Raw genomic sequence first — 112611 nt, 5'->3', positions numbered from 1 at the left:
CCGCCTCGCGCAGCAGGTCGGCGCCGCCCTGTACCTCCCACAGCCGCAGCGTGGCCTGCGCGTACTCCGCCCACAGTTCCGGGTCGGAGCCGGCGGGCCGTTCGTGCTCGGTCGCGCCGCGCAGCAGCTGTACGGCGTCGATGAGGTCCTGCACCATGCCCTCGTCGTCGAACCGCGCGACCAGCGAACGGGCCCGGGTGACCGCCCGGTGCGTCGAGCGGGACCCGGCCGGGCCGGGCGTCGTACGGCCGCCGTAGGCCGCGAACTGCTCGGGCAGCGGCATGAACCTCTCCAGCACGCGCACGGCGACCTCCGCGAAGGGCTGCGGCACGAGCGTCGCGTCGCCGTTGTCGCCGGGGTAGGAGCCGCCGGGCGCGTACGGCCGTCCCGCGCCGCCGTTGCCGAGCTGGGCGAGGGCGAGGGCGGGGAAGTTCGCGCCGCCCTTGCCGTAGCGCTGCTCGATGTACTCGGAGCAGTGCTTGAGGACCAGCACCGCCTCGTCCCTGCCGAGCGTCGACAGCAGGGCCTCCTGCACGTCGGGCTCCATCTCGTACCACTGGGCACCGTCGTCGCCGTGGCTCTCGCCCGCGCGCGTGAGGAGGCCGCTGAGCAGCACCTCGGCCAGCTCGGACGGGCCGGAGTCGGGCAGCATGGTCCGCTGCACCAGCTGCATCACCGGCAGGCAGAGCGGGGCGGCCGCCAGACAGACGGCGAGGCGTCCGGCGGCCGGGGAGGCGGTGGAGCGGAAGCGGCCGAGGCGCTGCACCCAGGAGCGCTGCCCGGCGGGGCCCGCGGCCGGGGCGGGCGGCTGGTCGGGGCGTACCCAGCCCACGGCACCGGCGACCGGAGCGGCGCCGGCCCCGGACAGCAGCCGGGCCCACGCGCCGAGGGCCACCGGCTCGGGGGGCAGCACGGGCACGGGCAGGCCGCCGCGCGGCTCCACGAATGCGCCGGCCGGGGTGCGTACCCGCAGCGCGGCGGCGCCGCCCAGGATCGCGCCGCGGGTGAGTTCGCCGTACGTCACCGGCAGCCGGGTGCGGCTCCACAGGCGCTGCGGAAGCGGCTGGAGCACCGCGGCCGGGGCCTGCCGGGCCAGCTGGTGCAGCAGCCGGTGGGCGCGGCCGCTGCGCCACAGGGGGCCCGCGCAGTCGCTGACCAGGAGCGTGATCCGCCGGCCCGTGGGGTCGCTGAGCCGGTCCGCCGCGTGCAGCGGGGCCGTGTGCGCGTCCGGGCTGCGGCTGACCACCGGATCACCGTCCGGCCCCTCGTGCAGATGGCTGACCTGGACGTCCCCGAAGGCGCCCAACTGGGCGAAGACCTCCCCCAGTTCGGCGAACATGCGGTCCCACACGCGCATCGACGGCGAGGCGTCCAGCACCAGTTGCAGCCGGGTGTCGCCGCGGGTCACGGCCCGGTGCACGGGCATCACCAGGCCCCCTGCCCGGGCGCTGAGTTCGGCCGTCGCGGTCTCGTCCAGTTCCTTGCGCAGCGGCGGGGCGGCGCTGCGGTAGCCCTGCAACGGCCTTAAGGCGCGCTGGAGTTCGAGTGGAGCGGGCAGGGCGGAGGCGACGGGCACCCCGACGGGCAGTGCCGACGCGCGGCCCGGCGCACGCGCGCGTCGGGCCCCGCCGCGCGTCGGCGGGTACAGGGGCACGCTTCCGTCGGCCCGGACGCCGTACGCCTGCGGTGCGGGCGGCTCGGGCCGCGGGGTGCCCTGGTCCGCGGGCACCTCAGGGCGGGTGGGCGAAGGCTCCCCGGGACGGCCGGAGCGGCCTTCCGTGCCGCCCTGCGGCTCCCCGTCCGGGTCCGGCACCCCCGACGGGCGCGCCCAGCGGGCCAGCCACAGGGCGTCACTCAGCGCCTCGGCATCCGGATCGAGCCCGACCTGCCGCAACCGTGCGACGAGTTCGGCCATCGGATCACCGGTGCGGCGCGCCTCGGGCATCAGCGCCTCACCTCGGACGGTCGAGTCGCTGGATGAGCAGGTCGGCGAGTCGGTCGCGGCTGGGCGGGGCGGCCGCGTCGGTGAGGTAGATCGCGTTCAGCAGCTGGTCGGCGGCGAGGAGTTCGCTGCGGGAACGCTCCAGGAAGCGGGAGATCAGGTCGTCGCCCGCGCGGGCCGCCTCGTCGCCGAGGTGGGCGCGTACGAAGGTGGCGAGCCGGTTGTGGTCGGGGCGGCCCAGTTCCAGGTGGATGCAGCGGCGCATCAGCGGGGCGGGGAAGTCCCGCTCCCCGTTGCTGGTGAGGACGACGAACGGGAAGGCCCCGCAGCGCACCCGGCCGTCGCGGACGCGGACCTTGGTGCCGTCGGCGGTGAGCACCTCGGCCTCGCCGTCCGGCAGCCGGTCGGCTATGCGCTGGAGCTCGGGTATCTCGAACTCGCCCTCCTCCAGGACGTTCAGCAGGTCGTTGGGCAGGTCGATGTCGCTCTTGTCGAGTTCGTCGATGAGCAGCACGCGCGGTGTGGCGGAGGGCAGCAGGGCGGTGCCGAGCGGGCCGAGGCGGATGTAGCTGCCGATGGCCTCGACGGCTCCGGGGCTGCCCGCCGCCGTGCCGTAGCCGCCTTGCGCGGCGATCTGGACGTCCTGGAGCCGGGCGATGGCGTCGTAGTGGTACAGGCCGTCCTGGAGTGTGGAGCGGCTGACGATGGACCAGCGCAGTACGTCGCCCAGGCCCAGCTCGTACGCCACCGAGTGGGCCAGGGTGCTCTTGCCCGCGCCGGGGCTGCCGGTGACGAGCAGGGGACGGCGCAGGTAGAGCGCCGCGTTGATCATCTCCAGTTCCTCGGCGCCGGGCCGGTGCAGTTCCGCCAGGTGCCGGTGCGCGCCCAGCCTGCGGTCCCGGGAGCCGTCGCCGTCGCCCGCAGTGTCCCGGCCGGCGAAGTCCCGCCAGGGCGGCGGCGGGGGCAGCCGGCTCATTCCGTCGTGGGGTTCTCCGGCGCCTCGGTAGATGAGCCACTCACTGGATTCGGTCATGGTCCGGTCCTCGTCGTCACTCGTCCGCCACGGCAGCCGTCGAACGTGCATCACGGTATCGATCCGCAGGAAAGCTGGTAAGAGGCCGAGGGGTGCTCGGGGCACGTCGCATCAGGGGGCCTCCAGGAGGTCTCCGGCGCCGGGCAAGGGCCGCTGCGGATCGTCGTACAAGAGTGCTATTCCGTCGGCCCAGTAGGCCTCCGTGAGGCCCGCGTGCCGCTTCACGCGCAGTCCGTGCACCAGGTCCGGGAGGAACATGGCGCCCGCCCCGTCGTCGACGACCTGCTTGGCCCCCCGGTGGAACTCCCCGCACACGGCGTCCGGCTGGCTCCGCCAGCGGCGCCACAGCACCACCCCGAAGCCGGCGTACAGAATCCTGCCGAGGGCGGCGGCGTCGTCCTCGTAGCGCTGGTCGCCGTAGCGGCACAGCACCGGGACCGTACGGGGCGGCCGACGGCGCAGTTCCGCGGCGGTCGGCACCGGCTCGCGCACCCCGTCGTCGCAGTCCAGCACCTCGGTCTGGGCGTCGCGGGCGTGCAGCCGGCGCCAGCGGTCCTGGGGGTCCAGGTCCTCGTCCCCGGCCGCGCCCCACTCGGCGCCGGACGTCCCGTACTCGCCGTCGCCCGGCAGCTGATCGCGGTCGGAGCAGCGCACGACGACCGGCCGTTCGGCACCCAGCGGGGGGCCGTCCGGGCGCAGCCGCCAGTCGTCCACGGCCAGGCCGAGCAGCAGGTGCGGCAGGGCCGCGTGCAGGGCCGCCGGCCGGCCGGGCTCGTCGCACTGGCGGAAGGCCTCGGCGAGCGGAGCGGTCACCCGGGCCGGCAGCTCCTGAAGCGAGGTGCGCTCGGCCTCGTGCAGACGGATCACGTCGCCTTCCGGGGCGGCCACGGAGACCGCCCAGTCGCAGCGCTCGGGCTCCCAGCCCCTCGGCAGCACTTCGAGCAGCACGGACAGCCGGGGCCCGGAGTCACCGGGCCGCTCCCGGGCCGGCTCGCCCAGCGGCGGCGACGGGGTGCCGATGGCGGAGGGCAGCGGACCGACCGGGACGGCGTGGGGACGGCGGCGCAGCCCCAGCCACTGGGCGCGCCGCCGGGCCAGGCCGCTGCGGTAGCCGCTGTCGAGGCCCGTGGACGCCTGCTTCACCCACTCCCACAGCGCCTGTTCGGCGTCCAGCAGGCTGGGCGTGGCCGGACGCTCGGCCGCCATCACCTGCATCGCGTAGTCGAGTACGAGCTTCAGCGCCCCGTCCTGCCGCGCGTTCTCGTACAGCGCGCCCAGGCCGTCCCGCCAGCCGCGGGGAGCCGGTACCAGGGTGGGGAGCTGGAAGTTCGGCAGGGAGTCGAGGACGTCGAGCAGGCCCCGGGTGGTGGCCGGCGGCGGCAGTTCGGCGAGCCGGCCGAGCAGCTCGCCGCGTTCGTCGGGGCCGAGGGTCCGGCCCGGTCGCGCGCCGAGCTCCGCCTGGAGGTCGGCCCAGGTGGGGCGCCGGGAGTCCGAGGGCTGCTGCCGGTCGCGGTGGTAGCGGTCGTGGGCGTGGAAGACCGCCTGGTAGACGTCGTCGTGTTCGCTGCGGACGGCGTCCGGCGGCACCTGTAACGTCCGCAGGCGCTCGATCCCGGTGGAGGTGCCCCCCGTCCCGTGGTCGGCGCGCGATTTCAGCACGCCGATGACCTCGCCGCGCACCGGGTCGATCACGGGGCCGCCCGAGACGCCCGGCGGCAGGTCGTTGTGCCCGAGTCGCATCTGCGCCCCCGTCGACCAGCCGCCGATCGTCCCCTGCACGGAGAGGAACCCGTCCAGGATCTGCAACTGGCCTCCGGTCACCGTCCAGCCCGCGTAGAACACCCTGCCCTCGCCGTAGTGCGCGGCGGGCCGCTCGGAGACGTACACGCAGTCGTGGTCGACGGGTTCGCGGAGCCGGACGAGGGCCAGGTCGGGGGCCGGCCAGCTGCCGGGCACCGAGCGTTCGACGTGCTCCGGGAGGGTGGCCGCCACCTGACCGGGGACGGCGGAGGGGCCCTGGCCCGGGCCGGTCTGGTAGACCACCGCCACTTCGCCCCCCTCCCCGCCGTTCACCACGTGTGCGCAGGTCAGAACCCAGTTCGGGGCGATGAAGAATCCGCTGCCGAGAAAGCTGCCGGGTTCGTCCAGGGCATACCCGACACCTGTGCGATGAATGCGCACGGTCGCCGCCATGACGAGTTCACGCAGCGCATGGTGGGCGGCATGGGAACCGCCCGGTGCGCCCCCGTCGTATGCGTTCGTCATGCCCCGCCACCACCGCGGGCGCCCGGGGCGCCCCCGTGCACCGGGGCGCCGGTGGACACATCCGCGCGCGTGGCACCGCCGCTGCCGGGCGACGATCCGTCGTGGGGCGCACGGGGGGCGGCCGGGGGCGCGGTGGCGGCCGGGTCGTCCCGGTCCGCCGCGCGGGAGGCCTGGTCCGGGTCCGGTCCGGGAGCCGCCGGGTCCGGCGGGCCCGAGCCGTGCCAGGTCAGGGTCACCGTGATGCCGGCCTTGGCCTCCCCGTCCGCGAGCAGCCCGACGACCTTTCCGGCCTTCGCGGTCAGCTCGATCCCGAACTCGACGCTCACCTCGTCCGGACGCACCGCGCGCAGCGGGCCGGCCAGCGAGCGCGCGACGCCGGTGACGAGCGAGTGGAGGCTCTCCACGCTCGCCTCCACCCGGTCGGCGAACCCGGTGTCCGTGTACGACAGCTCCCCCGACGGCACGGCCAGCTCCTCGGCCCCCGATATCCGGGCCCACACCGGTGTGCCGTCCGGCAGCTCGATCCGGGCCACCCGCGTCACTTCGTGCCCCATGCCACTCCCCCGTTCCCCCGTTTCCCCATGGCCGGGCCGCCCGCCGGGCAGCCGGCCCCGCACTCGCTCCGCCTATCCTTTTCCTGTCCTGTCGTGGCTTCCCGGGCGGGAAGCCGGCGCCTCTTCTTCCCGCAGGGAGAGGGTTCTTCCCGCGCGGGAGCGGCCCTACCCCTGTTCACACCACGGAGCACCAGCCATGTACTTCACCGACCGAGGCATCGAAGAACTGGAGAAGCGGCGCGGCGAGGAAGAGATCACCTTCGAGTGGCTCGCCGAGCAGTTCCGCACGTTCGTCGACCTGAACCCCGACTTCGAGGTCCCGGTGGAGCGACTGGCGACCTGGCTCGCCCGTCTGGACGACGAGGACGACGAGTAGTCGCGGAGTAACCGCCGATCCCCCTGACACTGGGCCACCGATATGCGGGGCCCAGTGTCAGTCGTGCCCGCACATGCCCTCAAACGAGTGTCTTGACTTCCCGCGTCCACGATATATCGTGTTTCTCAGAAGACGCGATATGGCGTGTCGCGTCCCTGCGAGGAGGTCACACCCATGTCCGAGTGGTCCGTCGCCGAGCCCACCAAGCTCACCTTCGACACCCCCGTCCGCGATCTGCACGTACGCGTGGTCAACGGAACAGTGAACGTCGTGGGTACGGACGAAGGTTCCGCCCGCCTCGAGGTCACGGACATCGAGGGCCCACCCCTGGTGGTCACCCAGCAGGGCGGCACCCTCACGGTGGCCTACGAGGACCTGCCCTGGAAGGGCTTCCTGAAGTGGCTGGACCGGCAGGGCTGGCGGCGCAGCGCGGTCGTCTCCCTCGCGGTCCCGGCGGACACCCGGGTGGAGGTCGGCGTGATCGGCGCCGCGGCCGTCGTCTCCGGGCTCCGCGGGCCCTCGGTGGTCAAGGGCGTCACCGGCGACACCACGCTCGTCTCCCTCTCCGGCCCGGTGCGCGCGGAAACGGTGTCCGGCAACCTCGAGGCACAGGCCGTCACCGGTGACCTGCGGTTCAACTCCGTCTCCGGAGACCTGACCGTGGTGGAGGCCTCGGGCTCCTCGGTGCGGGCCGAGTCGGTCAGCGGCTCGATGATCATCGATCTCGACCCGGACGGCCCGACCGACGTCGGACTGACCAGCGTCTCCGGTGAGATCGCCATCCGGCTCCCGCACCCGGCCGACGCCGACGTCGAGGCGAACACCGCGAGCGGAAGCATCTCCAACGCCTTCGACGACCTCCGGGTGCACGGCCGTTGGGGCGCCCACAAGGTCACCGGCCGGCTCGGCGCGGGCACCGGCAAGCTCAGGGCCACGACGGTCTCCGGCTCGATCGCCCTGCTCCGCCGCCCGCCCAGGGACGACGAGGAGGACGCCCCACCGGCCGGACCACAGCACGACTCGGGGGACAATTCCGTTTCCGGCCGGGGCGGCCCCGCAGGCGGCGACGCCCCGGCCGACGGCACGACCGACAAGAAGGTGCTCTGACATGCCTCCCGTCTTCGCCCACGGCCGCCTCCGCCTCTACCTGCTGAAGCTGCTCGACGAGGCCCCGCGCCACGGCTACGAGGTGATCCGGCTCCTAGAGGAACGCTTCCAGGGGCTGTACGCACCGTCGGCGGGCACCGTCTACCCCCGGCTGGCCAAGCTGGAGGCCGAGGGCCTGGTCACCCACACCACGGAGGGCGGCCGCAAGGTGTACGCGATCACGGACGCCGGCCGCACCGAGCTGGCCGACCGCAGCGGTGAGCTGGCCGACCTGGAGCTGGAGATCCGCGAGTCGGTCGCCGAGCTCGCCGCCGAGATAAAGGCCGACGTGCGCGGCGCGGCGGGCGATTTGCGGCGCGAGATGCGGGCGGCGGCCTCGCAGGCCCGGCAGGGCGGCAAGGCGGGCGCCGGCGACCACGACCCCTTCGCGGAATACGGCGGGCCGGCCGAGAGGGAGGCCTGGCGCCTCGCCAAGGAGGAGATGCGCCGGGTCAAGCAGGAGTGGAAGGAGCAGGCCCGCCGCGCCAAGGACGAGAGCCGCCGGGCCCGCGAGGAGGCCCAGCGAGCCCGCCGCCAGGCCCAGGAGGCGCAGTCACAGGCGCGGGAGCAGGCCCAGGAGGAGATGCAGCGCATCGCCCGCCGCGTCCAGGAGCACGTCCAGGACCACTTCACCCGCGGGGACTGGCCGACCGGGCTCCGGGAGGGTCTCTCCGAACTCACCAAGGAGTTCAGCGAGTTCGGCAAGGACTTCGGCTTCGGCCGCACGGGCACCGAGAAGACCGGCGCCGGCACGGGGAAGCGCACCCCCGAGTACTCCGACACCCCGGAGGACTTCCCCGCCGACTACGAACCGGCCTGGGCCCACGAGGACCCCACCGGCGACCCCGCCCGCGACCTGGACCGCCTGCTCGACCGGTTCCGGGACGACATCCGGGACGCGGCCCGCGACCACGGCGTCACCGGCGACCAGCTCCGCGACACCCGCCGCCATCTGTCGACGGCGGCGGCACACATCGGGGTGATCCTGCGGAACCCCAAGGCCTGAGCACAGAACAGGGCAGCACCGGGCAGGGGCAACAGGCGGGCGGGCTCGTCAGCCCGCCTTTGCCTCGCCGCCGCCGTACAGCACGCGCGTCAGCGACTCGAAGGTCACGCCGTGGTCGGCGAGGACCTCGGCCGGCACGCCGGGCCGGGAGGCGAGGGCGAGCAGGAGGTGCTCGTCGCCGATGTGGCGGTCGCGGTGGGCGAGGGCGACGCGCAGCGCCCCTTCCAGGACGTCCTTCGCGTCCCGGCTGAAGGAGCGGCGCCCCGACCACCAGCCCTTGTCCTGGCGGTCGCCGGACATCGCCCCGACGCCGTGCGCCTCCTCGACTCGGGAGACGATCTCCGACACGTCGATCCCGAGTCCGGCGAGAGCGTCCGCCTCGGCCCGGGACAGACCTGCCCTCCGCCGCGCCTCGGCCAGAGCCTCCCGCACAGAGGCCTTGCGCTCGGCGAGTCCGAGCGCGGCCAGCGCGAAGGAAGCGCGGCTCGCTTCCCGGTCGAGCAGGGCCAGCAGCAGATACTCCGCGCCGACGGACTGCGCCCCCGCGCGCTCCCCGTGCTCGAACGCCCCCCGTACGACTTCCCGAGCGTCCTTGGTGAAGCGTTCGAACATCACTGCCTCCCGTACTTCTTGTGCACGGCCTGCCTGCTGACGCCCAGCTCGGCGGCGATCTCCTGCCACGACCAGCCCTGGTTGCGCGCACTGCGCACCTGCACCGCTTCGAGCTGCTCGAGCAGCCTGCGCAGTGCGGCGACGGCCCGCAGCCCGACCCGTGGATCGCGGTCGCCCGCACGCTCGGCGAGATCCGTTGCTTCGGTCATGACGTCAACATAGGTTGACACCACCCCTTCCGTCAACCATGGTTGACAAACGGCGACGGCCGGCCCGGAAAACCGGACCGGCCGTCGGACAGCCGCGACGCGCGGAAGTGAGGATCAGCCGTTGGTGAGGACGATCTTGCCGAACTGGTCGCCGGACTCCAGCCGCTCGAAGCCCTCGCGGGCGCGATCGAGTGGGAGCACCTCGTCGATGACGGGGCGGACACCGGTGGCGGCGCAGAAGGAGAGCAGGTCCTCCAGTTCGTCCTTGGTGCCCATCGTGGAGCCCACGACCTTCAGCTCCAGGAAGAAGATGCGGGTCAGCTCGGCGTGCGAGGGACGGTCGCCGCTGGTGGCCCCGGAGATGACGATCGTGCCGCCGGGCCGCAGCGACTTCACCGAGTGGGACCAGGTGGCGGCGCCGACGGTCTCGATCACGGCGTCCACCCGCTGCGGGAGCCGCGCCCCCGACTCGACCGCCTCGACGGCACCCAGCTCCAGGGCCCGCTTCCGCTTGGCCTCGTCCCGGCTGGTGGCGAAGACCCGCAGCCCGGCCGCCTTGCCGAGCACGATCGCGGCCGTGGCGACACCGCCGCCGGCCCCCTGGACGAGGACGGAGTCACCGGGCCGCACCCCCGCGTTGGTGAACAGCATCCGGTACGCCGTCAGCCAGGCCGTGGGCAGGCAGGCGGCCTCCGCGAAGGAGAGCTCCTTGGGCTTGGGCAGGACGTTCCAGGTCGGCACGGCGACCTGCTCGGCGAAGGTGCCCTGGTAGCGCTCGGTGAGGATGGAGCGGGGTTCGTTCGGGCCGACGCCGTGGCCGGTCTGCCCGATGACGGAGTGCAGGACGACCTCGTTGCCGTCCTCGTCGACGCCGGCGGCGTCACAGCCGAGGATCATCGGCAGCTTGTCCTCGGCGAGGCCGACGCCGCGCAGGGACCAGAGGTCGTGGTGATTGAGGGAGGCGGCCCTGACGTCGACCGTGCTCCAGCCGGGACGGGCCTCGGGGGCCGGGCGCTCCCCCAACTCAAGGCCGGAAAGCGGCTGGTCGCGGTCGATTCGGGCGGCGTAGACAGCGAACATGGGCACGACGATAGGTTCCCGGCGGGGCCGGCGGAACCACAGACCCCTGTGACACATGCCCTCTTGCCAGGTCGGCCCAATGCGGGTGGGAAAGAAATGACCCCGCCCGGACGGACGGGGTCATTCAGGCTCACCGACGGGCAACACCCTCGGCCCGGGCAGCGGCGGCGACCGCCGCGGTCACGGCAGGAGCCACCCGCTCGTCGAACGGCGAGGGAATCACGTAGTCGGCGGCGAGGTCGTCCCCGACGACCGCGGCAAGCGCCTCGGCCGCCGCGATCTTCATCCCCTCGGTGATCCGGGAGGCCCGCACCTGAAGCGCGCCCGCGAAGATCCCGGGGAACGCCAGCACGTTGTTGATCTGGTTCGGGAAGTCCGACCGGCCGGTGGCGACGACAGCCGCGTACTTGTGCGCGACCTCGGGGTGCACCTCCGGGTTCGGGTTGGCCATCGCGAACACGAAGGCGCCCTCCGCCATGGAGGCCACCGCCGCCTCGGCGACCGTGCCGCCGGAGACGCCGATGAAGACGTCGGCGCCGGCCAGCGCGTCCTCCAGCGATCCGCTGATGCCCGCCTTGTTGGTGAACCCGGCCAGCTCGCGCTTGACGGAGTTCAGGTCCTCACGGTCGGCGGACACCACGCCCTTGCGGTCGGCGACCGCGACATCCCCGATGCCGGCCTCGACCAGCATCTTGGCGATGGCGACACCGGCCGCGCCGGCGCCGGAGATGACGGCCCGCAGGTCGCCGATCGACCGGCCGCTCAGCCGCGCCGCGTTCCGCAGCGCCGCCAGGGTCACCACGGCCGTGCCGTGCTGGTCGTCGTGGAAGACCGGGATGTCCAGCCGCTCCTGGAGCTGCCGCTCGACCTCGAAGCACCGCGGCGCCGAGATGTCCTCGAGGTTCACCCCACCGAAGGACGGGGCGAGCCGGACCACGGTCTCGACGATCTCGTCGACGCCCGTGCAGTCGAGCGCGATCGGCACCGCGTCCACGCCGCCGAACTGCTTGAACAGGATCGCCTTGCCCTCCATCACCGGGAGGGAGGCCAGGGGACCGATGTCCCCGAGCCCCAGCACGGCCGTACCGTCGGTCACGACAGCGACCACCGACGACTTCCACGTGTAGTCGTCGACCAGCTCGGGCTTCTCCGCGATCGCGGTGCACACGCGCGCCACACCGGGCGTGTACGCGAGGGAAAGGTCGTCCTTGTCACGGACCGGCACGGTGGCCTGCACGGCCATCTTGCCGCCGCGGTGCAGCGCGAACGCCGGATCGAAGGCATCGAGGGGCTCGGCCCCGCCGTCCTGGTCCGTATTGCTGTCGCTGCGAGGATTGACGATCTCCGCTGCCACTTTGTTTTACCCCTTAAGTATTTACGGTTGAGGGTTGACCACTCCTGGTGAGGGGTGGGCGGGACCGTGCACGGCCCGATTCACTGATACGTACGGGCGTACACGACGGGCGCGCCGCACACGCGCCCTGAGCCCCGGATGAGGGGTGTAAAGAACCTTCTTACCGGACGGACGGCACCGACGACGAGTCCATTAGGTGCAAGGTCACATCGCGGCCCTCGACGGGGCCTGGTCGGAGCCTCAAGGCCGACCACATCATGGGACGCACCGAAGATTTTCCGGCTGGACGGCTGGATTCCCGCAGATACCGGGTGATGTGGTGCCGAGGATGTGCCGACCTGATGCGGTTCGGGGGGTCACCCGTTATCCGATTTTGACATAGTCAGTGACCTGAACGGCGTAGTCCGACTGGCAAGATGCCGTAAACCCACGAGGTCGCGACACCCGAAGGTGTGTGTTCTCGTCGACCCATCGGCATCTCCACCCATCCGCCGGAGGAACCCACAATGACCGCAAGCTCCACCCGTCGTACGACCGCCGCGCACTCCCGTCTGGCCGCGGTCGGTGCGATCGCGGTCGCAGGCGCTCTGCTGCTCACCGGCTGCGGTGACCACACCGACAAGAGCGGTTCGGACAACTCGAGCTCCGCTTCCTCCTCGGCGCCCCTCGCCGCCAAGCTCCCCGCGGACATCCGCAAGGCGGGCGTCGTCCAGGTGGGCTCCGACATCGCGTACCCGCCGGTCGAGGTCATGCAGGGCGGCAAGGCCGTCGGCATCGACCCGGACATCGCGGACGCCCTCGGCAAGCAGCTGGGCGTGAAGTTCGAGTTCCAGAACGGCAAGTTCGACAACCTGATCGTGGGCCTTCAGGCCAAGCGGTTCCAGGTGCTCATGTCGGCGATGAACGACACCAAGGACCGCCAGAACGGCATCAACTCCGACACCGGCAAGAAGGTCGGCAACGGCGTCGACTTCGTCGACTACTTCACCGCCGGCACCTCGATCCTGGTCCAGAAGGGCAACCCGAAGGGCATCAAGTCGCTCGACGACCTGTGCGGCAAGGTCGTGGCCCTGCAGAAGGGCACCACGTCCGAGGGCATCGCCAAGGCGCAGACCAAGAAGTGCACGAAGGACGGCAAGAAGGCCATCGATCTTCAGACCTTCGACACCGACCCCGAGGCGCTGCTCCGTCTGAAGCAGGGCGCGTCCGTCGCCGACCTGAACGACTTCCCGGTGGCGGCCTACAACGCGAAGACCTCCGGTGGCGGCAAGGACTTCGAGGTCGTCGGCGACCAGATCGAGGCGGGTCCGTACGGCATCGCGGTCAGCAAGGAGAACACCCAGCTGCGGGACGCCCTCCAGGCCGCCATGGCCGCGATCATCAAGAACGGCGAGTACCAGAAGATCCTTCAGAAGTGGAACGTCACGCAGGGTGCGGTCACCGAGTCGAAGATCAACGGCGGCTCCTGAACAGCCTCGGGCAACACTGAAGGGCTGTCATCGTGACTGACACCGTCGACAAGGTTCCGGCGCCGTCGCTGCCGCCGGAGCAGATCAAGGCCATCCCTGTGCGGCACTACGGCCGCTGGGTGTCCGGCGTCGTGGTCATCGCCATCGTGGCGCTGATCGGGATCGCGTTCTCCAACGCGAAGATCAACTACAGCGTCATCCCCGACTACGTCTTCGATCCGGGCATCGTGGCCGGCGCCTGGACCACGCTGTACATCTCCGTGCTGGCCATGGTGCTCGGCGTCGCCCTCGGCGTGGTCCTCGCCGTGATGCGGCTGTCGTCGAACCCGGTCACCAGCACCGTGTCCTGGTTCTACATCTGGTTCTTCCGGGGCACCCCGGTCCTGGTCCAGCTGCTGCTCTGGTACAACATCGCGCTCGTCTTCCCCGTCCTGAACCTGGGGTTCTACAAGGACGAGATGAACCAGGTGATGACACCGGTCCTCACGGCCCTGCTGGGTCTCGGCCTGAACGAGGCCGCGTACATGTCGGAGATCGTCCGCGCCGGCATCCAGTCGGTCGACGAGGGGCAGACGGAGGCGTCGCACGCGCTGGGCATGACCCAGGGCCAGACGCTGCGCCGGGTGATCCTCCCGCAGGCCATGCGGGTCATCATCCCGCCGACCGGCAACGAGTTCATCAACATGCTGAAGACCTCGTCGCTGGCCTACGCGGTCCAGCTCCCCGAGCTGATCAAGAAGGCCAACGACATCTCCAGCGCCTCGCTGGCGGTCGTCGAGATGTACTTCGTCGCCTGCATCTGGTACCTGTTCCTGACCACGATCTTCAGCATCGTCCAGTACTACATCGAGCGCCGTTACGCCCGCGGTTCGACGCGCAACCTGCCGCCGACGCCGTTCCAGCGCCTGAAGAAGTACCTCCGCATGTTCGGTTCGTTCCGCCGTCCGGAGGTGGCCCGATGACCGGTCTCAGCAAGGACTTCACGCCGCCGAGCAGCGGCGCGCCGATGGTCAGGGCCGAGGGCGTGCACAAGTCCTTCGGTCTGTCGCACATCCTCAAGGGCATCGACCTGGAGGTGAACCCGCGCGAGGTGTTCTGCCTGATCGGCCCGTCCGGTTCCGGCAAGTCCACCTTCCTGCGGTGCATCAACCACCTGGAGAAGATCAGCGCCGGCCGGCTGTACGTCGACGGCGACCTGGTGGGCTACCGGCAGAAGGGCGACAAGCTCTACGAGCTGAAGGAGAAGGAGGTCGCGGCGCAGCGGCGGGACATCGGCATGGTGTTCCAGCGCTTCAACCTCTTCCCGCACATGACGGCGCTGGAGAACGTCATGGAGGCGCCGCTCCAGGTCAAGCGCGAGTCCAAGGCGGTCGCCCGGGAGCGCGCGGAGCGGCTCCTCGACCGGGTGGGCCTCGGCGACCGCAAGGGCCACTACCCGGCCCAGCTCTCCGGCGGTCAGCAGCAGCGCGTCGCCATCGCGCGGGCGCTGGCGATGCAGCCGAAGCTGATGCTCTTCGACGAGCCGACCTCGGCCCTCGACCCCGAGCTGGTCGGCGAGGTGCTGGACGTGATGCGGGACCTCGCGGAGGACGGCATGACGATGATCGTCGTCACGCACGAGATGGGCTTCGCCCGCGAGGTCGGGGACTCCCTGGTGTTCATGGACGACGGTGTGGTGGTCGAGTCCGGCCACCCCCGCGAGGTCCTGACGAATCCGCAGCACGAGCGGACGAAGTCGTTCCTGTCCAAGGTGCTGTGACGCTCCGCTGAGCGAGACGCCGAGCAAGAGGGGCGGTACGGATGTCCGTACCGCCCCTTCTGTCACTTCAGCGCCAGCAGCAGGGTGTCCGACGGCGAGCACCACACCGCGCGGGCCTCGCCGAAGCCCTTCTCGCGCAGGACACGTGAGTGCCACGCGGCGGGCGGCATGTCGCCGTCGGCGTGCTCGCCGTAGATCTCGAAGCGACGGGCCGTCGGTCCCGCGAGGACCGGGTCCTCGGCCGCCAGCTGCCACCACTCGGCCCAGTCCGGGGCGCCCGCGGCCCTGGCCTGATCCATGCGGGCGTGGCGCTGGGCGCGCTCGGCCGCGTTGATCCGGGGCGTGGTGTCGTCGATCATGTGGTCCGCGTTCATGAAGACACCGCCGTCGCGGACGAGTCCCGCGACCTGACCGTAGAGGGCCGCGAGGGGTTCGCTGTGCAGCCAGTGCAGGGCCGTGGCGGTCAGGACGGCGTCGTAGGAGTCGTACGGCAGTCTCGCCGGCCAGTCGGGGTCCTTGAGGTCGGCCGTGACGAGGGTGACCCGCTCGTCGCCCGCGAAGGTGCCCTCGGCGATGGTCAGGAGGGCCGGGTCGAGGTCGACGCCGACGCTGGTGGCGCCGGGGAACCGGGCGAGCAGCCGGGCGGTGATGCTGCCGGTGCCGCAGGCGAGGTCGAGGACGCGCGGCGCGGTGCCGACGACCGCCTCGGCCATGTCGAGCATGATGCGGAAGCGTTCCTCGCGGTCCGGCATGTACCACTCCTGCTGCCGGTCCCAGCTCTCCTGCCAGGCCGCCCAGTCGGTTCCGGTACTGGTGGTCATGGAAACCCTGTCTCCCCTCACCCGCGTAATACCCTGGAAGCACGACCGGCTATTACCCGACCGCATCCCAAACCATAGAGTGCCTCCGTAAGGACTACAAGTGGAACTGGCCTATTACTCGGATTACGCCGTGCGTCTCGTCAACAGCGAGGAACCGGCCCGGGGCAAGGACACCCTGACCTCGGTCGACGCGGTCCGCGATCTGTTCGGCGCCAACTCCTCCGCGGCCCGCCGCGCCGCCGACGCGGACGTCACGCGCTTCCGCTCGGTGCGCGCCCGGCTGCGCGCGGTCTTCGAGGCGGCCGACACCGGCGACGAGACCCTGGCCGTCGACCTGCTGAACTCCCTGCTCCTGGAGTTCCCGGTGAGCCCGCAGATCTCCGGGCACGACCACCGGGACGAGGACGGCCGCCCGCTGTGGCACATGCACCTGGCCGACCACCCGTCGAACGCGACGGCCGGCTACGCGGCGATCGCCGCGATGGGCCTCGCCTTCCACCTCACGGAGTACGGCGTCGACCGCCTCGGCCTGTGCGAGGCGCCGCCCTGCCGCAACGCCTACCTCGACACCTCCACCAACCGCTCCCGGCGCTACTGCTCGGACCGCTGCGCGACCCGCGCCAACGTGGCCGCCTACCGCGCCCGCAAGCGCCTGGAGGCCGACCGGTCGGAGAAGACCGGCCTCGCGGCCGACAGCGCCCAGCGGGCCAGCGCCAGCGGCGAGCGCTGACCGGCCTTGAGCGGCCGGAACCGCAAACGGACCCGCCCGAGGACCAGGTCCTCCGGCACGGCCCCGTAGTCGGTGCTGTCCCCTCCCGCGTACGTGTTGTCCCCGAGCACCCACCAGCCGCCCTCGCGCAGCTCCACCGCGCGCTTGACGACGAGCAGGTCCTGCTGGAAGGGATGGCGCAGGACGACCACGTCCCCCGGCCTGATCCTGGCGCCGTAGTGCACCACGAGCCGGTCGCCGTGGTAGAGCGTGGGCACCATGGACGGCCCGGTCACCTCGGCCAGCCCGAAGGGCGGAACGACCCTCCCCCGTTCGGTCTCCTGCGACAGCTCCGGCATCCCCGGCACCTCCCCGTTCCGTTCCTCCACCAGTCTCAGTTTCACCCCGGACTTTTGTCCTAAGCCCAAGGGGGCACTCGCGAAATCCCGTCCCTCAGGGAGTAATGTCCCACCTGAGAAGACGATCACGAGGAAGGAATGCTCCATGCTTTCCCGCCTGTTTGCCCCCAAGGTCAAGGTCAGCGCGCACTGCGACCTGCCCTGTGGCGTGTACGACCCGGCCCAGGCCCGCATCGAGGCGGAGTCGGTGAAGGCCGTCCAGGAGAAGATGGCCGCCAACGACGACCCGCACTTCCAGGCGCGCGCCACCGTCATCAAGGAGCAGCGCGCGGAGCTCGCCAAGCACCACGTCTCCGTGCTCTGGAGCGACTACTTCAAGCCCCCGCACTTCGAGAAGTACCCGGAGCTGCACCAGCTGGTCAACGACACCCTGAAGGCCCTCTCGGCCGCCAAGGGCTCCACCGACCCGGCGACGGGCCAGAAGGCGCTGGACTACATCGCCCAGATCGACAAGATCTTCTGGGAGACCAAGAAGGCCTGATCTTTTCCTATGCCTTCTGACCTGCGATTACGTTGGTTGCAGTGTCTCCCTGTCCGTACCCGGTCCGCAGGCCGCGCCATCCCCGGCGCCCCTCCCGGACCGGGTACGGTCTTTTTCACCCGCCCACCGGTGGGTGCTGCCCCGCGGCGACGTCTTTCACCGACGGCAGACGAGGATGCCGCCCAGGCACGTGATCTCGAAGGCTCCGTGTCGGGCGATGTGCTCCAGGAGGATCACGCGAGCCCGCTCGACGGTGGCCTCGAAGGGCACGTCGTGCTGGTCCGCCCACGCCCGGTACGAGGCCATGTGCGCGATGACCGGCTCGGGATCGTGGACCGTGATGGTGCCTGGCAGCCTGATCGTCTCCACGCGGCCGAACTCCTCTCCCAAGAAGGCCGGGGCCTTCTCCAGTGAGAAGCGGGCACTGAGCGAGATCCGGGCCGGACCGCGTCCGATGCCGAGGACGTCGCCGGCGGCCCGCTGCCACAGGTCGTCGAGTTCAGCCTTGTCCCGATCGCTGTTGGTGGAGACGATCACCAACCCGTCTCGGGCGACGACACGGGACAACTCCCTGACCGCCTGAGGGATGTCATGGACGTGGTACAGCATGTGCGGCGCCAGGGCGGCGTCGACGCTCGCCGTGGCCAACGGCAGGCGGGTGGCGTCCGCCACGGCGACCGGGCCGGGCACACCGGCGAGGATGCCGGGAGCGACGTCCAGGCCGAGCAGCGTCAGATCGGGCCGGTCCTCACGGAGCCGCTGGATGAACTTGCCGTTGCCGCAACCGACATCGACCACGCGCCCGCGTACGCCGCCCAGTCTTTCGGCGACGATGCCGGGCAGGTCGTGACGGGGCGTCTGCCACTGGTAGAGCGACTGGCGTGCGGCCAGGTCCCGGTCGCCGTTGTAGGCGCTTCCCGCGAGGCGGGCCCGGTCGGTGACGGCGGCGGCGTGTGCGGCGGACTGTTCGGTCACGTCGGCAGCTCCGGAGGGTGGGCGGCGGGTGCCGCGAGGACGACCGTGCGCTGGAGCCGTTCACGCGGGCGTGCGGCCCGCGCGGTTCCACCGTACTGCCGTCCTCCCAACTCCGGTTCCGCCGCAGCAGGTTCACTGATCGCCGTCGTCGTCCTCCCCGGCCTCCAGGAGGCCCGCCGCGGCACCCACGACGCGCGGGTCGGGGCGGCCGACGATCTCGTCGTCCTTGCCGGTGTAGTCGAAGCGGGCGAGGACGCTGCGCATGGCCTCGACCCGGGCGCGCTTCTTGTCGTTGCTCTTCACCACGGTCCAGGGCGCGTGCCCGGTGTCCGTCTCGCGGAACATGGCGACCTTGGCGGCGGTGTAGTCGTCCCAGCGGTCCAGCGAGGCGAGGTCCATGGGGCTGAGCTTCCACTGCCGTACGGGGTCGACCTGGCGGATGGTGAAGCGGGTGCGCTGCTCGCTCTGGGAGACCGAGAACCAGAACTTCACCAGGTCGACGCCGTCGTCCACGAGCATCCGCTCGAACAGCGGCGCCTGGCGCATGAAGCGCCGGTACTCGTCGTCCGTGCAGAAGCCCATGACCCGCTCGACGCCGGCCCGGTTGTACCAGGAGCGGTCGAACATCACGATCTCGCCCTCGGTCGGCAGATGCTCCACGTACCGCTGGAAGTACCACTGCCCGCGCTCGCGTTCGGTCGGCTTCTCCAGCGCCACCACCCGGGCGCCGCGCGGGTTGAGGTGCTCCGTGAAGCGCTTGATGGTGCCGCCCTTGCCGGCCGCGTCCCGCCCCTCGAAGACGATGACCAGCCGGCGCCCGGTCTCCTTGATCCAGCTCTGGAGCTTCAGCAACTCGATCTGCTGGAGCCGCTTGTGCCAGTCGTACTCCTTGCGCTCCATCCGCTGCGCGTACGGGTAGTTCTCCCGCCAGGTGTCGATCGGGCTGCCGTCGGGGCGGACGAGTACCGGGTCGTCGGGGTCGGTGTAGTCGACCTTCAGGTCGGCCAGTTCGGTCAGCAGGGGCGGCATCGTCATCCTTGCTCCCGTCTCGTCATCCTTGCTCTCGTCTCGTCTTCCTCGTACCCGTCTCAGTGGAACTGCGGCACGATCAGATAGATGCCGTACGCCACCACGGCCGCGCAGGCGAGGAAGCACAGGCCGGCCTGGGCCATGCCGAGGACCTCCGTCCCGTCGCCCTCCTCGCGGGCGCCCTCGAAACGGGCGAGGCCGAGGACGCCGAGGGCGAACACGACGACCACCGCGACGGTGACGCCGATGCTCACCGTGGTGACCTGGCCGAGTGCGTTCCAGTCCAGATGCATCTCGAGTCTCCTGGATCAGGCGGCCGTGCCGACGCGGGCCGGTGCCGTGGGACGGACGTTGACCTCGTGGTGCTCGTTGACGTTGTCGGCGTGCACCGGGTTGCGGCGTGAGATGACGACGATGCCCGCGGAGAGGGCCGCACCGACCAGCGCGACGACGACCGTGCCGAAGTTGCCGCCGTGCGTGACCACGCTCGCGGCGAGCCCGCCGACCAGTGCGGCGGCGGGCAGGGTGATCAGCCAGGCGACCACCATCCGGCCCGCGACGCCCCAGCGGACCTCCGCCAGGCGCCGGCCCAGGCCCGCGCCGAGGATGCTGCCGGAGGCGACCTGGGTGGTGGACAGGGCGAAGCCGAGGTGGGCGGAGGTGAGGATGACGGTCGTGGAGGCCGTCTCGGCGGCGAAGCCCTGCGGGGACTGGATCTCGGTGAGGCCCTTGCCCATCGTGCGGATGATCCGCCAGCCGCCGATGTAGGTGCCCAGGCCGATCGCCAGCCCGGCCGACGCGATCACCCAGGCCGGCGGTCCCGCGTCATGGCCCAGCGCGCCCGCCGAGATCAGGGTCAGCGTGATGACGCCCATGGTCTTCTGGGCGTCGTTGGTGCCGTGCGCGAGGGAGACCAGTGAGGCCGAGGCTATCTGGCCGAGCCGGAAGCCCTTGGTGACCGAGTCCTTGCGGGCCCGCTGAGTGAGCTTGTAGGCGAGGTACGTCGCGATCAGCGCCGCCAGGCCGGCCACCACCGGCGAGGCCACGGCCGGGATCAGTATCTTCTCGACAACCTTGTCGAAGTGCACGCCGTGCGACCCCGCACCGACCCAGACGGCCCCGATGAGCCCGCCGAACAGCGCGTGCGAGGAACTCGACGGCAGCCCGGCCAGCCAGGTCAGCAGGTTCCACAGGATCGCCCCGACCAGCCCCGCGAAGATCATCCCCGGGGTGACGAGGGTGTCGTCCACGATCCCGCCGGAGATCGTCTTGGCGACCTCCGTGGACAGGAAGGCGCCGACCACGTTGAGGGCACCGCTGATCAGCACCGCGGTTTTCGGTTTGAGCGCGCCGGTGGCGATGGACGTGGCCATCGCGTTCGCCGTGTCGTGGAATCCGTTGGTGAAGTCGAAGGCGAGCGCCGTGACGATGACGACCGTCACGAGGAACGTGATGTGGTCCATCCCTTGAGGGAAGCAAGCGCGGGCCAACGCCCGGCCAACTGGAGGCGAAGGGTCCGTCGAAGTGAGACGCACCGTATTCACACCCGCCGTGCCATGCTGTCGGGGTGACGCGCGAAGACCTCGTCCGCCTGCGCCGGACCCGCGACCGCATGAACCGCGAGTACGCCGAGCCCCTCGACATGGCCGAGCTCGCGCGCACCGCCCTGATGTCCCCCGGCCACTTCCAGCGCAGCTTCCGCAAGGCCTTCGGGGAGACGCCGTACAGCTACCTCATGACCCGCCGCATCGAGCGCGCCAAGGCCCTGCTGCGCCGCGGCGACCTCAGCGTCACCGAGGTCTGCATCGCCGTGGGCTGTACCTCCCTGGGCTCGTTCAGTTCCCGCTTCACCGAGCTGGTCGGCGAGACCCCGAGCGCGTACCGGGCCCGCCCGCACGAGGAGACCGCGGTGATCCCGTCCTGCGTGGCCCGCACCTTCACCCGGCCACGGCGCCGCCCCTACTGACCGGCACTCACCCACCCCTCCCGGCTTACACTGGTCTCTTCCCAACAGCCTTGCCGATCAAGGTCGTTGCAAGACCGACGCGAGGGCATCGCAGGATCATCGCAAGGTCATCGAGCGGAAACGGGGGAACCGTGGCGACCGCACTCATCTCCGTCCTGAGCGAGGACCCGGTCAGGGACGCCGAGTCGCTGACCGACTGGCTCAGAGGCGAACCGGCGCTCGCCGGGAAGGTCCGGCTGACCGGAGCCGCACCCGCACCGGGACAGCTGGGCGCCACCCTGGACACCGTGACCGTGCTGCTGGGGGCGGGCGGCCCACTGACCGTGCTCGCCTCCTGCCTGCGCACCTGGATCGCCCAGCCGCGCCGCGGCGACGTACGGCTGAAGGTCGAGCTGGACGGCGGGCGCGTCGTCGAGATCGACGCCAAGCGGGTCGACGCCGAGGACGTGGCCCAACTCCTGCGGCAGGCCCGCGAGGAGGGGCCGGAGCAGAGCGTGCGGGACTGACGTGCGCCTCCCCGACCCCCACCGCTCCCGGGTCGTGCTGATCGGCGCCGGCCACTACTCCGACCCGGCCCTGCCCGACCTCCCGGCCGTGCACCGCACCATCACCGACCTGGCGGTCCTCTTCACCGACCAGTACTACGGACTGGTCCCCGACAGCCACTGCACGATGCTGCTCGACGAGGGCGACCTCAGGACCGTCGGCGGGCGGCTGCGGGCCGCCGTGGCCGAGGCGGAGGACCTGCTCCTCGTGTACTACGCGGGGCACGGGCTGGTCAGCGGCCGACGCCACGAGCTGTACCTGGCGCTGCCCGACAGCGAGTGGGCGGCGCCGGAGTTCAACTCCCTGGAGTACGACAAGCTGCGCGACGCCGTGCTCGACAGCCCCGCCGAGACCAAGGTGGTCGTCCTCGACTGCTGCTTCTCCGGCCGGGCCGTCACCGACTCCCTCTCCGGCGGGGAGGCCGAGCGGATCGGGCAGCTGGAGGTGGCCGGCACCTATGTGCTGACCTCGGCGCAGCGCGACCAGGTCGCCCTCGCGCTGCCGGAGGAGGACCACACCGCGTTCTCCGGCCGGTTCATGCGGCTGCTGCGCGAGGGTGTGGTCGGCGGGCCCGAACTGCTCACCGTCGACGACCTCTACCAGCGGCTGCGGGCGATCATGGAGGCCGAGGGCCTGCCCACCCCGCTCAACCGCGGCGCCGGGAGCGCGCACCGGATCGCCCTGGGCATCAACCGTGCCTTCGCCGCGACCGCCGGTCCCGACCTGCGCAGACGGCAGGTCTCCGCGGTGGAGCAGGGCAAGGCCGGGGACTGGAAGGGCGCGGCCGGTCAGCTTCAGAAGATCCTCGACGAACAGACCAGGGTCCTCGGTGCCGAGGACCCCGACACCCTGCGCACCCGCCAGTCCTACGCGCACAGTCTGGGCGGCGCCGGCACCCCGGTGGAGGCCGCCGGACTGCTCCGGCAACTGCTCGCCGACCAGATCCGGCTCCTCGGCCCCGACCACGAGGACACCCTGCGCACCCGGCAGTTCCTCGCCGTCAACCTCGGTGAGGCGGGTCACCGCGAGGAGGCCATCGGCATGCTGCGGGTGCTGCTGGCCGACCGGGGCCGCGTCCTGGGCGCCGAACACCCGCACACCCTGCGCACCCGGCACATCCTGGCCCGCAACCTCGCCCTGACCGGCGCCCGGGACGAGGCGGTGGCGCTGCTGCGGCAGCTGGTGGCGGAGCGGGAGCGGGTGCTGGGGGCTGAGCATCCGCATACACGGAGGGCTCGGGGGGATCTGGCGGGGGCGGAAGGGGAGGGGGCGGACTGATGCCCGAGCGGTTCAGAGGGGACACGCGGTTCAGCCAGGGGGCGCTGTTCGTCGTGCGGTACGCGGAGCACCACGCCCGGAACCTCAGGCACGGGCACATCGGCACGGAACACCTGCTTCTCGGCCTGGCCGACGAGGCCGATCAGCCCGGGACCGGCCAAGACCTCGAGGCACTGCTCGGTGTCTCGTCGACGCAGATCCGCGGCTCGGTGCTGGGGGCGCGTGGCCTGGGCCGCAGCAAGTCGCCGCAGGCGCTCCCTTACAGCGCCCGGGCCAAGGCCGTACTGGAGCAAGCTCCCCTGGAGGCCGATCTGCTCGGCGCCGCCGACGTGGCACCGGTGCACATCCTTCTCGCCCTGACCGCCGTGGACGGCGGCACCGCGGTGGACGTCCTGCGGGCGAACGGGGTGGACCTGGGCCGCGTACGGCAGTCGGTCATCGGGGGTGCGCGCCTCGGTCCTGCCGAGGCCGCCGAGTCCGCCGGCCTCCTGGAAGCGGTCACCCGCGTGCTCGTCCCGCGCCCCGTCGTCGGCCGCGTCCCCGAGATCGACCGGGTGATCCAGGTACTCACCCGCCACCACCGCAACGTCCCCCTGCTCGTCGGGGAGCCCGGCGTCGGCAAGAAAGCCGTGGCCCTCGGTGTCGCCACGGCGATCGCGGAGGGACGCCTGCCGGCGGTGCTGCGGGACCACACCGTCCGCGCGCTGGACCTCGGCACCACCCTCGCCGACCCGCAGCACCGGGCCCGGGGCGGCGCCCTCGTCGCCGACCTGCTCGACGAGTTCAGGAACAGCCCGCACATCGTGCTCTACCTCGACGGCGCCCTCACCCCCCTGCACCTGCCCGACGGCGTCACCACACCCCTGAACCTGTTCCGCCACCTGCTCGGCACCCCCGACGTCTTCGTCTTCGGCGACTGCGGGCGGGCGCAGTACGAGCGTCGGGCACCCGATCCCGGCCTCGACCGGCTCGTCCAGCCGGTGCCCGTCGAGGAGCCGTCCGACGACGACGTGCGGACCATCCTCCACACCGTCGGCAACCGCCTGGCGAACCACCACGACGTCGTGTTCTTCGCCGACGCCCTGGAGGCCGCCGCCGCCCTCGCGCGGGAGCACGTCCCCGACCAGTCCCTGCCCGGTTCCGCGATCGGCCTGCTCGACGAGGCAGCGGCGCTCGTGCGGATGCAGACCGCACGCTCGGAGCCGCCCGCGGACACGCCCCCGCCCGTCAAGGGGCGGCACGTCCGCGCGGCCCTCGCCGCCTACTCCGGCATCCGGACCGCCACCCCCCGCCCCTCCCCCGCACCCGCCCCCGACCCCGCCGAACACGACCCGTACATCTGGGCCATGAGCTGAGGCAGCGCGGCCCGCCGCCCCGAACTAGCGTGAGCACATGGACCTGAAACTCAAGCAGTGCTTCATCGCCGTCGACGACCACGACAAGGCACTCCACTTCTACGTCGACATCCTGGGCATGGAGGTCCGCAACGACGTCGGCTTCGAGGGGATGCGGTGGGTGACCGTCGGCTCGCCGCTCCAGCCGGACGTGGAGATCGTGCTGGAGCCGCCCGGCATGAACCCGGACGCCTCGCCCGCAGACCGGCAGGCGATGGCCGAACTGCTCGCCAAGGGCATGCTGCGCGGGGTCATCTTCACCACCCGTGACTGCGACGCCCTGTACGCGCGGGTCGAGGAGGCCGGGGGCGAGGTGCTCCAGGAGCCGACGGACCAGCCGTACGGCATGCGTGACTGCGCGTTCCGCGATCCGGCCGGGAACATGCTGCGGTTCATCGAGCGGACGGACGCGTGAACATCCGCTGGACGTACGCCTTCGTCGACCGGCCTGCCGGGCGCCTGGACCGCGCCCGGGAGTTCTGGACGGCCGTCACCGGAACCCGCCTGTCCGAACCCCGGGGCGAGCGGGGCGAGTTCGTGACCCTCCTGCCCGAAGACGGCGCCGACCCCTGCGTGAAGCTCCAGGGCGTCGGCACGGGCGACGGCGGCGCGCATCTGGACCTCTGCGCCGAGGACGTGCCGGCGCTGGTGGAGTCGGCCCGGAAGCTCGGCGCGGGCGTGGTCGCGGAGCACGACGGGTGGTCCGTACTGCGCTCACCCGCCGGGCAGTCGTTCTGCGCGGTGCCGTGGCACGGGGAGTCGGCGCGGCCGCCGGAGGTCGCGGGCAGCAGGCTGGACCAGGTGTGCCTGGACGTGCCGCCGTCCGCGTACGACGCCGAGACCGTCTTCTGGGCGGAACTGACCGGCTGGGACCTGTGGGCGGGCTCACGGTCGGAGTTCCGGGTGCTCGGGCCGCCGCCCGGCCTGCCGGTCCGTGTCCTGTTGCAGCGGCTCGGCGAGGAAGGGCCCGCCTCCGGGCACCTCGACTTGGCCTGCGCGGACATCCCGGCGAGCCGCGCACACCATGAGCGCCTGGGCGCCTCCTTCGTCGCCGACGGCCCCCGCTGGACGGTGATGCGCGATCCGGCGGGCGGGATCTACTGCCTGACCGGCCGGGACCCGCGGACGGGCGCGCTGCCGCCCGGGTAGGGCGCCCGGTCAGGGCCCGTCACCCCCAGGGCTCCACCTCGACCACGGCCTCGACCGGCACGGGCCCGTACACGTGGGGGAACTCCTCGCCGCCCGGTTCCATGGCCTCGTACTTCACCGGCACGCCGAGCCGGCCGGGGTCGACGACCAGGACCACCAGGTCGTCGGGGCCTTCGTAGGAGCCGTACAGGAAGGCGGCGATGCGCGGGAGCTGGTCGCGGGTGGAGAAGTGGATGAAGCCCTCCTCCTGGAGGGTGCGGCCGCGGGTCGACACCTCGTAGGTGCCGCGCTCGCGTGCAGCGTCCCACAGGGAGCGTTCGGTGATGTGCACGATGTACGGCAGTTTCGTCATGCGACCACGCTACGGGCCGGGTTCCTGCCGCGCCGGATCGTTTTCGGGGGGCGCCTGGGGCCCGGGCCGCTCCTCGGGCGCGGCTGCGGCATTCGCCGGGCAGTCGGGGTTGCGGCAGGGCCCGGGCACCCACTTCGGGACCCAGGCGCCCAGCGTCTTGTACCGCCGGATCACCGTCTCGACGGGCTGTCCGCAGGCCGGACAGACCTGCCCCTCGCTGCCCATGCTCCTCAGCGTAGGAGACGAAGGGCGGGGCCCGCACACCGTGGGGATGTGCGGGACCCGCCTGGCCGGAGCCCCCGGTGGCCGTGCGGGGTCAGGAGCCGCACGGCCCCGGAGGCTCCGGGGTCTCTTCTCAGGTGCTGCGCCGGGTCACGAACTCCGCCAGCGCCAGCAGACCGCCCGCCGCCTCCGGATCCGGGACCGCCCTGGCCAGCTCCTGCATCGCCAGGGCCATCCGGTCGGCCGCCTGGGCCTGCGCCCAGTCCCGGCCACCGGCCCGTTCCACGGCCTGGGCCGTGCGGGCGATCCCTTCGCGGTCCCCCTCCTCGTACGGCTTCCCGTACAGCTCGGCGAGTTCGGCGGCGGGCGGGGTGCCCGAGGTGAGCGCCGCGACGACGGGCAGCGACTTCTTGCGGGCGGCGAGGTCGGCTCCGGCCGGCTTGCCGGTGCGCTCGGGGTCGCCCCATATGCCGATGACGTCGTCGATCAGCTGGAAGGCGAGCCCCGCCTGGCGGCCGAAGGCGTCCAGCGCCGCCACGTCCTGAGCCGTCGCCCCCGCGTACAGGGCGCCGAGCGCGCAGGCGCACCCGAGCAGCGCGCCGGTCTTGGCCTCGGCCATCACGAGCACCTCGTCGAGCGTGACCTCGCCGGGGGCCCGCTTCTCCATGGCCGTGTCCGCGTGCTGGCCGGCGCACAGTTCGACGACGCAGTCCGCGAGCCGGGCCGCCGCCTTCCCGGACGCGGGATGCGGATCCCCGGCGAGCAGCCGGAGGGCGAGCGCCTGGAGGGCGTCCCCGGCGAGGATCGCGTCGGCGTCACCGAACACGGTCCATGCGGTGGGCCGGTGCCGGCGGGAGGTGTCGCGGTCCATCACGTCGTCGTGCAGCAGTGTGAAGTTGTGGACCAGTTCCACCGCCGCGGCCGCGCGCAGGGACGCCGTCCGGGCCCCCGGTCCGCCGAGCGCGTCGGCCGCCGCGAGGACGAGCGCGGGGCGTATGGCCTTGCCCGCGCTGCCGGTCGCCGGGGTGCCGTCCGCGTGCCGCCACCCGAAGTGGTACTGCGCGATCCGCCGCATCGAGCCGGGCAACGACTCGACGGCGGCGTGCAGTTCGGGGTCGACCGAGGCGCGGGCCCGGTCCAGGATCGCCGCGGCCTCGTGCCCGTCGGGCGGGTCCAGCACTCCGCCGGGCCGTGGCGGTCCCCCTGGGCGCTGCTTCGTCCCCGTCATGAACTCGGCCATGGGTCCCCCTCGCGAAGCCCGCGGACCGCGGCGTCTCCGCCCCGGCTGAGCGCGTACCCGGAGGGTCTACCCGTCCCGGCCGACGGGGACACGGCGGCGAGGTGCGGAAACGTCACCTCCACCGGCCGATCTCGACGTTCTCCAGCACGCCCAGCGCGTCCGGTACCAGGACCGCTGCCGAGTAGTAGGCCGTGACCAGGTATTTGATGATGGCCTGTTCATTGATGCCCATGAAGCGCACGGACAGGCTGGGCTCGATCTCGTCCGGGATTCCCGACTGGCGCAGCCCGATGACGCCCTGTTCCTCCTCTCCCAGTCGCATGGCGATGATGGAGCTCGTCCGTGCCTCGGTGACCGGGATCTTGTTGCACGGGTAGATCGGCACCCCGCGCCAGGTGGGGATGCGGTTGCCGCCCATGTCGATCGTCTCCGGGACGAGCCCGCGCTTGTTCAGCTCGCGGCCGAACGCGGAGATCGCGCGCGGGTGGGCGAGGAACAGCTTGGTGCCGCGCCGGCGGCTGAGCAGTTCGTCCATGTCGTCCGGGCTGGGCACGCCGTCGTGCGGCTGGAGCCGCTGGTCGTACTGGCAGTTGCTGAGCAGGCCGAACTCACGGTTGTTGATCAGCTCGTGTTCCTGGCGCTCCTTCAACGCCTCGACGGTGAGCCGGAGTTGCTGCTCGGTCTGGTTCATCGGCTGGTTGTAGAGGTCGGCCACGCGCGTGTGGACGCGCAGCACGGTCTGCGCGATGCTCAGCTCGTACTCGCGCGGGCTGGCCTCGTAGTCGACGAAGGTGTGCGGGATGTCCGGCTCGCCGCTGTGGCCGGCCGCGAGGTCGACCGCCTTCTCGCCGTACTTGTTGGTGCGCTGATGCGGGACCGAGCGCTGCTGCCGGACGTGCTCGCGCAGGGAGTCGGCGCGCTCGGCGACCTGGTCGAAGTCCTCGCGGGAGAGGATGAGCACCGTGCAGGCGGTGTCCGCGCGCGCGGTGTACTCCCAGATGGCGTCCGGGTCGAGGAGTGCCTGCTCGCCGAAGTACGCGCCGTCGGCGAGGACGCCCAGGACCGCGTCGTCGCCGTACGGACCCGTGCCGACCTTCTCGATCCTGCCGTGGGCGAGCAGGTAGACCTTGTCGGTCTGGCTGCCGAAGGAGGCGATCACCTCCCCCGGGGCGAAGTCCCGCCGGTGGCAGCGCTGGGCGAGCTCCGAGAGCACCTCCTGGTCGTCGTAGGACCGCAGGGCCGGCAGTTCGGCCAGTTCGCCGGGGATGACCTCGACGCGCTCGCCGGTCTTCACGAAGGTGATGCGCCCGTCGCCGAGTGCGTACGTCAGTCGCCGGTTGACCCGGTACGTGCCGCCCTGGACGTTCACCCATGGCAGCGTCCGCAGCAGCCAGCGGGAGCTGATCTCCTGCATCTGGGGTGCGGACTTGGTGGTCGTGGCCAGGTTCCGCGCCGCCGCGGTGTCCAGACTCTGCTGCGGCTTGTTCTGTTCCTCGCGGACCTCTTCGCCTACCGACATAGAGAATTGCCCTCCCGGTCATGCTGCGGCGCCGAACTGCGCCGGGCATCGATCTGACACCAGGCTCGCATCACTCAGCGTGCCGACGCCATTACCCGAAAGAGCGGGATTGGATCATCGGACTACCGGGCAAACAGGGTGGCCGCGTCCACCGCCTGCCGGGATTGCGGGGGTTGTCCTGATCGGCTCGCACAGCGTGCGAACGATGTATGGCGGGACGTCCGGTTTCGGTAGAAGCAGCCGTACGAGGCGGTCGCGACCGGCTGCCGCCCGGCACAGCACGAAGGAGGCGATCATGGCCTCACCCATGTCCGCGAGCGGTTTCCTCGACGCCCTGAGGGCCGAGGGGCTCACCGTCGTGGAGGTCGGCGACTGGGAACACCACAACCGCAATCACAAGGGGCCGTGGGGCCCTGTGCACGGCGTGATGATCCACCACACGGTGACCAGGGGCAGCGAGCGGACGGTGGCCCTCTGCCGGGACGGGTACACCGAGCTGCCGGGCCCGCTGTGCCACGGCGTGATCACCAAGGACGGCACCGTCCACCTCGTCGGCTACGGCCGCGCCAACCACGCCGGGCTCGGCGACGACGACGTGCTGCGCGCCGTGATCGCCGAGAAGGGGCTGCCACCGGACAACGAGGCCGACACCGACGGCAACCGGCACTTCTACGGCTTCGAGTGCGAGAACCTCGGCGACGGCGACGATCCCTGGCCCGAGGCCCAGCTGGAGGCCATCGAGAAGGCCGCCGCGGCGGTCTGCCGCCACCACGGCTGGACGGAGCGCTCGGTCATCGGCCACCTGGAGTGGCAGCCCGGGAAGGTGGACCCGCGAGGCTTCACGATGGGCTGGATGAGGGAGCGGATCAGGGAACGCCTGAAGGCGTAGCGCCCTGGCCGTCCCGGGCGACAATGAACCCGTGACCAGCCCCGACGCCCTCCGCCCCCGTCTGCCCTCCCCCCTGCGGGAGGTGGCCGACGAACGCTTCACGCGGCACGGCGTGCGTCTCCTGCTCAAGCGGGACGATCTGATCCACCCGGACCTGATCGGCAACAAGTGGCGCAAGCTGGTCCCGAACATCGAGGCGGCGGCCGGCCGCACGATCGTGACCTTCGGCGGCGCGTACTCCAACCATCTGCGGGCCACCGCCGCCGCGGGCCGGCTCCTCGGCCTGACCACCGTCGGCGTGGTCCGCGGCCAGGAGCTGGCCGACCGGCCCCGCAACCCGTCCCTGGCCCGGTGCGAGGCCGACGGCATGCGCCTGCACTTCATCGACAGGTCGACATATCGCCGCAAGGGCGAACCCGGCACCCAGGACACCCTCCTGCGCGCCCTCGACGAACCGGACGCCTACGTCGTCCCGGAAGGCGGCAGCAACTCCGAGGCCGTCCGCGGCTGCCAGGCCCTAGGCCGGGAACTGCGCGGTCACGGCGACTTCGTCGGTGGAGTCGATGGAGCAGATGGTGTGGATGTAGTCGCCCTCGCCTGCGGCACCGGCGGCACCCTCGCCGGCACGGCCGCCGGCCTGGCCCCCGGCCAGCGTGCCCTGGGCATACCCGTCCTGAAGGGCGGCTTCCTGGACGCCGAGATACGCGGCCTCCAGGAGCGCGCCTTCGGCGGCCGCCGGGGCACCTGGTCGCTCGACGACCGCTTCCACTTCGGCGGCTACGCCCGCGTCCCCGCGGAGCTCGAAGCCTTCGCCGCGGACTTCGAGGACCGCCACGGCCTGCCCGTGGAGCGGCTGTATGTCGCCAAGTTGCTCCACGCGCTCGTCACCCTCACCGGCGAAGGCGCCTTCCCGCGCGGGACGACGGTCGCCGCCGTCGTCACCGGCCGCCCCTTCCCGTGACCGGCGGCCCGCCCCGCCCCGCCCCTCCAGGGCCTACGCCGCCTCCCGGTACGCCGCCGCCTCCTCCAGGTCCAGCCTGCGCAGCAGGGTGCGCAGCATCTCGTCGTCGATGTAGCGGTGGTCGCGCAGCCGTACGAACACCTCGCGCTCGGCGCTGATCATGTCCCGGGACAGCCGGCGGTAGGTGTCGTCGACCGTCTCCCCGGTCACGGGGTTCACCGCGCCGAGCCGCTCCCAGACGGCGTTGCGGCGGCGTTCCAGGACCGTGCGCAGGCGGTCGGCGAGCGGCGGGGGCAGCGCGTTGCGCTCGTCCGAGAGGAGCTCCTCGAGGCGCTGCTCGGCGGCCCGTGAGGCCTGCGCCTGGGCGTTGGCCTCGGCGAGCGTCTCGGCCTGCGCGTCCCGGCCGGGGAACCTCAGCAGGCGGATCAGCGGGGGCAGGGTCAGGCCCTGCACCACCAGTGTCCCGATCACCGTGGTGAAGGTCAGGAACAGGATCAGGTTGCGCTGCGGGAAGGGCCCGCCGCCGTGCACCGTGACCGGGATGGAGAAGGCGATGGCCAGAGAGACCACGCCCCGCATCCCCGCCCACGAGGTGACCATCGCGCCCCGCCAGGTGGGGTTCACCTCCCGCTCCCTGATCCGCGCCGACATGAGGCGCGGCACGAAGGTCGCCGGATACACCCACACGAACCGGGCCGCGACCACCACCAGGAAGACGGCCACCGCGTACCAGGTGGCCTCGGCGCCCTCGTACTTCCCGAGGCCCTTGAGGACGACCGGCAGCTGGAGTCCGATGAGCGCGAAGACCGCGGACTCCAGGACGAAGGCGACCATCTTCCACACCGCCTCCTCCTGGAGCCGGGTGGCGAAGTCGACCTCCCACGCGCGGTGGCCGAGGTAGAGGGCGACGACCACGACCGCGAGGACTCCGGAGGCGTGCAGCTGCTCGGCGACGCCATAGGCGACGAACGGGATGAGCAGGGAGAGCGTGTTCTGGAGCAGGGGTTCCCTCAGGTGCGTGCGCAGCCAGTGGAGGGGAGCCATCAGGACCAGGCCGACGCCGACGCCCCCGACCGCCGCGAGCAGGAACTCACCGATCCCGCCGAGCCAGGTGGCGCCCTCGCCGACGGCCGCGGCGAGGGCGACCTTGTAACCGGTGATCGCGGTGGCGTCGTTCAGCAGGGACTCGCCCTGGAGGATCGTGGTGATCCGCGAAGGCAGGCCGACGCGACGGGCGACCGCGGTCGCCGCGACCGCGTCGGGCGGGGCCACCACGGCGCCCAGCACGAGCGCGGCGGGCAGCGGCATCCCGGGGACGATCAGATAGACGGCCCAGCCGACGACGAAGGTCGCGAAGAGCACGTATCCCACCGACAGCAGCGCCACCGGCCGCAGCTGGGCCCGCAGGTCGAGGTAGGAGCTGTCGGTCGCCGAGGTGTACAGCAGCGGGGGCAGCAGCAGGGGCAGCACCACCTCGGGGTCGAGGGTGTAGTCCGGCACCCCGGGGACGTACGAGACCAGCAGGCCGACCGCGACCAGCAGCAGTGGCGCCGGGACCGGCGTCCGCCTGGCCGCCCCCGCGATCGCGGCACTCCCCGCCACCAGCAGCAGCAGCGGCATCACGTCCATCGTCCTCGCCCGCCCTCGTTTTCCGCGCGGTCACCCGCACGTCCGTCGTAATCTGGCAATCATGAAACAGTGCACGCACGCCGACGCGCTGCCGCACCCGGAGCCCGAACCGCAGAACGAGACCTGCCCGGAGTGTCTCGCGAACGGTACGCACCCGGTGCAGCTGCGGAAGTGTCTGAGCTGTGGCCACGTCGGCTGCTGCGACTCCTCACCCGGGAGGCATGCCACGGAACATCACGAGACGTCCGGTCATCCTGTGATGCGGACCTTCGAACCGGGAGAAAGCTGGCGCTGGTGCTTCGTCGACCACGTACTCGTGTGACCCTGTAAGCAGGCGCCGATCCGGACGGTTCGAGCGTCTGACGTCTGGGTACGTCAACCCGGCGCGCGCTCTCCCCAATTGGGACCGCTGGACCTCTAGACACGGAGCGTATCCACAGCTTTACTGTGAGTGACGCCAGGGGGTTGGGGTCCCGGGGACAGGAACGTTCGGAGCGCGATAGCGTCACCGCTGAACCACGTATCGCGTTACCCCGAGGGGCGACCCTCGGCCCCTTAAAGCTTGTACCACCATGGAGGTGAGGGTGTCCCAGATCGCAGGCGAGCCCGCGACCCAGGACTTCGTGGAAGTCCGGCTGCCGGCTGCGGGTGCCTACCTGTCGGTGCTGCGTACGGCGACGGCCGGTCTCGCCGCCCGCTTGGACTTCACCCTGGACGAGATCGAGGACCTGCGCATCGCCGTGGACGAGGCCTGCGCGATCCTGCTCCAGCAGGCCGTGCCCGGCTCCGTGCTCAGTTGTGTCTTCCGGCTCGTCGACGACTCGCTCGAGGTCACGGTCTCGGCGCCGACCACGGACGGGCACGCCCCCTCGCGGGACACCTTCGCCTGGACCGTGCTGTCGGCCCTGGCGGGCAAGGTCTCCTCGGCCGTCGACGAGGACAAGACCGTGTCGATCAGCCTCTACAAACAGCGCGGCGCGGGACCCGGGCCGGCGTGAGGAACGGGGACGGTCCGGTGCGGGACGAAGAGCGCGGCACACGTGAGCTGCCGGTCGGAGGCGCGGGTTCTCCGGACGGTTCCCCACGCATGCGGGACGGCATCGACGGGATCCCCGAGCAGGCCAGGCCGCACCCGGAGGACCACTCCGCGGAGGCCGGCTTCCCGGACGACGGGCAGCGGGATCGGGAGGATGCCGTGCAGAGCGCGCCTCTGGAGCGGCCAAGCGGGGTGTCCCCGGCCCGGACGGAGGCGAGGGCTCGGGGAAGGGCGACGGGCGGGACGATGAGCGAGCACGAGCGGGACGACGACGAGCGGGACGCGCAGGCCGTGCCGGCTCTTCAGGGCGCGCAGCACGACCCCCACGACCGCAGTGGGGCGCGTGCGATGTTCGTCGAGCTCCGGGCGCTGAGCAACGGCAGCCCGGAGTACGCGGAGCTGCGCAACCAGCTGGTCCGCATGCACCTGCCGCTCGTCGAGCACCTCGCGCGCCGCTTCCGCAACCGCGGTGAGCCGCTGGACGACCTCACCCAGGTCGCCACCATCGGGCTGATCAAGTCGGTCGACCGCTTCGACCCGGACCGGGGCGTGGAGTTCTCCACGTACGCCACTCCGACCGTCGTCGGCGAGATCAAGCGGCACTTCCGTGACAAGGGCTGGGCGGTCCGCGTGCCGCGCCGGCTTCAGGAGCTGCGCCTCTCGCTCACCACGGCCACGGCCGAGCTGTCCCAGCAGCACGGGCGCTCCCCCACGGTGCACGAGCTGGCCGAGAAGCTCGCGATCTCCGAGGAGGAGGTCCTGGAGGGCCTGGAGTCGGCGAACGCCTACTCCACGCTTTCCCTGGACGTGCCCGACACGGACGACGAGTCCCCGGCGGTGGCCGACACCCTCGGCGCGGAGGACGAGGCCCTGGAGGGCGTCGAGTACCGCGAGTCCCTCAAGCCCCTGCTGGAGGATCTCCCGCCCCGGGAGAAGCGGATCCTTCTCCTGCGCTTCTTCGGCAACATGACCCAGTCGCAGATCGCCCAGGAGGTCGGCATCTCCCAGATGCACGTCTCCCGCCTCCTGGCCCGCACCCTGGCCCAGCTACGGGAAAAGCTGCTGGTCGAGGAGTAGCCGACGGGGCTGGAAAGCAGCCCCTCGGAGGGCTACCGTTCCGCCCGGCCCGGCCCCTTGATGCCCAGCGCCCTGGTCGTGGCCGGGTTCAGCAGGAGGACCAGCGCGGTCAGCGCGACCACGGCGAGGGCGATACCCGCCGGGATCGCGGCGCTGTCGGCCTGGAGGAGGCTGTAGGCGACCGGGAGCGCCATGATCTGCGTGATCACCGCGGGGCCCCGGCTCCAGCCGCGCCGCAGCAGCAGGCCGCGCGCGGCGAGCAGTGGCAGCAGGGCGAGCACGATCAGGGTGATGGCCAGGGTCACGGCCTGCTGCCGGTCGTCCGGGTCGCCGGTGAGGCCGAGCACGAGCGTCCACACACCTCCGACCACCAGGGCGGACCCCTCCAGCGCGGCCAGCGCCGCCGCGTAGGTCAGCCGGCGCGGACGGGGGCCGTCGGCCTCGGCGAGGATCTCGGGGGAGGGGCTCTGCTCGCTGCTCACCTCTGAAGGGTAGCCCTCGCCCCGAAGCCCGAGGTGTCCAGGCTCACGCCCCCTTCTCTTACCGGATCCCTACCTCGGTCTGGGCCCGGTACCCCCCAGTAGGTAACCTGCAACCCATGCGTGCACTTCTCGTGGTCAATCCGGCGGCAACCACCACAAGCGCACGTAGACGTGACGTGCTGATCCACGCGCTGGCGAGCGAGATGAAGCTCGAAGCGGTGACCACCGAGTACCGCGGCCACGCCCGCGACCTGGGCCGGCAGGCGGCGGAGAGCGACGACATCGACCTCGTCGTGGCCCTCGGCGGCGACGGCACGGTCAACGAGGTGGTCAACGGCCTGCTGCACGGCGGCCCCGACCCGGACCGCCTGCCCGGCCTCGCCGTGGTCCCCGGCGGTTCCACCAACGTCTTCGCCCGCGCCCTGGGCCTGCCCAACGACAACGTCGAGGCCACCGGCGCCCTGCTGGACGCTCTGCGCGAGGGCCGCGAGCGCGTCGTCGGTCTCGGCCTGACCTCCGGCACGCCCGGCACCGAGGACGAGGCGGTCCCCTCCCGCTGGTTCACGTTCAACGCGGGCCTCGGCTTCGACGCGGGTGTGGTCGGCCGGGTCGAGCAGCAGCGCGAGCGCGGCAAGAAGTCGACGCACGCCTTGTACGTCCGTCAGGTCGTCCGGCAGTTCCTCGGCGAGCCGCACCGCCGGCACGGCACGATCACGCTCGAACACCCAGGCGGGGACCCGGTCACCGATCTTGTCGTGGCGATAGTCTCGAACACGTCGCCTTGGACGTATCTCGGCAATCGCCCGATGTACACGTCACCTAAGGCCTCGTTCGATAAAGGCCTCGACGTACTCGGTCTCAGCCGCCTGTCCACGGCCGCGGTTGCCCGGTATGGCACCCAGTTGCTCACTTCGTCCCCCGAGCGCGGCCCCCACGGCAAGCACGCCGCCTCCCTGCACGACCTGGACGGCTTCACCTTGCATTCGAAGGTGCCACTCCCCCTTCAGATGGACGGCGACCACCTGGGACTGCGTACCAGCGTGACGTTCACAGGCGTACGCCGCGCACTGCGTGTGATTGTGTGAGCGGAACGGGCTAAAGTCCTTTCACTCGAACGTTTAGGCCAGGATCCACCCCATGGAAGTACGGCTGTGACCCAGTCGACACCGAGGAATCAAAAAAAACTTTCCGGAAGGGGTTGTATCCGCCGCTGAGGTTTGCGAGTCTCTACGTGGCGATCGGGACGGCCCGCAACACCGGCCTCCACTGATCACCGGAACCCCTCTTCAAACACAGGACCACGCCGAGGAGACTCGGCGGTCGGCCCTTCACTTGTTGGGGGATTCGTGAAAGCGTTCACATTCACAAGCAATCTGCATGTAATACCAAGGAGAGGTAGCAGCCATGGACTGGCGTCACAACGCCGTTTGCCGCGAGGAAGACCCCGAGCTCTTCTTCCCCATCGGCAACACCGGTCCTGCGCTGCTGCAGATCGAGGAAGCCAAGGCCGTCTGCCGTCGCTGCCCGGTTATGGAGCAGTGTCTGCAGTGGGCGCTCGAGTCCGGCCAGGACTCCGGCGTCTGGGGTGGTCTCAGCGAGGACGAGCGTCGCGCGATGAAGCGCCGCGCCGCCCGCAACCGGGCTCGTCAGGCCTCCGCCTGACAACCCACCCCTGCTGACAGCCTGAGCTTGGCGGCGCGTACAGCGAGTACGCATCTCCCGCCCCCGAGCCGCAGCGCGCAGTACCCCCGATGCGCTTGATAGAGCAGCAACGAGCTTAGGCCCCGGACCACTTGTGGTCCGGGGCTCAATGCTGTCCGGGGCACCCACGGCGCATCCGCGCCTACTTCTGCGCCTGCACCGGGATGTCGAGGATCACCCGCGTCCCCCGCTCCGGCGCCGGGACCATGTCGAAGGTGCCGCCCAACTCGCCCTCCACCAGGGTCCGTACGATCTGGAGGCCGAGATTGCCCGAGCGGTGGGGGTCGAAGCCGTCGGGGAGTCCGACGCCGTCGTCCTGGACGGTGACCAGGAGGCGGACCTCCTTGGTGGTGCCGCCGCGGACGGCGGAGACCTCGACGGTGCCCGTGTCGCCCTCGCGGAAGCCGTGTTCCAGGGCGTTCTGGAGGATCTCGGTCAGGACCATGGACAGCGGGGTGGCGACCTCGGCGTCGAGTATGCCGAAGCGGCCGGTGCGCCGGCCGGTCACCTTCCCCGGCGAGATCTCGGCGACCATCGCGAGCACACGGTCGGCGATCTCGTCGAACTCCACCCGCTCGTCCAGGTTCTGGGACAGCGTCTCGTGCACGATGGCGATGGAGCCGACCCGCCGCACGGCCTCCTCCAGCGCCTCCCGGCCGCGCTCGGACTCGATGCGCCGGGCCTGGAGGCGGAGCAGCGCGGCCACCGTCTGGAGGTTGTTCTTCACCCGGTGGTGGATCTCCCGGATGGTGGCGTCCTTGGTGATCAATTCGCGTTCGCGGCGCCGCAGTTCGGTGACGTCCCGCAGCAGGACCAGTGAACCGATGCGCGTCCCCTTGGGCTTGAGCGGGATGGCCCGGAACTGGATCACACCGTCGTCGGACTCGATCTCGAACTCGCGCGGCGCCCATCCGCTGGCGACCTTGGCCAGCGCCTCGTCCACCGGGCCTCGGGTCGGGGCCAGTTCGGCGGTGGTCGTGCCCAGCTCCTGGCCGACCAGGTCGGCGGCGAGACCGAGGCGGTGGTAGGCGGACAGGGCGTTCGGCGAGGCGTACTGGACGATGCCGTCCGCGTCCAGCCGGATCAGGCCGTCGCCGACACGCGGCGAGGCGTCCATGTCGACCTGCTGGTCGGGGAACGGGAAGGAGCCGGCCGCGATCATCTGCGCCAGGTCGGAGGCGCTCTGGAGGTACGTGAGCTCCAGGCGGCTCGGGGTGCGCACGGTCAGCAGATTGGTGTTGCGGGCGATGACGCCGAGGACCCGCCCCTCCCGTCGTACGGGGATCGACTCGACCCGCACCGGGACCTCCTCGCGCCACTCCGGGTCGCCCTCGCGCACGATCCGGCCCTCGTCGAGCGCCGCGTCCAGCATGGGACGCCGGCCGCGCGGGACCAGATGGCCGACCATGTCGTCCTGGTAGGAGGTCGGGCCGGTGTTGGGGCGCATCTGGGCCACCGAGACGTACCGCGTGCCGTCGCGGGTGGGGACCCACAGGACCAGGTCCGCGAAGGAGAGGTCGGAGAGCAGCTGCCACTCCGAGACCAGCAGGTGGAGCCACTCGAGGTCGGAGTCGTCGAGGGCGGTGTGCTGGCGTACGAGTTCGTTCATGGAGGGCACGTCTGCGAGCGTAACCCGGGGGCTGACCTGGCCGAAAAACACCCGCGGGCCGCGGCGCCTGGGAGGGACCCTCAACCCTCCCGGCACCGCAGCCCGGAGCAGCAACGGCCGTGGGGTGTGCGGTCCCGGTCGGCCGATGGATGAGGAGCCGGGGCAGTCAGGGCAGAGAGCACCGGTTCCTCGGTCCGCCTTCCTGTGCGGGGAAGACGGAAGTGTGTTCCTTACGCATTCTGGACTAGACCAGCAGATGTGTCCATGCGTGGGGAGTTGTTGCAACTTGGCGCTTCGAAGCCTAGCCCGCCCGGGTCGGCTACGGGGCCAGATGGCCATGGCAATTTCCGGGAACGCCGCCCCGGGGGCTCGCGCCGCGGGGGGCTCGCTGACGTGGTCAGGGGGTGCGCGGTACCATTCTTTCGAATGGTCTAAACCACACTGACCGGTAACCACACAGATCGGCAGGCCCCAGCGTGGAAGTAGTCATCGTTCCGGACGCCGAGTCGGGCGGCGAGCTCATCGCCGAGGCCATGGCGCAGCTGTTGCGCCGCAAGCCCGAGGCCCTGCTCGGCGTGGCCACCGGCTCGACCCCGCTGCCCATCTACCGGGCCCTGGCGGCCAAGGTGCGAGCCGGGGCCGTGGACACCTCGCGGGCGCGGATAGCGCAGCTCGACGAGTACGTGGGCCTGCCCGCCGAGCATCCCGAGTCGTACCGGTCCGTGCTCCGGCGGGAGGTGCTGGAACCGCTCGGGGTCGGGATGGACGCGTTCATGGGCCCGGACGGCACCGCCGAGGACGTGCAGGGCGCGAGCGAGGCGTACGACCGGGCGCTCGCCGGGGCCGGGGGCGTGGACCTCCAGCTGCTCGGGATCGGCACCGACGGGCACATCGGCTTCAACGAGCCCTGCTCCTCGCTCGCCTCGCGCACGCGCATCAAGACGCTCACCGAGCAGACCCGTATCGACAACGCCCGCTTCTTCGACGGCGACATCGAGCAGGTGCCGCACCACGTCATCACTCAGGGCATCGGCACCATCCTGGAGGCCCGCCACCTGGTGCTGCTCGCCACCGGCGAGGGCAAGGCGGACGCGGTGGCGGCGACGGTCGAGGGGCCGGTCGCGGCCGTGTGCCCGGCCTCGGCGCTACAGCTGCACCCCCACGCCACGGTGGTCGTCGACGAGGCCGCGGCGTCGAAGCTCAAGCTCGCGGACTACTTCCGGCACACCTACGCCAACAAGCCGGACTGGCAGGGCATCTGAGGTCGGCAGGAGGCCGCATGAGGCCGTCGGCCGCGGCTTTGGCCTAGACCAAGGGGGATCACAACGGTATACAGAGGAGATCACGGAGCGTGCGGTGGGCGCCCGACACGCTGAGCCGTGCCACGATGTGAGCCGTGGCCGACGGGTATGTCGGCCGCTTGGGCACCCGGAGCCGGGAAGGCAGAGCATGAGCACCGACGTCAGCAGTGCGGAGAACGAGAGTGGCGCCACCGTCCGTACCGCGCGCGTGCCCAAGTACTACCGCCTGAAGAAGCACCTGCTCGACATGACGGAGACCCAGGCGCCGGGCACCCCCGTCCCGCCCGAGCGCACCCTGGCCGCCGAGTTCGACACCTCGCGCACCACGGTCCGCCAGGCCCTTCAGGAACTGGTCGTCGAGGGCCGGCTGGAGCGCATCCAGGGCAAGGGCACCTTCGTCGCCAAGCCGAAGGTCTCGCAGGCGCTTCAGCTCACCAGCTACACCGAGGACATGCGCGCCCAGGGCCTGGAGCCGACCTCGCAGCTGCTGGACGTCGGCTACATCACCGCCGACGAGCGGCTCGCCGGGCTGCTCGACATCACGGCGGGCGGCCGGGTGCTGCGCATCGAGCGGCTGCGCATGGCCAACGGCGAGCCGATGGCCATCGAGACCACGCATCTGTCGGCCAAGCGCTTCCCGGCGCTGCGCCGCAGCCTCGTGAAGTACACCTCGCTCTACACCGCGCTCGCCGAGGTCTACGACGTCCACCTCGCCGAGGCCGAGGAGACCATCGAGACCTCGCTGGCCACCCCGCGCGAGGCGGGGCTGCTCGGTACGGACGTGGGCCTGCCGATGCTGATGCTCTCCCGGCACTCCCTGGACCGCGAGGGCCAGCCGGTGGAGTGGGTGCGGTCGGTGTACCGGGGGGACCGCTACAAGTTCGTGGCGCGACTCAAGCGGCCGCAGGAGTAGGCGGGTCGGCGTCTTCACGCCATGCCCCCGAAATCGACATACCGATATGCGGATGAGGTCTTCCGCTGACGTGACACTGTCCCCTAGATTGCCTGCGCATTACACAGGTGATCAGTGAGGGGACGGAGCTGTGGCATGTCCGAAGCGCCTGAAGTGAAACCACCGGTCGTGGCAGCGGTCGTGACACCGGTCCGGGTGATCATCGGCCTGTGTCTCGTCGCGCCCTTCGTGGCGATGCTGTGGGTCGGCTCCTACACCAAGGTGGACCCCGCGTTCATAGGGATCCCGTTCTTCTACTGGTACCAGATGCTGTGGGTGCTCATCTCCACCGTGCTGACCATGACCGCCTACCAGTTGTGGCGCCGTGACCAGCGTTCCCGCGAGACCGCGAAGGGGGGTGCGGCGGAATGAAGGACGGCGTGAACGGCGTCGCGCTCGGCGTCTTCATCTTCTTCTTCCTGGCCGTCACGGTCATGGGCTTCCTCGCCGCGCGCTGGCGCAGGGCCGACGACGAGCACAGCCTCGACGAATGGGGCCTGGGCGGCCGGTCGTTCGGCACCTGGATCACCTGGTTCCTGCTCGGCGGCGACCTGTACACCGCCTACACCTTCGTGGCGGTGCCGGCGGCGATCTACGCGGCGGGCGCGGCGGGCTTCTTCGCGGTGCCGTACACCATCCTCGTCTACCCGTTGATCTTCACGTTCCTGCCCCGCCTGTGGTCGGTCTCGCACAAGCACGGCTATGTGACGACCTCTGACTTCGTGCGCGGCCGGTTCGGCTCCAAGGGCCTGTCGCTGGCGGTGGCGCTGACCGGCATCCTGGCGACGATGCCGTACATCGCGCTCCAACTGGTCGGCATCCAGGCCGTGCTGGACGTGATGGGCGTCGGCGGCGGCGAGAACACCAACTGGTTCGTGAAGGACCTGCCGCTGCTGATCGCCTTCGGCGTGCTGGCCGCGTACACGTACTCGTCGGGCCTCAGGGCGCCCGCGCTGATCGCGTTCGTCAAGGACGGGCTGATCTACATCGTCATCGCCGTCGCGATCATCTACATCCCGATCAAGCTGGGCGGGTTCGACGACGTCTTCGCCAAGGCGGGTCACGCGTTCAGCCAGGTCAACCCGGCGACCGGGAAACCGCGCGGCGCGCTCGTGCCGGCGGAGGCGGGCCAGTGGACGTACGCCACGCTGGCGTTGGGCTCGGCGCTGGCGCTGTTCATGTACCCGCACTCGATCACCGCGACCCTGTCCTCGCGCAGCCGTGAGGTGATCCGCCGCAACACCACGATCCTGCCGCTGTACTCCCTGATGCTGGGCCTGCTGGCGCTGCTGGGCTTCATGGCGATCGCGGCCGGGGTGAAGGTCACCAACGGCCAGCTGGCGATCCCGCAGCTGTTCGAGGACATGTTCCCGGACTGGTTCGCGGGCGTGGCCTTCGCGGCGATCGGCATCGGCGCGCTGGTGCCGGCGGCGATCATGTCGATCGCGGCGGCCAACCTCTTCACCCGCAACATCTACAAGGACTTCATCAAGCCGGACGCCACGGCGAAGGAGGAGACCCGGGTCTCCAAGCTCGTGTCGCTGCTGGTGAAGGTGGGCGCGCTGGTCTTCGTCCTGACCATGGACAAGACGGTCGCCATCAACTTCCAGCTGCTCGGCGGCATCTGGATCCTGCAGACCTTCCCGGCCCTGGTCGGCGGCCTGTTCACCCGCTGGTTCCACCGCTGGGCCCTGCTGGCCGGCTGGGCGGTCGGCATGGTGTACGGCACGGTCGCCGCGTACGGGGTGGCCTCGCCGACGCAGGCGCACTTCGGCGGCTCGGCGAAGGAGATCCCCGGCATCGGCGAGATCGGCTACATCGGCCTCACGGCGTTCGTCCTGAATGTCGTCGTGACCGTGGTCCTGACCTTCGTCCTGAAGGCGGCGAAGGCCCCCGAGGGCGTCGACGAGACCAAGCCGGAGGACTACACGGCGGACGCGGGCGACCCGGGCGTCGAGGTGGAACTGCCGCCGGCGACAGCGGGAGCCTCCCACTAGAGGAGCTTTCCACCAGGCAGGACCGCGGCGGGCCGTCGGGAAATTCGGCGGCCCGCCGTCGTGTGCGTGGGGCACACTGCGCGCCATGGACATCCGGATCCGTGAAGTGGAACCCGCCGAGTACACCGCTCTCGGCGAACTGACCGCCCGCGCCTACCTCGACGACGGCCTCCTCGACTACGGCGAGGGCGACGAGTACCTGCCCGTGCTGAAGGACGTCGCGCAGCGAGCCGCCGCCGCCGTGGTGCTGGTGGCGGTGCGCGACGGCAGGCTGCTCGGTGGCGTCACCTTCGTTCCCGACGGCGGCCCCGTCGCCGACATCGCCGGACCCGGAGAGGCCGAGATCCGCGCGCTGGCCGTCGAGCACGGCGCCCGCGGCGAAGGCGTCGGCGAGGCCCTCGTCAGAGCCTGCCTCGACCGCGCCCGCGCCGCGGACGGCCGCACCAGCGTCGTCCTGTCGAGCCAGCGCTCCATGCACACCGCCCACCGGCTCTACGAACGCCTCGGCTTCGTCCGCACACCGGAGCGGGACTGGAACCCCGTGCCGCACCTGGACGACCTCACTCTCCTCACCTACAAGTTGACGCTCTGAAACCACCTCGACACAACATCTGGGGGTGGCGTGACAGGCGAGCACAAGATGTATGCTCATGCTCGCTGTCGCCGCAGGGGAATCCGGTGCGAATCCGGAACTGTCCCGCAACGGTGTACTTGTGCATGTCTGTGCACAGGAGTCAGTCCGAGGACCTGTCGACAGCGCGCCCCGGCCGTCCGGCTCGGGTGCTCAGACGTCCGGGCCTCGTGGAGTGGGCCGGTGGACGCGACGCCGTGCGCGCTCGTGTGCTGCCCCCTGCCCTCCGCCAGGCCCCCTGCCGAGCGAGGGAGTGCCCCACGTGACCATCGCGCCAGCCGACCCGGCTTCAGCCATCCCGGCGACCGAGGCGACCCCGGTGGAGTCCGACGGTCCCGGGACCGCGCTGTTGCGGACCCTGACCGAGCTGACCGCCGACCTGCCCGACGCCGACCCCGGCCGGGTCGCCGCCGCCGCGCTGCGCGGCCGGTCCGCCCGTGCCGACGAGGCGGAACTGCGCGAACTGGCCACGGAGGCGGCCGCCGGCCTGATCTCCGAGGACCCGGCCTACTCGAGGCTGGCCGCCAGGCTGCTGACGATCAGCATCGCCGCGGAGGCCGCCTCCCAGGGCGTCACCTCGTTCACCGGGTCCGTGGCCGTCGGCCACCGCGAGGGCCTCATCGCCGACCGCACCGCCGACTTCGTACGGCTGCACGCGGCCCGCCTGGACGCGCTGATCGACACGGACGCCGACGACCGCTTCGGCTACTTCGGCCTGCGCACCCTGCACAGCCGCTACCTCCTGCGGCACCCCCACACCCGCAAGGTCGTCGAGACGCCCCAGCACTTCCTGCTGCGGGTGGCGAGCGGCCTCGCCGAGGACGACACCACCCGCTCCGTCGACGAAGTCGCCGCGCTCTACGGCCTGATGAGCCGCCTCGACTACCTGCCCTCCTCCCCCACCCTGTTCAACTCCGGCACCCGGCACCCCCAGATGTCGTCCTGCTACCTCCTCGACTCCCCCAAGGACGAGCTGGACTCCATCTACGACCGCTACCACCAGGTCGCCCGGCTCTCCAAGCACGCCGGCGGCATCGGTCTGTCGTACAGCCGGATCCGTTCGCGCGGCTCCCTCATCCGCGGTACCAACGGGCACTCCAACGGCATCGTGCCGTTCCTGAAGACCCTCGACGCGTCCGTGGCGGCCGTGAACCAGGGCGGCCGGCGCAAGGGCGCCGCCGCGGTCTACCTGGAGACCTGGCACTCCGACATCGAGGAGTTCCTGGAGCTGCGCGACAACACCGGCGAGGACGCCCGCCGTACGCACAACCTCAATCTCGCGCACTGGGTCCCGGACGAGTTCATGCGCCGTGTGAACGCCGACGAGCAGTGGTCGCTGTTCTCCCCGGCCGACGTGCCCGAGCTGGTCGACCTGTGGGGCCAGGAGTTCGACGCGGCGTACCGCAAGGCCGAGGCCGAGGGGCTCGCGAAGAAGACCATCCCGGCCCGTGATCTGTACGGCCGTATGATGCGCACCCTCGCGCAGACCGGCAACGGCTGGATGACCTTCAAGGACGCCGCCAACCGCACCGCCAACCAGACGGCCGAACCGGGCCACGTCGTGCACTCCTCCAACCTGTGCACGGAGATCCTGGAGGTCACGGACGACGGGGAGACCGCGGTCTGCAACCTGGGTTCGGTCAACCTCGGCGCCTTCGTCGACACCGGGACCGGCGACATCGACTGGGAGCGGCTGGACGCCACCGTCCGTACCGCCGTCACCTTCCTCGACCGCGTCGTCGACATCAACTTCTACCCCACCGAGCAGGCCGGCCGCTCCAACGCCAAGTGGCGCCCGGTCGGCCTCGGCGCGATGGGTCTCCAGGACGTCTTCTTCAAGCTGCGGCTGCCCTTCGACTCGCCGGAGGCGAAGGCGCTGTCCACGCGCATTTCCGAGCGCGTCATGCTCGCCGCGTACGAGGCCTCCGCCGACCTCGCCGAGCGCAACGGCCCGCTGCCGGCCTGGGAGAAGACCCGCACCGCGCGGGGTTTCCTGCACCCCGACCACTACGACGCCGAGCTGACCTGGCCGGAGCGCTGGGCGGCGCTGCGCGAGCGCGTCGCGACGACCGGCCTGCGCAACTCGCTGCTGCTGGCCATCGCCCCCACCGCCACCATCGCCTCGATCGCCGGTGTCTACGAGTGCATCGAGCCGCAGGTGTCCAACCTGTTCAAGCGCGAGACGCTGTCCGGCGAGTTCCTCCAGGTCAACTCGTACCTGGTGAAGGACCTCAAGGAGCTCGGCGTCTGGGACGCCCGCACCCGTGAGGCGCTGCGCGAGGCGAACGGCTCGGTGCAGGACTTCGCCTGGATCCCGGCCGACGTACGGGCGCTGTACCGCACGGCCTGGGAGATCCCGCAGCGCGGCCTGATCGACATGGCCGCCGCCCGGACCCCGTTCCTGGACCAGTCCCAGTCCCTGAACCTCTTCATGGAGACGCCGACCATCGGCAAGCTCTCCTCGATGTACGCGTACGCCTGGAAGCAGGGCCTGAAGACGACGTACTACCTGCGCTCCCGCCCGGCGACCCGCATCGCCCGCGCTGCCCGAGCCACTGTCCCCGTACAGCAGGCCGCGGACCCCGACGCCGTCGCCTGCTCCCTGGAGAACCCCGAGTCCTGCGAGGCCTGCCAGTAATGACCACCGAAGCCAAGACCGTGCTGTCCAAGAACCTGCTCGACCCGGGCTTCGAGCTGACTCTCCGCCCCATGCGCTACCCGGACTTCTACGAGCGCTACCGGGACGCCATCAAGAACACCTGGACCGTGGAGGAGGTCGACCTCCACTCGGACGTGGCCGACCTCGCGAAGCTGACTCCGGCGGAGCAGCACCTGATCGGCCGCCTGGTGGCCTTCTTCGCGACGGGCGACTCGATCGTCGCGAACAACCTGGTGCTGACCCTCTACAAGCACATCAACTCCCCCGAGGCGCGGCTGTACTTGAGCCGTCAGCTCTTCGAGGAGGCCGTGCACGTCCAGTTCTATCTGACGCTCCTGGACACCTACCTCCCCGACCCGGACGACCGCACCGCCGCCTTCGCGGCCGTGGAGAACATCCCGTCCATCCGCGAGAAGGCCGGGTTCTGCTTCAAGTGGATCAACGAGGTCGAGAAGCTGGAGCGTCTGGAGTCCCGGGCGGACCGCCGCCGCTTCCTGCTCAACCTCATCTGCTTCGCCGCGTGCATCGAGGGCCTGTTCTTCTACGGCGCCTTCGCGTACGTCTACTGGTTCCGCAGCCGGGGCCTGCTGCACGGTCTGGCCACCGGAACCAACTGGGTGTTCCGCGACGAGACGATGCACATGTCCTTCGCCTTCGACGTCGTGGACACCGTCCGCAAGGAGGAGCCGGACCTCTTCGACGACGAGCTCCAGCAGCAGGTCACCGACATGCTGCGGGAGGCCGTCGAGGCCGAGCTGCAGTTCGCGCGCGACCTGTGCGGTGACGGCCTCCCGGGTATGAACACCGACTCGATGCGACAGTACCTGGAGTGCGTCGCCGACCAGCGTCTGACGCGCCTCGGCTTCGCTCCGGTGTACGGCTCCGAGAACCCCTTCTCCTTCATGGAGCTCCAGGGTGTTCAGGAGCTGACCAACTTCTTCGAGCGGCGTCCGTCGGCGTACCAGGTGGCGGTGGAGGGCACCGTCGACCTGGACGAGGACTTCTGATCCTCGGTCTCCTCCCGTGCCTGCTGGGCCTCCCTGATCTGTCGGTCGACGCGCCGGTCGTGCGCGATGCCGATCAGTGACGGGAGGACCATCAGGACGAAGATCCCGAGGACGACGAGCAGTGCGGTCAGGCCTTCTGTCTGTGCTGTAGTCATGACACCACTGTCGCGCCGGATACTGCTTACCGTGAGTGGCAGGACTGCCGTACGCCTTCAAATTCCTGCCACTGTGGAGGCACACTGGCAGCATGCTGAAGAACGTGGCGGCCGTGCTGCTGGACGGCGTGCACCCCTTCGAGCTCGGCGTCGTCTGCGAGGTGTTCGGCATCGACCGCAGCGACGAGGGGCTGCCGGTGTACGACTTCGCGGTGGTGTCGGCCGAGGGCCCGGCGCTGGGCACGCACGTCGGCGGGCTGACGGTGTCCACACCGTACGGTCTCGACCGGCTCGACCAGGCCGATCTGATCACCGTGCCGGCCGGCGACGAGTTCCACCACCGGGACTACCCGCCCGCGCTCCTCGACGCCCTGGTGCGGGCCGTGGAGCGCGGGGCCCGGGTGCTGAGCGTGTGCTCCGGGGTGTTCATGCTCGGTGCCGCCGGGCTGCTGGACGGGCGGCGCTGCGCGGTGCACTGGCACCACGCGGACGAACTGACCCGGCAGTACCCGCGCGCGCTCGTCGAACCCGACGTGCTCTACGTCGACGAGGACCCGGTGATCACCTCGGCCGGCACCGCCGCCGGTATCGACGCCTGTCTGCACATCGTGCGCAAGGAGCAGGGCCCGGAGGTCGCCAACAAGATCGCCCGGCGCATGGTGGTGCCGCCGCACCGGGACGGCGGGCAGGCGCAGTACATCGAGCGTCCGCTGCCGAAGAGCTCCTGCGACACCGTGGGCGAGGTGCTGGCGTGGATGGAGCAGCACCTCGACGAGGAGGTCACCGTGGACCAGCTCGCGGCTCGCGCCCACATGGCCCCGCGCACCTTCGCCCGCCGCTTCCAGCAGGAGACGGGCACCACCCCCTACCGCTGGATCCTGCGCCAACGGGTGCTGCTGGCCCAGGAGTTGCTGGAGGGCACGGACGAGACGATGGACGCGATCGCCTGGCGGACCGGGTTCGCCACGGCGGCCGCGCTGCGCCACCAGTTCGTCCGGGCGCTGGGCACGACGCCGAACGCCTACCGGCGCGCGTTCCGGGGGCCCGAGGCCGCCTGAGCGCACGCCGGTACCGGCAGGCGTCGCACTTCGTGCGTCACCACTCCACGGGCTTGAGCAGCAGCCGGTGCGGACGGAGCGTGATGCCCACCCGGGTCGCGTCATCCGACCCGCCGACCTGCTCGAAGCGGTACTTCGCCGACACCGCCGCGGTGATCAGGGTCAGCTGCGCCATGGAGAAGTGGTCGCTGGGGCACTTGCGGTTGCCGACGCTGAAGGGGCTCATCGCGTGCTTGGGCACGTCCTTGACCCGCTCCGGCAGCCAGCGGTCGGGGTCGAACCCGAGGTGGTCCGGGTAGGAACGCGCGTCGCGCTGGATCGCGTACGGGCTGTAGACGATGTCCGCGCCCGCCGGAATGCGATAGCCGCCGAGAGCGGTGTCGGTCACCGCCCGCCGCGTCAATATCCATACGGCGGGGCGCAAACGCATGGCCTCGACGACGAGATTGTTCGTGTGGGTCAGCCGCCGTACGTCGTCGAATCCGACGGGCCGGCCGCCCGTCACGGATTCGGCCTCGGCGCGCACCCTGGCGGCGTGTTCCGGGTGTTCGGCGAGGACCTGGAGGAGCCACATGATCGTGGAGGCGACTGTTTCGCTTCCGGGGGTGAGTATCGCGACCACCTGATCGTGGATCTCCTGTTCTCCGATGGGGTCGCCATTGTCGTCCCGCGCCTCCAGCAATGCCGTCAGCAAATCGTCCGGCTTTTGACCAGATGCCCGGCGTTCGGCGACGATCTCGTCGACCAGGAGATGCAAATCGGCCAGCGCCCGGTTGAATTCCCGGTTGGCCGGCAGCGGCAGCCGGTAGAGCGGTCCGAGCGGGACGACCATCCTCCGGTACATGCCCCTGAAGACGGTGGCGAGGGCGACGCACAGCCGCTCGGCCCGCTCGTCCATGTACTCGCCGCGCAGCAGGCAGCGGGCCGCGACGCGCACGGCGACGCGGAAGGACTCGGAGGTGCAGTCGAGGGTCTCGCCGGGCTGCCAGCGCTCGGTCAGCGCGTGCGCCTCCTCCTCCATGACCGGCCCGTAGGCGGGGATCGCGTCGAGGCGGAAGGCGGGCTGGATGATGCGCCGCTGGCGGCGGTGGCGGGAGCCGTTGGCGGTGGCCACGCCCTCCTTGCCGAGCAGGCCCTCCAGGGACTCCCACAGCGGTCCGGCGATGATGTAGTCGGGGCTGAGGGCCAGCGCGCCGGTGAGCTCCGGCGTGGTGACGGCGTACACCGTCTTGGGGCCGAGCCGGAGGCGTACGACCTCGCCGTGGTCGCGCAGCCGGGACATGAAGGCCAGCGGGTCGCGGACCAGCTTCCAGCCGTGGCCGAGGACCGGGACGGCGCCGCCGGCGAGGGGCGGTTCCCGCAACTCCGGCGCGTCGGCGGAGACGGGATTCACGGATTCGACGGTCATTTCTCACCTGCCGCTTCGTTGTTGACGTACGGGGGCGTGGACCGGTCGTCCCAGCTGTCGACCATGTACCGGCCGGACTCGTGGTGGAACCAGTAGACGGAGCTGAACCAGTTCCGCATATTGCCGAGGCAGGCCCGTACGGCGGCGCCGAGTTCCTTTCCCGGCACCGTGCCGTCGTCGAGGTCGTCGGCGAACCGCAAGGCGATTCGCTCCGCCTCCAGGAATTCGTCGACGCATTCCTCGACGCGCCGCCTTACTTCCCCGACCGCCTCTTCCAGGGTGAGTTCCTGATGGACGATCAGGCTGATTCCGAGATTGTGCACCTCGTCGCCCGCTATTTCCTTCGGCAGCGAGCAGAGGTCGTTGTACCACGCCGCGAATTCCTGGCTCAGCAGGGCCGGGCGGCGGTATGCCGGGTGTTTCCGTACGGCGTCCGGGAGTTCGAGTCCCGCGCTCGGCTCCAGCAGGTCCGTCCAGATCCAGTGGGCGAAGGTCAGACGCCTCAGGGCGAGGTACTCCTCGACCTCGGGGACGTGTCCCCCGGCGCGGTTGCGGAACTCCCGGTCGTACGCCTCGATCACCGCGTGGAAGTGCCGGGCGAACCGCGCGTTCCAGGTGCCCGGCAGGAACGAGTACAGCCGCAGAACACTGTCCGCGAAGCCTGCCACCAGTGGGTCCGGGTGGCGCAGCTGGTGCCCGGGTGAGTCGAGGGCCGTGTGCAAGCGGAACCTGAGCCGCCGCCAGTCGCCCGCGCGGCCGTGGACGATGTCACGGTCGTGGCGGTCGTCCCAGGCGAAGAACCACGCGCTGTAGTCGGCTATGGCCTGGAGCACCTCGTCCGGCGCGCCGAGGTAGTACCCGGCCATGAGGTCGGTGTAGCACAGTCCGTCGGCATATTCCGCCACCTTGTCCGCCGGCATGAGCCGTTTTTCGAGCAGCCACAGGCGGGTCTTCTCCTGAAGCTTTGGCCAATACGGGTGCAGGTTCCGGGGAAACGCGTCCTCGATCACCGGAAGGGCGAGCGACGGCGGAACCGCGACCGCCGTCGGTGTCGATGTGGTGCCGCGTGAGAAAGCATGCACGAACAAACCCCTCTCAGCCGCCAGTTACGCACGCCCCTCCCGCTGTGCCGGGCGTGCGCCGTTGCGTATCCCCGCACTTCCATTCAGCACCACAACTGACCGCTCTGGGAACGGATTTGCCTCACTCACCACCCCAAGATGCCGGGAATCATGCGACGAACAAACGAACGACGCCCGGTCGGGACGGGATCCTGACCGGGCGTCGTCGCTGCTCTCGTGCGGTCCCCGCACGCGCGGGGCGGGCACTCAGTCGTTGGCGACCACGGGGTAGCGTGGCTCGTTCTCGGCCATCTGCCGCAGCGCGTCCTTGCGTTCACGCTTGGAGAGACGGTCGATGTAGAGGTAGCCGTACAGGTGGTCGGTCTCGTGCTGCAAACAGCGAGCGAAGTAGCCGGTGCCCCGCACCTTGACCGGGTTGCCCTTCTCGTCCTGCCCGGTGACCTCGGCGTAGTCGGGCCGCGCGAGCGGCGCGTACGCGGTCGGGACGGACAGGCAGCCCTCGTTGCTGTCGTCCAGCCGGCGCTTGTCCGCGGGCAGGTCGACGACCTTCGGGTTGCAGACCACGCCGACGTGCCGCACGCCCTCGTCGTCCTGGCAGTCGTACACGAAGACCTTCAGGTCGACGCCGATCTGGTTGGCGGCCAGGCCCACGCCCTCGGCCGTGCGCTGGCTGGCGAACATGTCGGCGACCAGCTTCTCGAGCTCCTCGCCGAACTCGGTGACGTCCGTGCACTCCTTGTGCAGCACCGGGTTGCCGACGACCGTGATCGGCCGTGAGGTGCCGCGCTCGCGCCAGGCGGTCTCGCGCTCCTCGCAGTCCTCCGTGTCGACGACGAAGCCCTCCTCGTCGACGGGGAGCACGCCCGCGTGCTGCTGATCGGTGTCCTGCTGGGCCATGACCGACGTACGCCTTCCTCGGAAAAACTGGGGTGCGCACCACAGGTGTGGTGCTGGTACAGGGTACGGCGAACGCTCAGCAGACCTCTTCCAGATCCCGCCAGTCACGCGAGTCCGGGCTGTCCGCCACCCAGCCGTCCAGCAGCCCCCTCACCAGGGAGGCCGGCGCCGCGACGCCGCACTCCCGCTCCGGCACCCACAGCTGCCCGTCGGTCCGGTGGCCCAGCGGGCCCGGGTGTCCCGGCTCGCTGTGGTCGTGGGGGTCCAGGTGGACACCGTCGCCCTCGTCGGACGGCATCCGGGACTCGGAGCACATCCGGCACAGCAGCCGCACGGACGACGACCAGTCCTCCGCCGCGAAACCGGCGTCGGCGGCGAGCTGCTCCAGGGCGTCCCGGTCGGCCTCGGTGGCGGCCTCCAGGAGGACCACCCAGGTGGGCACCGGCGAGGGCGCCCACAGCTCGATCTCGTCGAAGACGGGGTAGGCGTGCCCGGCGGCCGTGGTCCGCTCGCCGTGCGGCACACCGTCGTGCAGCACGACCTCGCCCCAGCGCCGTCCGGACGAGGGAAGCGGAATGGACAGCACCTCGATCCGCGCCGGATCGAGCCTGCGGCCCCACACGACCTCGGCCTCGCCCTCCGGCGACAGCCGTACGGCCGCGCTGCCCAGGTCCATCCCCAGCGGCTCCCCGGAGGCGGTGGCCCCTCCCCCAGCCTTCGGCCGGGAGGTGCCCCCAGGCACCTTCAGCCCGTAGGCCTGCCAGGCCCGGCGGGCCAGCGGCCAGTCCTGGAGGGCGGTGGCGGCGATGCCCACGTTCCACCAGTCGGGCGCCCCGGTCTCCCGGTCGAGCAGCGCCACGGCCCTGAGGCCCGCCGCCCGCGCCTGTTCCCAGTCGTGCCGGAACTTGTGCAGCAGGGCGAGGTTGAACCAGGACTCCGACAGCCAGGGCTCCAGGTCGGCGGCGCGCGTCAGCAGCTCGCCCGCGTCCTCGTACCGGCCGTCCCCGATCAGCGTGAACGCCCGGTCGGTGGCCTGCCGCCAGGAGGCGGAGGGCCGGTGTCGTCCCTTGCCGAAGATCCTCACGATTCCCGCCTGCCAGTTCCAGTTCCGCACAGTGGGCTGGCTTGTGCCCCCGGACACCCTCTCCCTCGCATCCAACCACGTACGCAGGCCAGGGCGCTCATTACCCATGGGTTACCCAGCCCGCGGCACGGTCAGACAGGCTCCCGCCGCCCCGCTGGTTCCACAGCACCCGCGCGAGGGACTCCACGACCTCGGGCGCGTACTCCCCGGCCGTGCCGAGCCGTAGCTCCTCCAGCGCCTTCAGCTGCCCGCCGGGCCCGGCGTCCCGGGTCTTCTCCTCGTAGGCGTTCACCGCCCGCACGATCCGCGCGGCGAGCGGCTGCTCCGGGTAGGGATCGGCCTGCCGCTCCACGACCACGGCGACCGCCGCGTCCACCCCGGTCTGCCGTACGACGGCCCCGCCGAGCAGCGCTATGCGCCGCTGTTCCTCGGCGGGCAGCACGGCGGTGGCGCCGGCCGGCACCGGGTCGACGAGGCTGAGCTGGCCGATGTCGTGCATCAGGGCCGCGTACTCCAGCACGGTCAGCTCGGGTCGCGTCAGCCCCAGGTCGCGGCCGACGGCCCGGCTGAGCGCGGCCACCCGGTGGGCGTGCCCGGCCGGGGTGTAACCGGCTATCTCGGTGGCCCGCGCGAGGGAGGCGATGGTCTGCCGGTAGGTGGCGCGCACGGCCGCGTACCGGCGCAGCGACTGCTGGGTGAGCAGCAGGGGCAGGCAGAAGACGGGCAGCGCCCACAGGCCCGCCACGGCGATCGCGAGCGCGATCACCGCCCCGGTCGCACAGACGGCGGACCCGATCCCGACGAGTCCCCGCAACTCGTCCCTGAGGAGCGGGCCGAACGGCCAGCGGCTGCGGGAGTGCGCCAGCGCGGCGGCCAGCAGGGCGTCGCACAGCGCGGTGAGGGAGAGCAGCGCGACCAGCAGCAGCGCGTAGGCCGGTCCGCCCCAGGTCTCGAACACGCCCCGGCTGTACAGGGGTTGGAAGCAGACGGCGGCGAAGCCGACGGTGAGGACGCGGCGGGCCAGGTGGTCGAGGGTCGGGGTCCGCCCCCGCCAGATGTGCGGGACACTGCCCAGCAGGGCGGCGGCCAGGACGACGGCGACGACCTGGGGCGCGTCGTGCCGGGTGGCGTGTCCCGCGTCCTCCCCGAGCAGCGCGTACGCCAGCGCCCCGGCGGCGCCGATCGGTGCGGCCTCCCTGACCTGGGCGCCGGTCCACCTGACGAGTTCGCCGACCGTGACGAGGACGCCGAAGGCGAGGGCGGCACCGCGTTCGTCCAGGCCGGTCCAGAGGGTGTCGGCGAGGGCTGCGGTGGCGACGAGGGCGGCGGCGGCGTGGATGAGGCGCAGCGCGGTCATCGCCGCGCTCCGGTCCGGCCGACGACGGGTTCGGGTGGTGCCGTGGCGCACTCCGGCTCGTCGGCGGTGACCGCGGGACGCCAGCCGTGCCGTCCCAGGGCGCGGGCCAGCGCGGTGACCATCCGGGGGTCGAACTGCTCCCCCGCGCACCGCCGGAGCTCGTCCAGGGCGGCCGGTACGGGCCGGGCCCTGCGGTAGGAGCGGGTGGACGTCATCGCGTCGAAGGCGTCCGCGACGGCGACGACCCGGGCGCACTCGGGGATCTGGCCGCCCACCAGCCCGTAGGGGTAGCCGCTGCCGTCGATGCGCTCGTGGTGGTGCAGGATCGCCGCGCGGGCCTCGCCGAGGAAGGAGATGCCGCGCACCATCTCGTGGCCGTACTCGGGGTGCAGCTCGATGACCCGCCGCTCCTCGGGGGTGAGCGGTCCGTCCTTGCGGAGCAGCCGCGTGGGCACGCCGAGTTTGCCGACGTCGTGCAGGATCCCGGCGAAGCGCAGCACCTCGACCCGCTCGTCGTCCATGCCCAGTTCGCGGGCGATCAGCACGGAGGCGTGTCCGACGCGCTCGCTGTGCCCGCGGGTGTAGCCGTCCTTGATGTCGACGGCCTGCACCAGTGCGCGGATGGTCGCCTGATGGGCGGCGCGCTCCTGGTGGTACTGGGCGAACACCCACCAGGACACGCACATCGGCAGCAGCACGAGCAGCGCGGCGACCGGCCCGTACGGGCTGCGCCACAGCACGGCCATCATCAGCCCGGCCAGTCCGTGCACCCCGGTCGGCGCCAGGGACCGGGACAGCAGCCCCCGCCAGGCCCGGCGGGCCGGCACCCGGCCCTCGACGGCGAGCATCCCGCCGTCGAGGGCGGCCAGCACCAGGCAGAACACCGGCACGGCGGCCACGGCGGGCAGCAGGGCGTACGGGAAGTCCGAGGCGACGACCGCGGCCTGGCCGCCCAGCGCCCCGTGCACCCGGGCCGCGCTCCACACGGCGAGCGCCAGCCGGGCTGCCCGCCAGATCCGTCGCGCGGTGGCGGGCCGCTGGTCCACGCGGGACAGCAGCGCGCCCGGCAGCGGTACGAGCGCGGCGGCGGCCGGGGGCAGCAGGAAGGCCCCGGCGAGCAGGACGGGGTAGACAGGGTGGAACGTGCCCGGGAAACGACGCCGTACGACGTGCTCGCAGGCCGTGTACAGCGCGGCGAGCAGGGCCACCGCCCACCAGGGGGTGGGGAGTGCCGGCAGCGGCAGCGGACACAGCAGCGCGAGCAGGGCGACACCGGCCACATAGCCGCGTACCCGTGCCGGAACCGCCTCCATGACCCCTCCCCCGACCATGCCCTTCCAGGCGTTCGGAGCCTAGGGCGGTAGTCGGGGGGTTCGAGGGTCTATGACCCGAGGATTAGCACGTTCGGGTGATGACCTGAGGGTCAGGAGACCGGGTCAGGACTCCTGGGGCGTGACCGGTGCGGCCGTCACGTCGTGCTCGGGAACGGCCTGCCCGGAGCGGATCAGGTCGAGCCGCCCCAGGACCTTGGCGCGCAGGTCGGTCGGCACGTCGTCATGCCCGCAGCACCGCTTGACCAGCTTCTTCACGGCCTCTTCCAGGCCGTACTTCTCCAGGCACGGCGAGCACTCCTGGAAGTGCTGCTTGAACTTGTCGCGATCGACGTCCGGCATCTCGCTGTCGAGGAACTCGTACAGATGGTCCAGGACCTCACTGCAGTCCGTCTCGTGCGGCTCTCCGCAGCTCATGAGCCCGAGCCTTTCGCTTCGTTCGACTCCCCGGCGCCGGCCGGGACCAGCCCACGCTCGCGGGCGTAGTCCTCGAGCATGCCGCGCAGTTGACGGCGGCCCCGGTGCAGCCGGGACATCACCGTACCGATGGGTGTCCCCATGATGTCCGCGATCTCCTTGTACGCAAAGCCCTCGACGTCCGCGAGATACACGGCGATGCGGAATTCCTCGGGGATCGCCTGAAGCGCTTCCTTCACGTCCGAGTCGGGCAGGTGGTCGAGCGCCTGCGACTCGGCGGAGCGCAGACCGGTCGACATGTGCGACTCGGCACGGGCGAGCTGCCAGTCCTCGATCTCCTCGGCCGCGCTGCGCTGGGGCTCGCGCTGCTTCTTGCGGTACGAGTTGATGAAGGTGTTCGTGAGGATCCGGTACAGCCACGCCTTGAGGTTGGTGCCCTCGCGGAACTGGTGGAAGGACGCGTACGCCTTGGCGTACGTCTCCTGCACCAGGTCCTCGGCGTCGGCCGGGTTGCGCGTCATGCGCAGGGCGGCCGAGTACATCTGGTCGAGGAATTCGAGCGCGTCCCGTTCGAAGCGCGCGGTGCGCTCCGCGGTCGACTCCGCGCCGACGCCCTGGCCCTCGGGCAGCTCCGCCTGGCCGTTGTCGGTCCCTGCGTCTGTCCCAGTGACCGGACCCACCTCCTCAAGATCGCGCGTGAGGCCGAAACCGGTCCCACTCGATTCGGAGGATAGACGACGACCGGTGCCTGCCGCCGCTCGAATAGGAGCGGTCTTGGCCGCGTGCAGCACTGTCCAGTCCAGGTCAGTACTGCTGCTGCGGCTCGGGCAGATGGTCGAACCCATGCGGCGGACTCCCTCTCCTACGACATCCGTGCTGGTGGTTCAGCACTTCCGTCCGCCACAACAGTGCCGCGGTGCCGCGCATTCCCGGCGGTCAGCCGAGTGACGCGGTCCACTGGACGACCGCGTCGGTGATGACTTCCAGTGCCCGCTCCTGGGTGATCTCGGCGCGCTTGGGCACGGCGAAGCCGTGATCGCCGTACGGCACCTCGACCAGTTCGTGGCTCCCCTCGGGGAACTCCTCCGGCTTCCCGAACGGATCGTTGCCGCCCTGCACGACGAGCGTCGGCACCCCGGCGCCCAGCAACTCGTCGGCGCGGGACTTCTCGGGCCTGCCCGGCGGGTGCAGGGGGAAGCTGAGCGCGAGAACAGCATGCGCCCCCAGCTCTCCGGCCGTACGGCAGGCGACCCGCGCCCCCGCACTCCGCCCGCCGGAGACCACCGGCAGCCCCTGCTTGCCGATCACCGGCCAGACCCCGCGCCACCCGGCGTCCAGCGTCCTCGGCGCGGGCGCCACCTTCTTCCCGGCCACCCGCCAGGGCTGCTCCACGAGCGCGACGCTCACCCCGTGCCCCGGGAGCACCCCGGCGAGCGCCTGGAGATCCCGCGCCTCGATGCCACCTCCGGCCCCGTGGCTGACGGCCAGGACGAGCCTCGGCTTCTTGGCCGGGTGCCAGGTGACACGGGCGGTGCCGGCTTCGGTGTCGACGGTGTCGGTACGGGTCACAGATCTACGGTATCCAGGCCTGCGAACGCCGCGTAGCTGCGTAGCTGCGTAGCTGCGTAGCTGCGTAGCTGCGTAGGTGCGTAGGTGCGTAGGTGCGTAGGTGCGTAGGTGCGTAGGTGCGTAGGTGCGTAGGTGCGTAGGTGCGGGCAACCGTGCCGAACCCCGCTCAGAACAGCGTGCCCACCTCCGGCCCCTCCAGCTCCTTCAACAGGTCGGCGCCGTTGTTGCGCACATTGCTCACCGCCGTGGACACGGGATACGCCCGCATGAGCCCCGCAGGCGGCGGCGCCAGCAGCGACCGCAGATCCTCGACATCGGTACGCGACGGGTCCAGCCACGCGTCCCACCGATCCGCCGTGAGCATCAACGGCATCCGGGGATGAATCTCGGCCAGCGAATGCGGCCCCTCCCCGGGCGCGACGGCCAGCGGCGTCCGCTCCGCCTCCGTGGTGATCACCGAGCACGTCACCCACCAGGCCCGCGGATGATCGTCCGGCAGCGTCCGGTCCCGCCAGAACTCGTACAGCCCGGCCATCGCGAAGACCGACCCGTCGGCGGGCAGCACGAAGTACGGCTGCTTGCGCGGCCGCTTCTTCTTCCCCTCGACCTCCAGGTCCCGCTCCTGTGTGCCGGTGACCCACTCGTAGTAGCCGTCGGCGGGCACGATGCAGCGCCGGGCGGTGAAGGCGCGGCGGTAGGACGGCTTCTCGTGCACGGTCTCCGCCCGCGCGTTGATCATCCGCGCGCCGCCCTCGGGCGACTTGGCCCAGGAGGGGACCAGCCCCCACTTGAGCTTGCGCAGCTGGCGAACCGGGCGCCCCGTGACGGAGGAACTGGTCGATGCCGTGTCGGCGTCCTTCACAGGACGGTCCAGGACCGCGTAGACCTCCTTGGTCGGAGCCACGTTGTAATCCGGCTCCAGGGTCTCCTCGGGCTCCCACTTCTCGATTTCAAAGATTCCCGCGAGATCCTCGGGCCTACGACTCGACGCATACCGTCCGCACATACGTGCCACACTGCCAGACTCCGCACAGCGACAGGGAGCAACCACCGAACATGGAGAGCACCGCCGCCACCGCGCTGCCCGACCTCTGGGACCGTCTCATGGGGACCCAGCCGGACCCCGATATGTGGGTGGTGCTCGCCACCCTGGGCGCGGCGCTCGCGGTGGTCGTCCCGCACACCGTGTGGCGCGTCTCCCGCAACGCCATCACCATCGCCCACGAGGGCGGCCACGGACTCGTCGCGCTGCTCACCGGCCGGCAGCTCACCGGTATACGGCTGCACTCGGACACCAGCGGCCTCACCGTCAGCCGCGGCAAGCCGTACGGCATAGGCATGATCCTCACCGCCGCCTCCGGCTACACCGCTCCCCCGCTGCTGGGCCTGGGCGGCGCCGCCCTGCTGGCCGCCGGGCGGATCACGCTGCTGCTGTGGCTGGCGACCGCGCTCCTGGTGGTGATGCTGGTGATGATCCGCAACGCGTACGGGGTCCTGACGGTGGTCCTGACGGGCGGCACCTTCCTCCTGGTCTCCTGGCTGGCCGGACCCCAGGTGCAGGCCGCGTTCGCCTACGCGGTGGTGTGGTTCCTGCTCTTCGGCGGAGTCCGCCCGGCGTTCGAGCTCCAGGCGAAGCGGACGCGCGGCGGCGCGGGCGACTCCGACGCCGACCAGCTGTCCCGGCTCACGCACGTCCCGGCGGGCCTGTGGCTGTTCCTGTTCCATGTGGTGTCGCTGTGCTCGCTGATCGGCGGCGGCCGCTGGCTGCTGGAAGTCTGAGGCTCGCGCGACCAGCCCCGACGGGCCCGCAGCCGCGCAACGCCCCGGACCGTCCACCACTAAAGTGGGGCCCATGGCCCCGAACGACGCCCACACCGCCCTCTGGCCCGCCCCGCACGCGAGCGGAGCCGTCGACGCGACGGTCCACGTGCCCGGGTCCAAGTCGGTCACCAACCGCGCCCTGGTGCTCGCCGCCCTCGCCTCCGAGCCCGGCTGGCTGCGCCGCCCGCTGCGCTCCCGCGACACGCTGCTGATGGCCGGCGCCCTGCGCGCGATGGGCGTGGAGATCGAGGAAGGCGTGGGCCCGGACGGCACGGGCGAGGCCTGGCGGGTGCTCCCGACGGGCCTGCACGGCCCGGCCACGGTCGACGTCGGCAACGCCGGCACCGTCATGCGCTTCCTGCCGCCGGTGGCCGCGCTGGCCGACGGCCCCGTCCGCTTCGACGGCGACCCCAGGTCGTACGAGCGTCCCCTGAACGGTGTGATCGACGCGCTGCGCGTGCTGGGCGCCCGGATCGACGACGACGGCCGCGGCGCGCTGCCGCTGACCGTGCACGGCGGCGGTGCGCTGGACGGCGGCCCGGTGTCGGTCGACGCCTCGTCCTCGTCGCAGTTCGTCTCGGCGCTGCTGCTGTCCGGCCCCCGGTTCAACCAGGGCGTCGAGGTCCGCCACACCGGCGCGACGCTGCCCTCCATGCCGCACATCCGGATGACGGTCGACATGCTGCGCGCGGTCGGCGCCCAGGTGGACACCCCGGAGTCGGGCGGCGAGCCGAACGTCTGGCGGGTGACCCCGGGCGCGCTGCTCGGCCGTGACCTGACCATCGAGCCTGACCTGTCCAACGCCCAGCCGTTCCTGGCGGCGGCGCTGGTCACCGGCGGCAAGGTACTGATCCCGGACTGGCCGGCCAGGACCACCCAGCCGGGTGACCGGCTGCGCGAGATCTTCACCGAGATGGGCGGTTCCTGCGAGCTGACCGAGTACGGCCTGGTCTTCACCGGCTCCGGCTCGGTGCACGGCGTCGACGTGGACCTGGGCGACGTCGGCGAGCTGACCCCGGGCATCGCCGCGGTCGCCGCGCTCGCGGACTCCCCCTCGACGCTGCGGGGCGTGGCCCATCTGCGGCTGCACGAGACGGACCGGCTGGCCGCGCTGACCAAGGAGATCAACGAGCTGGGCGGTGACGTCACCGAGACGGCCGACGGCCTGCACATCCGCCCGCGCACGCTGCACGGCGGCACCTTCCACACGTACGAGGACCACCGTATGGCGACGGCCGGTGCGATCATCGGCCTGGCGGTCGACGGTGTGCGGATCGAGAACGTGGCGACCACCGCGAAGACCCTGCCCGACTTCCCCGAGCTGTGGACCGGGATGCTCGGGAGCGACAGGGCGTAGGGGAGCACCGCCATGCGCCGCTACGGCAAGCACACCGACGAGGACGACATCCGCAGCCGCCCCAACCGCAAGGGCAACCGACCCCGCACCAACATCCGGCCCAAGCACGAGGACGCGGCCGAGGGCATGGTCCTCACCGTCGACCGGGGTCGTCTGACCTGCCTCGTCGACGGCCGTACGGTGCTGGCGATGAAGGCCCGCGAACTGGGCCGCAAGGCCGCGGTGGTGGGCGACCGGGTGGCGCTGGTCGGTGACCTGTCCGGGAAGAAGGACACGCTGGCGCGGATCGTCCGCATCGGGCAGCGCTCGTCGGTGCTGCGCCGCACCGCGGACGACGACGACCCGTTCGAGCGGGTGGTGGTCGCCAACGCCGACCAGCTGGCGATCGTCACGGCCCTGGCCGACCCCGAGCCGCGCCCGCGTCTGATCGACCGCTGCCTGGTCGCGGCCTACGACGGCGGCCTGGAGCCCCTCCTGGTGATGACCAAGTCGGACCTGGCACCGCCGGACAAGCTGCTGGAGCTGTACGGCGACCTGGACATCCCGTACGTCGTCACCAGCCGCGAGGAACTGGCGGACGGCGGCGCGGCCGATCGGGTGCGGGAGCAGCTGGACGGCCGGATCACGGCCTTCGTCGGCCACTCGGGCGTCGGCAAGACGACCCTCGTCAACGCGCTGGTCCCCAAGGAGCGCCGCCGCACGACGGGCCATGTCAACGCGGTGACGGGCCGCGGCCGGCACACCACCACGTCGGCCCTCGCCCTGCCCCTGGCGACCGCGGGGGGCTGGGTGATCGACACCCCGGGAGTACGGTCCTTCGGCCTCGCGCACATCGACCCCACCCGCGTCATCCACGCCTTCCCGGACCTCGAACCCGGCACGGAGGGCTGCCCGCGCGCGTGCAGTCACGACGAGCCGGACTGCGCGCTGGACGCCTGGGTGGCCGAGGGGCACGCCGACCCGGCACGGCTGTACTCGCTGCGCAGGCTGCTGGCCACCCGCGAGCGCACGGAAGGCGACTGACGGCCGTGTCGATTCGCGCGTCGTGTTGTTCGCGCGTTGTTTGGGAGGCGGCGAGTCCGGTAAGTGCATAATCGCACCGAGCCGGACCTACGGGAGGACAGCACATGGCGTGGCTGCTGGTCATCGTGGCCGGAATGCTCGAAACGGGCTTCGCCGTGTGCCTCAAGCTCTCCCACGGTTTCACCCGGCTCTGGCCCACGATCGCCTTCTGCTGCTTCGCCCTCGGCAGCTTCGGCCTGCTCACCCTCTCCCTGAAGAAGCTGGACGTGGGCCCGGCCTACGCGGTGTGGACCGGCATCGGCGCGGCGGGCACCGCGATCTACGGCATGATCTTCCTCGGCGACCTGGTCTCCACCCTGAAGATCGTCTCCATCAGCCTGGTCATCGTCGGCGTGATCGGCCTGCAACTGTCGGGCTCGGCGCGCTAGGGCCTGTCCAGCCTCGCCTTCGTCATCACCCGGACGTCCTGGAGTACTTGGAGCGCGTCCAGGACACCCTCGATCCAGGGCGACCGGAAGGGCAGCATGGTGCTGATCGAGTTCCCCGGCCGACGGGCCGGGCGTCAGCACGGCCTCCGGCGACTCGCCCGCCGCGCCGAGGACTTGGCTGCGATCCGAGGACGGGCGCACTGCCCGGACCCTCGACCCGGTCGTCGAAATCGACGTCCGGACCGGTCACTTGCGACCCGGGCCGGTCACTTGCGACGACGCGCCCGCCCCTGCCGTCGCTCACGCCGGCTGCCGGGTGAGGGCACCGCGCACCAGCTCCGCGATCCCGCCCTCCCCCGGCGGAGCCGCGACGCAGGACAGGGCGAGCCGTACGGCCAGTTCGCAGGATCTGACGAGCTCGACGGTGTCCGCCGGGGCCGCACCGGGGCCGGCCACCGCCGCGACCGCCCGGTCTCGCACGATCTGTACGAAGTCGCCGGGCGAGGGCAGCGGGCCGTCCGCCCGGCGCTGCGCCGGTACGGCGGAGGAGGACGGCACGGCGGACAGCGTCGGCGCGGGCAGGCGTTCGCTCCAGCAGCCCGTGAGCATGGCCCGTACCAGCGCGTTGTCCCGGGCGGCCGACGTCATCCACTCGGCGGTGGCGGTGAGCCGGTCGCGCGGGTCGGCGTGCGCGGCGAGCGCCCGCTCCACCCCGGCGACGTACCCGTCGGCCTCTCTCCGTACCAGCGCTCTGGCCAGCCCTTCCTTGCTGCCGAACTCGTTGTACAGCGTCTGCCGGGACACTCCGGCCGCCGCGGCCACGTCCACCATCCGCACGGCGGACCACGGCCGGCGCGCAAGCGCCGTGTAGGCGGCGTCCAGTAGGGATTCCCGCGCTGCAGGCATCTTCGCCTCCCTCGGGCGAGCGGCTCTGGGCCCAGATTTGACGCGCAGACAGGCACTGTCAAGGGTTCACGAAGGCACCGGGGGGCGCCTTCGCACCGCAAGCGCGTGTCCGCCGGTCGTCTCCGCGCCCCGGCCCGGTACCCCCGTACCCGTGGTACCTCCCGCCCCCCGGTAGCCCCATCCCAGGTCACCCGGATACGGTTCCTGCATGCCCGACTACCTCGACGACCTCCGCCTCGCCCACGTCCTCGCGGACGCGGCCGACGCCGCTACGACGGCTCGCTTCAAGGCGCTCGACCTCAAGGTGGAGACCAAGCCGGACATGACCCCGGTGAGCGAGGCGGACCGGGCCGCCGAGGAGCTCATCCGCGGCCAGCTCCAGCGCGCCCGCCCCAGAGACGCGATCCTCGGCGAGGAGTACGGCATCGAGGGCACCGGCCCCCGCCGCTGGGTGATCGACCCGATCGACGGCACCAAGAACTACGTCCGCGGCGTCCCCGTCTGGGCCACGCTCATCTCCCTGATGGAGGCGGCGGAGGGCGGCTACCGGCCCGTCGTCGGCGTGGTCTCCGCCCCCGCCCTCAGCCGCCGCTGGTGGGCCGCGCAGGGCCACGGCGCCTTCACCGGCCGCAGCCTGTCCTCCGCCACCCGCCTGCGCGTCTCCCGCGTGTCGAAGCTCACCGACGCCTCCTTCGCGTACTCCTCGCTCAGCGGCTGGGAGGAGCGCGGCAGCCTGAACGGCTTCCTCGACCTCACCCGCGAGGTCTGGCGCACGCGCGCGTACGGCGACTTCTGGCCCTACATGATGGTCGCCGAGGGCTCGATCGACCTCTGCGCCGAGCCCGAGCTGTCCCTGTGGGACATGGCCGCCAACGCGATCATCGTCACGGAGGCCGGCGGCACCTTCACCGGCCTCGACGGCCGCCCGGGCCCGCACAGCGGCAACGCGGCCGCGTCGAACGGCCTGCTGCACGACGAGTTGCTGGGGTATCTCAACCAGCGCTACTGAGTTCCACGGGGCGATCACGCACGCCCTCAAATGGCCGCGTGCGCCCTCTTGTTGACCCGCCCTTTACCTGGGACGCTGAGAGCACCCTCATTTGTGAACTTGTGAATCGATGAACTTGTCCTTCACGGGTTCATCGGATTCGTAGGAGGTGCCTCCATCCCATGCTCGTCCGAGACGCCATGAGCACGGTGGTCCTGACCATCGGCCCCGCCCACACCCTCCGCCAAGCCGCCGCCCTGATGTCCGCCCGCCGGGTCGGCGCCGCCATCGTCCTCGACCCGGACGCCGGCGGCATCGGGATCCTCACCGAGCGGGACATCCTCAACTCCGTGGGCCTCGGCCAGAACCCGGACACGGAACGCATCCACGCCCACACCACCAACAACGTCGTGTTCGCCGCCCCGACCTGGACCCTGGAGGAGGCCGCCCGCGCCATGGCCCACGGCGGCTTCCGCCACCTCGTCGTCCTCGACCGCGGCGAGCCCGCCGGGATCGTCTCGGTCCGCGACATCATCCGCTGCTGGGCACCCGCACCCGCCCAGCCGCACGTCGTACCGGCCTGAACGCGCGACGGGCCGGGCCCCCGCGAGGGACCCGGCCCGTCACCGGTGCGCGTCAGCCTCGCAGGGCCTGGACCGCGGTCTCCAGCCGCTTGCCGAAGTCCCCGTCGGCCCGACGGAAGTTGTCGATCGCGCGCTCGGCGACGTCGTCCCGCGAGACCTGCGCGATGGCGCCGGCGAGGTTGCCGACGAGGCGCTCCTTCTCGCCCTCCGACATCAGCCGGTAGAGGTTGCCCGCCTGGACGAAGTCGTCGTCCTCGGCGTGCACCGGGGCCGCGTGGTCGCCGGTGGCGCCGGAGACAGGGACCGGCTGCCAGAGCGGGCGGTCCGTCTGGAAGGGGCCGCCGAAGCTGTTCGGCTCGTAGTTCCTGGCGCCCTTGTGGCGGCCGTCGTACAGGTGGCCGTCACGGGAGTTGGTGCGCGCCTCGGTGGCGTGCGGGCGGTTCACCGGCAGGTGGCCGGCGTTGATGCCGACGCGGTAGCGGTGAGCATCGCCGTAGGCGAAGAGGCGGCCCTGGAGCATCTTGTCCGGGGACGGGCCGATGCCGGGCACGAAGTGCGCCGGGGAGAAGATCGACTGCTCGACCTCGGCGAAGACGTTCTCCGGGTTGCGGTTGAGCTCCAGCTTGCCGATCTCGACGACCGGGTGGTCCGCGTGCGGCCACACCTTGGTCAGGTCGAAGGGATTGAAACGGTAGGCCGCGGCCTCGGCGGCGGGCATGATCTGCACGCCGACCGTCCAGGTCGGGTACTCGCCGCGCTCGATGGCCTCGCGCAGGTCGCGCTGGTGGGAGTCGGGGTCCGCACCGGCGAGCCCGGCGGCCTCCTCGGCGGTCAGGTTCTTGATCCCCTGGTCGGTCTTGAAGTGGTACTTGACCCAGAAGACCTCGCCCGCCTCGTTGTTCCACTGGAAGGTGTGCGAGCCGAAGCCGTCCATGTGGCGGTAGGACGCCGGGATGCCGCGGTCGCCGAACAGCCAGGTCACCTGGTGGGTCGACTCGGGGGACAGACCCCAGAAGTCCCAGACGTTGTCCGCCTCCTGCGAACCCGTGTACGGGTCGCGCTTCTGCGTGTGGATGAAGTCCGGGAACTTGATGGCGTCCTTGATGAAGAACACCGGGGTGTTGTTGCCGACGAGGTCGTAGTTGCCCTCCTCGGTGTAGAACTTCAGCGCGAAGCCGCGCGGGTCACGGACGGCGTCCGCGGAGCCCAGGCTGCCGGCCACGGTCGAGAAGCGGAGGAAGACCTCGGTCTGCCTGCCGGCCTCGGAGAGGAACCCGGCGCGCGTGTACGGGGTGACGTCGGCGGTCACCGTGAAGGTGCCGTAGGCGCCCGCGCCCCGGGCGTGCACCACGCGCTCCGGAATGCGCTCGCGGTTGAAGTGGGCCAGCTTCTCCAGGAGGAGCTGGTCCTGGACGAGCACCGGGCCGCCGACGCCCGCGGTCTCGCTGTTCTGGTTGTCGGCCACCGGCGCACCGGCCTCCGTCGTGAGCGGTCCCTGCGTCACGTCCGCCTCCTGCGTCACTTCTACTCATTCCTGCAACTCAACCAATTCCAGCCTCGATCCTACACTGGACTTCATCTAATTCAATTCAAGCTCCAAACTCACACCTGTTCGGAAACTGGTCCTCTTGCTGTTAAGCTGGTTCGCATGAGCGACCTTCTGGAACGACTGCGCGGACGCGGATGGCGGATGACCGCGCAGCGACGCGTCGTGGCCGAGGTCCTCGACGGCGAACACGTCCATATGACGGCCGACGAGGTCCACTCTCGGGCTGTCGCCAAGCTGCCCGAGATCTCCCGGGCGACCGTCTACAACACGCTCGGCGAGCTGGTCTCCCTCGGCGAGGTGATCGAGGTCTCCACCGACCAGCGGGCCAAGCGGTACGACCCGAACGCGCACCGGCCGCATCAGCACCTGGTCTGCGCCCAGTGCGGCGCGATCCGGGACGTCCACCCGGTCGGCAACCCGCTGGCCGACCTCCCCGACTCGGAGCGCTTCGGCTTCACGGTCTCGGACGTCGAGGTCACGTACCGCGGCGTCTGCCCGAACTGCGCGACGGCCTGAGCCACACTCCGAAGCCCCGGCGCCCCCTGAGGGGCGCCGGGGCTTCGCGCTGTTCGCGCTCGCTGCGCGCTGCCCACAAAACACCGAGGGCCGGAACCCATTGCTGGATTCCGGCCCTCGGCCTCAAGTAGCGGGGACAGGATTTGAACCTGCGACCTCTGGGTTATGAGCCCAGCGAGCTACCGAGCTGCTCCACCCCGCGTCGGTGAACTGAACATTACGTGAAGGATGCACCGGGAGGCAAATCGCTTTGGATCATCCGGCCTGCACGGCGATCGGGGGGCGGAGCCTCGCGGCGGGGTGCGGGGGCGCAGCCCCGCCGGGAGGCCCGGGAGACGCAGCCCCGCCGGGGGCCCGGGAGACGCAGCCCCGCGGGCGGGGTGCAGGGGCGCAGCCCCGCAGGGGTCCAGGGGGCGCAGCCCCGCCGGGAGGCCCGGGAGACGCAGCCCCGCAGGGGTCCAGGGGGCGCAGCCCCGCGGGCGGGGTGCAGGGGCGCAGCCCCGCAGGGGTCCAGGGGGCGCAGCCCCCGGCCGGGGTCGAAGGGGCGGAGCCCCTGGGGACGGGAATGGGTAGGGGCGGCGGGGGCGAGAAACCCGGCGCCAACCACAGCCCCACCCGCACACCCGGCGGAGCCACAGCGCAGCGCTACGCGGACAACTCCTCCCGCAGAGCATCCCGCAACCGCTCCGCCCGCGCAGCGACCTCCGCCGGCCCGAGCGTCACCGCCCGGTCGGCCCACCGCTGGCCGACCGCCAGCTCCCCCCGACGCGCGTAGACCAGGGCCAGCCGAAGCGCCGCCCGCCCGTGCCCGGCGTCCGCGGCCCGCTCCCACCACACGGCCGCCTCGGGCTCACTGCCCTCCCGGGCCAGCAGCAGCCCAAGGTTGAACGCCCCGTTCCGCGACCCGGCCTCCGCCGCCGCCCGGTACCACCGCGCCGCCTCGACCACGTCCCCCCGGGCCGCCGCCAGCATTCCGACCCGGACCTGCGCCCGCCGGTGCCCCTGGCACGCCGCCCGCTCGTACCACTCCTCGCACTCGGTCTTCTCGTGCACGACCTCACCGAGCTCGTGCGCCGGCTCGGCCGGCCGCCGCGCGTCGAGCACGGTCGCCAGCCGGTACGCGGCCTCCGCGCTGCCGCCGCCCGCCGCGCACCGCAGATGCCGCTCGGCCTCCTGCTCGTCACCCTCCCGCAGCCGCGCGATCCCGACCTGCAACGCCGCCTCCGTGTGCCCGGCGGCGGCCGCCCGCTCGTACCAGCCCAGCGCGACGACGTCCTCGCCCCGCCCGGCGTACAGGATCCCCAGGTTGAACGCGGCGTCCACGCTCCCGGCCTCGGCCGCCTTGGAGAACCACGGCTCCGCGCCCGTCGTGTCGCCGCCCTGAAGCAGCAGGATCGCGAGCGCGTTCGCCGCCTCCCGGTGCCCGGCGTACGCCGCCCGCCGGTACCACTGCTCGGCCTGCGCGGTCCGGCCCTGCTCGGCGCAGAGCAGCGCGAGGTTGTAGGCGCCGTTGTCGTCACCGGCGTCCGTCGCCGCCCGGTACCACCGCTCGGCGGTCTGCGTCTCGCCGCGTTCGGCGTGCAGCGCGCCGAGCGCGTTGGCCGCGTTGCCGTCGCCGTCCTGCGCGGCCCTGAGCCACCACACGGCCGCACTCTCGGTGTCCCCGGCGTCGCGCAGCAGGAAGCCGAGCGCGCAGGCGGCGCGCGCCTCACCGTCCTTGGCGGAGGTCAGGTACCAGCGCCCGGCCTCCTTCAGTTCGCCCCGCTTCTCCAGGATCGCGCCGAGGTGCAGCGCGGCCCGCCGGTGCCCGCGCGCGGCGGCCTGGCGATACCACTGTTCGACCTCCTCGACAGCGTTGTCAGCGCCGGTTTCCTCCTCGTTCGTGGCTCTGCGGTCGAGTGCGCGCGCCAGCCGGTACGCGGCCTCCCGGTGGCCGCGCTCGGCGGCGGCCCGCATCCACTGCTGGGCGGCGGGCTCGTCCCCGCGGTGCTCGAGCAGGTCGGCGAGCGCGTACGCGCCCAGTGGGTGCCCCTGCTCGGCGGACTGCCGCAGCCAGTACTCGGCGGCGGGCTCGTCCCCGCGCTCACGGTGGTGCCGGCCCAGCGCGTGCGCGGCCGCCGCGGAACCGGCGACGGCGGCGATCCGCCACCACCCGGCGGCCTCGTCGGGGTACCCCCGCTGGTGCAGGAGGACGCCCAGGTTGTTGGCGGCGGCCCGGTCGCCGGCCGCCGTGGCGGCACGCAGATGGGGTTCGGCGCCGTCGAGGTCGCCGCGGCGCAGCAGCATGGCTCCGAGGACGCTCATCGCCTCGGCGTCACCGGCCTGCGCGGCGAGCCGCTGACGCGCCTCCTCCGCGGCCTCACCTGCCTCGTCGCGGTCGGCGGACGGCGCGAGGTCGGCGGGCAGCACAACGTCGGCATCCTGCGCAAAATCAGCAGGCTGCACAAAAGGCCCTGTATCCAACAGAGTTGCCTTGTCCCCCATAACGTCCATCGTCGCACCACCTACAACCGGGGTACACCCGGTATACCGCAGCCCGTGAGGTCACTTCAGCGTTTTGTCGACATGCCCACAGAGAGACAAGTCAAACACAGATCGCCGATCTCCCCACGGCGGCGCGGCGGCTCCGCGCACCGGTACATGCGTTCGCCGCCTGTCCGCACACCACGAAGGCCCGGATCCAGTTATGGATCCGGGCCTTCGGTGTCAGTAGCGGGGACAGGATTTGAACCTGCGACCTCTGGGTTATGAGCCCAGCGAGCTACCGAGCTGCTCCACCCCGCGCCGTTGTGCAGCAACCGTATCACGGCGCGGGGTGCCTCTTGATCAGCCCGGTCGGCCGCCGCTGGTCTTGTCCGGCTGGGACTGCGCCTTCTCGGCCCGCTTCAGCGCGTCCTCCAGGTCCTGCTGCGCCTTGCCGTACGCCGTCCAGTCGTTCTTCTTCAGGGCCTCCTGGCCCTCGTCGAACGCCTTCTGGGCGTCCTTCAGGGCCTGCTGGACCGTCGGGTTGCCGGACGTGGGCGGGTTGGCGTTGCCGTTGCCGGTGTCCGTGTCGGACGGCGTGGTCGACGGCTTCGCCCCGAAGACCACGTTGAGGGCGTCGTCGAGGGTGTTCTCGAAGGCGGTCTTGCCCCCGTAGGTCACCAACACCTTCTTCAGCAGCGGGTACTTGAGGCCGCCGCCGCGCACGTAGACCGGCTCCGCGTACAGCAGGCCTCCGTCGAGCGGCACGGTCAGCAGGTTGCCGTACTCGATGTCGGAGTCGCCGCCCTTGAGCAGCTTGATGGCCGCGGCGATCTCCTGTTCGGAGTTGAACTTGCTCTGGACCTGTTTCGGCCCTTCGACCGCCGTACTCGTCGGCAGTTTCAGCACTCTGATCTTGCCGTAGTCGCTGGTGCCCGCCTCGGCGTCGACCGACATGAAGGCGCTCAGGTTGTCCCGGCCGTTCGGTGTGAACGTCGTCGACAGCGAGAACGCCTGCGACGCCTGGCCGGGCATCTGCATGCTCAGGTAGTACGGCGGTACCGCGTTGCCCGACTTGTTCGTCGGGTCGTTCGGCACCTGCCACACCTCGCTGCCGGTCAGGAAGGTCTGCGCGTCGGTCACGTGGTAGCGGGTGAGCAGCTCGCGCTGGACCTTGAACAGGTCCTGCGGGTACCGCAGATGGGACATCAGGGTGTCGGAGATGGCGGTCCTCGGCTTCACCGTGCCGGGGAATGCCTTCATCCAGGTCTTCAGGACCGGGTCCTTGGTGTCCCACTGGTAGAGCTTGACCTCGCCGGTGTACGCGTCGACGGTCGCCTTCACCGAGTTGCGGATGTAGTTGACCTGGTTCTGCTGGGCCACCACCGCGCGGTTGTTGTTGGTGGCGGTCAGCGAGTCGGCGGTCGTGTCGCCGAGGGTCGTACGGGAGGCGTAGGGATATCCGTTCGTCGTCGTGTACGCGTCGACGATCCACTGGATACGGCCGTCCACGACCGCCGGGTAGGCGTCACCGTCGATGGTCAGCCAGGGGGCGACCGCCTCGACGCGCTCCTTGGGCGTGCGGTTGTAGAGGATCCGCGAACCCTTGCCGATCGCGCCCGAGTAGAGCATCTGCGGCTCGTTGAAGGCCACCGCGTAGGCGGCGCGGTTGATCGGGCTGGAGAGGCTGACCCCGCTCTTGGCCTTGTAGCTGGTGGTCTTCTCGCCCTCGTTGTCGGAGTAGTCGACCTCCTTCTGGGGGCCGCCGACGATGGAGTACGTGGTGGTCTTCTCGCCGTAGTAGACGCGCTGCTGGTACGTCGGGAGGTCGCCCTTGGACGGCAGGTTCTTCTCGGTGTAGACCGGCTGTCCCTCGGAGTCCGCCTCGGTGCCCTTGGCGGCGACCACCCCGTAGCCGTGGGTGTAGCGGAAGTGGTTGTTGATCCAGTTCTTCTTGGGGATGCCGGCGAGGTTCAGCTCGCGCAGGCCGATGACGGTGTCTTGGTCCTTACCGTCCTCGCCGTCCTTGCTGTACCGGTCGACGTCGAGGTTGGTCGGGAAACCGTAGTAGTTCCGCATCTGCTGCATCTGCTGGAACGTGGGCGAGACGATGTTCGGGTCGAGGATCCGGATGCTCGCCGCCTTGTCGGCGTCGTCGCGCAGGGCCGCCTTGTCCTTGGTGGTGCTCTCGCCCGCGTACTCGGAGACGTCCGCGTCGTCGATGCCGTACGCCTCGCGCGTGGCCTTGATGTTCTTCTCGACGTACGGCGCTTCCTTGGCCTGCTCGTTCGGCTGGACCTGGAACTTCTGGACGATCGCCGGGTACAGGCCGCCGATGAGGATCGCGGAGAGCACCATCAGGCCGAAGCCGATCATGGGCAGCTGCCAGGTGCGCCGCCACAGGGTGGCGAAGAACAGCAGGGCGCAGATGACGGCGATGCAGAACAGGATCGTCTTGGCGGGCAGATAGGCGTTGGCGTCGACGTACCTCAGGCCGGTCCAGTGGTCGCTGGCCTTGAAGTCGCTGGACTTGACCGCCAGCCCGTACCGGTCGAGCCAGTAGGCGACCGCCTTCAGGGCGACGAACACGCCGAGGAGCACCGACAGGTGCCCGGTCGCCGCGGCCGTGGCGCGGGCGCCCGGGCTGGTGACGCGCAGCCCGCCGTACAGGTAGTGGGTGAGCGCGGCGGCGATCAGGGACAGGATCGCGGCGGCGAAGCCGAAGCCGAGCAGGAACCGGTACCAGGGCAGGTCGAAGGCGTAGAACGAGACGTCCAGATGGAACTGGGGGTCCTTCTGGTGGAAGGGCACCCCGTTGACCCACATCAGCCAGGTCCGCCACTGCCCGGCCGCGGAGGCGCCCGCGATCAGGCCCACCAGGGCGGTGATGGCGAACAACAGCCACTTCTTGTACGGCGCGATACCCATGCGGTAGCGGTCCAGGCTCTGCTGCTCCATGGACATGGCGCTCAGCGGGGGCCGCATCCGGTGGGCGAGCCAGATGTTGAAGCCGACCGCTATGGCCATCAGCAGCCCGAAGACGAAGAACAGGCCGGTCTTCGTCCACAGGGTGGTGGTGAACACGGACGAGTAGTGCACCGAGCGGTACCAGAGCCAGTCCGTCCAGAAGCCGGCGAACATGGTGAACGCCATGCCGAGCGCGGCGAGGACCCCCAAGGTCATGAGCAGGGTCCGGGCTCGCCGGGACGGGCGGCCCACTCTGATCCGCGGTCCCGTCGGGCCTCCGCCGCGGTCCGGCATCTGGAAAGCCAAGGTGCGCCCCTCGAAGTTCGCTGTCGATCCGTCAGGCCCTCGTGTTCTCGGGCCCTCCGTGGTCCCCCGTGATCGCGGTCCCACACCTATGCAACTTACTCACGGTTTACTCGGTTCCCGATTCCGGCCGGGAACGAGGCAGGATTGTGACCATGTCCAACACTCCCATGGCAGCGAACCCGCTCACCCGGGCCGTACTCGAGATCGACGAGTACACCTCCGGCCTCGGCTGGGACCAGCCCGCTCGCCTTTTCGCCCTCGTAGACACCGCGCGGCTGCGGGCCCAGGAACCCTCGCTCGCGGCGCAGCTCGGCCTGCAGGACGAGCCGGAGACCACCGGTCTCACCCCGATCGAGCAGGACGAGGTTCCAACGGACCGGCCGCTCGACGAGTTCCTCGGCACCATCGCCTGGCCCGACGCGGTCGTCGGCTGCGCACTGACCGTGGAACGCCTGATGCTGCCGCCGTCCGCCGAGGCCCAGGTCCCCGAGGGCCTGAGCGAGGCGAAGCTGGCGAAGTGGGTGGCCGCCCACCCCGAGCGCCAGGAGGTCCGCATGACGGTGGCGGTGCTGCGCGACGGCACCCGCGAGTCGGCACTGCGTCTGCGCGAGAAGGACTCCCCGACGGAGGTCCTCACCGGCCCCGAACTGGTGCCGGGGCTGGCGGAGGCGCTGACGGCGACGTTCGAGGAGTGAGCTGACCGATGTCCCCGGCTGCCGGGGTCAGCCCTTGGCGGTGCACTTCGGCAGGTCGGCGGTGTCGCCGCTACGGATGTCCTTGAGGGACTCGAGGGCGTCCTTGATGGTGTGTACCTTGACCAGCCGGAGTCCGCTCGGGGTGTCCTTGGCTGCGGCGGCGCAGTTGTCGGCGGGCGTCAGGAAGTACTGGGCGCCCTTGTCGCGCGCGCCGACGGTCTTCATCTCGATGCCGCCGATCGGTCCGACCTTGCCGGCGTCGTCGATGGTGCCGGTGCCCGCGACGAACTTGCCGCCGGTCAGGTCGCCCGGGGTGAGCTTGTCGTAGATGCCGAGGGAGAACATCAGGCCGGCGCTGGGGCCGCCGACGTCGGCGAGCTTGATGTCGATGGTGAACGGGAAGGTGTGGTCGGTCCCGGCCGAGATGCCGACGATGGCGCGCTTGGCTCCGCTGTCGTGGGAGGTCGCCGTGGTGATCGTGACGTCCTTGGTCGTGGTCGCCGTCCGGTGCTCCTTCTCGGCGGCGGTCTGCTCCTTGACCGGGACGATCTTGAATACGACGTCCTGGCCGGGCTTGTGCTTCGTCACCAGCTTGGCGACGTCGGTCGGCTCCTTGACCGCCGTACCGTCCACGGCCTTGATCACGTCACCGGCGTGCAGTCTGCCCTCGGCCGGGGAGTCCTTGACCACCGTGGAGACGATCACCCAGGACTTCACCGGGACGCCCAGTTCCTTCAGGGCGGCGACCTTGGCGCTCTCCTGCGACTGGGTGAACTCCTCGGCGTTCTCCTGGGTGGACTGCTGCTCCGTCTTGCCGTTCGGGTAGAGCGTGTCGTGCGGCACGACCTTGCCGTCGTGGGCGAGCCATCCGTAGACGGCCTCCACCAGGTTCATCCGGTAGTCGGCGCTGGTGACCCTGACGGTGGTCATGTTGAGGTGCCCCGAGGCCGCGTACGTCTTGTGCCCGGAGATCTGCAGCACCGGCTCGCCGTCGTGGTCCCCCAGGGTGTTCACGGTCGGCCCCGGAGACATCTCCGAGTACGGCACGGGGATGAAGACTCCCGCGCACAGGAGCGCGATCAGCATCAGGGTGGAGGCGAGCATCGTCGCGGTGCGGCGTGGCATGTCTCGACAGTACGGGACGCCCCTGTCTGCGCACCGTCAGGGCCGCCTTTGTACCGTCCCCGTCAAGTACGGGAGTGGGACCTCTCCATGGCCTCACGGAAACGGGCGTATCCGTCCAGCTCGGGACCGTCGCTCCGGACCTTCCGTGTTCGGTTGGCCCAACTGCCCCACAGACCGGCGCCGACGGCAGCCACCAGCGGAATCAGCAACCAGGCGAGCGCCGCCATGGCCACCTCCCAACCCCATGCGAGCATCCGGACTGACTGATCAGCAGATTAACCTTCCGCACTGACAACGCTCGCGGGAGGGGTCCGGTTACGCAACAGGGATACGTCAGGTGGCTCAGCAGGCGCCGACCCACTCCTCGGTGCCGTCCGAGAACCTCTGGTGCTTCCAGATCGGCACCTCGTGCTTGAGGTCGTCGATCAGCTTCCGGCAGGCCTCGAAGGCCTCCGCCCGGTGCGGACACGCGACCGCCACGACGACGGCGAGATCGCCGACCCGGAGGTCACCCACACGGTGTACGGCCGCCAGCGCCCGCACCGGATGGTCCGCGACGACCTTCTCCGCGATCCGCCGCATCTCCGCCTCGGCACTCGGATGACACGAATACCCCAGCGCGTCGACGTCGGCACCTCCGTCGTGGTTCCGCACCGTCCCCACGAACAGCGCGATCCCCCCGGCGGCGTCGTCCCCGACGGCCCGGAACACCTCATCCACCGACAGAGCGCTCTCCCGGACACCGATCAACCTGATGGGATCCTGCCCGGCACGCTCTCCGGGGTGCTCACTACTGGCTTCCATACGACCATCGTGCCGCACCCCAGGACCAACACGAAACGATCCCCCACACGCCGGAGCCTCCTACAGCCCCGCCCCCGGACCACCATTCCACCCAGCACAGCAAGCCGGCCCGTGGCCTGCCCCGGGGCGGATGGGGTCTGGGCGCGGACCCGACGGGGTGCGAGGGGGCTGGGCCCGGACGGGCCGCAGGCCACAGCCCCGCAGGGGCCAGGCCTGCGGCGTCCCCAGCGGGGTACGGGGACGCCCCCGGGCGGGGTGCAGGGGCGCAGCCCCGCAGGGGTCCAGGGGGCGCAGCCCTCGGGTGGGGTCGAAGGGGCGGAGCCCCTGGGGACGGGAATGGGTAGGGGCGGCGGGGGCGAGAAACCCCCTCAGATGCGGCGCCGCGCCTTCCGGGCCCGCCGCACCACGGCGGCGGCGCCCAGCAGAGCCACCGTCGCCCCCGCGGCCCCCGCCGCCGTCGCGTCCTTCCGCCCCAGCCGCCGCCCGGCAACCGTGTGCCGCCCGGAGACCTCCTCCAGCAGCTCCTCGAGGACCTCCTCATTGGTCCACTTCGGCCGCCACCCGGCGTCATGCAACCGGCTCCCGCTCACCACCCACGGGTACATCGTGTACGCGAGGTCCCCCGCCGGCGACGGAGTCAGCCCGATCCGGTGCAACCGCGCCGCCGCCCCGAGCGCAACCGCCGACGGCAGCTCCATCCGCCGGATCCCGCTGAGCTCCTCGACCTCCTCCTGCTCCAGCCACCCGTCGCACCCGACGGCCAGCTCCCCGTCGACCTTCTCCAGAACGGCGTACTCCAGCGCCCCGCACAGGTCCTCGACGTGACAGAACTGCCACGCCGGCCGCGACCCGGCCACCACCAGCAGCCGTGGCGACTCGAAGTACCGGGTCAGCGCGGTGTCGGTACCCCCGACCAGCACCGCCGGCCGCACGACGGTGACGTTCAGCCCGGGATGCGCCCGCGGAGCGCGCCGCGCCAGCCGCTCGATCTCCAGCAGGTCCCCGACCCCGGTCGCCTCGGCCGTCGCCCGCAGCTCCGCGTCCTCCGACAACGGCAGCTCGTTCTCCGGCAGCGCCCCGTAGACCATCGCGGAGGTGCACAGCACCACACGGTGCACCCCGGCCGCCGCGGCCGCGGTCAGCACGGTCTGCGTCCCCCGGACGTTGTAAGCCGTACGCGCCGCCGGATCGGTCTCGAGATCCAGGTCGAGCGCGAGGTGGACGACGACATCGGCACCCCGCAGCTTCTCCGCGATCGCCGGATCCCGCACGTCGAGGATGTGCCACTGCGCCGCCGCGCACTCCCCGCGTCGTTCGTCGATGGCGACGACCTGCTTGACCTCGTCCGACGCGGCGAGCCGCTCGGTGAGCAGCGCCCCGACCCCGGTCGCGGCACCGGTGACGGCGACGACGGGCCCGCGCGTGGCAGGACCGGTTGAGTGGTTTCGCGCTGCGCGAACCTGCGGATCTGGGGAACTCACCAGGCGTCTCCAGCGGTTGTCTTTAGTACGAGCGTGAGTGACGCGTACGTACCAGGTGGCATCCATCCTGCCGCAGGCAGAGAGTCGGCGAAGCACCGAGGCCCTATCGGGTCGGGGTGTCTACGCTGGGTGGTGTTGTCGGGCAACCGCGCCGCCGGAAGAACCGGTGGCCTTACCAGCCGAGGAATCCCGTGAGTGACACCCCATTCGGATTCGGCCTTCCGCCGGAGGAGCCGGAAGACGGCGACGAGGGCAAGAAGAAGGACCAGCAGAGCGGTGGTGGGCAGGGACCGGCCAACCCGTTCGGTTTCGGCACGCCCGGAGCCGGCGGCTTCGGCGGCCCCGGTGCCGACAATCCGCTCGCAGCCATGTTCGGTTCGCTGAACCCCACCGACCTGGGCGCCGCCTTCCAGCAGCTGGGCCAGATGCTCTCCTACGAGGGCGGCCCGGTGAACTGGGACATGGCCAAGCAGATCGCCCGCCAGACGGTCTCCCAGGGCACCCCGGACGGCGTCAAGGACGCGAGTATCGGCCCCGCCGAGCGCCAGTCCGTGCAGGAGGCCGTCCGGCTGGCCGATCTGTGGCTGGACGACGCGACGTCCCTGCCGTCCGGTGCCGGCACCTCGGTGGCCTGGTCGCGCGCGGAGTGGGTCGAGGCGACCCTGCCGGCCTGGCAGGAGCTCGTCGACCCGGTCGCCGAGCGGGTCGGCGCGGCCATGGGCGACGTGCTGCCGGAGGAGATGCAGGCCATGGCGGGCCCGCTGATCGGCATGATGCGCTCGATGGGCGGCGCCATGTTCGGCACGCAGATCGGGCAGGCTGTCGGCGTGCTCGCGGGCGAGGTCGTCGGCTCCACCGACATCGGCCTGCCCCTGGGCCCGGCCGGCAAGGCCGCGCTGCTGCCGGCGAACGTCGAGGCGTTCGGCAAGGACCTCGGCGTGCCGCAGGAGGAGGTGCGGCTCTACCTCGCCCTGCGCGAGGCCGCCCACCAGCGCCTGTTCGCGCACGTGCCGTGGCTGCGCTCGCACCTGTTCGGCGCCGTCGACGGTTACGCGCGCGGGATCAAGGTCGACACCGCCAAGCTGGAGGACGTGGTCGGCCAGTTCGACCCGCAGAACCCCGAGCAGCTTCAGGACGCCCTCCAGCAGGGCATGTTCCAGCCGGAGGACACCCCCGAGCAGAAGGCGGCCCTGGCCCGCCTGGAGACCGCGCTGGCGCTCGTCGAGGGCTGGGTCGACGCGGTCGTCCACGCGGCCGCGAAGCCCCGTCTGTCGTCCGCGGACGCACTGCGCGAGACCCTGCGCCGCCGCCGCGCCACCGGCGGCCCGGCCGAGCAGACGTTCGCCACGCTGATCGGCCTGGAGCTGCGCCCGCGTCGCCTGCGTGACGCTTCCCGCCTGTGGGCCTCGCTGACCGACGCGCGCGGCGTGGACGGCCGGGACGCCCTGTGGGCCCACCCGGACATGCTGCCGACGGCGACCGACCTCGACGACCCGGACGGCTTCGTCCACCGCGAGCAGCTGGACTTCTCCGAGCTGGACAAGATGCTCGGCGAGGCGGCGGGCGGCTCGGCCGGGAAGCCGGACCTGAGGAAGCCGGACCTCGGCGAGCAGGACGAGGACGAGGGCAAGGGCGACGACACCGAGTGAGCCTGTACGACGACGTGGTCCTCGTGCTCAAGGGCCACGAGGGCCAGGAAGAGCTGCGACAGGCGTACCTCGACCACTTGGCGGCCCACCCGGACGGTGTGTGGAAGGCCTGCGAGGACGGTCACATCACGGCGAGCGCGCTGGTGATCGACCCCGAGCGGGGCCGCGTCCTGCTGACCCTTCACCGGAAGTTGCGGATGTGGCTCCAGATGGGCGGCCACTGCGAGCCGGGTGACGCCACGCTGGAGGCGGCGGCTCTCCGGGAGGCCGCGGAGGAGTCGGGCATCACCGGCCTGACCCTGCTGCCGGGCGGCCCGGTGCGCCTCGACCGGCACCCGATCCCGTCGCCGTGCCACTGGCACTTCGACGTGCAGTACGCGGTCCTGGCGCCGCCCGGAGCGGTCCAGCAGATCAGCGAGGAGTCCCTGGACCTGCGCTGGTTCGCGTACGACGAGGTGACGGACGTGGCGGACGACTCGGTCGTACAACTGCTCGAGGCCACGCGCGCCAGACTCTGACGGCGTAAGAGGCAAGAGGCAACAGAGGTGCCAAGAGGTAAGGGGTGGCCGCCATGGCGGTCACCCCTTACACGTGCTCAGCTCCAGACGTTCCCCTGGTTCTGTCCGCGCGCCCCCTGCTGTCCCATCCCGAACTGTGCGGCGAGGCCCTGTCCGATCTGGGCGTTCTGCGGCGGCAGCAGTTCACTCGGCTGGACCAGCGCGAAGCCGCTGCCCATGAAGCTGAGCTCCCAGCCCTCACCGGTGCTGCCCCGGCGCCGCCACACCCCGGAGGAGTGCGTCTGGGCCTGCATCTGCACGCGCAGGCCGGTGGACCAGGCGACGATCGCGTCGGCGTCACAGTTGACGTACTTGTCGGGCGTCACCTGCATCAGCAGCGGGGCGCCCGAGGTCATCAGGGCGACCTTGCCGCGCCCGGTGATGTTGAGCTGGTACTTCCCGGAGCCGGAGATGCCGTACAGGCTGTCGACGGCGATGACCTCGTGGTGCAGCGAGGAGTCCATGGCGAGGACGTAGCTGCTGTCGACCGTCAGCCCGTCCTGCTCCACCTCCATGACATGGACGTGCTGCGCGAGGTTGGCCAGGTAGACCGTGCCCTGCCCGTGGCAGCGCATCAGGTCCAGGCCCTCGCCGGTGTACGCACGCGCGCGTGCCTGGTTGTTGCTGCGGTACTCCGCGTCGAACTCGACCAGTCCCTGGTAGGCGATCATGGTGCCCTTGCGGGCCAGGATGTCGTCGTGCCCCTCCAGGGTGACGCGGAGCATCTGCTTGTTCTGGAGGCTCCAGCGCTCCTGCGTCTGCAGGTCGTTGTGGGCGAAAAGCGGGCTCTGCATGGTGTGTCTGCTCCCCCTCAGCCCCGGATCCGGAGGCGGTCTGTGCTGTCCTCGCTGGGCTGGACGACGACGATGCCCTGGCCGGAGAAGGCCATCTGGTAGGCCTCGCCGCTGCCCCGGCCGATCAGCGACTGCGCCTTGAAGCTGCGCTTGCCCTTGACCTTGAGGTTCGGGGACCAGGCGACGAGCGCGTCCGGGTCGACGTACGTCTCGTCCTCGCCACCGCCGCAGTCGACGACGATCGGCTTGCCCCGAGAGGTCAGGGCGACCCAGCCCTGCCCGGAGATCTTGGTGTTCCACAGGCCCTGCCCGGCGAACTTCGCCAGACCCTTGACCCGCTCGACGCCCCAGGTGAGATGGGCGTCGAAGGCGAGCAGATTGGTGGCGTTGACGGAGATGCCGTCGCCGTTGAGGTTGATCACGACGACGTCCGCGCCGTAGTCGGCGAGGTAGAGCAGACCGTCGCCGGTGCACTTCATCAGGGGGGCGCCCTCACCGGTGATCCAGTCACGGGCGATCTGGCGCACGGCCGGCGGATTGGGCTCGTACTGGATGAAGCCTTCGTAGGCGACCATGGAGCCCACGCGCGCGAGGAGGTCGTTTCCGGTCTGCATGGCGACCTTCAGCATGTGGTTGCCGTGGTTCTCCATGCGGGCGGTGACGGGTGCGGGGGCGTAGCCCGCGAGCGGCTGGTTCATGACGGGCTCCCTCAGACCTCGTACGGCTGGACGACGATGAAGTTGCCGGGCGCGCCCCGGAACTGCAGGTTCACGCTCTCCCCGGTGTCGCCGGGGTAGGCGTTGCGGCGCATGCGCACCTGGCTGGAGACGATCACCTGGGAGGCGGCCGACCAGGCGACCACCGCGTTGCAGTCGGCGAACGTGGTGGGCGTGACCGGCAGGACGACCGGCGTGCCGTGCGTCTTGACGACGATCGTGCCGGTGCCCTGGAACTGCATCGTGAACAGCGCTCCGCCGGGGATGCCGTGCCCCTCGATGCGGCGGACCTCGTGCTGAAGGCTCTCGTCGAAGGCGAGCACGTTCTCGGCGGAGACGCAGATGGCGTCGCCCTGGAGCTCGACCGGGTGCAGGTGGGTGGAGCTGTCGGCGAGGAACACCTGGCCCTGGCCGGTGCAGCGCATCAGCTGCATCTCCTGGCCGGTCGCGTTGCCCACGATCCGGCCGGCGAAGCCCGCTCCCTTGTAGCTGAAGTCGACCTTGCCCTGGTAGAGCACCATGCTGCCCTGGCGGGCGAGCACGGGCTGGCCGCCGATGCCGAGGTCGACGCGGATCAGCTTCTTGTTCTGCTGCGTCCAGCGCTGGCCGGTGGGCGTCTCCTTGAACTGCTGGAGCGCGGCGCTGACACCGGCGCCCTGGGGGGCACCCTGGGGGGCACCCTGGGGCACGCCGTACGGCGCGGTCTGCTGGCCCGGGACCTGGCCGAACGGCGGCTGCTGGCCGTAGCCGGGGGGCTGCGCGGGCTGGCCGTAGCCCGGCGGCGGGGCCGGTGCGTGCGGAGCCTGCGGGGCGTACGGAGCCTGCGGCTGGCCGTAGCCGGGGGGCATGGGCGCGCTCGGGGCCGCGGGCTGGCCGTACTGGGGGGCCGGGGCCGGGGGCGCGACCGGGCCGGTGGGCGGGGTCAGGGGGGCGATGACGGTCGGCGCGGCGTGCACGTTCGACACAGGTGCCGGAGCCGGGGGCTGGGTGGCCGCGGGCGGCGGCGTGAAGCCCTGCGGGGCGGGTGCCGGAGCGGGCGGCGGCGCGGGGGCCGGGGCGGGGGCGGCCGGGACGCCGAACACGGGCGGGGCGAAGCCGGGCGCGGCCCCGGCCTGCGGCTGCTGCGGCTGCTGCGGGGCGGCGGGCGCCTCCTCCTCGAGCACCTCGCCACCGAAGTTCTTCAGCAGCGCCTCGAGGCCGCCGTCGAAGCCCTGTCCGACGGCGGCGAACCGCCACACGTCCTTCAGGTAGAAGTCACCCAGCATCACGGCCCGTTCGGTGGAGAACTCCGAGCCGTTGAACGAGTACCGGGCCACTTCCTCGCCGCCCGCCACGATGCGCAGGTATCCGGGACCGACCTGCGACATCTGACCGGCACCGTCGATGGTCGCCGTGAACGCCAGCTTCTGGATCTGCGGCGGGACACGGTCCAGCGTGATCCGGAAGGATTCCGTGTCACCCGCCTGCGCGCCCAGGAGCTGGACGGACTCCTCGGGGGACTTCGGCTGGTTGAAGAAGATGAAGTACCGGTCGTCGGAGAGACGTTCGTCGGCGTCGAGACCGAAGCAACTGATGTCGAAGGTCAGCCCGGGGGCGGAGATCTGCACGCCTACGTACAGATCGGTACCCGCCGTGAGGTCACTGATCCTGGCCTTGTGGCCCCGTTGGAATTCCCTGGCCATGCGTTACGACCGTCCCCCATCCCGAATGTGAGTGCGTCGCGCCAGGCTAACGGCAAACCCGGGGACCGGACGAAGCCGGTACAGACCCGGTACACAACCGTGGTCGGCGCCCGTCGGGGGTCGCGACGCCCGGGCCGGTCAACTCACCGCGTACCGGGCACATGGGGCAACCGCTCGGCGGCGACCACTCCTTCGAGGTAACCGCGGGCCCGTTCGGTGCGCGGGTACGCCTCCAGCAGCCGCCAGAAACGCGGGCCATGGCCGGGTACGAGCAGGTGCGCGAGTTCATGGAGGAGGACGTAGTCGACGACGTACTCGGGCATGCCCTGAAGTCGGTGCGAGAGCCGGATGCTGCCCTCCGCGGGGGTGCACGAGCCCCAGCGCGTGTTCTGGTTGGTGACCCAGCGCACGGTGGCGGGCCGGGCCCGGCCGCCGAGGTACTGGGCCGACAGTCGCTGTGCGCGCTCGGCCAGTTCGGCGTCGTCCAGTACCCGCTTGCTCTCCTGGGCCGCCAGTTTGTCGAGCATGACGGTCACCCAGCGCTGCTCCTCCGCCTCGGACATCCGGGCAGGGATCAGTACTACGGTGCGATCGCCCTCGCGGTACGCGGAGACCGTCCGGCGTCGCCGGGCGCTCCTGCGGACCTCGATCGCGCTCGCCCCCGAGCCGCTCGGCGGCTGGCTCGTCGTGCTGCGCTGTGGCTTTCCGGCGCGGTGCAGTGGGTCGGCGGGCACGCCCCGACGTTACCCGTTGCGCATGCGGGAAGTCCCGGGTCCGGAAGGGTTCCCGGCTGATCTCCCGCCATGCGTTTGATTCGTAAGACCGCTGCGGACGGCAGATTTATATGACGAACCGTATCGCTTGTGGACAACTTCTGACACCCACCCGCCGGACCGGGCATGCTGGCACTCGTCGGCGGAGCGTGACCGGCTCCACCGCACGGGAAGACGTTCGGGGACTTTTCCAGGACTACGGGGGCCTGTGATGCATCCGATGGTGAAACCCGCGCTCCGGCGCGGCTGGCGCGACCTGAATACCGTGCAGTTCGGGATGACTCCGGCGCACGCGATGACACTCGGTCCGATGGACACGGCGACCGGCAGTTTCCTGGATCTGCTCAACGGCACGCGCGGGCTGCCCCTTCTCCGCGAGGAGGGACGCCGCATGGACCTGCCCGACGGCCATGTCGACGGGCTCGTGCGACAACTCACGGGTGCGGGTCTCCTCGACGACGCACAAGGGGGCGGGGCGGGCGCCGACGCACTGCGCGCCAAGCCGGACGTCCTCGACCGGTTGCGACCGGACCTGGCGTCGCTGTCACTGACCGCGTCCGAGCCGGGAGAGGCGATCGCCCGGCTGGCGGCCCGCCGCTCGCAGCGCGTGCAGATCAGAGGCGCCGGCCGGGTCGGCGCCCTGCTGGCCTCGCTGCTGTCGGGGGCGGGCGTCGGCGAGGTGGACGTGCGTGACGTCGGGTGCGTCGAACCGTGGGACGTGGGGCCGGGCGGGCTGCCGGTCGAGGCCGTCGGCGAGCGCCGGGCGGAGGCGGCGCGGCAGGCGGTGCGCAGAGCGGCCCCTGGGCGGCCGCCACGTCGTGGCCGGCGGTCGCCGTCGGAGAGTGGTGAGCCCGGCTACTCCCTGGTGATCCTCACTCCTCGGGACGACGTGACCGTGTACGCCCCCGACCCGGCCACGGCCGAGCCCCTGATGGCCTCCGGGACACCTCATCTCCATGCGGGTGTCGTGGAGGGAACCGGCATCGTGGGCCCCCTCGTCCTGCCCGGCGAGACGGGCTGCGCCGGATGCCTCCACCAGGGCCGTACGGACCGGGACCCGGCCTGGCCCCGCCTGATCGCGCAGTGGCGCTCCGGGAGTACCCGACCGGTGCCGCCGTGCGAGCTGGCCCTGGCGACGACGGTCGCCGGACTCGCGGCCACGCACGCCCTGGCCTTCCTGGACGGTGGATCACCGTCGAGCACGGGGGCACGCTGGGAGGTCTCCGCACCCGGCCTGAACTGGCACGCCCGCCCGATCTGGCCGCATCCGGCATGCTCGTGCGGGGCCGCGGACAGAGGTAAGGGGGAACACTCCTCCACGAACGGGGAGCCGCACGAGACAATGGCGGTGCAACGGCCGTCGACGAATCGACGAAGCACGACAGACGCGACGCGGCCGACTGGGACTTGGAGGGCGCATGTCTGATCTTCCCCGGAAGGCGGTCACCCGGACCGCCAAGCTCGCCGCGCTCCCGCTCGGCTTCGCCGGACGGGCGACCTGGGGCCTGGGCAAGCGGATCGTGGGCGAGTCGGCGGAGATCGTCGGCCGGGAGCTGCAGCAACGGACGGCCGAGCAACTGTTCAAGGTCCTCGGCGAGCTCAAGGGCGGAGCCATGAAGTTCGGGCAGGCACTGTCCGTCTTCGAATCGGCCCTGCCCGAGGAGATCGCCGGCCCCTACCGGGCCGCGCTGACCAAACTGCAGGACGCGGCTCCGCCGATGCCGACCCGCACCGTGCACTCGGTACTGGAGGAGCGGCTGGGGCCGCAGTGGCGCGAGCTGTTCCTGGAGTTCGAGGACAAGCCGTCGGCGGCGGCCTCGATCGGGCAGGTGCACCGCGGGCTGTGGCACGACGGCCGCGAAGTGGCGGTCAAGGTGCAGTACCCGGGGGCAGGCGAAGCCCTCCTGTCCGATCTGAACCAGTTGAGCCGTTTCGCCCGCCTGCTGGGGCCGCTCATCCCCGGCATGGACATCAAGCCGCTGATCGCGGAACTGCGGGACCGCGTCTCCGAGGAGCTGGACTACGGTCTGGAGGCGCAGGCCCAGCAGGTCCACGCGGAGGAGTTCGCGGACGACCCCGACGTCGTGGTCCCGGCGGTGGTGCACCAGTGCGATCAGGTGCTGGTCACGGAATGGATCGACGGCATCCCGCTCTCGGAGGTGATCTCGGACGGCAGCACGGAGCAGCGCGACCGCGCCGGCCAGCTGCTGGCCCGCTTCCTGTTCTCCGGCCCGGCCCGCACGGGCTTGCTGCACGCCGACCCGCATCCGGGCAACTTCCGCCTGCTGCCCGACGGCGAGGACAGCTGGCGCCTGGGCGTCCTGGACTTCGGCACCGTCGACCGCCTCCCGGGGGGCCTGCCGACGCCGATCGGCGACTCCCTGCGCATGACTCTGGAGGGCGGGGCGGAGGAGGTCTACGAGCTACTGTGCGCCGAGGGCTTCGTCAAGGAGTCCATAGACCTCGATCCGGAGGCGGTCCTGGACTACCTCCTGCCGATCATCGAGCCGGCCCGGGCGGACGAGTTCACCTTCACCCGCTCCTGGATGCGCAGCCAGGCGGCCCGCATCGGCGACCCCCGCTCCCCCGCCTACCAGCTGGGCAAGCAGCTCAACCTGCCCCCCGCGTACCTCCTCATACACCGGGTGACCCTGAGCACCATCGGGGTCCTGTGCCAGCTGGGGGCGACGGTACGGCTCCGCGAGGAGCTGGAGGAGTGGCTGCCGGGGTTCGTCGAATCCGAGGAAGCGACGGAGGAGCCGGCGGCTGAGGCGTGAGCGGCCGAGAACACGCAACCATCCCCTGCGCACGGACTGCGAGCACGGCACGACATGACCACCAGCACCGACAGCGAAGGGGCCCCTGAGGACATCCTGGTGGCCCTGGCCGACCCGATCCGCCGTCAGATCCTCGCCACCCTCGTCGGACGGGGCGGCACCACCTCGACGTCGCTGGCGGCAGGACTTCCCGTCACACGGCAGGCGGTGGCCAAACACCTGGCCGTCCTCGACCGCGCCGGGCTCGTCCGCGCCCACCGCACCGGACGCGAGGTCCGCTACGAAGCCGAGTTGCGCCCGATGAAACGGGCGACGCGCTGGATGGACGCGCTGGCCACCCAGTGGGAGCACCGCCTGCGGGCGATCAAGGACCTGACGGAAGAGGCCCCGGGGCCCTGAAACCCCGCGCTCCGTCAGGCGCCTCACCAGGCGCGGGCCTTCGGCGGTGTCAGAACGCACCGCGGGGGCCGGTCCGTTGGACGGACCGGCCCCCGCGGGGAGCTGACGCCTCCCGGGCTCGGGAGGCCACCGCTTCAGGTGTGAATCGGTTACTGCATGACCGCCATGGCGAGCGCGCGGCGGGCGCGCAGCGAGGCGCGCTCGGCCCGACGCTGCATCCGGCGGGCGGTCACCAGGCGTACTGACTGGCGTTCCCGCTCGGCCTCATGCAGTCGCTCGTGCATATGCGCACGAGCCAGGGCTTCTGGGATGAGTTGCATCTCTCGGGTCCTGTTCTGACGCGAGTCGGTCGCGCCGGTGGTGGTGAAGTCTGGGGTCGCGGAACCTGCGGGCTCGCTGGTGGACGGCTTCATCGGGGCCTGCTTCTTGGGGTCGTGCGTGAGGGGGCGGTCGATCGTTCCTGCGGTGTTCATGCCGTGACCGGGTTCTTGCGCGGGCGGCCACGCGGCCGCTTCCGGGCGACGACGACACCCTGGACGAACAGCTCGCCACCCCAGACGCCCCAGGGCTCGCGCCGCTCCTTGGCCCCGGCGAGGCAGGCCTCGATCAGCGGGCAGGTGCGGCAGAGGGACTTGGCGTACTCGACGTCCGCCGGCGACTCGGCGAAGAAGACCTCCGGGTCGTAGGAGCGGCAGGGGACGGGTACGCCGAGGTTCTCGATGGCGTCGTCGAGCGCGGTGAGCGCCGTGAGCGGGATCAAGGTGGAGTCCTCCGTGAGGCCGGGCGGGGGGATCGTTTCGGAAGGCGGTACGGACGGGGCGTGCGCTTCGAGTTGCACGGTTCGTCTTCCTCGTCTGGTCGGTCCGGCCGGTTGACCGGGTGTCGGCTTGGTACCGGGTTCTTTTCTTGTCCCGAGGCCCCTTCACTCCGCCGTCCCCGTTCGGGGAAAACAGAAGGGCCGCGGATCCCGGATGGGGTTCCGCGGCCCTGAAGGCGCCGGCCTGATCGTCGATCAGGCTGGATCACTCCAGGGTTCTGGCCCACGGAAGGCCCACATCAGGTGCTGCTTCGTCGTCTGCTTCCGGAATCCGGCACCGGCCGCAAAGGCATAGGCCTGGGCCTGTGCCGCTACTGCTTCCAGTGCCTTGGTCGGTCGCTCATTGCGCTCATGGACGGGAAGGCCCGCGATGGCAACGGAGGACGCCGGACGCACGGCAGAGATGCCGGACAGACCGGTGCCCAGGTTCGAGACGCCGAGCATGCACAGGGAGACGGCCGAGCGATCGGTCAGTTTGGCCGTGCTGATGGTGCTGGTGTTGATGCTGATCACTGGACTCGCCTCCTCTCGGCGTCTCAGGGACTGGGGTGAACCAGCCCGTTCGGATATGCAAGTACATCATGGAATCAGGGCCTTGGAGAAGGCCGCCGCTTCCGTGCCTAGAACCTATGGGGATTGCCGGGGCATGCGCAAACTATTTTTTCGACGAGTTCGCATCAGCCGTACTCGCCGTCTCAATCGGCCTGCTGGCCTGCGCAGATGGCCAGGACATCGGCTCCGTAGCGGTTGAGCTTGCGCACGCCGACCCCGGGGATGCGGGCCAGCTCCCCGTCCTCCTCGGGGACGGTCTCGGCGATGGCCATCAGCGTCTTGTCGGTGAACACACAGAACGGCGGCTGTCCGCTGCGCCGGGCCTGCTCCGCGCGCCACTCACGCAGTCGCTCGTAGAGGCCCTCGTCCATGTCGGAGGGGCAGTCCTCGCAGCGCATCAGCTTCATCTCGCCCGCGTCGGTGAGTGTGCGGCCGCACACTCGGCAGCGGGCCGGGGTGCGCTGGGCCCGCCGCGGGGCCACTACCGAGGAGCCCTTCGCCGCACCGCGCTCGACGCCCCCGGAGGCCCCGGCGGCCGAGCGGCCGAGGGTGGCGGCCGAGCCCGGGCGCAGGCCGTCGAGGAAGCGGCTGGCTCTGCGGACGGCTCGACCGCCGGGCGATCGAGCCAGCGCCCAGGAGACGTGGAGCCGTTCTCTGGCGCGGGTCACGCCGACGTAGAGCAGGCGCCGCTCCTCCTCGACCTGCTCCTCCGTCTTCGCGTAGGTGATCGGCATCATGCCCTCGGCGACACCGACCAGGAAGACGACGTCCCACTCCAGGCCCTTGGCGGAGTGCAGCGAGGCGAGGGTGACGCCCTGGACGGTCGGGGCGTGCTGGGCGCCCGCCCGCTCGTCGAGTTCGGCGACGAAGTCCCCGAGCGTGGCGTCGGGTCTGGCGGCGGCGAAGTCCTGGGCGAGGTTGACCAGCGCGGCCAGCGACTCCCAGCGCTCCCTGACGGCGCCGGAGCCGGCCGGGGGCTCGCCGGTCCAGCCCTCGCCGGAGAGCACCGCGCGCACCTGGGACGGCAGGGTCACGGCGTCGTCCAGGAGGGAGTCGTTGCCGCCGAATCGGGCCGCGCCGCGCAGCGCGATGCCCGCCTTGCGGACCTCGGGACGGTCGAAGAAGCGCTCGGCGCCGCGCAGCTGGTACGGGACTCCGACGTCGGCGAGGGCCTGCTCGTAGGTCTCGGACTGCGCGTTCGTGCGGAACAGGATGGCGATCTCGGCAGCCGGGACGCCCGCGTCGATGAGCTCGCGGATACGGCGGGCGGCGCCTTCGGCCTCGGCGGGCTCGTCGGCGTACTCGGCGTAAGCGGGCTCTGGGCCGGGGGCTCGCTGGGAGACCAGTTCCAGCCGGTGGTCGGCGGCCCGGCCGTGCGCCTGGGCGAGCAGACCGTTGGCGAGGTGGACGACCTGGGGGGTGGAGCGGTAGTCGCGGACCAGTTTGACCACCGTGGCACCGGGGTGCCGGGTACGGAAGTCGAGGAGGTGGTCGGGGGTGGCCCCGGTGAAGGAGTAGATCGTCTGGCTGGCGTCACCGACGACGCACAAGCTCTCCCGCGGGCCGAGCCACAGCTCCAGGAGGCGCTGCTGGAGGGGGCTGACGTCCTGGTACTCGTCGACCACGAAGTGCTGGTACTGGGAGCGGACCTGGTCGGCGATGTCGTGGCGGTCCTGGAGGATGGCGACGGTCAGCAGCAGGACGTCCTCGAAGTCGATGACCGCGCGGTCGCGCTTGAGGTCCTCGTAGACGGAGTAGAGCTGGGCGACCTCGGCCGGGTCACGGGGGGCCGCTCGGCCGGCCTTCACGGCGGCGAGCGCGTAGTCGGCGGGCACGGTCTGGGTGACCTTGGACCACTCGATCTCGGCGGTGACGTCCCGCAGCTCGCCCCGGTCGAGGCGGATGCGGCAGGCGGCGGCCGCGTCCGCGACGAGCTGGATCTTGCGGTCCACGAGCCGGGGCATGGAGCCACCGATCGCTTTCGGCCAGAAGTACTGGAGCTGACGCAGCGCTGCGGAGTGGAAGGTGCGGGCCTGGACGCCGTGCGCGCCGAGCTGGCGGAGCCGGCCGCGCATCTCGCCGGCGGCGCGGTTGGTGAAGGTGACGGCGAGCACGCTGAAGGGCTGGAGGACCCCGGCGCGCACCCCGTAGGCGATGCGGTGGGTGATCGCCCGGGTCTTGCCCGTGCCGGCGCCCGCCAGCACGCACACCGGACCGTGCAGGGCGGTGGCCACCTCGCGCTGCTCGGGGTCGAGCCCTTCGAGCACCGCGTCGGCAGAGTCCGGTACCTGCGGGAAGAGGGTGGAGTGCGTTGCTGCTGTCACATGGCCATGCTGCCAGGTCGCCGGAGACGCCTGTGGCGCTTGTCCACAGGGAGGGCCTCGTAGTCGTACTAATGCGGCAGGCGTCACGTCGGGTCGCATACCCCCCGCGGGAATGGTGGCCCGGTCGCGTGCGTTCCTTCCCTGGACGAACATCCCCGAGCTGCCAGAGGAGCGCGAGCGAGATGCAGGGCACTGTGACGATGTACAGCACCACGTGGTGCGGCTACTGCCGCCGGCTGAAGAGCCAGATGGACCGCGAGGGCATTGCGTACACCGAGATCAACATCGAGCAGGACCCGGAGTCCGCGGCGTTCGTCGAGAAGGCGAATGGCGGAAACCAGACGGTCCCGACGGTGCTCTTCGCCGACGGCTCGACGCTGACGAACCCGTCGCTGGCACAGGTGAAGCAGAAGATCGGCGCCTGAGGACGACACGGCAGCCGAAAAGGGCGGTAACCGAGACTTCTCGGGTACCGCCCTTTTCACATGCGGTAGCTCACACACATGCCGTAGCTCACACGAAGCTCCGCGTCGGCAGCGGCTTGCCGTACCAGAGCTCGATCAGGCGGGCGGCGATGGAGATGCCGTACGGGGGCAGCACCTCGCCGGATTCGAAGGCGGCGCGCAGTTCCTCGCGGGAGAACCAGCGGGCCTCGTGGATCTCGTCGCCGTCGACGTCGATGTCGGTCGAGGTGGCGCGGGCCATGAAGCCCAGCATGAGGCTGGACGGGAAGGGCCAGGGCTGGCTGGCGACGTACTCGACCTCACCAACGTTGATGCCGACCTCTTCCTGGACCTCGCGGCGCACCGACTGCTCGATGGACTCGCCGGGCTCGACGAAGCCGGCCAGCGTGGAGAAGCGGCCCTCGGGCCAGTGGACCTGGCGGCCGAGCAGGATGCGGTCCTCCTGGTCGGTGACAGCCATGATCACGGCGGGGTCGGTGCGCGGGTAGTGCTCGGCTCCGCAGGCCGGGCAGCGGCGGATGTGGCCGGCGGCGGCGATGACCGTGCGTTCGCCGCATCGGGAGCAGAAGCGGTGGGTGCGCTGCCAGTTCTCCAGGCCGACCGCGTGCACCATGAGGCCCGTGTCGCGCGGGGAGAGCAGCAGGCCCGCCTCGCGCAGGCCCGCTGGGCGCGCGGACTGGTCGATGCGGCCGGGCAGCGAGTCCTTCTGGAGCGCGAAGTAACTGACGCCCTCCTCGTCGATGCCGAGGAAATAGCGGTGTGCCTCGGTGAGCGGCGCCTCGAAGGAGGGGGTCATGACGAGTTCGGTCCGGCCGTCCGCCGTCTCGTCGATGAGGACCTGACCGCCGGAGACCACGAAGCAGCGGGTCGTGGGGTGGCTCCAGGCCGCCGCGAGCCAGGCCTCGTCGAGCCGGTGGTGGGCGGCGCGGTCGATGCCGCTCGGGGCGGTGAGCGAGATGGGTCGGTCGGCGGTGTGGTCGGTCCAGGTGGTCACGGGTGCTTCCAACTCCCCCGGTGGAACGGATGTGTGTCGGCGGGCGGTTCAGCGGGACGTAGGGCACGAAACGGCGTGGGGCGGTCAGGGCGCATGGCGCCAGTGCTCGGCGAGGTCGCCCCAGAGGTAGGCGCTGGTCTCGACGCCCTTGATGAGGAGGTCGAGCTCCACCTTCTCGTTCGGGGCGTGCCAGCCGTCGGAGGGGACCGAGATGCCCAGGAAGAGCACGGGTGCGCCGAGGACCTCCTGGAGGTCGGCCGCGGGCCCGGAGCCGCCCTCGCGGGTGAAGAGGACCGGCTGCTGGAACGCGCGGCCCATGGCGCGGACCACGGACTGCAGTGCGGGGTGGTCCAGCGGGGTCAGGCACGGGCGGGTGGCCGAGCCGAAGGTGATCTCGTGCCGGATGCCGGCGGGCACCTGTTCGGCGGCCCAGGCACGCACCGCCTTCTCTATCCGGTCGGGGTCCTGTCCGGCGACCAGACGGAAGGAGAGCTTCACCATGGCCGAGGACGGGATGATCGTCTTGCTGCCGGGACCCTGGTAGCCGCCGCCGATGCCGTTGACCTCGGCGGTGGGGCGGGCCCAGATGCGCTCCAGGGTGGTGTGTCCGGCCTCGCCGTGGGTGGCGTACGACTTGGCGGTGCGCAGCCAGCTCTGCTCGTCGAAGGGGAGTTCGGCGAAGAGGGCGCGCTCGCGGTCGGTGAGCTCGACGATGCCGTCGTAGAAACCGGGGACGAGCACGCGCGCGTGCTCGTCGTGCAGGGCGGCGACCAGACGGGCGGCGGCGGTCGCCGGGTTGGGCACGGCGCCGCCGAAGGAGCCGGAGTGTATGTCCTGGTCGGGTCCGTACAGGTGGATCTCGCACTCGGCGAGGCCGCGCATGCCGGTGCACACGGTCGGAGTGTCCTCGGCCCACATGCCGGTGTCGGAGACGATCACGGCGTCGGCGGCGAGGCGGTCCGCCTGCTCTTCGGCGAGGGCCCGGAAGTGCGGGGAGCCGGACTCCTCCTCGCCCTCGATCAGGAGCTTCAGGTGGACGGCGGGGGTGGTGCGGCCGGTGGCGGCGAGATGGGCGCGGACGCCGAGTGTGTGGAAGAACACCTGGCCCTTGTCGTCGGCCGCCCCGCGCGCGTGGAGACGGTTTCCGCGGACGACGGGTTCGAAGGGCTCGCTGTCCCAGCCGTCCTCGCGGGCGGCGGGCTGGACGTCGTGGTGGCCGTAGACGAGGACGGTCGGCGCCCGCGGGTCGTCGGCGGGCCACTCCGCGAAGACCGCGGGGGCGCCCGGGGTCTCCCAGACCTCGGCGGTCGGGAAGCCTGTCTCCCTGAGCTTGGCGGCGAGCCAGTCGGCGCTGCGCCGTACATCGTGCGCGTGGTCGGGCTGGGCCGACACGGAAGGGATGCGCAGCCACTCGGCGAGGTCGTCGAGGAAGGCGGCGCGGTGCTGCTCGATGTACGCGCGGACGGCGCTGTCCGGGGTCTGGCTCATGTTCACGAGCCTATCGGCCCGTACCGACATCCTCGGCGGGCGGTTCGTCACACTCTGCTCGCCCCAGGAGCGATCTCTCCAGTTCCTCCCGCCCGGGCAGGTGCGCGGGCCGGACGACCTCGCCGCTGCGCACGTACAGGAACGCGGCCGTGACCGACTCCGGGGGCACTCCCTGCTGCTCGGCCCAGGCGAGCCGGTACACGGCGAGCTGGAGCGGGTCGGCGGTGCGACCGCGGCCGGTCTTCCAGTCGACGATCTCGTACGTCGTCTCCGTGCCGTCGCCGTGCCGGTAGACGGCGTCGATACGACCCCGTACGACACGGCCGGCGAGGGCGAGCTGGAAGGGGGCCTCGACGCGGTAGGGCGTGCGGTGGGCGTACTCGGTGCGTTCGAAGGCTTCCTTGAGGGCCTCGAGGTCGCGTTCGTCGGCGATCTCCGCCTCGCCGCCGGGCAGGTCCTCGGGTTCCAGCATGGGCAGCGTCAACTCTTCGAAGCGGGATTCCACCCAGGCATGGAACCGGGTGCCCCGGCGCGCGGCCGGTTGCGGGGGGCGCGGCATGGGGCGCGCGAGTTCCTGCGCGAATCCGTCGGGGTCGGCGGTCAGGCGCAGCAGCTGGGACGCGGTCAGTGTGGTCGGCAGCGGGACCTCCGTGACGCTCTCCCGGGCGCGCAGGAGTTCCCCGGTGAGGGCGTCGAGGTCGCGGTCCCAGGAGGCGACGGTGCGGGCCTCCTCGGGGGTGAGGGGCGCCGCGGGGTCCGGTTCGGCAGGGCGGGGGCGGGCGGCGGGCGGCTCGGGGGCCGTCGCCTGGTGCGGGACCGTGGGCCGGTCCGTGGTCCACTCGTCCCAGTCGGCCGGGTCCTCCTCGAAGGGGTCGGGTTCGTCGTGCGGGGGTGGCTCGTCGTACGGAGGCAGCTCGTCGTGTCCGAGCTCTCCGTCGTCCGGTGGGGCGGGCCAGTCCGGGTCCTCGTGGGTGTCGGGGTCGTGGGTGGCCACCGGGTGGCCGGCGTCCCCGGTGGCAAGGGTCTCGAGGTGGGCGAGGACGGTCTCGGCGGCGGCGCGGCGGCGGGTCAGGGCGGCGGCGTCCAGGGGCAGCGGCCAGGCCTGGTCGGCGGTCGTCCGGTCGAGCGCGGGGTTCTCCTCGTCCTCCTCGGGTGCGTCGGCCCAGGCCTCGATCTCGCCGTGTCCTGCGGTGCAGTGGTCGTACAGGGCCATGAGGAAGTCGGAGGGGCCGCGCGGTTTCTTCTGGCTGGGGCCCCACCAGTGGCCGGAGCCGAGGAGCAGGGAGCGGGGGCGGGTGAAGGTGACGTAGCCGAGGCGGAGCTCCTCGGTGTGCTGGTGGTCCTTCATGGCCTCGTGGAAGGCCTTCATGCCCCGGGAATCCCAGGTCTCGATGTCGGGCAGGGTGTCGGCGTCGCCGCGCAGCCCGTGCGGCAGCACCTTGGCCTGGGTGGTCCACTTCTCGCGGCCCTGGCCGCTGGGGAAGGTGCCGGTGACCAGGCCGGGGACGGCGACGACGTCCCACTCCAGGCCCTTGGACTTGTGCGCGGTGAGCACCTTGACGGTGTTCTCCCCGCCGGGGAGGGCGTTGTCGAGGCCCTTTTCGTACTGGGCCGCGGTGCGCAGGAAGCCGAGGAAGGCCAGCAGGCTCGCCTCGCTCTCGTTCGCGGCGAAGGACGCGGCGATGTCCAGGAAGTTGGACAGCGTCTCGCGGCGGCGCGCGGCGAGGGCGTGGGGGGACGCCGACAGCTCGACCTCCAGGCCGGTGACGGTGAGGACGCGGTGCAGGACGTCCATCAGAGGGTCGGCCAGTGAGCGGCGCAGCTCGCGCAGCTCGGCCGCCAGGCGTGCGAACCGCACGCGCGCCTCGGGAGAGAAGGGCAGCCCGTCGTCGTCCCCGGAGCCGGCCGCGGGTGACACGGGCGATTCGAGGAACGTGTCGAGTGCGTCCGCGAGCGAGATCACCTCGGACGGGTCGACCCCCTCGACGGCCTCGGCGAGCCGGCGGTCCGGGTCGTCCTCGGCGTCCACGCGCGCGTGGGACACGAGCAGGCGGGCGCGCCGTCCCAGCAGGGCGAGGTCTCGGGGGCCGATGCGCCAGCGCGGGCCGGTCAGCAGACGGACCAGGGAGGCGTTGGCGCCGGGGTCCTGGAGCACCTCGCAGACGGCGACGAGATCGGCGATCTCGGGCAGGTGCAGCAGCCCGGAGAGGCCGACCACCTCGACGGGGATGTCCCGGGCGACGAGGGCGCCCTGGATCTGGGCGAAGTCGGTCGCCGTGCGGGACAGAACGGCGATCTCGCCGGGCGCCTTCCCCGTGTGGACGAGGTGGGCGATGGAGTCGGCGATCCAGTCGATCTCCTCGGCATGGGTGCGCAGCAGGGCGCAGCGGACCGTGCCGTCCCGCTCGGCGCCGGGGGCCGGGCGCAGGGCCTCCACGCCCGCGTGCATGGCGCGCAGGGGTTCGGCGAGACCGTTGGCGAGGTCGAGGAGGCGACCGCCGCTGCGGCGGTTCTCGCTGAGCGCCTGGCGGGTGGCGGGGTGTCCGTCGGGGTGCGCGAAGTGCTCGGGAAAGTCGTCGAGGTTGGCGACGGAGGCGCCGCGCCAGCCGTAGATGGCCTGGCAGGGGTCGCCGACGGCGGTCACCGGGTGGCCGGTGCCACCGCCGAACAGGCCTGCCAGGAGGACGCGCTGGGCCACCGAGGTGTCCTGGTACTCGTCGAGGAGCACCACGCGGAACTCCTCGCGCAGGGCCCGGCCCACTTCGGGGAGCTGGGCGAGGGCCGCGGAGAGGGCGATCTGGTCGCCGAAGTCGAGCAGGTCCCGCTCGCGCTTGGTGGCCCGGTAGCGCAGCACCAGCTCGGCGAGTTCGCGCCGGGCGGCGGCCGTCTCGGGGACCTTGCGCAGGTCGGCGTTGGTGAGCTTGGCATCGGCGAGGGTGTGCAGCAGGTCGGCGTCCCAGGCGCGCAGGTCGTCGGGGCGTACGAGGTGTTCGGCGAGCTCGGCGTCGAGGGTGAGGAGGTCGCTGACGAGGTCGGCGAAGGAGCGGGTCAGCGCCGGGTAGGGGCCGGGCGCCTCGCGCAGTACGCGCGCGGCGAGCTGGTAGCGGGTGGCGTCGGCGAGCAGGCGGGACGTCGGTTCGAGCCCGATGCGCAGGCCGTGGTCGGTCAGCAGCCGGCCGGCGAAGGCGTGGTAGGTGGAGATCGCCGGTTCGCCGGGCGGGTTGTCCGGGTCGATGACGTCGGGGTCGGTGACGCCGGCTCGGATCAGGGCCTTGCGGACGCGTTCGGCGAGTTCGCCGGCGGCCTTGTTGGTGAAGGTCAGGCCGAGGACCTGTTCGGGGGCGACCTGGCCGGTGCCGACCAGCCACACCACGCGCGCTGCCATCACCGTGGTCTTGCCCGAACCGGCTCCGGCCACGATCACCTGGGGAGCGGGCGGTGCGGTGACGCAGGCCATCTGCTCCGGGGTGAACGGGATGCCGAGGAGCTCCTTGAGCTGCTCGGGGTCGGTGATACGGGCGGACATGTCGTCAGAGGTTAGTGGCGGGCACTGACAGCCTGTGCCCGATCGCCCCTCCGAGCCGGTGGAGGCGCTGGTCAGCGGGGGTGGTGCGTTGCGTCACGTGCATCACTCGATCACTTGCGGCGCCACTCGACCACGTGCGGCATCACTCGATCACTTGGCGGCCTTCGGGCTGTGCGCTGCACGACGCCCGGAACGCGCAGTGGGTGCAGTGCTGGCCCGTGCTCGGGGTGAACCGCTCGTCGAGCACCTTCCCGGCGGCGGTGGCCAGCAGGTCGCCGACCCACTCGCCCTCCAGCGGCTCCTGAGCCTGCACCTTCGGCAGGCTGTCGCCGCCGTCCCGCTGGGCGGCGCCCTGCCGCAGGTGGACCAGTTCGGCGCCGCCGGGCTCGGGCCGTGCGCCGTCGAAGGCGTCGTCCACGGCGCCCTCGCGGATCGCGAGCTGGTAGACGGCCAGCTGCGGGTGCCGCTCCACCTCGCGGGCGGTCGGGGCCTGCTTGCCGGTCTTGAAGTCGACGACGTACGCCCGGCCCTCGCCGTCCGCTTCGATCCGGTCCATCTGACCGCGGATGCGCACTTCGTAGTCGCCCGCTTCGAGGGTGACGTCGAAGTCGTGCTCGCTCGCCAGCGGTGTCCGCCCGGTCCGGTCCAGCACATGCCAGCGCAGGAAGCGTTCGAGCGCCACGCGCGCGTGCTGCTTCTCCTGCGCCGACTTCCAGGGCGCGTCGAAGGCGAGCGCGTTCCACACGGACTCCAGGCGTTCCATGAGGACGTCGAGGTCGGCGGGCGTACGTCCGGAGGCGACCTCGTCGGCCAGGACGTGGACGACGTTGCCGAAGCCCTGCGCGGCGGTGGCGGGCGCGTCGGCCTTCACCTCGCGGCCCAGGAACCACTGGAGGGCGCAGGTGTTGGCGAGCTGGTCGAGGGCGCTGCCGGACAGCACGACGGGCTGGTCGCGGTTGCGCAGCGGCACCTTGCTCTCGGTCGGCTCGAACATGCCCCACCAGCGGTAGGGATGCGCGGACGGGACCAGCGGGCGGCCGTCCTCGTCGGCGAGGGCGGCGAGCCGGGCCAGGCGGCGGGCGGCGGCCTCCCGCAGGGCCGCCGACACGCGCGGGTCGACCGTCGTGGCGCGCAGCTCGGCGACCAGCGCGGCCACGGAGAGCGGGCGGCGCGGGCGGCCGGTGACGTCCTGCGGCTCGACGCCGAGCTCGGTGAGGAACCGGGAGGGCTGGTCGCCGTCGTCCGCGGGCGCCTTCACCGCGGTGACGACGAGGCGCTCACGCGCGCGCGTGGCGGCCACGTAGAACAGGCGGCGCTCCTCGGCGAGAAGCGCTCCCGGAGTGAGCGGTTCGGCGAGCCCGTCGCGGCCGATGCGGTCGGCCTCCAGCAGGGAGCCGCGCCGACGCAGGTCGGGCCACAGCCCTTCCTGGACGCCGGCGACGACGACCAGGCGCCACTGGAGGCCCTTGGAGCGGTGCGCGGTCATCAGGCGTACGGCGTCGGGCCGCAGCGCACGCCGGGTCAGCGTGTCGGCGGCGATGTCCTCGGCCGCGATCTGCTCGAGGAAGTTGAGGGCGCCCCGCCCGCCGGTGCGCTCCTCCGCGCGCGCGGCGGTCGCGAACAGGGCGCACACCGCGTCCAGGTCACGGTCGGCGTTGCGGCCGGCAGCGCCGCCGCGCCGGGCGGCCCGCTCCAGGCGAGCGGGCCACGGCGTGCCCTCCCACAGCTCCCACAGCGCCTCCTCGGCCGTACCGCCGCCCGCCAGGCGCTCCCGGGCCTTCCTGAGCAGCGCGCCGAGGCGCTGGGCCCCGCGCGCGTACGCGGGATCGTGGGCGACCAGGCGCTCGGGTTCGGCCAGCGCCCGCGCGAGCAGTTCGTCCGAGGGCGGCGGCAGTGGGTTGCCGGCCGCCCGCTCCTCCTCGCGCAGGGCGCGGCCGAGGCGGCGCAGATCGGCGGCGTCCATGCCGGCGAGGGGAGAGGCGAGCAGGGTGAGGGCGGTCTCGGTGTCGAGCCAGCAGGGGGCCTGGTCGGCCTGCTCGGGGTCTTGGCCGGGCTGCTCTGCTTCCTGACCGGCCTGGTCGGGGGGTTCCGCCGCCTCCGCCGCGGCCACCGCCCGGAGTGCCGTCAGCAGCGGTGCCACCGCCGGTTCGTGGCGCAGGGGCAGGTCGTCGCCGTCGATGTCCAGGGGGACGCCGGCAGCCGTGAGGGCGCGGCGGACCGCCGGGATGGTGCGGGACCCCGCGCGCACGAGGACGGCCATGTCGTTCCAGGGCACACCGTCCTCCAGGTGCGCCCTGCGGAGGATGTCGGCGATGTTGTCGAGCTCCGTACCGGGTGTGGGGTACGTGTAGACCTCGGCGCGGCCCGAGTCCCGTACCGGAGTCAGCTCGCGGTGGGCGCGGACCTTGTCGGCGGGGAGGCGGGTCAGCGGCATGCGCTGGGTCAGCAGGCGGGTCGCGGCCAGCAGGGCGGCACCGGACCGGCGGGAGGTGCGCAGGACCTCCACGGCCGCGGGACGGCCCTCCGCGCGCGGGAAGGCCTGCGGGAAGTCGAGGATGCCGTTCACGTCGGCGCCCCGGAACGCGTAGATCGCCTGGTCGGGATCGCCGAAGGCGACCAGGGTGCGGCCGCCGCCGGCGAGGGCGTGCAGCAGGCGCACCTGGGCCGGGTCGGTGTCCTGGTACTCGTCGACGTACACGGCGTCGTACCGGGCGGCGAGCCGTGCGGCGGTCTCCGGGCGGCGGGCGAGGAGCACCGCGCGGTGGACGAGTTCGGCGTAGTCCAGCACGCCTTGCAGATCGATGACGTCGAGGTACTCGGCGAGGAAGGCCGCCGCGGCCTGCCAGTCGGGGCGGCCGATGCGCCGGGCGAAGGCGTCCAGGGCGTCGGGTCCCAGGCCGAGCTCGCGGCTGCGGGCGAGGACCGCTCGGACCTCGTCGGCGAAGCCCCGGGTGGTCAGGCAGGCGCGCAGCTCGTCCGGCCAGCGCAGGTGGTCCAGTCCGAGCCGCTCCAGCTCGGGCCGGCCCGCGAGCAGCTCGCGGACGGTGACGTCCTGCTCGGGGCCGGAGAGCAGGCGCAGTGGCTCCACGAAGAGGTCGCTGTCCTGGTGGGCGCGGACCAGGGCGTAGCAGTACGAGTGGAATGTGGTCGCCTGGGGGGCGCGGGCCGCCCCTATGCGCCGGGCCATGCGGTCGCGCAGGTCGACGGCCGCCTTGCGGCTGAACGTCAGCACCAGGATGCGATCGGGGTCCCCGCCACGGGCGATCCGCGCGGCCACGGATTCGACGAGCGTGGTGGTCTTGCCGGTGCCGGGACCTGCGAGGACGAGCAGCGGGCCGGACCGGTGGTCAACCACGGCGCGCTGAGCGGCGTCCAGACGGAGGGGAGCCTGCTCGGTCGGAGGGGTACGCACCAGTCGGTAAGCGCCGCTGTTCCCCTGCCGCACCGGGGGGTGCGGCAGGCGCCTGGTGGAGGAAGAGGAGCTCACGTGGTTCGCCGGTCCTGGTGGGTGTGCTGGTTGGCAGGCGGTCACGCGTGCGTGACGGTGGCCGCGGGGTGAGGGAGACGCGCGCAGCCGACGCTACGCCGGTGACGCCGACGAAAGGGACGGAAGCAGGTCTTCCGGTTCATCCCTCGCGGCGCTCGTGCCACGCGAGTCCCACGACTCACGAACGTACGCCATGCCACGGACGTGCCCCGTTTTCCCCTTATGAGCCACGGGCTCCCCTCATGGGCGTTCGATGGCGGAAGCTGTCAGGTGTGACCCTCCGCGCTCTCGCCGCCGTCCCACCTGGCCCGCCTCATGTCGAGGCGGGGCAGGTGGCCCTCGGCCGCCGTGCCCGCCTCCTTCAGCGGAGTGCCCTCGGCGCGGTAGTGCTCGAGCGCCCGCAGTTCGTGGCCGGGCAGCAGGACGCCGTCCGCGCGGACGACCCGCCACCACGGCACCGCTCCGCCGTAGAGAGCCATGACCCGGCCCACCTGGCGCGGGCCGCCCTCCTGGAGCCACTCCGCGACGTCCCCGTACGTCATGACGCGCCCGGGCGGGATCCGCTCGGCGACGTCGAGGACCCGCTCGGCGTACTCCGGCAGCGCGTCCACGTATCCGGCGGGCATGTCCTCCGGGTGCCTCTGCTCGCTCATCCGCCTCATCCTGCCCCACCCCACCGACAACGTGACGCGGACGGCGGCAGGACGGCCTCTCGCCCTCCGGCGGAGCTTCCGGCAGACTGTGCGCCCCCGCATTTGCACCCTGATGCCCCCGTGTGTCGGTGCGGCATGCCACCATCGTGCGGGCGGTGACTGGTGATACGAGATCAAGAAGAGACGATGAAGCAGCAGGGCGTGCACCCCGAAGGCGCGGAGGGCACCTCTGCCGCGGCGTCGCGCCCGGACCCCGCCGAAGCAGGCGCCGAGCGTCCGGCCCCCAAGGACACGCGGCGGCCCGACGACGCCGCGGCGGCGCCCGCCACCGACCCGGATGACGAGGTGCACGCCGACGCCGTCGAGGGCGACGAACCGCTGCTCCCCGCGCGCGTACACCGTCCCTCCGACCTGATGCGCCTGCTGGTGGGCGTGCTCGCCATCGCCGTACTGCTGGCGATCGCCGCGTTCGCGCACGGGACGACCTCAGGGTTCGAACAGGACATCAACAAGGGCACCGGCCAGGCACCCGATCTGCTGATCAAGATCGCGGGGCTGGCGTCGAGCATCGCGATCCTCCTGGTGCCGGTCGCGTTCGCGATCGAGCGGCTGATCAAACGGGACGGGCTGCGCATCGCCGACGGCGTGCTCGCGGCGGTCCTCGCGCACGGTGTGACACTCGCCACCGACCTGTGGGTCGCCCGGGCCGCCCCGGGCTCCATCCAGGAGGCCCTCACCCAGCCCTCCCCCGGTGACATCCACGCCCTGACCGACCCGGTGCACGGCTACCTCGCCCCCGTCATCGCCTACATGACGGCCGTCGGCATGTCCCGGCGGCCCCGCTGGCGCGCGGTGCTGTGGATCGTGCTGCTGCTCGACGCCTTCTCGATGCTGGTCACCGGCTACACGACGCCCTTCTCGATCATCCTGACCGTGCTGATCGGCTGGACGGTGGCCTACGGCACGCTGTACGCGGTCGGCTCCCCCAACATCCGGCCCACCGGCCAGACCCTGATGGCAGGGCTGCGGCACGTCGGATTCCACCCGGTCAGCGCGGCCCGCGACGAGGCCCCGGACGCCGAGAACGCGGACCGCGGCCGGCGCTATTTCGTGACCCTGGAGGACGGCCCGCCGCTGGACGTCACGGTCGTCGACCGGGAGCAGCAGGCCCAGGGCTTCTTCTACCGCGCGTGGCGCAATCTCACCCTGCGCGGCTTCGCCACCCGCTCCAGCCTCCAGTCGCTGCGCCAGGCGCTGGAGCAGGAGGCGCTGCTGGCGTACGCGGCGATCGCGGCGGGTGCCAACGCCCCCAAGCTGATCGCCACGTCCGAGCTGGGCCCCGACGCCGTGATACTCGTCTACGAGCACACCGGCGCGCGCAGCCTCGACTCGCTGGCCGACGACGAGATCACCGACGACCTGCTGCGCAGCACCTGGCACCAGGTGCAGGCCCTGCAGTCCCGGCGCATCGCGCACCGCAGGCTCGCGGGTGACGCGATTCTGGTGGATCGTTCCGGCACGGTGATCCTCACCGATCTGCGCGGCGGCGAGATCGCGGCCGGTGACCTGCTGCTGCGCATGGACGTCGCCCAGCTGGTCACCACGCTCGGCCTGCGGGTGGGCGCCGAGCGTGCGGTGGCCTCCGCGGTCGGCGTCCTCGGCCCCGACGCGGTCGCCGACTGTCTGCCCATGCTCCAGCCGATCGCGTTGACCCGCTCCACGCGCGCGACGCTGCGAAAACTGGCCAGGGAACGGGCCCAGCGCGAGCGCGACGCGGTCCTCGAAGCGTCCCGGCAGGCCAGGCAGGCCCGCCTGGAGGAAGCCTCGGACGACACCAGACCCGCACTGGAGAAGCCCGACAAGAAGACCGTGCGCGCCGAGCAGCGGGCCGAGAAGCGGGCCATCGACGAGGCCCTGGAGGAAGCGCGCGAGGAGGATCTGCTCACCCAGATCCGGCACCAGGTGCTGCGGATCAGGCCGCAGGCGCCCGTGGAGCCGGCCCGGCTGGAGCGGGTGCGACCGCGCACACTGATCAGTTTCATCGCCGGCGCGATCGGTGCGTACTTCCTGCTGACGCAGCTCACGCACATCGAGCTCGGTCCGCTGGTCGCCAATGCCCAGTGGGGCTGGGTGGCCGCGGCCGTGCTGTTCTCGGCGGCGAGCTACTTCGCGGCGGCGATGGCTCTGCTGGGCTTCGTGCCCGAGCGGGTGCCCTTCCTGCGGACCGTGGCCGCGCAGGTCGCCGGCTCGTTCGTGAAGATCGTGGCACCGGCCGCGGTCGGTGGTGTCGCGCTCAACACCCGCTTCCTCCAGCGCGCGAGCGTGCGCCCCGGCCTCGCGGTGGCGAGCGTCGGCGCCTCTCAGCTGTTCGGGCTCGGCTGCCACATCCTGATGCTGCTGTCCTTCGGCTATCTGACCGGCACCGAGAAGACGCCGTCGCTGTCGCCGTCCCGGACGGTCATCGCCGGTCTGCTGACGGTGGCGGTGCTCGTGCTCGTGGTGACCTCGGTGCCCTTCCTGCGGAAGTTCGTCGTCACGCGCGTGAGGTCGCTGTTCGCCGGTGTCGTGCCGCGCATGCTGGACGTCCTGCAGCGGCCGCAGAAGCTGGTCACCGGCATCGGCGGCATGCTGCTGCTGACCGCCTGCTTCGTGATGTGCCTGGACGCGTCGATCCGCGCTTTCGGCGACGACACGACCTCGCTGAGCATCGCCAGCGTCGCCGTGGTCTTCCTGGCCGGCAACGCGCTCGGCTCCGCGGCGCCCACCCCGGGCGGCGTCGGAGCGGTCGAGGCCACCCTGACCGTCGGCCTGATCGCCGTCGGTCTTCCCAAGGAGGTCGCCGCACCCGCCGTACTGCTGTTCCGGCTGCTGACACTGTGGCTGCCGGTCCTCCCGGGCTGGCTGGCCTTCAACCACCTGTCGCGCAAGGGCGCACTTTAACGCCCGATGCGGGGCGTACCTCGTACGGCTCGCGTCCCGCGCGCCCAGCGTCACGCGGCCGCAGGATGGAAACATGCCGAACCCCTCCCGGATCCGAGCCGTCGCCGCCCTGGCTTCCGCGGCGCTGCTGTCCGCACTGCTGGCGGGGTGCGATCAGGGGGAGAGGGACGGGGACCTGACGGCGCAGAAGCTGGACTGGCAGGACTGCCCCGCCCCCTCGGCGGCCGAGGGCGGCGGCGGTGCCCCGTCGCCGCTGCCGGGCGGCGCCAAGTGGCAGTGCGCCACGATGAAGGCGCCCCTCGACTGGAGCAAGCCCAAGGGCGACACCATCGATCTGGCGTTGATCCGAGCCAGGGCGAGCGGAGCGGCGAGCAAGCGGATCGGCTCGCTCGTGTTCAACTTCGGCGGCCCCGGCGGCAGCGGCGTCACCACACTGCCCGCGTTCGGCGAGGACTACGCGCAGCTGCGCACCCGCTACGACCTGGTGAGCTTCGACCCGCGCGGGGTGGGCCGCAGCGCGCCCGTGGAGTGCGAGAGCGACGCGCAGCTCGACGCGTACTTCCAGCAGGACGCCACACCGGACGACAGCGCGGAGCGCACCCAGCTCCTGGACCGCACCAAGCAGTTCAACGCCGCCTGCGAGAAGCACTCCAAGAAGATCCTGCCGCACGTGCGCACCACGGACGCGGCCCGTGACATGGACCTGATGCGCCAGGTCCTCGGCGACGCCAAGCTGCACTACTTCGGCATCTCCTACGGCACCGAACTCGGCGGCGTCTACGCCCACCTGTTCCCCAGGAACGTCGGCCGCGCCGTCTTCGACGCCGTCGTCGACCCCACCCAGGATCCCGAGCAGAGCTCGCTCGGGCAGGCCAGGGGCTTCCAGCTGGCGCTCGACAACTTCGCCGGGGACTGCACCTCGAAGACCACCGACTGCCCGATCGGCGACACCGCGCAGGACGTCAAGGACCGCATCGCCAAGCTGCTGGCCGACCTCGACCGCAAACCGATCCCCGGCATCCTCCCCCGCGAGCTGACCCAGAGCGACGCGACCAACGGAATCGCGCAGTCGCTGTACTCGAAGGACTTCTGGGAGTACCTCACCGAGGGGCTGGAGCAGGCCTACGAGGGCGACGGCAGGATCCTGATGCTGCTGTCCGACTCCATGAACGGACGCAACGAGAACGGCGAGTACAGCAACATCGCCGCCGCGAACACCGCGATCAACTGTTCCGACGCGAAACCGCGCTACACCACCGCCGACATCCAGCAGAAGCTGCCGGAATTCCGCTCCGCCTCCGCCCTGTTCGGGGACTACCTGGCCTGGGGCATGATCGGCTGCACCGACTGGCCCGTGGCGGGCGCCGCCGACCACCCCGACGTCAGCGCGCCCGGGGCGGCGCCGATCCTCGTCGTCGGCAACACCGGTGACCCGGCGACGCCGTACGAGGGCGCGAAGAAGATGGTGGACGCGCTCGGCAAGAGCGTCGGCATCGAACTGACGTACAGGGGACAGGGGCACGGCGCGTACGACAGCAAGAACAAGTGCGTGCAGGCCGCGGTGAACGGCTATCTGCTGGACGGCAAGGTCCCCCCGGCGGGGACGGTCTGCTCCTGATCCGCCTCTCCTGTCCCATCTCCCTGATCCATCCCCCTGATCTGCCTCGAACCGACGACAGAAATCCGCAGGTCAGAAGGTTATCCACAGGCTGAAACGGGCTCGGGAAGATCCGCCTACCATGGCTTGACCGCTCACCGCGACCGAGACGCGGAGGGCATGGCGAGGGGGTGTGCATGTCGCGTTTCGTACGGTGGTCGGCCCTGGTCTCCGCCGCGATGCTGTTGGCCGGGTGCGGCGGCGGGTCGGGCGGAAGCGGGGACGACGCGAAGCGGCGGTCCGATGCGCCGTCGGCGGCGCTGACCGCGACCTCCGCCGCCGGCCTCCCCTCCTCGCTCACGGCCCAGAAGCTCGACTGGGGCGGCTGCAAGGCCACCGGGGGCTCCCCGGCGCCGAGCGGTGAGTGGCAGTGCGCGACGCTGAAGGTGCCGCTCGACTGGAGCAAGCCCGAGGGAGCCACCATCGGCCTGGCGCTGATCCGGGCGAAGGCCACCGGGGACGACCGCATCGGCTCCCTGCTGTTCAACTTCGGCGGACCGGGCGGCTCGGGAGTCTCGACGATGCCCGCCTTCGGGCCCACCATGTCCGCGCTGCGCGAGCGGTACGACCTGGTGAGCTGGGACCCGCGCGGGGTCGGGGCCGACCATGGCATCCGCTGCCGCGGCGACAAGGACGTCCAGGCCGCCGAAGCGGTGGACGCCACTCCCGACACCCCGGCCGAGGAGAAGGCGTACTTCCAGGACGCCACCGACTTCGGCAAGGGCTGCTCGCGGGCCGCCGGGAAACTGATGGCCCACGTCTCGACCACCGACACCGCCCGCGACATGGACCTGATCCGCCAGGTGCTCGGTGACGCCAGGACGCACTACTTCGGCTTCTCCTACGGCACCGAACTGGGCGGCGTCTACGCCCACTTGTTCCCGAAGAACGTGGGGCGCCTGGTCCTCGACGCGGTGGTCGATCCGAGCGCGGATTCGGTGGGTCACGCCGAGAACCAGGCCAAGGGCTTCCAGCGGGCACTCGACGACTACCTGAAGTCGCGGGGCCAGGATCCCGCGAAGGGGTCGCAGAAGATCGTGGACCTGCTGAAACGGATCGACGCGAGGCCGCTGCCCACGTCCTCCGGGCGGAGGCTGACTCAGACACTGGCCGTCACCGGCATCATCCTGCCGCTGTACAGCGAGTCCCGCTGGCCGGAGCTGACCGGCGCGCTCACCGCGGCGGAAGAGGGAGACGGAACGCAGCTGCTGTCGCTCGCCGACGACTACAACGAGCGGGACTCCTCGGGGCACTACGGCACGACCACCCAGGCCCAACGGGTCATATCGTGCTTGGACGACAAGGAGCGGCCCACGCTCCCGGAGACGAAGAAGCTGCTGCCCCGCTTCGAGAAGATCTCGCCGGTCTTCGGGGACTTCCTGGGCTGGGACGCGGCCGGCTGGTGCCACGACTGGCCGGTGCCCGGACAGTACGAGACCCCCGAGGTGAGCGCGCCGGGCGCGGCACCGATCCTGCTGGTCGGCAACACCGGGGACCCGGCGACGCCGTACGAGGGCACCCGCAGGATGGCCGACGAACTGGGCCGGGGCATCGGTGTCGAGCTCACCTGGAAGGGCGAGGGGCACGTGGCGTACGGCCGTGGGAGCGACTGCGTCGACTCGACGGTGAACGCCTACCTGCTGAACGGCACGGTCCCGAAGGACGGCAAGGTCTGCTCATGACGACGGCGGGGGCCCCACGCACCCACGGTGCGCGAAACCCCCGCCGTCGGACGAGCGGGACGAGCCGTGGCTCAGTAGACCGGCTTGTCCGGTTCGATCTGGTTGACCCAGCCGATGACGCCGCCGCCGACGTGGACGGCGTCGGCGAAGCCCGCGGACTTCAGGACGGCGAGGACTTCCGCACTGCGGACACCCGTCTTGCAGTGCAGGACGATCTTCTTGTCCTGCGGGAGGCCCTCGAGGGCGGTGCCCATGAGGAACTCGTTCTTCGGGATCAGGCGGGCGCCGGGGATGGAGACGATCTCGTACTCGTTCGGCTCGCGGACATCGATGATCTCGATGTTCTCGCCGTCGTCGATCCACTCCTTGAGCTGCTTGGGAGTGATCGTGGCGCCGGCCGCCGCCTGCTGGGCCTCCTCGGAGACGACGCCGCAGAAGGCCTCGTAGTCGATGAGCTCGGTGACGGTCGGGTTCTCGCCGCAGACCGCGCAGTTCGGGTCCTTGCGGACCTTGACCTGGCGGTACTGCATCTCCAGGGCGTCGTAGATCATCAGGCGGCCGACCAGCGGCTCGCCGATGCCCGCGAGGAGCTTGATGGCCTCGTTGACCTGGATGGAGCCGATGGACGCGCACAGCACGCCCAGCACGCCGCCCTCGGCGCAGGAGGGGACCATGCCGGGGGGCGGGGGCTCCGGGTAGAGGCAGCGGTAGCAGGGGCCGTGCTCGGACCAGAAGACCGAGGCCTGGCCGTCGAAGCGGTAGATCGAGCCCCACACGTACGGCTTGTTCAGCAGCACGCACGCGTCGTTGACCAGGTAGCGGGTCGCGAAGTTGTCGGTGCCGTCGACGATCAGGTCGTACTGGCTGAAGATGTCCATCACGTTGTCGGCCTCGAGCCGCTCCTCGTGAAGGATCACGTTCACGTACGGGTTGATGCCCTTGACGCTGTCGCGCGCGGACTCGGCCTTGGAGCGGCCGATGTCGGACTGGCTGTGGATGATCTGGCGCTGCAGGTTCGACTCGTCGACCTCGTCGAACTCCACGATGCCGAGGGTGCCGACGCCCGCGGCGGCCAGGTACATCAGCGCCGGCGAGCCCAGGCCGCCCGCGCCCACACAGAGCACCTTGGCGTTCTTCAGCCGCTTCTGCCCGTCCATCCCGACGTCGGGGATGATCAGGTGGCGGGAGTACCTGCGGACCTCGTCTACGGTGAGCTCAGCAGCTGGCTCGACCAGGGGTGGCAGCGACACGGGGACTCCGTTGGTCGGTCAAACAGTACGGTTGTTCTTCGCGTAACACTGCCACGGCCTTTTTCATTCCGAGACACCCGTTCCGACACGCGAGACGATTTCGTCCCAGTAGCCGGGCATACCCTCCCACGGGTCGACGCGACCGCCCCGGCTTCCAGGACCGCCGCGATCGGTGCGGTCGGTGAACCAGATGGTCGCCGCGCCCTGCCAGCGGGCGATGCGCAGCGCCTCGTCGAGGTGACCGCGCGGCACGCCGTGCACGAAGTGGCAGAAGCGGTCGGGCGGGTAGTCGGCGGTCCACTCGGCGACCTGCGACCAGCGGTAGTCGCTCCAGGAGCCGGAGAAGGTCACCAGCTGGTCGGCGTTCTCGGCGTATCCCGGATGGGGGTGGGTGTCGTGGCCGAGGACTATGTGGGCGTCGTCACGGATCGCGCGCAGCGTGCTCACCGTGCGGCGGACCTCGCCGAGCGCGGTGCGCTCGGCGGGGCAGCGGTCCAGCAGGAAGCCGTCGGCCTGGTACCAGTCGAGGAAGCGGTGCGCGTCCGCGACCAGCTCGCCGAAGGCACGGAGGCCGTACCTGGCGTCCAGGTGACCGAGGACGCGCACGCCCGCGTTGCGCAGCCGCCCGGCCGCCTGGAGACAGTGCGGGTCGGGGCGGGTGCCGGGGCCCTGGGCGACGTTGAGGACGACCCAGTGCAGGGGCGCGCCGGGGCGGGCCAGCGCGGCCCACTCGGCCGGGGCGACGAGGGGGTGGGCGAAGCCCGGGACGCCGAAGCCGGTGCGTACGCGGGTGGTCGCGGTGCCCGATCTGGTGCTGGTCAGATACGGCATGCCGCCTCCATCCAGATGTCGGCGAGGGACTCCTCGAGGTTGATCCGGGGGCGCCAGCCGAGCCGGTCGCGGGCGGTGCGCACGTCGGCCTGCTGCCAGCTGCCGCAGCCGTCGGGGTACGGGTACGCGACCGGGGCGGCGTGGTCGGTCTCGGAGCGGGGGTGGCCGATGGCGGGCCGCAGCGGGCCGGGCGGGCCGTCGAGCTCGTGCAGGGCGCCGCCGTACCCGGCCACCCGGGCGAGGACGGTGGCGGCGTCCCGCAGGCGCACGGCTCGGCCCGAGCCGATGTTGATGACTCCTTGCGCGGCGGACAGCGAGGCTGCGTGGACGGCGCGGGCGACGTCGCGTACGTCGACGAAGTCCCGCTGGACGCCGAGACCGCCGAGCTTGAGTTCGCCGTCACCGGACTGCATGGCGCGGCGCATCGCCTCGGCGAGGCGGCCGAGCGGGGAGCCGGCCGGGGTGCCGGGGCCGGCCGGCGAGAAGATGCGGAGCACGACGGCGTCGAGGCCGGAGCCGAGGACGAGTTCGGTGGCGGCGAGCTTGCTGACGCCGTACGGGCCGCCGGGGCGGGGGACGGCGTCCTCGGCCGTGGAGGAGCCGGGCTGGCTCGGGCCGTACTCGGAGCTACAGCCGATCTGCACCAGACGCGCGCCGCAGCCGCTGCGGCGCAGGGCCTCGCAGACGGTGGCGACCGCGACGGTGTTGTGCCGGGTGAGTTCGCGGGCGCCGCCGCGGGTGGCGCCGGCGCAGTTGACGACGACTCCGGGGTGGACCGCGTCGAGGAAGCGGGTGAGGGCGCCGGGGCTGCCCGTCGCCAGGTCGAAGCGGACGTCGGCGTCGTCGCCGCGGCCGAGTGCGGTGAGCTGGACGGCCGGGTCGGCGAGCAGGCGGTCGGCGACGAAGCGGCCGAGGTAGCCGTTGGCTCCGATCAGCAGGACTCTCATCGGGCCGCTCCCGGGGTGATCGCTCCGGCTGTTCCGGTGGCTCCGGACGCTCCGGGTCGGGAGGTGGTCATCTGGTGTTCTCCTTCGAGGGGGTGGTGCGGTTGCCTGCGGCGAACGGCCGGGCGCCTGGGCCTGGGTTCGTCATGCCTGGGTTCGTCATGCCGGGTCATGTCATGGCCGGTCTCGTCATGGCCGGTCTCGTCATGGCCGGTCTCGTCATGGCCCGTCTCCCGTCCGGTCCTCCGCCGGCGCGTGGGCCGAGGCCCGGGTCAAGGTGCGGCTCGCGTGGACCAGCAGGGTCAGCGCCGCGGTCGCGCAGGCGAGGGTCGGCACGCTGCCCGGGCCCCAGGTGGCCACGAGCGACTCGACGGGGGCCGCCACGATGGCGCACCCGGGCAGGCGGCCCGTGAGGTCCAGAGCCGAGGCCGCTGCCTCCGTCGCGGCCGCGGCGGCCAGGATCAGGGCCGGGGCGTGGCGACGGCGGTGGACGGTGAGCAGGCGGGCGAGCAGGAGGAGGGCGCCCAGGGTGAGGGCCTGGGGGTAGGCGGCGGGCTGGTGCAGGACCGCGCCGCACAGGGCGAGCAGAGCCGTGAGGAGGGCCAGGAACAGGGCGAACGTGCCGAACAGCGCCGGTCGGGTGGCGGCGGCGAACTCCTCCAGGCCGCGGCTGGCCGTGAGTCTGCGGTGGGCCCGCGCGGCGAACAGGTGGGCGCACCAGGCCGCCGGGGCGCAGCTCAGGAAGAGGGCCAGTGCGGGTGCGGTGGCCAGGGGCCAGGAGCCGTCCGCGGTGCCGGTCGGCAGTTCGTCGGGGCCGCCGTCCAGGACGGCTCGGAGCAGGCCGTCGCCGAGCAGGGCGTAGGCGAGGAGCCAGAGGGTCGACGCGCGCGTGCGGGTCGACGCGCGCCACGCGCGTGTGCCGGTCGCTGTGCTCAGCGGGCCCCGGCGCAGTGCCGCACGCACCGCGAGGGCGATGGCGAGGAGGCCCACGGCGGCGACCAGCAGGCGGGGCCGGCCATGGGTGAGGCGCAGACCGGTCACCACCGCGGCGCCGAGGACGCCTGGCAGGAGGGTGAGCAGGGCCCAGTCGAGGCGGGGCCGGGGCAGGGCGGTGGTGTCGGCGGGCGGGAGGGTGTCGCCGTCGAGGGACGCGCGCGCGAACATCTCCTCGGCGAGGGAGAAGACGTCCCGGTGGCGAAAGCTCGCGGCGGTCCGGTCGGTGAGGCCGTGTGCCTCGAGGCCCGCCGCGATCTCCAGCGGGTCCACGGCCCGTTCGCACAGCTCGCGGTGACGGTACATCAGCGCCTTGACCGGGTCGGCGGCGCCTCGACGGGCTGCGGACCCGGGGGTACCGCCCATGGGAGCCGGGAGCGGCGTGCGTAACCCCGGCTCCGCGGTCGCCTCCGGCGTCACCGTCGCCTCGGGCGGCGCCGTCCCGCCCGCCATCGCCGTCCCACCCGCCGTCGCCGTCCCACCCGGTGTCGCCGTCCCACCCGGTGTCGGCGCCTCCTCCGCCAGCCACTCCTGCGACCGTGAGTCCCACGCGCCGGGGTTGTCGGGGGTTCCTGGGCGGTCCAGTTCGCCGAGGCCGCTCATCGTGCCGCCTCCGCCGCCGCCGTGCGGGTGGCCCGCACCGGTGCGCCGGTCGCCCAGCCGGGGCCGCCGCGGGCCACGACGCGGGCCGTGGGGCCGGTCCAGCGGCTGGGGACGCGGGCCTCGGCGGGGACGGCGAACGGGAGGGGTTCGCCGGTCTTGCCGGTGATCACGCGGCGTACCGGACAGCGCGAGACGATCTCCAGGTAGATGCTGTGGAATGCCGCGATGTTCTGCTCGACGGTGAACAGTTCGAGTGCGCGGGCGCGGGCGGCGGCGCCCAGGCGCGCACGACGCTCGGGGTCGCGCAGCAGCGCCACGCACGCCTCCGCGAGCGCTCGCGGATTGCGCGGCGGCACGACGAGGCCGGTGCCGCCGACAGCCTCGACCACCGCCCCGACGTCCGTGGACACCGTGGCCCGGCCGCAGAGCATGGCCTCGACCAGGCTGACCGGGAAGCCCTCGACGACGCTGGACAGGACGACGACGGCGCCCGCCGCGTAGACGTCGGCGAGGGTCGGGGCCTCGGGGCCGCCGATCTCCTCGAAGGAGACGGGGTTCTCGCCGACCGCGTGCACGCCCTCCGCCTCGTCCGGGAAGAGCTGTGCGGCCAGCACCTCGCACTGCCCCAGATACGCCTGGGCCTCGGGTCCGGTCGCCGCGCCCACGATGCGCAGCCGTGCCGTGGGCTCGGCCCTGCGCACCTCGGCGAAGGCGTGCAGCAGGGACACCAGGTCCTTGGCGGGGTCCACCCGGCCGACCCAGACCAGCGTGAAGGGGTCGGCGCGGTCCGGGGACTCGCCGGCCTCCGCGAAGCGGGACGCCTCCATGCCCGGGTGGACGGTACGGATCCTGACGCGGTCCGCGCCGCAGCGTTCCTGCCAGCGGCGGGCGTGCGCGTTGCCGGGTGTGATGATCGCGGCCCGCCGGTAGATCTCGGCGGCGAGCAGGCGGTGGAAGGCGGCGAGCAGGGCCCGTACGGCCGGGGCCGCGGTGCCGGGGCCGGAGGCCAGGTAGTGGGAGCGCAGTTGTACGCCGTACTCGGTGACGAGCAGCGGCACTTCGCAGAAGTGGCCGGCGAGGAGTCCGGCCAGGGCCGCCGGACCGCCGGTCGTGGCGTGGCACAGGTCGGCCGAGCCGAGGCCCTCGTCCTCGTACCAGTCGAGGGAGAGGGGGCGCAGGGCGCCTTCGAGGTGTGCGGCGACGGTGAGCAGTTCGGGGACGCGGGCCTCGCGCGCGGTGCGCAGGGCGCCGGGCGCGCGACAGGCGCGCTCCAGGGCACGTACGGCGGTTTCGGAGCGCAGCGCGCCGGGGAGTCCGCCCTCGTCCCGGGCGAGTTCGGCGAGTCCGTACAGCGCGCTGCCGAAACGGTCCGCCAGGGCATGGGGCTCGGCATCGGAGGCCGCGCAGACCGCCTGGGCGAGTTCCTCGTAGCATTCGGCGAAGCGTCGGCGTGCGCGCCGCCCGTGCACCGCCCCGTCGTCCTCGGCGGTCCACAGCGGTGCGGTTCGTACCCGGCTGACCTGCGGTGGAAGCGGGACCCAGCCCTCGTCCTCCTGTCGCTGGGTGCGGCTGAGCGCGTAGATGTCGAACTCGTGCTGCCCGAGCCCGCGCACGAGCCGGTCGCACCAGAGTCCGGCGTCACCGCTCACATACGGATAGCCACCCTCCGTCAGCAGTCCGATGCGCACGTGTGCACCCCCGATCATCTCCCGTCCGGGGAGCCGCCGTTGTGCCGGCGGCTCGTAGCGGGGACGAACGTATGCGGACAAGCCGGTGGTGGGGCGGGCGGGGGGTGGGGGGCCCCCCCCCCCCCCGGCAGCGGCCGCTACAAGGACTGGGGCGGGGGGGGCGC

The 112611-nt window shown here is 71.5% G+C and carries 104 protein-coding genes, 2 tRNA genes and 1 riboswitch (1 of these 107 only partly in view); of the genes, 46 read left to right on the top strand and 60 right to left on the bottom strand.

Features of this window, described 5'->3' with window-relative positions:
• The 4 genes from ABZ915_RS30545 to ABZ915_RS30530 form a co-directional block, all read right to left on the bottom strand.
• Positions 1–1945, bottom strand: partial view of an SAV_2336 N-terminal domain-related protein gene (locus ABZ915_RS30545; RefSeq protein ID WP_361809907.1) — the 5' portion only. The gene continues 1364 nt to the left of window position 1, outside the view; only the first 1945 of its 3309 coding nucleotides appear in the window; it begins with the start codon at positions 1943–1945; its stop codon lies off the left edge, out of view.
• Between the two features lie 7 nt (positions 1946–1952).
• A complete protein-coding gene (locus ABZ915_RS30540; protein ID WP_361809905.1) occupies positions 1953–2975 on the bottom strand; it encodes a MoxR family ATPase in 1023 nt (340 codons plus the stop codon).
• A 111-nt stretch (positions 2976–3086) separates the two neighbouring features.
• The gene (locus ABZ915_RS30535; protein WP_361809903.1) at positions 3087–5240 is read right to left on the bottom strand and encodes a trypsin-like peptidase domain-containing protein; all 2154 of its coding nucleotides are present in this window, start codon (positions 5238–5240) and stop codon (positions 3087–3089) included.
• The gene (locus ABZ915_RS30530) at positions 5237–5794 is read right to left on the bottom strand and encodes a CU044_2847 family protein (protein ID WP_361809901.1); all 558 of its coding nucleotides are present in this window, start codon (positions 5792–5794) and stop codon (positions 5237–5239) included. The genes ABZ915_RS30535 and ABZ915_RS30530 overlap by 4 nt, the downstream gene beginning before the upstream one ends.
• A 196-nt stretch (positions 5795–5990) precedes the next feature.
• Between ABZ915_RS30530 and ABZ915_RS30525 the strand changes: the two genes are divergently transcribed.
• The 3 genes from ABZ915_RS30525 (at position 5991) to ABZ915_RS30515 (ending at position 8322) form a co-directional block, all read left to right on the top strand.
• Positions 5991–6170 carry a DUF6104 family protein gene (locus tag ABZ915_RS30525; protein ID WP_086565146.1) on the top strand — a complete coding sequence of 60 codons (180 nt, stop codon included), beginning with the start codon at positions 5991–5993 and terminating at the stop codon, positions 6168–6170.
• Positions 6171–6344: 174 nt separating this feature from the next.
• Positions 6345–7277 (top strand): hypothetical protein, encoded by a 933-nt coding sequence (locus ABZ915_RS30520; protein ID WP_361809899.1) that lies wholly within the window; start codon positions 6345–6347, stop codon positions 7275–7277.
• A 1-nt stretch (position 7278) separates the two neighbouring features.
• The gene (locus ABZ915_RS30515; RefSeq protein ID WP_361809897.1) at positions 7279–8322 is read left to right on the top strand and encodes a helix-turn-helix transcriptional regulator; all 1044 of its coding nucleotides are present in this window, start codon (positions 7279–7281) and stop codon (positions 8320–8322) included.
• A 48-nt stretch (positions 8323–8370) separates the two neighbouring features.
• On the opposite strand, the gene ABZ915_RS30510 is transcribed toward ABZ915_RS30515, so the two are convergent.
• From ABZ915_RS30510 to ABZ915_RS30495, 4 genes are all read right to left on the bottom strand, one after another.
• A complete protein-coding gene (locus ABZ915_RS30510; RefSeq protein WP_361809895.1) occupies positions 8371–8934 on the bottom strand; it encodes a Clp protease N-terminal domain-containing protein in 564 nt (187 codons plus the stop codon).
• On the bottom strand, positions 8934–9143 hold the full coding sequence (locus ABZ915_RS30505) for an HTH domain-containing protein (protein ID WP_018571396.1): 210 nt from the start codon (positions 9141–9143) through the stop codon (positions 8934–8936). Before ABZ915_RS30505 ends, ABZ915_RS30510 begins: the two co-directional genes overlap by 1 nt.
• Positions 9144–9257: 114 nt before the next feature.
• On the bottom strand, positions 9258–10223 hold the full coding sequence (locus tag ABZ915_RS30500; protein WP_361809893.1) for a zinc-binding dehydrogenase: 966 nt from the start codon (positions 10221–10223) through the stop codon (positions 9258–9260).
• A gap of 130 nt (positions 10224–10353) precedes the next feature.
• Entirely contained in the window at positions 10354–11577 is a 1224-nt protein-coding gene (locus ABZ915_RS30495) for an NADP-dependent malic enzyme (protein ID WP_361809891.1), read from the bottom strand.
• A gap of 506 nt (positions 11578–12083) precedes the next feature.
• On the opposite strand from ABZ915_RS30495, the gene ABZ915_RS30490 reads away from it, so the two are divergent.
• From ABZ915_RS30490 to ABZ915_RS30480, 3 genes are read left to right on the top strand one after another with little or no spacing between them, the layout of a single operon-like run.
• On the top strand, positions 12084–13046 hold the full coding sequence (locus tag ABZ915_RS30490; protein WP_361809889.1) for an ABC transporter substrate-binding protein: 963 nt from the start codon (positions 12084–12086) through the stop codon (positions 13044–13046).
• 32 nt (positions 13047–13078) lie between these two features.
• On the top strand, positions 13079–14008 hold the full coding sequence (locus tag ABZ915_RS30485) for an amino acid ABC transporter permease (RefSeq protein ID WP_361809887.1): 930 nt from the start codon (positions 13079–13081) through the stop codon (positions 14006–14008).
• A complete protein-coding gene (locus tag ABZ915_RS30480) occupies positions 14005–14805 on the top strand; it encodes an amino acid ABC transporter ATP-binding protein (RefSeq protein ID WP_361809885.1) in 801 nt (266 codons plus the stop codon). The genes ABZ915_RS30485 and ABZ915_RS30480 overlap by 4 nt, the downstream gene beginning before the upstream one ends.
• 62 nt (positions 14806–14867) lie before the next feature.
• Here ABZ915_RS30480 and ABZ915_RS30475 read toward each other — a convergent pair whose 3' ends face one another.
• Positions 14868–15626 carry a class I SAM-dependent methyltransferase gene (locus ABZ915_RS30475; protein ID WP_361809883.1) on the bottom strand — a complete coding sequence of 253 codons (759 nt, stop codon included), beginning with the start codon at positions 15624–15626 and terminating at the stop codon, positions 14868–14870.
• A 100-nt stretch (positions 15627–15726) separates the two neighbouring features.
• Between ABZ915_RS30475 and ABZ915_RS30470 the strand changes: the two genes are divergently transcribed.
• Positions 15727–16356, top strand: a complete 630-nt coding sequence (locus tag ABZ915_RS30470; protein ID WP_361809881.1) for a CGNR zinc finger domain-containing protein — start codon at positions 15727–15729, stop codon at positions 16354–16356.
• Here the strand turns inward: ABZ915_RS30470 and sodX are convergent.
• The gene (sodX, locus tag ABZ915_RS30465) at positions 16260–16694 is read right to left on the bottom strand and encodes a nickel-type superoxide dismutase maturation protease (protein ID WP_361810179.1); all 435 of its coding nucleotides are present in this window, start codon (positions 16692–16694) and stop codon (positions 16260–16262) included. The two genes, ABZ915_RS30470 and sodX, sit on opposite strands and share 97 nt — an antisense overlap.
• A 145-nt stretch (positions 16695–16839) precedes the next feature.
• Here sodX and sodN point away from each other — a divergent pair, with 145 nt between their 5' ends.
• Positions 16840–17235, top strand: a complete 396-nt coding sequence (gene sodN, locus ABZ915_RS30460) for a superoxide dismutase, Ni (RefSeq protein WP_031140564.1) — start codon at positions 16840–16842, stop codon at positions 17233–17235.
• Between the two features lie 156 nt (positions 17236–17391).
• Here sodN and ABZ915_RS30455 read toward each other — a convergent pair whose 3' ends face one another.
• The 4 genes from ABZ915_RS30455 to ABZ915_RS30440 all read right to left on the bottom strand — a co-directional run bounded on the left by ABZ915_RS30455 (position 17392) and on the right by ABZ915_RS30440 (position 20702).
• Positions 17392–18210: a class I SAM-dependent methyltransferase gene (locus ABZ915_RS30455; RefSeq protein ID WP_361809879.1), complete on the bottom strand. Its 819-nt coding sequence runs from the start codon at positions 18208–18210 to the stop codon at positions 17392–17394.
• A gap of 132 nt (positions 18211–18342) precedes the next feature.
• Entirely contained in the window at positions 18343–19239 is an 897-nt protein-coding gene (gene ppk2 / locus ABZ915_RS30450; protein WP_361810177.1) for a polyphosphate kinase 2, read from the bottom strand.
• Positions 19240–19298: 59 nt separating this feature from the next.
• Positions 19299–19532 (bottom strand): hypothetical protein, encoded by a 234-nt coding sequence (locus tag ABZ915_RS30445; RefSeq protein WP_361809877.1) that lies wholly within the window; start codon positions 19530–19532, stop codon positions 19299–19301.
• A 15-nt stretch (positions 19533–19547) separates the two neighbouring features.
• Positions 19548–20702, bottom strand: coding sequence for an inorganic phosphate transporter (locus ABZ915_RS30440; RefSeq protein ID WP_361809875.1), 1155 nt, complete (start codon positions 20700–20702; stop codon positions 19548–19550).
• A 104-nt stretch (positions 20703–20806) separates the two neighbouring features.
• Between ABZ915_RS30440 and ABZ915_RS30435 the strand changes: the two genes are divergently transcribed.
• The 6 genes from ABZ915_RS30435 to ABZ915_RS30410 all read left to right on the top strand — a co-directional run bounded on the left by ABZ915_RS30435 (position 20807) and on the right by ABZ915_RS30410 (position 25572).
• Positions 20807–21205 (top strand): helix-turn-helix transcriptional regulator, encoded by a 399-nt coding sequence (locus ABZ915_RS30435; RefSeq protein WP_361809873.1) that lies wholly within the window; start codon positions 20807–20809, stop codon positions 21203–21205.
• A gap of 131 nt (positions 21206–21336) precedes the next feature.
• Entirely contained in the window at positions 21337–21711 is a 375-nt protein-coding gene (locus ABZ915_RS30430) for a hypothetical protein (RefSeq protein ID WP_361809871.1), read from the top strand.
• A 1-nt stretch (position 21712) separates the two neighbouring features.
• Positions 21713–23029 (top strand): tetratricopeptide repeat protein, encoded by a 1317-nt coding sequence (locus tag ABZ915_RS30425; protein WP_361809869.1) that lies wholly within the window; start codon positions 21713–21715, stop codon positions 23027–23029.
• A complete protein-coding gene (locus ABZ915_RS30420; RefSeq protein ID WP_361809867.1) occupies positions 23029–24384 on the top strand; it encodes a Clp protease N-terminal domain-containing protein in 1356 nt (451 codons plus the stop codon). The genes ABZ915_RS30425 and ABZ915_RS30420 overlap by 1 nt, the downstream gene beginning before the upstream one ends.
• A gap of 37 nt (positions 24385–24421) precedes the next feature.
• Positions 24422–24838, top strand: a complete 417-nt coding sequence (locus ABZ915_RS30415) for a VOC family protein (protein WP_361809865.1) — start codon at positions 24422–24424, stop codon at positions 24836–24838.
• A complete protein-coding gene (locus ABZ915_RS30410; RefSeq protein ID WP_361809863.1) occupies positions 24835–25572 on the top strand; it encodes a VOC family protein in 738 nt (245 codons plus the stop codon). Before ABZ915_RS30415 ends, ABZ915_RS30410 begins: the two co-directional genes overlap by 4 nt.
• 19 nt (positions 25573–25591) lie before the next feature.
• Here the strand turns inward: ABZ915_RS30410 and ABZ915_RS30405 are convergent, their stop codons facing one another.
• From ABZ915_RS30405 to ABZ915_RS30390, 4 genes are all read right to left on the bottom strand, one after another.
• Positions 25592–25924 (bottom strand): DUF952 domain-containing protein, encoded by a 333-nt coding sequence (locus tag ABZ915_RS30405; protein WP_361809861.1) that lies wholly within the window; start codon positions 25922–25924, stop codon positions 25592–25594.
• Positions 25925–25933: 9 nt separating this feature from the next.
• Complete coding sequence (locus ABZ915_RS30400) at positions 25934–26149, bottom strand: hypothetical protein (RefSeq protein ID WP_361809859.1); 216 nt, start codon at positions 26147–26149, stop codon at positions 25934–25936.
• Positions 26150–26279: 130 nt separating this feature from the next.
• On the bottom strand, positions 26280–27386 hold the full coding sequence (locus ABZ915_RS30395) for a family 2 encapsulin nanocompartment cargo protein polyprenyl transferase (protein WP_361809858.1): 1107 nt from the start codon (positions 27384–27386) through the stop codon (positions 26280–26282).
• Between the two features lie 112 nt (positions 27387–27498).
• Entirely contained in the window at positions 27499–28905 is a 1407-nt protein-coding gene (locus tag ABZ915_RS30390) for a family 2B encapsulin nanocompartment shell protein (RefSeq protein ID WP_361809856.1), read from the bottom strand.
• Between the two features lie 295 nt (positions 28906–29200).
• Between ABZ915_RS30390 and ABZ915_RS30385 the strand changes: the two genes are divergently transcribed.
• Together ABZ915_RS30385 and ABZ915_RS30380 are read left to right on the top strand one after the other, a co-directional pair.
• Positions 29201–29794: an N-acetylmuramoyl-L-alanine amidase gene (locus ABZ915_RS30385; protein WP_361809854.1), complete on the top strand. Its 594-nt coding sequence runs from the start codon at positions 29201–29203 to the stop codon at positions 29792–29794.
• Positions 29795–29825: 31 nt separating this feature from the next.
• Entirely contained in the window at positions 29826–30755 is a 930-nt protein-coding gene (locus ABZ915_RS30380) for a pyridoxal-phosphate dependent enzyme (protein ID WP_361809852.1), read from the top strand.
• A 33-nt stretch (positions 30756–30788) separates the two neighbouring features.
• On the opposite strand, the gene ABZ915_RS30375 is transcribed toward ABZ915_RS30380, so the two are convergent.
• Positions 30789–32384: a Na+/H+ antiporter gene (locus tag ABZ915_RS30375; RefSeq protein WP_361809850.1), complete on the bottom strand. Its 1596-nt coding sequence runs from the start codon at positions 32382–32384 to the stop codon at positions 30789–30791.
• Between the two features lie 61 nt (positions 32385–32445).
• Here ABZ915_RS30375 and ABZ915_RS30370 point away from each other — a divergent pair, with 61 nt between their 5' ends.
• From ABZ915_RS30370 to ABZ915_RS30360, 3 genes are all read left to right on the top strand, one after another.
• Entirely contained in the window at positions 32446–32706 is a 261-nt protein-coding gene (locus tag ABZ915_RS30370; protein WP_361809848.1) for a UBP-type zinc finger domain-containing protein, read from the top strand.
• A gap of 262 nt (positions 32707–32968) precedes the next feature.
• Positions 32969–33382 carry an anti-sigma regulatory factor gene (locus ABZ915_RS30365; RefSeq protein ID WP_004925829.1) on the top strand — a complete coding sequence of 138 codons (414 nt, stop codon included), beginning with the start codon at positions 32969–32971 and terminating at the stop codon, positions 33380–33382.
• A complete protein-coding gene (locus tag ABZ915_RS30360; protein WP_361809846.1) occupies positions 33379–34497 on the top strand; it encodes an RNA polymerase sigma factor SigF in 1119 nt (372 codons plus the stop codon). Before ABZ915_RS30365 ends, ABZ915_RS30360 begins: the two co-directional genes overlap by 4 nt.
• A 32-nt stretch (positions 34498–34529) precedes the next feature.
• Here the strand turns inward: ABZ915_RS30360 and ABZ915_RS30355 are convergent, their stop codons facing one another.
• Positions 34530–34979, bottom strand: a complete 450-nt coding sequence (locus tag ABZ915_RS30355; RefSeq protein WP_361809844.1) for a hypothetical protein — start codon at positions 34977–34979, stop codon at positions 34530–34532.
• 116 nt (positions 34980–35095) lie between these two features.
• Between ABZ915_RS30355 and ABZ915_RS30350 the strand changes: the two genes are divergently transcribed.
• Positions 35096–36064 carry a diacylglycerol kinase family protein gene (locus ABZ915_RS30350; protein WP_361809842.1) on the top strand — a complete coding sequence of 323 codons (969 nt, stop codon included), beginning with the start codon at positions 35096–35098 and terminating at the stop codon, positions 36062–36064.
• Between the two features lie 319 nt (positions 36065–36383).
• A complete protein-coding gene (locus ABZ915_RS30345; RefSeq protein WP_016639615.1) occupies positions 36384–36641 on the top strand; it encodes a WhiB family transcriptional regulator in 258 nt (85 codons plus the stop codon).
• A gap of 181 nt (positions 36642–36822) precedes the next feature.
• Here ABZ915_RS30345 and ABZ915_RS30340 read toward each other — a convergent pair whose 3' ends face one another.
• The gene (locus ABZ915_RS30340) at positions 36823–38289 is read right to left on the bottom strand and encodes a PAS domain-containing sensor histidine kinase (RefSeq protein WP_361810175.1); all 1467 of its coding nucleotides are present in this window, start codon (positions 38287–38289) and stop codon (positions 36823–36825) included.
• A 476-nt stretch (positions 38290–38765) separates the two neighbouring features.
• Between ABZ915_RS30340 and nagB the strand changes: the two genes are divergently transcribed.
• From nagB to ABZ915_RS30305, 7 genes are all read left to right on the top strand, one after another.
• On the top strand, positions 38766–39551 hold the full coding sequence (nagB, locus tag ABZ915_RS30335) for a glucosamine-6-phosphate deaminase (RefSeq protein WP_361809840.1): 786 nt from the start codon (positions 38766–38768) through the stop codon (positions 39549–39551).
• Between the two features lie 187 nt (positions 39552–39738).
• Complete coding sequence (locus tag ABZ915_RS30330; protein ID WP_361809838.1) at positions 39739–40503, top strand: GntR family transcriptional regulator; 765 nt, start codon at positions 39739–39741, stop codon at positions 40501–40503.
• Positions 40504–40638: 135 nt separating this feature from the next.
• Positions 40639–40914, top strand: a complete 276-nt coding sequence (locus ABZ915_RS30325; RefSeq protein WP_361809836.1) for a DUF3311 domain-containing protein — start codon at positions 40639–40641, stop codon at positions 40912–40914.
• Positions 40911–42539 carry a monocarboxylate uptake permease MctP gene (mctP, locus tag ABZ915_RS30320; protein WP_361809834.1) on the top strand — a complete coding sequence of 543 codons (1629 nt, stop codon included), beginning with the start codon at positions 40911–40913 and terminating at the stop codon, positions 42537–42539. Before ABZ915_RS30325 ends, mctP begins: the two co-directional genes overlap by 4 nt.
• Before the next feature lie 85 nt (positions 42540–42624).
• Positions 42625–43131, top strand: a complete 507-nt coding sequence (locus ABZ915_RS30315; protein ID WP_361809832.1) for a GNAT family N-acetyltransferase — start codon at positions 42625–42627, stop codon at positions 43129–43131.
• A gap of 77 nt (positions 43132–43208) precedes the next feature.
• Positions 43209–43287, top strand: a riboswitch (cobalamin riboswitch).
• A 145-nt stretch (positions 43288–43432) separates the two neighbouring features.
• Entirely contained in the window at positions 43433–45808 is a 2376-nt protein-coding gene (locus ABZ915_RS30310; protein WP_361809830.1) for a ribonucleoside-diphosphate reductase subunit alpha, read from the top strand.
• The gene (locus ABZ915_RS30305) at positions 45808–46836 is read left to right on the top strand and encodes a ribonucleotide-diphosphate reductase subunit beta (RefSeq protein WP_361809828.1); all 1029 of its coding nucleotides are present in this window, start codon (positions 45808–45810) and stop codon (positions 46834–46836) included. The genes ABZ915_RS30310 and ABZ915_RS30305 overlap by 1 nt, the downstream gene beginning before the upstream one ends.
• On the opposite strand, the gene ABZ915_RS30300 is transcribed toward ABZ915_RS30305, so the two are convergent.
• Complete coding sequence (locus ABZ915_RS30300) at positions 46749–46991, bottom strand: hypothetical protein (protein ID WP_361809826.1); 243 nt, start codon at positions 46989–46991, stop codon at positions 46749–46751. The genes ABZ915_RS30305 and ABZ915_RS30300 overlap by 88 nt on opposite strands.
• A 92-nt stretch (positions 46992–47083) precedes the next feature.
• Between ABZ915_RS30300 and ABZ915_RS30295 the strand changes: the two genes are divergently transcribed.
• Positions 47084–48049 carry a helix-turn-helix domain-containing protein gene (locus ABZ915_RS30295; protein ID WP_361809824.1) on the top strand — a complete coding sequence of 322 codons (966 nt, stop codon included), beginning with the start codon at positions 47084–47086 and terminating at the stop codon, positions 48047–48049.
• Between the two features lie 37 nt (positions 48050–48086).
• On the opposite strand, the gene ABZ915_RS30290 is transcribed toward ABZ915_RS30295, so the two are convergent.
• The 10 genes from ABZ915_RS30290 to ABZ915_RS30245 form a co-directional block, all read right to left on the bottom strand.
• Positions 48087–49457: a cytochrome P450 gene (locus ABZ915_RS30290; protein WP_361809822.1), complete on the bottom strand. Its 1371-nt coding sequence runs from the start codon at positions 49455–49457 to the stop codon at positions 48087–48089.
• On the bottom strand, positions 49454–50539 hold the full coding sequence (cyc1, locus tag ABZ915_RS30285; RefSeq protein WP_361809820.1) for an epi-isozizaene synthase: 1086 nt from the start codon (positions 50537–50539) through the stop codon (positions 49454–49456). The genes ABZ915_RS30290 and cyc1 overlap by 4 nt, the downstream gene beginning before the upstream one ends.
• A 246-nt stretch (positions 50540–50785) precedes the next feature.
• Positions 50786–51436 (bottom strand): peptide deformylase, encoded by a 651-nt coding sequence (def, locus tag ABZ915_RS30280; protein WP_361809818.1) that lies wholly within the window; start codon positions 51434–51436, stop codon positions 50786–50788.
• Between the two features lie 76 nt (positions 51437–51512).
• Entirely contained in the window at positions 51513–52520 is a 1008-nt protein-coding gene (locus tag ABZ915_RS30275) for a hypothetical protein (protein ID WP_361809816.1), read from the bottom strand.
• 100 nt (positions 52521–52620) lie between these two features.
• Positions 52621–53877 carry an HD domain-containing protein gene (locus ABZ915_RS30270; RefSeq protein WP_361809814.1) on the bottom strand — a complete coding sequence of 419 codons (1257 nt, stop codon included), beginning with the start codon at positions 53875–53877 and terminating at the stop codon, positions 52621–52623.
• A complete protein-coding gene (locus tag ABZ915_RS30265; protein WP_361809812.1) occupies positions 53874–55190 on the bottom strand; it encodes an HD-GYP domain-containing protein in 1317 nt (438 codons plus the stop codon). The genes ABZ915_RS30270 and ABZ915_RS30265 overlap by 4 nt, the downstream gene beginning before the upstream one ends.
• 123 nt (positions 55191–55313) lie before the next feature.
• Positions 55314–55625, bottom strand: coding sequence for a mycothiol system anti-sigma-R factor (gene rsrA / locus ABZ915_RS30260; RefSeq protein ID WP_361809810.1), 312 nt, complete (start codon positions 55623–55625; stop codon positions 55314–55316).
• On the bottom strand, positions 55622–56305 hold the full coding sequence (gene sigR / locus ABZ915_RS30255) for an RNA polymerase sigma factor SigR (RefSeq protein WP_361809808.1): 684 nt from the start codon (positions 56303–56305) through the stop codon (positions 55622–55624). The genes rsrA and sigR overlap by 4 nt, the downstream gene beginning before the upstream one ends.
• A 256-nt stretch (positions 56306–56561) precedes the next feature.
• Positions 56562–57194 (bottom strand): alpha/beta family hydrolase, encoded by a 633-nt coding sequence (locus ABZ915_RS30250; protein ID WP_361809806.1) that lies wholly within the window; start codon positions 57192–57194, stop codon positions 56562–56564.
• A 166-nt stretch (positions 57195–57360) separates the two neighbouring features.
• On the bottom strand, positions 57361–58200 hold the full coding sequence (locus ABZ915_RS30245; protein ID WP_361809804.1) for an SOS response-associated peptidase: 840 nt from the start codon (positions 58198–58200) through the stop codon (positions 57361–57363).
• 50 nt (positions 58201–58250) lie between these two features.
• On the opposite strand from ABZ915_RS30245, the gene ABZ915_RS30240 reads away from it, so the two are divergent.
• The 4 genes from ABZ915_RS30240 (at position 58251) to ABZ915_RS30225 (ending at position 61823) form a co-directional block, all read left to right on the top strand.
• A complete protein-coding gene (locus ABZ915_RS30240; protein WP_361809802.1) occupies positions 58251–58973 on the top strand; it encodes a M50 family metallopeptidase in 723 nt (240 codons plus the stop codon).
• Positions 58974–59046: 73 nt separating this feature from the next.
• Entirely contained in the window at positions 59047–60372 is a 1326-nt protein-coding gene (aroA, locus tag ABZ915_RS30235; protein ID WP_361809800.1) for a 3-phosphoshikimate 1-carboxyvinyltransferase, read from the top strand.
• Between the two features lie 12 nt (positions 60373–60384).
• Entirely contained in the window at positions 60385–61395 is a 1011-nt protein-coding gene (gene rsgA / locus ABZ915_RS30230; RefSeq protein ID WP_361809798.1) for a ribosome small subunit-dependent GTPase A, read from the top strand.
• A gap of 104 nt (positions 61396–61499) precedes the next feature.
• A complete protein-coding gene (locus tag ABZ915_RS30225) occupies positions 61500–61823 on the top strand; it encodes a multidrug efflux SMR transporter (RefSeq protein ID WP_361809796.1) in 324 nt (107 codons plus the stop codon).
• A 300-nt stretch (positions 61824–62123) separates the two neighbouring features.
• Here the strand turns inward: ABZ915_RS30225 and ABZ915_RS30220 are convergent, their stop codons facing one another.
• Positions 62124–62729 carry a TetR/AcrR family transcriptional regulator gene (locus tag ABZ915_RS30220; RefSeq protein ID WP_361809794.1) on the bottom strand — a complete coding sequence of 202 codons (606 nt, stop codon included), beginning with the start codon at positions 62727–62729 and terminating at the stop codon, positions 62124–62126.
• Between the two features lie 208 nt (positions 62730–62937).
• Between ABZ915_RS30220 and hisN the strand changes: the two genes are divergently transcribed.
• Both hisN and ABZ915_RS30210 read left to right on the top strand, forming a co-directional pair.
• Entirely contained in the window at positions 62938–63738 is an 801-nt protein-coding gene (gene hisN / locus ABZ915_RS30215) for a histidinol-phosphatase (RefSeq protein WP_361809792.1), read from the top strand.
• A gap of 161 nt (positions 63739–63899) precedes the next feature.
• On the top strand, positions 63900–64301 hold the full coding sequence (locus ABZ915_RS30210) for a CBS domain-containing protein (protein WP_361809790.1): 402 nt from the start codon (positions 63900–63902) through the stop codon (positions 64299–64301).
• A 52-nt stretch (positions 64302–64353) separates the two neighbouring features.
• Here ABZ915_RS30210 and ABZ915_RS30205 read toward each other — a convergent pair whose 3' ends face one another.
• The gene (locus tag ABZ915_RS30205; protein WP_361809788.1) at positions 64354–65805 is read right to left on the bottom strand and encodes a catalase; all 1452 of its coding nucleotides are present in this window, start codon (positions 65803–65805) and stop codon (positions 64354–64356) included.
• A gap of 144 nt (positions 65806–65949) precedes the next feature.
• Here ABZ915_RS30205 and ABZ915_RS30200 point away from each other — a divergent pair, with 144 nt between their 5' ends.
• Complete coding sequence (locus ABZ915_RS30200) at positions 65950–66366, top strand: Fur family transcriptional regulator (RefSeq protein WP_361809786.1); 417 nt, start codon at positions 65950–65952, stop codon at positions 66364–66366.
• Between the two features lie 128 nt (positions 66367–66494).
• Here ABZ915_RS30200 and ABZ915_RS30195 read toward each other — a convergent pair.
• The 4 genes from ABZ915_RS30195 to ABZ915_RS30180 form a co-directional block, all read right to left on the bottom strand.
• Positions 66495–66568, bottom strand: a tRNA-Met gene (locus ABZ915_RS30195).
• Positions 66569–67011: 443 nt separating this feature from the next.
• On the bottom strand, positions 67012–68859 hold the full coding sequence (locus ABZ915_RS30190; protein WP_361809784.1) for a tetratricopeptide repeat protein: 1848 nt from the start codon (positions 68857–68859) through the stop codon (positions 67012–67014).
• A 217-nt stretch (positions 68860–69076) separates the two neighbouring features.
• Positions 69077–69150 (bottom strand) — tRNA-Met (locus ABZ915_RS30185).
• Positions 69151–69192: 42 nt separating this feature from the next.
• Positions 69193–72090, bottom strand: coding sequence for a UPF0182 family protein (locus ABZ915_RS30180; protein ID WP_361810173.1), 2898 nt, complete (start codon positions 72088–72090; stop codon positions 69193–69195).
• A gap of 164 nt (positions 72091–72254) precedes the next feature.
• Here ABZ915_RS30180 and ABZ915_RS30175 point away from each other — a divergent pair, with 164 nt between their 5' ends.
• The gene (locus ABZ915_RS30175) at positions 72255–72797 is read left to right on the top strand and encodes a PPA1309 family protein (RefSeq protein ID WP_361809782.1); all 543 of its coding nucleotides are present in this window, start codon (positions 72255–72257) and stop codon (positions 72795–72797) included.
• Positions 72798–72824: 27 nt separating this feature from the next.
• On the opposite strand, the gene ABZ915_RS30170 is transcribed toward ABZ915_RS30175, so the two are convergent.
• From ABZ915_RS30170 to ABZ915_RS30155, 4 genes are all read right to left on the bottom strand, one after another.
• The gene (locus ABZ915_RS30170; protein ID WP_361809780.1) at positions 72825–73922 is read right to left on the bottom strand and encodes a PDZ domain-containing protein; all 1098 of its coding nucleotides are present in this window, start codon (positions 73920–73922) and stop codon (positions 72825–72827) included.
• Positions 73923–73984: 62 nt separating this feature from the next.
• Entirely contained in the window at positions 73985–74176 is a 192-nt protein-coding gene (locus ABZ915_RS30165) for a hypothetical protein (protein ID WP_361810193.1), read from the bottom strand.
• A gap of 88 nt (positions 74177–74264) precedes the next feature.
• Positions 74265–74726: a molybdenum cofactor biosynthesis protein MoaE gene (locus ABZ915_RS30160; protein WP_361809778.1), complete on the bottom strand. Its 462-nt coding sequence runs from the start codon at positions 74724–74726 to the stop codon at positions 74265–74267.
• Between the two features lie 368 nt (positions 74727–75094).
• Complete coding sequence (locus tag ABZ915_RS30155; RefSeq protein ID WP_361809776.1) at positions 75095–76207, bottom strand: SDR family oxidoreductase; 1113 nt, start codon at positions 76205–76207, stop codon at positions 75095–75097.
• Between the two features lie 191 nt (positions 76208–76398).
• Between ABZ915_RS30155 and ABZ915_RS30150 the strand changes: the two genes are divergently transcribed.
• Entirely contained in the window at positions 76399–77856 is a 1458-nt protein-coding gene (locus ABZ915_RS30150; protein WP_361809774.1) for a zinc-dependent metalloprotease, read from the top strand.
• Complete coding sequence (locus tag ABZ915_RS30145; RefSeq protein WP_361809772.1) at positions 77853–78374, top strand: NUDIX domain-containing protein; 522 nt, start codon at positions 77853–77855, stop codon at positions 78372–78374. The genes ABZ915_RS30150 and ABZ915_RS30145 overlap by 4 nt, the downstream gene beginning before the upstream one ends.
• Positions 78375–78451: 77 nt before the next feature.
• Here ABZ915_RS30145 and ABZ915_RS30140 read toward each other — a convergent pair whose 3' ends face one another.
• The 4 genes from ABZ915_RS30140 to ABZ915_RS30125 all read right to left on the bottom strand — a co-directional run bounded on the left by ABZ915_RS30140 (position 78452) and on the right by ABZ915_RS30125 (position 82339).
• Positions 78452–79207 carry an AIM24 family protein gene (locus tag ABZ915_RS30140; protein ID WP_361809770.1) on the bottom strand — a complete coding sequence of 252 codons (756 nt, stop codon included), beginning with the start codon at positions 79205–79207 and terminating at the stop codon, positions 78452–78454.
• Positions 79208–79224: 17 nt separating this feature from the next.
• A complete protein-coding gene (locus tag ABZ915_RS30135) occupies positions 79225–79905 on the bottom strand; it encodes an AIM24 family protein (RefSeq protein ID WP_361809768.1) in 681 nt (226 codons plus the stop codon).
• An 11-nt stretch (positions 79906–79916) separates the two neighbouring features.
• Positions 79917–81605, bottom strand: a complete 1689-nt coding sequence (locus tag ABZ915_RS30130; RefSeq protein WP_361809766.1) for a TerD family protein — start codon at positions 81603–81605, stop codon at positions 79917–79919.
• Positions 81606–81748: 143 nt separating this feature from the next.
• Positions 81749–82339: a M48 family metallopeptidase gene (locus ABZ915_RS30125; protein ID WP_361809764.1), complete on the bottom strand. Its 591-nt coding sequence runs from the start codon at positions 82337–82339 to the stop codon at positions 81749–81751.
• A gap of 250 nt (positions 82340–82589) precedes the next feature.
• Here ABZ915_RS30125 and ABZ915_RS30120 point away from each other — a divergent pair, with 250 nt between their 5' ends.
• The 3 genes from ABZ915_RS30120 to ABZ915_RS30110 are packed head-to-tail and all read left to right on the top strand — an operon-like array spanning position 82590 to position 85554.
• Positions 82590–83804, top strand: a complete 1215-nt coding sequence (locus ABZ915_RS30120) for a TOMM precursor leader peptide-binding protein (RefSeq protein WP_361809762.1) — start codon at positions 82590–82592, stop codon at positions 83802–83804.
• Positions 83797–85155, top strand: coding sequence for an AarF/UbiB family protein (locus ABZ915_RS30115; protein ID WP_361809760.1), 1359 nt, complete (start codon positions 83797–83799; stop codon positions 85153–85155). Before ABZ915_RS30120 ends, ABZ915_RS30115 begins: the two co-directional genes overlap by 8 nt.
• A 54-nt stretch (positions 85156–85209) precedes the next feature.
• Entirely contained in the window at positions 85210–85554 is a 345-nt protein-coding gene (locus ABZ915_RS30110; protein WP_361809758.1) for a metalloregulator ArsR/SmtB family transcription factor, read from the top strand.
• Positions 85555–85703: 149 nt separating this feature from the next.
• Here ABZ915_RS30110 and ABZ915_RS30105 read toward each other — a convergent pair whose 3' ends face one another.
• The 4 genes from ABZ915_RS30105 to ABZ915_RS30090 form a co-directional block, all read right to left on the bottom strand.
• Positions 85704–86027 (bottom strand): hypothetical protein, encoded by a 324-nt coding sequence (locus ABZ915_RS30105; RefSeq protein ID WP_361809757.1) that lies wholly within the window; start codon positions 86025–86027, stop codon positions 85704–85706.
• Positions 86024–86392 (bottom strand): WhiB family transcriptional regulator, encoded by a 369-nt coding sequence (locus tag ABZ915_RS30100; RefSeq protein WP_010984500.1) that lies wholly within the window; start codon positions 86390–86392, stop codon positions 86024–86026. Before ABZ915_RS30100 ends, ABZ915_RS30105 begins: the two co-directional genes overlap by 4 nt.
• Positions 86393–86566: 174 nt before the next feature.
• Positions 86567–86884, bottom strand: a complete 318-nt coding sequence (locus ABZ915_RS30095; protein ID WP_361809755.1) for a hypothetical protein — start codon at positions 86882–86884, stop codon at positions 86567–86569.
• A 182-nt stretch (positions 86885–87066) separates the two neighbouring features.
• Positions 87067–89247 carry an ATP-dependent DNA helicase UvrD2 gene (locus ABZ915_RS30090; RefSeq protein ID WP_361809753.1) on the bottom strand — a complete coding sequence of 727 codons (2181 nt, stop codon included), beginning with the start codon at positions 89245–89247 and terminating at the stop codon, positions 87067–87069.
• Between the two features lie 182 nt (positions 89248–89429).
• Here ABZ915_RS30090 and ABZ915_RS30085 point away from each other — a divergent pair, with 182 nt between their 5' ends.
• A complete protein-coding gene (locus tag ABZ915_RS30085) occupies positions 89430–89672 on the top strand; it encodes a mycoredoxin (protein ID WP_024884374.1) in 243 nt (80 codons plus the stop codon).
• Between the two features lie 88 nt (positions 89673–89760).
• Here ABZ915_RS30085 and nudC read toward each other — a convergent pair whose 3' ends face one another.
• The 5 genes from nudC to ABZ915_RS30060 all read right to left on the bottom strand — a co-directional run bounded on the left by nudC (position 89761) and on the right by ABZ915_RS30060 (position 99859).
• Entirely contained in the window at positions 89761–90705 is a 945-nt protein-coding gene (nudC, locus tag ABZ915_RS30080; protein WP_361809751.1) for an NAD(+) diphosphatase, read from the bottom strand.
• Between the two features lie 84 nt (positions 90706–90789).
• Complete coding sequence (locus tag ABZ915_RS30075) at positions 90790–92193, bottom strand: dipeptidase (RefSeq protein ID WP_361809749.1); 1404 nt, start codon at positions 92191–92193, stop codon at positions 90790–90792.
• 10 nt (positions 92194–92203) lie between these two features.
• Complete coding sequence (locus tag ABZ915_RS30070; protein ID WP_361809747.1) at positions 92204–95719, bottom strand: ATP-dependent DNA helicase; 3516 nt, start codon at positions 95717–95719, stop codon at positions 92204–92206.
• A gap of 142 nt (positions 95720–95861) precedes the next feature.
• Positions 95862–99206, bottom strand: coding sequence for an ATP-dependent DNA helicase (locus ABZ915_RS30065; protein WP_361809745.1), 3345 nt, complete (start codon positions 99204–99206; stop codon positions 95862–95864).
• A 266-nt stretch (positions 99207–99472) separates the two neighbouring features.
• The gene (locus tag ABZ915_RS30060) at positions 99473–99859 is read right to left on the bottom strand and encodes an MGMT family protein (RefSeq protein ID WP_361809743.1); all 387 of its coding nucleotides are present in this window, start codon (positions 99857–99859) and stop codon (positions 99473–99475) included.
• Between the two features lie 186 nt (positions 99860–100045).
• Between ABZ915_RS30060 and ABZ915_RS30055 the strand changes: the two genes are divergently transcribed.
• From ABZ915_RS30055 to ABZ915_RS30045, 3 genes are all read left to right on the top strand, one after another.
• The gene (locus tag ABZ915_RS30055; RefSeq protein WP_361809741.1) at positions 100046–102799 is read left to right on the top strand and encodes a lysylphosphatidylglycerol synthase domain-containing protein; all 2754 of its coding nucleotides are present in this window, start codon (positions 100046–100048) and stop codon (positions 102797–102799) included.
• Between the two features lie 73 nt (positions 102800–102872).
• Positions 102873–104417, top strand: a complete 1545-nt coding sequence (locus ABZ915_RS30050; RefSeq protein ID WP_361809739.1) for an alpha/beta hydrolase — start codon at positions 102873–102875, stop codon at positions 104415–104417.
• A 176-nt stretch (positions 104418–104593) separates the two neighbouring features.
• Complete coding sequence (locus ABZ915_RS30045; protein ID WP_361809737.1) at positions 104594–106138, top strand: alpha/beta hydrolase; 1545 nt, start codon at positions 104594–104596, stop codon at positions 106136–106138.
• A gap of 71 nt (positions 106139–106209) precedes the next feature.
• On the opposite strand, the gene moeZ is transcribed toward ABZ915_RS30045, so the two are convergent.
• From moeZ to ABZ915_RS30020, 5 genes are all read right to left on the bottom strand, one after another.
• Positions 106210–107388 (bottom strand): adenylyltransferase/sulfurtransferase MoeZ, encoded by a 1179-nt coding sequence (gene moeZ, locus ABZ915_RS30040; protein WP_361809735.1) that lies wholly within the window; start codon positions 107386–107388, stop codon positions 106210–106212.
• 63 nt (positions 107389–107451) lie between these two features.
• Positions 107452–108219 carry a spherulation-specific family 4 protein gene (locus ABZ915_RS30035; RefSeq protein ID WP_361809733.1) on the bottom strand — a complete coding sequence of 256 codons (768 nt, stop codon included), beginning with the start codon at positions 108217–108219 and terminating at the stop codon, positions 107452–107454.
• A complete protein-coding gene (locus ABZ915_RS30030) occupies positions 108207–109166 on the bottom strand; it encodes an NAD-dependent epimerase/dehydratase family protein (protein WP_361809731.1) in 960 nt (319 codons plus the stop codon). Before ABZ915_RS30030 ends, ABZ915_RS30035 begins: the two co-directional genes overlap by 13 nt.
• A 216-nt stretch (positions 109167–109382) precedes the next feature.
• Entirely contained in the window at positions 109383–110759 is a 1377-nt protein-coding gene (locus ABZ915_RS30025) for a hypothetical protein (protein WP_361809729.1), read from the bottom strand.
• Entirely contained in the window at positions 110756–112447 is a 1692-nt protein-coding gene (locus ABZ915_RS30020) for a DUF3492 domain-containing protein (RefSeq protein ID WP_361809727.1), read from the bottom strand. The genes ABZ915_RS30025 and ABZ915_RS30020 overlap by 4 nt, the downstream gene beginning before the upstream one ends.
• Positions 112448–112611 lie beyond the last annotated feature (164 nt).

Origin of the sequence: Streptomyces sp. NPDC046915 (assembly GCF_040644935.1) — a bacterium.
Lineage (GTDB): Bacteria > Actinomycetota > Actinomycetes > Streptomycetales > Streptomycetaceae > Streptomyces.
Note: the sequence above shows the minus strand (reverse complement) of the source record. Positions and strands in the feature narration are given on the sequence as shown.

What these genes read in the sequence shown, in the direction of transcription:
- ABZ915_RS30265 (WP_361809812.1), bottom strand. Translation starts at nt 55,190, where the DNA reads ATGGAGGCGGTTCCGGCACGGGTACGCGGCTATGTGGCCGGTGTCGCC.
- ABZ915_RS30370 (WP_361809848.1), top strand. Translation starts at nt 32,446, where the DNA reads ATGAAACAGTGCACGCACGCCGACGCGCTGCCGCACCCGGAGCCCGAA.
- ABZ915_RS30290 (WP_361809822.1), bottom strand. Translation starts at nt 49,457, where the DNA reads ATGACCGTCGAATCCGTGAATCCCGTCTCCGCCGACGCGCCGGAGTTG.
- ABZ915_RS30035 (WP_361809733.1), bottom strand. Translation starts at nt 108,219, where the DNA reads ATGCCGTATCTGACCAGCACCAGATCGGGCACCGCGACCACCCGCGTA.
- ABZ915_RS30240 (WP_361809802.1), top strand. Translation starts at nt 58,251, where the DNA reads ATGGAGAGCACCGCCGCCACCGCGCTGCCCGACCTCTGGGACCGTCTC.
- ABZ915_RS30085 (WP_024884374.1), top strand. Translation starts at nt 89,430, where the DNA reads ATGCAGGGCACTGTGACGATGTACAGCACCACGTGGTGCGGCTACTGC.
- ABZ915_RS30210 (WP_361809790.1), top strand. Translation starts at nt 63,900, where the DNA reads ATGCTCGTCCGAGACGCCATGAGCACGGTGGTCCTGACCATCGGCCCC.
- ABZ915_RS30105 (WP_361809757.1), bottom strand. Translation starts at nt 86,027, where the DNA reads ATGAACACCGCAGGAACGATCGACCGCCCCCTCACGCACGACCCCAAG.
- ppk2 (WP_361810177.1), bottom strand. Translation starts at nt 19,239, where the DNA reads ATGCCGCCCCTGCTGACCGAACTGGCCGACCTGAAGGTCGACTACACC.
- ABZ915_RS30405 (WP_361809861.1), bottom strand. Translation starts at nt 25,924, where the DNA reads ATGACGAAACTGCCGTACATCGTGCACATCACCGAACGCTCCCTGTGG.
- ABZ915_RS30200 (WP_361809786.1), top strand. Translation starts at nt 65,950, where the DNA reads ATGAGCGACCTTCTGGAACGACTGCGCGGACGCGGATGGCGGATGACC.
- ABZ915_RS30060 (WP_361809743.1), bottom strand. Translation starts at nt 99,859, where the DNA reads ATGAGCGAGCAGAGGCACCCGGAGGACATGCCCGCCGGATACGTGGAC.
- aroA (WP_361809800.1), top strand. Translation starts at nt 59,047, where the DNA reads ATGGCCCCGAACGACGCCCACACCGCCCTCTGGCCCGCCCCGCACGCG.
- def (WP_361809818.1), bottom strand. Translation starts at nt 51,436, where the DNA reads ATGGCCCAGCAGGACACCGATCAGCAGCACGCGGGCGTGCTCCCCGTC.
- ABZ915_RS30540 (WP_361809905.1), bottom strand. Translation starts at nt 2,975, where the DNA reads ATGACCGAATCCAGTGAGTGGCTCATCTACCGAGGCGCCGGAGAACCC.
- rsgA (WP_361809798.1), top strand. Translation starts at nt 60,385, where the DNA reads ATGCGCCGCTACGGCAAGCACACCGACGAGGACGACATCCGCAGCCGC.
- ABZ915_RS30490 (WP_361809889.1), top strand. Translation starts at nt 12,084, where the DNA reads ATGACCGCAAGCTCCACCCGTCGTACGACCGCCGCGCACTCCCGTCTG.
- ABZ915_RS30525 (WP_086565146.1), top strand. Translation starts at nt 5,991, where the DNA reads ATGTACTTCACCGACCGAGGCATCGAAGAACTGGAGAAGCGGCGCGGC.
- ABZ915_RS30165 (WP_361810193.1), bottom strand. Translation starts at nt 74,176, where the DNA reads ATGCTCGCATGGGGTTGGGAGGTGGCCATGGCGGCGCTCGCCTGGTTG.
- ABZ915_RS30375 (WP_361809850.1), bottom strand. Translation starts at nt 32,384, where the DNA reads ATGGACGTGATGCCGCTGCTGCTGCTGGTGGCGGGGAGTGCCGCGATC.
- ABZ915_RS30045 (WP_361809737.1), top strand. Translation starts at nt 104,594, where the DNA reads ATGTCGCGTTTCGTACGGTGGTCGGCCCTGGTCTCCGCCGCGATGCTG.
- sodN (WP_031140564.1), top strand. Translation starts at nt 16,840, where the DNA reads ATGCTTTCCCGCCTGTTTGCCCCCAAGGTCAAGGTCAGCGCGCACTGC.
- ABZ915_RS30340 (WP_361810175.1), bottom strand. Translation starts at nt 38,289, where the DNA reads ATGAACGAACTCGTACGCCAGCACACCGCCCTCGACGACTCCGACCTC.
- ABZ915_RS30415 (WP_361809865.1), top strand. Translation starts at nt 24,422, where the DNA reads ATGGACCTGAAACTCAAGCAGTGCTTCATCGCCGTCGACGACCACGAC.
- mctP (WP_361809834.1), top strand. Translation starts at nt 40,911, where the DNA reads ATGAAGGACGGCGTGAACGGCGTCGCGCTCGGCGTCTTCATCTTCTTC.
- ABZ915_RS30180 (WP_361810173.1), bottom strand. Translation starts at nt 72,090, where the DNA reads ATGCCGGACCGCGGCGGAGGCCCGACGGGACCGCGGATCAGAGTGGGC.
- ABZ915_RS30395 (WP_361809858.1), bottom strand. Translation starts at nt 27,386, where the DNA reads ATGGCCGAGTTCATGACGGGGACGAAGCAGCGCCCAGGGGGACCGCCA.
- ABZ915_RS30475 (WP_361809883.1), bottom strand. Translation starts at nt 15,626, where the DNA reads ATGACCACCAGTACCGGAACCGACTGGGCGGCCTGGCAGGAGAGCTGG.
- sodX (WP_361810179.1), bottom strand. Translation starts at nt 16,694, where the DNA reads ATGCCGGAGCTGTCGCAGGAGACCGAACGGGGGAGGGTCGTTCCGCCC.
- ABZ915_RS30295 (WP_361809824.1), top strand. Translation starts at nt 47,084, where the DNA reads ATGCTGAAGAACGTGGCGGCCGTGCTGCTGGACGGCGTGCACCCCTTC.
- ABZ915_RS30055 (WP_361809741.1), top strand. Translation starts at nt 100,046, where the DNA reads ATGAAGCAGCAGGGCGTGCACCCCGAAGGCGCGGAGGGCACCTCTGCC.
- ABZ915_RS30050 (WP_361809739.1), top strand. Translation starts at nt 102,873, where the DNA reads ATGCCGAACCCCTCCCGGATCCGAGCCGTCGCCGCCCTGGCTTCCGCG.
- ABZ915_RS30190 (WP_361809784.1), bottom strand. Translation starts at nt 68,859, where the DNA reads ATGGACGTTATGGGGGACAAGGCAACTCTGTTGGATACAGGGCCTTTT.
- ABZ915_RS30510 (WP_361809895.1), bottom strand. Translation starts at nt 8,934, where the DNA reads ATGTTCGAACGCTTCACCAAGGACGCTCGGGAAGTCGTACGGGGGGCG.
- ABZ915_RS30120 (WP_361809762.1), top strand. Translation starts at nt 82,590, where the DNA reads ATGCATCCGATGGTGAAACCCGCGCTCCGGCGCGGCTGGCGCGACCTG.
- ABZ915_RS30325 (WP_361809836.1), top strand. Translation starts at nt 40,639, where the DNA reads ATGTCCGAAGCGCCTGAAGTGAAACCACCGGTCGTGGCAGCGGTCGTG.
- ABZ915_RS30505 (WP_018571396.1), bottom strand. Translation starts at nt 9,143, where the DNA reads ATGACCGAAGCAACGGATCTCGCCGAGCGTGCGGGCGACCGCGATCCA.
- ABZ915_RS30300 (WP_361809826.1), bottom strand. Translation starts at nt 46,991, where the DNA reads ATGACTACAGCACAGACAGAAGGCCTGACCGCACTGCTCGTCGTCCTC.
- ABZ915_RS30130 (WP_361809766.1), bottom strand. Translation starts at nt 81,605, where the DNA reads ATGGCCAGGGAATTCCAACGGGGCCACAAGGCCAGGATCAGTGACCTC.
- rsrA (WP_361809810.1), bottom strand. Translation starts at nt 55,625, where the DNA reads ATGAGCTGCGGAGAGCCGCACGAGACGGACTGCAGTGAGGTCCTGGAC.
- ABZ915_RS30170 (WP_361809780.1), bottom strand. Translation starts at nt 73,922, where the DNA reads ATGCCACGCCGCACCGCGACGATGCTCGCCTCCACCCTGATGCTGATC.
- ABZ915_RS30305 (WP_361809828.1), top strand. Translation starts at nt 45,808, where the DNA reads ATGACCACCGAAGCCAAGACCGTGCTGTCCAAGAACCTGCTCGACCCG.
- ABZ915_RS30135 (WP_361809768.1), bottom strand. Translation starts at nt 79,905, where the DNA reads ATGAACCAGCCGCTCGCGGGCTACGCCCCCGCACCCGTCACCGCCCGC.
- ABZ915_RS30500 (WP_361809893.1), bottom strand. Translation starts at nt 10,223, where the DNA reads ATGTTCGCTGTCTACGCCGCCCGAATCGACCGCGACCAGCCGCTTTCC.
- ABZ915_RS30115 (WP_361809760.1), top strand. Translation starts at nt 83,797, where the DNA reads ATGTCTGATCTTCCCCGGAAGGCGGTCACCCGGACCGCCAAGCTCGCC.
- ABZ915_RS30070 (WP_361809747.1), bottom strand. Translation starts at nt 95,719, where the DNA reads ATGTCCGCCCGTATCACCGACCCCGAGCAGCTCAAGGAGCTCCTCGGC.
- ABZ915_RS30515 (WP_361809897.1), top strand. Translation starts at nt 7,279, where the DNA reads ATGCCTCCCGTCTTCGCCCACGGCCGCCTCCGCCTCTACCTGCTGAAG.
- ABZ915_RS30110 (WP_361809758.1), top strand. Translation starts at nt 85,210, where the DNA reads ATGACCACCAGCACCGACAGCGAAGGGGCCCCTGAGGACATCCTGGTG.
- ABZ915_RS30075 (WP_361809749.1), bottom strand. Translation starts at nt 92,193, where the DNA reads ATGAGCCAGACCCCGGACAGCGCCGTCCGCGCGTACATCGAGCAGCAC.
- ABZ915_RS30025 (WP_361809729.1), bottom strand. Translation starts at nt 110,759, where the DNA reads ATGAGCGGCCTCGGCGAACTGGACCGCCCAGGAACCCCCGACAACCCC.
- ABZ915_RS30330 (WP_361809838.1), top strand. Translation starts at nt 39,739, where the DNA reads ATGAGCACCGACGTCAGCAGTGCGGAGAACGAGAGTGGCGCCACCGTC.
- ABZ915_RS30225 (WP_361809796.1), top strand. Translation starts at nt 61,500, where the DNA reads ATGGCGTGGCTGCTGGTCATCGTGGCCGGAATGCTCGAAACGGGCTTC.
- ABZ915_RS30445 (WP_361809877.1), bottom strand. Translation starts at nt 19,532, where the DNA reads ATGCATCTGGACTGGAACGCACTCGGCCAGGTCACCACGGTGAGCATC.
- ABZ915_RS30160 (WP_361809778.1), bottom strand. Translation starts at nt 74,726, where the DNA reads ATGGAAGCCAGTAGTGAGCACCCCGGAGAGCGTGCCGGGCAGGATCCC.
- ABZ915_RS30350 (WP_361809842.1), top strand. Translation starts at nt 35,096, where the DNA reads ATGCGTGCACTTCTCGTGGTCAATCCGGCGGCAACCACCACAAGCGCA.
- ABZ915_RS30385 (WP_361809854.1), top strand. Translation starts at nt 29,201, where the DNA reads ATGGCCTCACCCATGTCCGCGAGCGGTTTCCTCGACGCCCTGAGGGCC.
- ABZ915_RS30245 (WP_361809804.1), bottom strand. Translation starts at nt 58,200, where the DNA reads ATGTGCGGACGGTATGCGTCGAGTCGTAGGCCCGAGGATCTCGCGGGA.
- ABZ915_RS30030 (WP_361809731.1), bottom strand. Translation starts at nt 109,166, where the DNA reads ATGAGAGTCCTGCTGATCGGAGCCAACGGCTACCTCGGCCGCTTCGTC.
- ABZ915_RS30520 (WP_361809899.1), top strand. Translation starts at nt 6,345, where the DNA reads ATGTCCGAGTGGTCCGTCGCCGAGCCCACCAAGCTCACCTTCGACACC.
- hisN (WP_361809792.1), top strand. Translation starts at nt 62,938, where the DNA reads ATGCCCGACTACCTCGACGACCTCCGCCTCGCCCACGTCCTCGCGGAC.
- ABZ915_RS30270 (WP_361809814.1), bottom strand. Translation starts at nt 53,877, where the DNA reads ATGACCGCGCTGCGCCTCATCCACGCCGCCGCCGCCCTCGTCGCCACC.
- ABZ915_RS30345 (WP_016639615.1), top strand. Translation starts at nt 36,384, where the DNA reads ATGGACTGGCGTCACAACGCCGTTTGCCGCGAGGAAGACCCCGAGCTC.
- ABZ915_RS30420 (WP_361809867.1), top strand. Translation starts at nt 23,029, where the DNA reads ATGCCCGAGCGGTTCAGAGGGGACACGCGGTTCAGCCAGGGGGCGCTG.
- ABZ915_RS30220 (WP_361809794.1), bottom strand. Translation starts at nt 62,729, where the DNA reads ATGCCTGCAGCGCGGGAATCCCTACTGGACGCCGCCTACACGGCGCTT.
- ABZ915_RS30400 (WP_361809859.1), bottom strand. Translation starts at nt 26,149, where the DNA reads ATGGGCAGCGAGGGGCAGGTCTGTCCGGCCTGCGGACAGCCCGTCGAG.
- ABZ915_RS30175 (WP_361809782.1), top strand. Translation starts at nt 72,255, where the DNA reads ATGTCCAACACTCCCATGGCAGCGAACCCGCTCACCCGGGCCGTACTC.
- ABZ915_RS30480 (WP_361809885.1), top strand. Translation starts at nt 14,005, where the DNA reads ATGACCGGTCTCAGCAAGGACTTCACGCCGCCGAGCAGCGGCGCGCCG.
- ABZ915_RS30530 (WP_361809901.1), bottom strand. Translation starts at nt 5,794, where the DNA reads ATGGGGCACGAAGTGACGCGGGTGGCCCGGATCGAGCTGCCGGACGGC.
- ABZ915_RS30440 (WP_361809875.1), bottom strand. Translation starts at nt 20,702, where the DNA reads ATGGACCACATCACGTTCCTCGTGACGGTCGTCATCGTCACGGCGCTC.
- ABZ915_RS30140 (WP_361809770.1), bottom strand. Translation starts at nt 79,207, where the DNA reads ATGCAGAGCCCGCTTTTCGCCCACAACGACCTGCAGACGCAGGAGCGC.
- ABZ915_RS30315 (WP_361809832.1), top strand. Translation starts at nt 42,625, where the DNA reads ATGGACATCCGGATCCGTGAAGTGGAACCCGCCGAGTACACCGCTCTC.
- ABZ915_RS30390 (WP_361809856.1), bottom strand. Translation starts at nt 28,905, where the DNA reads ATGTCGGTAGGCGAAGAGGTCCGCGAGGAACAGAACAAGCCGCAGCAG.
- ABZ915_RS30535 (WP_361809903.1), bottom strand. Translation starts at nt 5,240, where the DNA reads ATGACGAACGCATACGACGGGGGCGCACCGGGCGGTTCCCATGCCGCC.